This window comes from Verrucomicrobium sp., assembly GCA_028283855.1.
GTDB lineage: Bacteria > Verrucomicrobiota > Verrucomicrobiia > Methylacidiphilales > GAS474 > GAS474.
Genome location: JAPWJX010000003.1, coordinates 1,337,741 through 1,420,499, shown reverse-complemented (window position 1 = coordinate 1,420,499; position 82,759 = coordinate 1,337,741). Strand labels below are relative to the sequence as shown.

Sequence of the window (82,759 nt, the reverse complement as noted above, 5' to 3'; positions counted from 1 at the left end):
AAATCAAATGCACAAGAGAGATATTGAACCTGCTCCGCCAGGCATACACATCGCACATGCCGGTCACCACTGGCTGATGGTCACCGATTTCGACGGACGGTTTCACGGTCTTGTCGTCATGCAGTGGCAGCCCGGCGCGAAACGTTGGTGCCATAGCGGTGATGTAGCTACGGGCCGGGACGTGGACGCCTCGGGTTGGGAGTATGTTGAGCCGGTGGCGCAGCCGACGGCTCATCTTGCGCCGGTGTCCGCCTCGCCGGAGGCATAGTAGCGAAACTTACCCAGACTGTAGTGCTGGCTCCGCAGCGCTAAGCGCGCTGCAGGCCGGTCATCTCTCGACGGCGGTCCGTCTTGCGCGGGTTCCTCGGCCTTAACGGGGCCCTGCAGGTTCGTCTTTTTTCTAAAGACCTGTTTCACAGCTTTCTCTTTAAGCGACCTGAGTGGGGGCGAAAGCATAGAACCTGCGGCAGCCGGCCACGCTATACGGAGAGGCAGGTCAATCCCAAACCAAGGACAAGGAGTATTCACATGGAATCGTTGCTTTATATTGCTGCATTCATCGGCAACGCGTTCAGCTCGGAACCGAAGTGCGGTAGTCGCTCTGCTGACAGGTCTGAGCAAGCTGAATGCGCGTTTCGTCTCTCTGGCGCCAGGCATCATCGTCCGGCCAGTCAGCAGCTTCAGTCGCAAGGAAGCACTCCTGTTTGCCGAGGCGCTTGCGCTGGTTGAGCACTTCAAGGAACTGGCGGAACATCGAGGTCGACCTTGATTACAACGAGTCGCCATCCGCGTGCAACGTCTATCGAGCCGGCTGTGCGCTGGAATTCCCGGGTACAAAGCAACAATGAAGCAGCCCCGTTATTCATCGAATCGACCAGCGAGCAGTTGCAAGCGGCCGAAGAAGAAAACTGGGAGCTGGTGCGCGACATGCTCGGTCATCGCGTGGGTCTGAACATCATCGCCGAGCACACGACGCCCTTCGAATCGCTGAGCGAGTCGAACGTCGAGTACATCGAAGGCAAGATTCAGGACGGCAATACCGAAGGCGAGATGTTTGAATCGCTGTCTGTTGACGAATCCGACCTTCGCTTCGACGTGCCACTCCCGACAGGCAGCATCAAAGCGATGAGGCATTCTGCGCATCCATGCGATACAGGCATGCGCTGGGCAGCTGGTACGCTAAGACGTTTGCCGCGGCGCGCGAAGGCAAGGTGTTCGACCGGGCGCGTCCCGAACCAGAAGATTTTACAGCTGCGCGCTGATACGGGGTGAATATGACGAACTGGAGACGGGAAGATTTTGAGCACTTGCTCGATGACGGTCCCACCTGGGTTGATGTGCGTAATGACAGCGGTGCCTTCGACTCGTACCCACTGGAGTATTTCGAGCCGGTGCCACTGGCGACCGGATAGGCTGCCGAAGAACGACTTGATTGCATCGAGGCCCTTGGGGCCTCGTTTCGTTTGTGTGCACAGTCGACCTGGTCAGCGTATAGCTCGCTGGAACCCCGCGCTAAATTTGCAGCGATATCTCCTTCAACGCGAGACGGATGTCGATAGATTTGCCGAAAGCGTCGACCCCGACGGCGAGTCGCACGAACTAGCCGGACCGCAAAGCCTGCAGGTCGTGATAGGTTGGACCGCGGACTGTGTCCGGGTAAATTACTGCGAAGGCGTCACATGGGCCATAGCCGTACTTCTGCAACAGCGGCGCGGCCAGCTCGACGGTTTCGACGCCATCCCTTACGTCGCTCACGCGTCCTTGAGCGTATTAGACAAGCAGCGACACTTCCCGCCGAAGCTCAAGAATGACAAAGGGCACCAAGGGTGCCCTGAAGTGCAGGTCGACGGACTTGTCATCGTCTCTGTCGTCTGGCTCATTCGACGCCGAAGCGGAAAGAGACTCGAATATCCCTGTCGGGAAGGCGCCCTCACGTTCCAGTTCCCACTCGTGGTCAGAACTGTGATTGGTCGGTCGCGAGGAATATAGCGCGATGGTTTAAATGCGGACGGCCTCACCGTTGTCCGTCCTGCGTGCAACCGCTTTCGAGATGATTGCATCCATCTCGGCCATGACCTGCGCGTGAGGAATGGAAGGGCGTGGGTCGTCCAGCGAGGCTTGGACTTTCGCACGAAACCACTTGTCGTATTCGGCTGGGTCCTGGGGACCCATTTCGGGTGCGAAGTCGGTAGAGGCGATGGTTTGGGTCATAGCGAGGTCTTTGGTCGTGAGGTGGAGATACGTATAGCCAATCGAGCCGAGAAGTTGCGCGCAGGTGAAAAAATCGCCGCAGTCGACGAGCGGGGCTGGCACGCAGAGGCGCCGGTAGGCGCCAGTTACGCGGTAGCTACACGTCATCCCAAATTTCTAAAAGCAAAAATGACGTACTCGAATCACCGCATAGGCATCCTTGGCGGCGCCGGCCCGCTTGCGAGCGCCGAATTTCACAAACGGCTCATCGAACTCGCTGCAACAGAGTGGGGCGCATTTCAGGACTCGGAATATCCCGAGGTTGTCCACGTTAGCCACGGCTACCCGGGCCTGACAGAAGCGGGCCTCGTGAACATGGCTGCCGCGAGGGATACCGTGACGCACAGCGTTGAATTTCTCAAGAATGCCGGCTGTCGGCACGTCGCGGTGCCGTGCAATAGCCTCCACGCATTCATTCCAGAACTGCGGGAGCAGTTTGGCGAACTGGTGCTCGACATGATTGACGCTACCGCGGGATATGTTGCGAAGAGCGCGCCCGACAGGCCTGTACTTGTTCTTGGCTCGGGAAGCACTCGCGAGGGAGGGCTCTACGACGGCGCGCTGGCCGCGCGTGGGCTGTCCCGGCTTGCCCCGGATGAAAGTACACAAAGCAGAACCAACGCGCTTATCGCAGGGGTCATGCTGCACGGTGCGAGTGAGGGCCTGGATGCAGCGTTAAGCGAGCTCATCCGGGAGGTCGCGGCACCGACCACCAGCGTTATCCTGGGCTGCACCGAGCTGTCGCTTATCCGCCCGCGCGGCGTGCCGAATCCTGTCTTTGACAGCACAACCGCGCTCGCTCACGCAACGTTGGGTGCCCTGGCTGGTTAGAGGAACGCCAGTCTGCGACTCGACCAGATTTTCCAAACGAACGTCCGCGCGCCGCCGGCGAAACACGGATGTTCAATCTTTGTGGATACAGAATGCATATTGTTGTTATCGGGGCAGGCGTTATTGGCGTCACAACGGCGTGGGCTCTACGCATGGAAGGTCACACGGTCGACGTCATCGAACGAGGACAGCGACCGGCAGACGGAACAAGCTATGCCAACGCAGGGCAGCTATCGTATGGATTTGCTGTGTCATGGGGCGTGCCCGGTGTTCCGCTGAAAGCGCTTGGCTGGCTGTTTCAGAAAAACGCTCCTTTCAAGCTTCGCCTCGACAGGAAAGAGCCGCTTCGCCAGATGAAATGGCTTGCTGCCATGTTCCAGCAGTGCACTCAGAAGGACTTCGAGCGCAACAGCGCGGACATGCTCTCGATTTCTTACTTCAGCAAGGAGATGATGGCGAGGCTCCTGGAGGCGGAGCCGGGGCTGTCCTTTGACTATCAGCAGCGGGGAACCTTGCAGCTCTTTCGTTCGCGCGCGGAGCTCGATGCCGGCCGACGTGACGCGGTCATGCTGACAAACGCGGGCGTTCAGTGCCGGTTATTACGGACCTCGATGTCCTCTACAGCCTGGAGCCAGCGCTCATCAATACTGCCGTGCCGCTGTTCGGCGGTCTTCATTTGCAGGACGACGAGACAGGGGACTGCAGCGCTTTTACATGCCAGCTCGCCGACAGGGCGAGCCGGGCCGGCGTGCAGTTTCACTTTGACGAAGAGGTGACGGGGTGGCGGCAGGGCGGCGGCGCCTACCGGCTCCTCGAAACCAGCCGGAATGTCTACAGCTATGACGCCCTCGTTGTGTGCGCCGGCTCTTACACGGCCGACATGCTTCTTCCACTCGGCATTGACATCAGGTCGAAGCTGTATCCGGTTAAAGGATATTCGCTCACCGTCGACATTGATGCTGCAGAGCGTGCGCCTGTGTCAACCGTCATGGACGAGAAATACAAGGTGGCGATTACCCGGCTGGGCAACCGCATTCGCATTGGAGGCACCGCGGAGCTTTCGGGATTCAACAGAATCCTGAGGGATGGGCGTCGGGAGACTCTGGCGACAGCGGTAGCCGAACTCTATCCGGGAGCAGGCAATCTCGAGGCGGCCAGATTCTGGACTGGGCTTCGACCCAGTACACCGACGGGTGTGCCGGTGATTGGCCGGCTGCCGGGTGAGCAGATGGGTCAATTTCGGCCACGGGACACTGGGTTGGACGATGGCCGCCGGTAGCGCTCAGATTCTGGCTCACTCCCTGGCGGGACGCGAGGGGGAGTTGCCGGACGGTGTGCAGCGCGCGGTGGTCAACGGTATGGCCTGAAGCGCGCGGCGCGAAGTGACTGCGCCGACAGGCAGCCGGGCGCTTAGCTCGGTTGTACCGCCACTCTCCCTTTCGCAACCAACATTGCGGTAGAGCTTTCGCTATCGCTTCCACGGGAACACACATGCTCGGAATGCATTCACCTGCGCTAACCCTTATCGCCGCTCAAGCCCTTGGACTTGCTGCGATGGCTATCGATGTCTGGGGAACCACGGTTAAGGACGACAGAAAGTTGACGCTGACAGTCGCGTGCAGCAGTCTGGTCTTCGCCATCCATTTCATGCTGTTATCGGCGACAGCGGAAGCACCGCCAACGAATTGAGTGACGACCGTGCGGTCCGCCGGCGCGACGTATTATCGAAAGGCCTGGGTAGGCGCGGTGTTCGTGTGTCTGTACGTCATCCTTGGCTTTGAGACAATCCACTCGGTCGTGGACGCACTGCCTTCGTTGGCGTGTATTCTTGGCACCGTCGCGATGTACTGGTGCAGAGGGATTCACCTACGCGTACTCTTTGCGTTCGCTCAGGTGTTCTGGCTGCTGTATTCGATTCATGCGAAATCAATTGGTGGCAGCTGCCTCTACGTCATCCTCATCCTAGGTACGGCCCGGACGGCGATGGCTATGCTGGCAAAGCGGCGGGAAGCCCACGCTTAGGCGTGCACCCGCAGGCGACCAGGCCGACATCAATGGGTGCGGCCGGAGATGCTACCGGTGCTTCCGTGTCACAAGATGTAGCCAGCTCACTGGCGGTGCGGTGACGGGTTGAGCTATTTCAGTTGCGTGGGCGCCTTGGTCGGCCTGGTCGACGAATCTGTATTCGGAGGAAATTGCCCGTGCGGCGCTCGGCGCGCCCCATCGAGCTCGATGGCCTGTTGCATGTCAAAGCGCCTCTAGCGAGACGCGTAACCTGAGATTTTGGAAATCGACCCGCGAGACAAGGAAAAACCCCTCGAAGTGACTCGAGGGGCGAATGCAGCACGGAAAAACTGCTTTTACTGCGCGGTGCCCGTCGCCGACTGCGGCTGGTTGGGGATATCCAGGTTGTCGAACTTGAGCAGGTTGGTCAACTGCGTGTTGCCAGCCGAATACTCGATAGATACCTTCTGACCTGATTTGGTCAGGGCGATTTCGACGGACACGTCGGTCGAACCATGAAGATACGACCGGGCATCGAATCCAGCGTGAAGTAGTACAGCGTATTGCCATTGCGGATGTCGGAGCCGATGAGCGAAACCGTGCCCGTCAGCGTCTGATTCGTTACGGCGGTCGAACCCTGAACCGAGGTCGGGTCCTGGCTGAGCTTCATCTGATACTGACGGCTTGCTGCCTGCAATGTGTCTGCGACCACGACCTTGCTGATGTCGTGAATCGAGACCAGCGCGAAACCGCGCGCAATGCCGGTGGCGTCACGCATTGTCATGGCGTACGTGGGCGTCGAGTTGAGCATGAACGGAAGCGCTGCGGTTGCCGTGTAATGCTTTTCCGGCAGCACACCTTCTGCGGCCGCGATGGCTGCCTGTTCCGATGCACCTGAGAGCACGTAGCTCTTTACCTTCTTCGTGCGGCTGTCGACAAGCATGAAGCCAATCAATCCGCTCTTTTTGCCCAGGCTGGTCATGCCGACGTAGTAGTCCGCATGGCCATCTGCTGCGTACACGAGGTCGACCGATGACACTTCCGTGCGGTCCGTGTCCGACGGGTTGAACCAGCCAGCGGCATAGTAACCGCGATTTTGAGCCTGCTCTTTCACAAACCATGCCGGTTGAATGCGGTCAATCCAGGCGGGCGCATCATTGATGCCGTACTGCTTCACTTCGCCCGTCTGAGCATCGACCGTTGCAACACCAGTTGCTTCGTCGCCGTTAAAGCCGATAGTGTGCTGGTACAGCGTCACCACGTAATACGGGTTGCCTTCATCGTCCAGCTCTTCGCTGAAGTCCGTCAGGCCCACTGTTCGGAAACCTGCCTGGTACAGATGGCGCTCAACGTCGTCACCGAAGAAGGCGCCACGGGTGTAACGCAAAGCGAGCGGTTTGCCGTGAAGCTGGGTAACCAACTGCACGTTCGATGCATCGTTCGCGTCGACTACCACGTAACCCGGCGTATGACCGTCTTTAAGCCACTTGAAGAAGTCTCGAGGCTGCAAAAACGAAACCCACACCAGCTTTTTGTCGACAATCTGTCGCGTCGGCCGGCTCAGGTTGACTTGGGAGCCCAGGTTGGCGTCGGTCGCCAGACTTTTTTCGGCAGCGCGTTCAGCCATGTCTTCGGAGACCAGCGGTGCCTTATCGAGTTGCAGCGGTGGAAGGGATGTCGAGAGGGTTGCTTTCTCTTCGACGCCGAGCTGCGCGCGATAAGCTTCAGTGTGGAAAAGCGACCAGCTGCTGAGGGATGCAATAGCGATACTGCCCCCGAACAGAAGGAATGCCACGACCAGCGACAGCGCCATCGCGTTCTTGTTACCGAACAGTCCGAGGAACGCCCCGAATATCGCGATGACGAACGCGACGAAGATGTAGCTTTCGACGAACGAAAAGTTAAAGACCGGGGTGGTCATATACCAGAGACCCCATGCGAGCACGAGGGTGATGACAGCGCTGAATGCGGCGGCAACAGGTTTCATACTCGAAGTTCCTTTGTTAAGTGGCCTTTCACCTATAGCGAACGTCGTAGCCGCGTTGTTTTAGGCAAATCAGACGGAGCTGCACTATGCAAAAGGTCAACTTTTGAGGAAAATCATGGGAATCGAACGCTGCCTGGGACTGGTCACAATCTGCTCCAAGCTCGCCAGCGCACTGACTCGGCTGGAAATGCTCCCCAAGGAGAGGACGACGAAGTCATTTGCCGGGCACTGGACGCTGTCGGTGGCCAGAAGGGCGGGATTGCAGAAGAACTCTCGCACTGCGAACGACTGCTCGTCGCGGATGTGCTCGGTGTCGCCCTAGGACGTCAATGAGCAGTGAGACCACGGGGAGAGGCTTTGCGTCGAAACCAATTGCGCTAAGCGCCACAACCTTGCCCTGCGCAATCCACGCGACCGAAAGTGAGGCGCCGTCGGGACCGCAACGACGGAAGCGCGATTTCAGATTGGCCAATGCCGTCCGGATGACGCTGGCGTGCTGCCTATGCTTCCAAATGTGGACAGCTGCGGCACCTCAAGGTGAGCTTATTCGGGAGCAGGTCGCGACGACATCGGGCGCGGTTAATGTGCAGTCTCAGGCGTGGTCACAGGCGGCGCCGGCGGTCGGTACGGTGCGCGCGGCGCCCGGCGCGCTTCTCGGCTCAAGGGGCTGCTCAGGGTTTCGTCGGTTTTGCTGGACCGGAGGCCGAGGTTTCGACACTGACCTCAGGAGCTTATGACGCTTTTGTGCGCGCACTGCGGACGCCGGCAAGTAGTCCGCTCACGGAATTGAGTGACTGCTCTCAGCAGTGTATTGGCCCAGCGATTGGCGCGGCAGCTGTGCTGAAGCACCTTCGACTTCGTTGAGTCGTCCGAGCCGATGGCCGGCCTTGTGCGTCAATCGCCGAGGCGGCCCGTGCGCAGCAGGTAGTTCATGAAAGCAGAGTGAACCATCGGAGCATTCAGATTCGGAGTGTCGCTGGCCGAGACCAGCTTGGCTTTTTGCAACGTCATAAATTCGGGCTCTTTCACGAAAACGCTCCAGTGGAACTGCTGCTCCTGGTCGCTCCACGTAGCCCATCGATGATTGAATTCCGCAACTCGCGCTTCGTGCGCGCGGACCTGTGCATCGCGCATCTTCTGCTCGACGCTCATTGTCTGCTCGCGCTCTCTCAGCACGGCAAGCTCATCCTTTTCCCGATTGGTCAGGTGGTACTTGCCTTCAGTATCGTTCAGACCGGAGCTGACCAGCTTGAACCCATTCTTGATTTCTTTCTTTTTCGTGATATAGCGGTAGAAGAGAACGTCGCAGACTTCCTCAACGCGCTTGGCGGAGTGGACACGCGTGACTTCATCGAGCTGGCTACGGTTGAGCCCAAATTCGTCCTTAAGCATCGTCCAGTATTCAGGTCTGATGCGCTCATTGCTGTCCGTCGGGAACTGGTTTTTGGGGTTCGGCTTGATGTAAAACATGATGCCGACGATTTTGCGCCCCTTGGTCGCGTAGTCGACTGTCGCAGTGAGGTCGCTCATCTCCTCCAATTCCTGCAAAGGCCCTGTGATGGTTCGGGCCGAGAGTCGCTTGAATTCGGGATATTCGTGTTTTTCAACGCCCATCCGCTCCCGGAACTCTTCGATGGTCATCACCGGCGTCTCGCCGCGGTACTCAAACTCCTTGAGCATCTCGTAGAGGGAGTGTGAATACTTGCTGCGGCACCTCGCGTTGGCCACCATCGAGATGTAGTAGTAGCGTTTGGGTGCGCTGAACGCGCGACGCACGAGCGGGGGGATGTCGTAGATGATGTTCTTGCCGTCAAACAGTACGTCCGCCAGCAAGCTGGTCAACAACCATTTCTCGCCTTCCTCTACCTCAATAGTGCGTTTCATCGCCTTCAGCGAATCTTTGAGGTAGCCCATGTCGGACCTGTCATGGCTCACACACCACGACAAGTAATCCACTGGCACCGAGAACATCTCGCGACCGGACAACGTGGGGCGGGCGACGAACAGTAGCGCGTTGAGCAATTTCTTCTGCAGCAGAGTCAGGGATGTCTCGAACCGGATGCGCTGGCTGCTCTTTTTCAGGAGCAGGTCGTTACGCGCTTCGGTTATCTGCGTTCCCTCGTCGAATAAGTCTAGGCTGCGCTGATACTGCGTCAGGCCTTCTGCCTCGTTGGTCGCAAGGAACTGAGCCAACTCCTTCGGAACCTGGACATCGCTACCGACCACTTCGACAGCGGTCAATTCCGTCGACGTCGTGACAGTCGGCGCCGGCGGCCGTACCTTCGAGACGCGACGACCAGCGCGGCGAGGTGTCGTATCTGCGCGCGACACCGGCGCGCTATCGAAGTCGGTACTGGCGGTATTTCCGGAGATATCTCTGTCCATAAGTGGTCATTCCCTTAACTCCGCCGGAATATGCGGGCTATGGCCTCACCGGTCAACCCACGTTTGTAGGCCATACCACGATTCTGAAAAAATAGCCGCCTGTCTTCGCGATTTGTTTCCAGCAATCGCCCATGGGACGGGCGTTTCACGTAATTTTAGGTGCGATACCAGGGTTTACCCAATTAAAGCCGTTTTGCGGGTCGGAATCGCCGCTCGAATGGACTACAGATATGGCTCGGATTCCCCCTGCTGCTTTTTGTACGCGACGCGCACACGTTACCAAGCCCCGGTATGGCCTACAAATATGGCGCGAAACGGCTATTCCGCGTCTGGTCGTGGGCGCGCCGGCCCGAAAACCGGCTTTCCCTGTCCTCTTTTGGCCCTGATTCTTACCGGCGGCTTGCGTTGCCCGCGTATTTGTAGTCCATAGGGCGGCGACGGGCGGGTTAAAAAGCGGTTTTTCTGAGCCAGCGCGGCCGCCGCAAAGGGATAACCATGTTTGTAGTCCATAGGCCCAAGGCGAGTACCGCTAAGTGCCGAGCGGGGCGAGCCAGATGCTCGGTAGAGAGACCCGCGAAGAGCCCATCCGGCCTGCCTTTCGGGTCTATGGACTACAAATACGGGAGCTACGGTTCAACTTGAGATTTCATGCGAGTTCGCTGGGGGGAAAATGGACTGCAAACATGAGGCAATCCCGGGGCGCTCACGTTTGTAGTCCATTCTGAGACAGTTTGACCGGTGGTTCAGCCGGAATCAGCAGATTTGTAGGCCATTGGCACGGTAAAAAGAGCTTGCAGCGGTTGTGTGCGGGCCAAGACAGGGAAATTGCAGGCCGTCAACCCCTGAACGAGACGGCTGAAATGGCGCAAATTTGTGGACCCTCAAGATTGCCGTACACGGACCGATATCGGCAAAAGCGGCCCACAACCGTAGTCCATTGACGTATTTTCTAAGCCAATTAAGGCCACAACCTCGGGACTTCGTGACGCGCAACCCCGCGTGTGGCGGGCGTTACAGCGTATGGACTACGGTTATGGGGAGGTTTATCGGGCATTGCAGGCATTCTGGAACTGCTGCCCATACGAACCCGTCTTCCGGAGAGTCAAATTGGGGCAATGGACTACAGATATGGGTGCTGCGAACTGCTAGGCGAGTCTGGCTAAATCCACCGGCGGCCCTGTGGACAAGTCGCGCGTCCGTTTCTGTGGATTCGTGTGCTGATTCGAATCCTAAGTTAACAAAATCCAATCAAATCGTTAACGCTCCGCAACTTGCTGATTCGCGGGGGAAATTCAAGCTGATACCGGCTAAAACCTGCGTCGCGGCGCTTCCATGAACGTAGGCCATACCCCTCAAAGCCTACAGACCTCGCTGCCGGATGGACTACAACCTTGGGCTGCACGGTCTACAAATCTGGGAAAGGCCCACAAACATGGCTGTGGTCCATTTGTGGATAACCTGGAAAGTTGCTGGCCGGAACCTCGGTACGCGCCCTGCAGATTTGTAGGCCATTCCTCGAGTGCGTCCAGAGCAGGCACAGGAGAAGTAAAAAGCGGAGACTCGTGGTCTCCGCTGTGAATTACGATTTTCGGGGCAACTCGACGACTCGAAGCCAGGAGAACTCTTTGAAGAACTCGTCCGACTGGTATCGAACGGCACCCGGTTCGCCTGCGAAGGGATGAGGCCCTGACCATTCTGTTTCTGACTCGACCCTCCAGCGGCGGACAATCTCCAACCCTTCATCCGTCAGAGTCGCGAGATGGGCCCAGTCAGGGTGGCGAGCGATGCCGCGTTCTTCTTCGCGCGACGGAATCCAGTCCGTGAGAGCCCGAGCTATTCCCGCGTCGCCGTTTCGCACAAGTTCGTCGTTTGATAGCGTCGTGACAAAATCGCTCGCGCCGCCGGCTGCGTAGTGGCTGTCGCCGGCGAAAAGTAAATAGTCGGTCATGTGTCCTTGAGTGTATCTAACGGTACTTGGCCGGTATAGCGCACATTGCTCAGGCTGGCGGCAAATTGGTTGTATCGTTCGAGGCGTTCGAGCTGCGTGTCGTCATCGGCCCAACCGAGCACAACAGGCCTGAATCGATGTGGATGCCGCCCATGAATGGCGTGGCAGCCCAAGCCCACGCGGGCCGCGAGAAAAGCACGGCGAACGTAAACAGTCCTACCTCTGTCATCAGGAGCAGGAAGAGCTTGCCCGGTGGCAATGCTCCCAACAGGTTCATGTCGAAATGTTGCGCGGACGTCACGATGAACGCGGTAGCCAGCAGCTCAAAAGCTTTCCAGAAGGCGATAGCAGAGCATACGTGGCCGATAGCATACGCAATGCGGTGGACGAAGGGGAGCCGGCCCTCAAAGTAGCGGGAGAGACAGGCGAGCACGAGTATGGCGAAGCCGACGAGCAACCAAAGGTCGGCGGGCTCTTTGATTCAAAAGTTGTTGAATGATGGCGGGCACGGATGGACTCCGATGAGATGACGTTGTGCAGCCAGGCAAGGAGCTGCGGCCACATATTTGTTCTAGCGCGCGGGGTTTAGTCGAGAGGCCACCGCATGCCTGAGACGCGCAAACACGGCGGCCAAGCGCAAATTTGTGAGCAGGCGCCGATACCTACACCGCGAAGGACAATCAAACAGGAAATGCAGAATGGACTCGAACGACAGCTGGAGCGCGGACGAGGGCTACCCCGGCGACGGCGCCTACCGGGAATTCTACCGGGACATCGGCTTCGACCTGGAATACGACTACATCCGCCCCTACATCCTCTCCACCGGCCAGCGGAAATTCACCGGCCTCAAATACCACCGCATCACCGGCCGCAACGTGGAGAAGGAGCCCTACCGTCCCCAGGCCGCCACGGCGAAGGCGGCGGAGCACGCGGGCAACTTCCTCTTCAACCGGCAGAAGCAGGTGGAGCACCTCCGCGGCGTGATGGACCGCCCGCCGATCATCGTCTCCCCCTACGACGCGGAACTCTACGGCCACTGGTGGTTTGAGGGGCCGCAGTTCCTCAACTACTTCCTGCGGAAGACCGCCTACGACCAAAACACCTTCAAGACGATCACCCCCAGCGAGTACCTGACCCGCTACCCCACGCAGCAGGTCTCCACCCCGTCCGCCTCCTCCTGGGGCGCCAAGGGGTATTGGGAAGTCTGGCTGGAGGGCTCCAACGCCTGGATCTATCCCCACCTGCACCAGGCCGCCGCGCGGATGACCGCCCTGGCCCGCCGCTTCCGCGACTGCTACGGCCAGACCGACCGGGCCATGAAGCAAGCCGCCCGGGAGCTGCTCCTGGCGCAGTCGAGCGACTGGGCCTTCATCATGAAGACCGGCACCATGGTCCCCTACGCCGTGAAGCGGACGAAGGACCACCTCCTGCGCTTCAACCGCCTGGCCGAGCAGATCGAACAGAACCGGATCGACAACGACTTCCTGGGCAACTGCGAGTGGCGGGACAACATCTTCCCCAACATCAACTGGCGCTACTATATTTAGCGTCCGTTAATTAACGGGCGGGAAATAGCCGAATTATAAGTACCCGGCTATGAGCTCCCGCCCCCTTTCCCCCGACGAAGCAACCGGGCGGCTCCATGCCCTGCTCAGCCGCGGCCACGCCACGGCGCGGGAAGTCCTGGCTCTGGAATACGGGGACGCGCCCGTCCCGGGACTCCATGTCGACCCCCTCTTCGACGTCCCCACGCCGCTCCATTTTCACGCCTCCTTCCATGAGGGGGACGGCATCGAGTGCTCCCACAACAAGGGGTGGAACCCCTGGGACGTTCTGAAGCCGCACCGGATCGAAGCCCGCCTTTCCTCGGACGAATCGCTTCTTCCTTACCAAATCGGCCATGTCAGCCATGAGGCCTTCCACGCGCTGCACCAGGAAGCCTGCCTGCTGGACGCCCTCGTCGCCCCGGAACGGTATCCCGCCCAAAGCGGGAAAGACATTTTCAACGGATTCCATCCTTCCTTGGAAACGTTGGTCCGCGCGGGCGAGACGGAACAGAAAACGGCCGCCCGTTACCAGGATTTGGATGCCCTCCTCCATAAAGGCGGGGCGAACGGCGACTACGAGAATATCTACTACCTCCAGGAATCGGAGCTCCTGGCGCGGATGAACACGCTGATCGCCTCCCAGGCGGGGAAGGAAGGCCGCATTCCGACGTCTCGAGCGGAGCTGGAACCGATCGCCGCGCTCATCCGGGACGAGGAGGCGACCCGCCCCCGCTCCGGCCACACCTTTACCGCACGGGAAGCCGCCTGGAACCTGCGGGAAGGCGTCCTGGACAAAATCCCCGAAGCCCGGCGCGAGCGTTTTTACCGGGACGTCCTGCCGGAGCTTTACGGCAGCACGCTGGAAGTTTTAGGCGATCCCCAGGGCCGCGCGAAGATGGGGCTGGAACCCGGCCCAGTCTACGCCCGCAACGCGGCCAAGCGCCTCCTTTACGAAACGGCCCATCCCGATCAAGCCTGGCCCGCCGAAAAGTGGAGCCAAATGATCGCCAAGCTGGAGCCGGACACGCTTAAGAACGTCCTCTGGCTGGCGACGCGGGAAAAGAACCCGACGGCCCTGCCCCTCCTCCTGGAAGCCCACCGCCAGGCGTGGAGGCCGAAGATGGAGCCCGGCCAATTCGCCGGCCAGCGCGTCGCACCCGAGCCTGTCCGCCAGGCCGGAGTCAACCGATCTCGCTAAAGACGACGCGCGCCGCCTCCTGCCAATCGTGGGAAAGGGCGTGGGCCCTCGCCCCCTCGCCCAAAACCTGCCGCAGCTCCGCGTCCTCGATGAGGCGGCGGAGCGCCTCCACCAGCTCCTTTTGGTTTCCTTCCTCCACCAGGATGCCGCTGAGGCCGTCGAGGACCGCTTCCTCCACGCCGCCAGTCCGGCAGGCGATGGAGGGCTTCCCAAAGACGCCCGCCTCCAAATAGGAAAGGCCGAAGCCTTCCACGCTCTTTGGCAGGGCGCGGCTGGTCATCACATGGAAGTCGCACTGATCGTACGTCGCGGCCAGGCGCTCCTCCGGCACCGCGCCGAGGTGCGCGAAGCGGACGCCTCCCTCCCGGCAGGCCGCCTCCACCTGATACAGGTAAGCGGCAGCCCCCGTGCCGCCGACTTGGTAAAGAACCTTCCGCCGGACCGCCTCCGGCAGGGCGGCCAGGGCACGGGCCGTCTCCAGCTGGCCCTTGCGCGGATGAAGGCGCGCCAGCGTCAGGACGCGGACCGGCTCCTGCGGGTCGCGCGGCTTCGGCCTGCCCCGGTGCTCCCGCAGGCGGCGGGCGGCGTGGAGCAGGTCATGCCGGATGGCGCAGAGGGCCACGCCCACGCGGAGTCCGGAAGGGAGCAGCCCGCTCTCCTCCAAAAGCCGCGCGGAATAGCGGGAGGTGGCGCAGACCTTCGGCGCGCGGGAAAAAACGCGCCGGGCCGGGCCGCGCAAAAAGAAACGGTCGCGGTAACGGGGCACCTCGGAACCGTGGAAAAGGAACGTCAGCTCGGCCTCCGCCGCGATCCGGCCCAGGAGGCCCCACCGCTCCAGCTCCAGGAAGATGCGCTGCGCGCCATAGCTGCCCAGGACAACCTGCACGCCCCGCAGCATCCGGCGGCAACGCCAGACGCGCAGGCCAAAGGCCAGGAGGCTGCCCAGCCGCAGGCTCGATTTCCCGCCGAAACGAATCACCCGCACCGGGGCCAAGGCGACGTCCTCCTTTTGCGGCGCGCCGGGGGTCCAGACCTCCACCTCATGCCCCTGTGCGGCCGCCGCTCGGGCGATTTCGGCGCAGTACGTGGCCACCCCACCCCGGAAGGGGGCGAATTCATGGGTAATAAGGATTTTTTTGGAAGAAAGCGGCTTTTTAACCTTTACCCGGGGAGATCCCGCCTTAGATTGATTCACTTGGTTTAAGGAATTTTATATGGCGCTCGATGAGAAACAAGTGGCGGATTTGAAGCAAGCATTAAGACGCTGCCGCCCTGAAGTTTTCGACGCGGTTCTCCGCTTCCGGAATGAGGGTGACGCCAGCGCGGTCCCCGTGATCATTTCCGGCATCATCGAGCGATACCTGCCCGCCGAATCGAAAGTCTCCATGGCGGAAACGACCAACGACACCCGCCTTGCCGAAGACTTGGGCATCGACTCCCTGACGATGCTGGAAATCGTCCTCTCCATCGAGGAGGCCCTCGGCTTCCGCATTGAGGACAGCGAGCTGCGGAACATCCGCACCATGGGTGACGTCCATCAATTCCTGGACACCAAGCTTTCCGGCGCGCCCGAAGACGGCCCCGCCGCCGCCCCCGCCGCCCGCAAATACCTGCGCGACGAGATCGCCTCCATCATTCCCCAGCAGCCTCCCTTTCTCTTCGTCGACGAGGCCTCCCTCACCACGGAGGCGATCACCGCCAGCTACTTCCTAAAGGGCGACGAGCAGTTCTTCGATGGCCACTTCAAGGACGATCCGGTCGTCCCCGCCGCCATTGTCTTCGAGGCCCTGGGCCAGGCCTGCTGCCTCTGGGTTCTGGAGCAGGGCGCCGCGCAGGCGCAGATCGAGATCCCGAGCAATCAGGTCGTCTTCGCCTCCCTGGACGGCGCCCACTTCTACAAGCGGGCCAAGCCGGGCGAGCGCCTCGAGTTCGAGGCCAAGCTGCTCCGCCTCCGCTCCCCGCTGGCCCTCTTCGAGGGGACGGTCAAGGTCGGCGGCGTCCGCATCGCCCATATCGAGAAGCTGGTCCTGGCCTTCGGCGACATCGAGAACCTGGAGCGGAACCAGATCGCCGCCCACGCCGATCCGGCTCCCGCCGCGGCCTAAGCCTTACCTAAGCATTGCCGGGGGCGGCCTCTGTGCTACCTTGACCGGCTTATGCGTCGGGTCGTCGTCACCGGGTTGGGATTCATCACCAGCATCGGCAATTCCAAGGCGGAAGTTCTCCACAGCCTCCGCGAGCTGAAGACGGGCATCGAGCCCTTTTCCGAGTTTGCCGGGCCGGAGTCCCCCGTGAAGCTGGCCGGCACCGTCAAAGGCTTCGATTTCCCCACCCCGGACTGCGAGGACTGGACCATTCCCGAGCCCTACCAGCTGGGCCGCAGCGCCCTGCGCTCCATGGGGCCTAACGCCGTCTTCGGCTACTGCGCAATGCAGCAGGCCATCGACGACGCCAAGCTCCCCCCGGAGATCGTCTCCCACCCCCGCACCGGCGCGCTCTGCTCCTCCGCCGGGTCGATGTGGATGTCCTACGAGCACCTGCACACCATGGTCACCCGGGGCGTGCAGAAAACGCAGCCTCTCGGCCTCGTCGCCTCCATCTCCGGCACGCTGAACATCAATCTGGGCGCTCTCTTCAAGATCAAGGGCTCCTGCTGGGGCATCATCAGCGCCTGCTCCTCCTCCGCCCACGGGCTGGGCAGCGCCCTGGACCTCATCCGCCTGGGGCGGCAGGACGTCATGTTCGTCGTCGGCGCGGAGGACCACAACAAGTACACCGGCCTCCCCTTCGCCGGCATCCGCGCGCTGAGCACCGGCACCGACCCGGAGAAGACCCCCTGCGCATTCGACAAGAAGCGGGACGGCTTCGTCTTCACCGGCGGCGCCACCACCCTGGTGCTGGAGGAACTGGACCACGCGCAAAAGCGCGGCGCGACGATCTACGCGGAGGTCATCGGCTGGGGCGAGGCCAGCGACGGCTACAACATCATGGCCCCGGACCCGACCGGCGACGGCCTGACCCGCGCCATGCGCAACGCGCTGGCCGACGCGCGGATTTCCCCCGGCGACGTCGACTACATCAACGCCCACGCCACCTCCACCCCGCCGGGAGACAAGGCGGAGATCGAGGCCGTCCGCGCCGTTTTTGACGGCGGAAAAATCCCCTACATCAGCAGCACCAAGAGCCTGACCGGCCACGGCCTCTGCCTGGCGGGCGCGATGGAGGCGGGCTTCACCACCCTGGCCATCGCGGAAAAGTTCACTCCCGTCTCCGCCCACATCACGGAGCTGGATCCGATGTGCGAGGGGATTCCCGTCGTCACCCGGCCGGTCGACGCCGCCCCCCGGATCGCCATGAGCAATTCCAGCGGCTTCGGCGGGGCCAACGTGAGCCTGGTATTCAAGGAATTCCAGGGATGAAGAAGATCTTCCTCACCGGCGCCAGCGCGGGCATCGGCCTCCTGGCCGCGCGCGCCCTGTGCGACCGGGGCTACCACGTCTGGGGCACCGGCCGGAAGGCGGAGAACCTGCCGCTCATGGCCCGCTTCCACCCCGTCGTCCTCAATCTGAACGACCCCGCCTCCATCGAGGCCGCCTTCAAAAAGGCGGAAGAGGAGGCCGGCCACTTCGACGTCCTTATCAACAATGCGGGCGCGGGCGTCTTCGGCCCGCTGGAGGCTTTCTCCGAGGCCGAGTTCCGCGCCCAGCTGGAGACGCTCCTCCTGGGCCCTCTCCAGCTCATCCGGCTGGCGCTGCCCGGCTTCCGCCAGCGGCAAGACGGGCTCATTCTCAACATCTCCTCCCTGGCGGCCGAGTTTCCCCTGCCCTTTCTCAATCCCTACAGCCTGAGCAAGGCGGCCCTCAGCTCCATGACGGAGGGGCTCCGGCTGGAACTGGCCCATACAGGCATCCGCCTTTGCGACCTGCGCCCGGGCGACTTCGCCACCCAGTTCCACCTCTCCACGCGCCGGATCGATGGTCCGCTGAACGAAGCCTACGCGCCCAACCTGGACCGCGCCTGGCAGGCGATCGACCGGAACATGAACCGCGCGCCCGATCCGCAGAAAGTCGCCGACACGGTCGTCCGCATCGTCGAAGGGGAGATCACCCGGCCCGTCGTGGCGGTGGGAGACGTGTTCCAGGCCCGCATCGCTCCTCTCCTGGCGCGCCTGGCGCCCCGGCGCTGGGTCCAGTGGGGCCTGCGGGTCTATTACGGCCTGGTGAAGCGGCGGCGCTAAAGCCGCTCGTCCCGCAGGACCATGAAGGCCTCCCCCGCCATGCGGAGGGTGGCGTCGATGTCGGCCTCCGTATGGGCGGCGGAGAGGAACCAATTGTGGTGGGGGTGGAAAAAGGCCCCCCGCTTCGTCACCTCCACGCAGAAGCGCTGCTGGCGACGCAGGCTCGGGTCGTCGGCGAAGGTGAGGAACGGCACGGCCGTCGGGCCGCTGGCGACCATCCCGTAGCCGTGCCGCTTCCCGGCGGCGACGAGGCCGTCCATGAGGCGCTTTCCGTTCGCCGCCATTTTTCCGACCGCGCCGTCACGCTCCAGGATTTGCAACGTCTTGAGCGCGGCGGCCATGGCCGGCGGGCTGTTCCAATAGCTGCCGGTCAGGAAGACCTTGCTGGCGGCCAGGCGGAGCTTTTCGATGCCCGCGGCGGCGGAGAGGGCGTGGCCGTTGGCGATCGCCTTGCAGTAGCAGGCGATGTCGGGCTCGAAGTCGAAGAGCTTGTGCGAGCCGCGCAGGTCCAGGCGGAAACCCGCGCGGATGTCGTCCAGGATGAGGACGATCCCTTCCCGCCAGCAGGCGTCCCGGATATGCCGCCAGAAGCCGGGCGCGGGCATGACGGAAGGCTGGAAGGTGGGGTGGTGGAACGGGGTCATCACCACGGCGGCGAATTGCCCGCGGAACTCGGCCAGACGCGCCTCGAACGATTCCAGGTCGTTCCACGCGAAGTCGTGGATGTGGGCGCGGTCCTCGTCGATCAGTCCGGCGTGGCCCGGCGTGCACCAGGGATCGATGCCGTGGTAGGCCCCGGCGACTTTGAGGATCTTCTTCCGCTTCGTGTGCTCCCGGGCGACCTGGACGGCCCAGGTGGTCACGTCGGAGCCGTTCTTGCCGAAGACGGCCCAGTCGGAAAAGTCGACGAGGTCGACGAAGTATTCGGCCAGATCGACCATGACCTCGCCGGGGTGATTCAGGCACAGGGCGTCCTTTTGCTGGCGCAGGGCGGCCTCCTCCACCTCCGGATGCTGGTGGCCCAGGACCATCGGCCCGTAGCCGCACATGTAGTCGATGTATTCGTTCCCGTCGACGTCCCAGTAGCGGCTCCCCTGAGCGCGCGCGCCGTAGTAGGGGAACTCCCCCGGCACCATCGCGGCCGGAGTGTGGTGGCCGTAGATGCCGCACGGGATGACGCGGGCGGCCCGGTCGAAGAGGGCGCGGGATTGGCGGTAGCGGTCGCTCATGGCTTGGCGGGCTGCAGGTAGACGCGGAGGCGCTCCATGACGAAGTTGAGGCCGTCGGCCAGGGGGACCAGGCCGTCGACCCGGATCTTGCACGACCCGACGGCGGCCAGGGTGTCGATCTCGTCCCGCAACGCGCCGTAGGCGGTCTCGACGTCGCCGAAGGTGACGCGGGCCGCCGGACGGCTCGGAGGCTCGCCCCATCCGGCGGCGGGCGGCGCGGCGTTGTCAAACCAGACGGTGGTGTCGGCCTCGCCGTCGATGGAAAAGGAAGCCAGGCCGCGCGGGAGGGCGCGGAGCATGCCTTGGGCCTCGGCATCCCCTTCCGCCAAAGGGCCAAGGCCCAGGCCCGCCGCGATGAGGGAAAGCCGGGCGTGGAGGCGCCGCCCTTCCGCGATGGCCAGGATGGCGGGAGCCCCGTCCAGGACCGCCTCCAGGCGCTTCGCCAGCCGGGAGAAGCGGGCCAGGAGCCCGACGCGCCAGAAGCCCCAAAGCGGGAGCGGCAGGGCCCACTTCTTGCCCGAAAAGAAGGCGTTGAGGTGGGCGGAGGAGAGGAAGAGCAGCTCGGCGTCCGGGGCGACGCGGCACGGCTGGTGGCAGACGGCGGGCCCGTCGAAACGGACGGTGGCCGCCGGACCGCCCAGCACGCGGAAGGCGAGCGCGCCGCGGGCCCCTTCCAGAATTTCCCGTGCCGCCAGGTCGTGCGCGGCCAGGTCGGCCAGGCAGGGCAGGACGGCGTGGAGGTAGAGACGGCTGCGGACGGCCGGATCGGCGGGGGACGGCGTCACGATTCCAGGAGGGCCAGAATGCCGGTGGGGTGCTGGCGCGGGCGGGCGGCGCGCATTCGGTCGGCCATGCCGCGCGGCAGCTCGGGGTTGTCGATCCACTCGCGCAGGAGCCGCGCCAGGGAGGCCGCGTCGTTGATGCCGGCGGAGAGGCCGTGTTTCTCGCAGAATTTCTGGGTGATGATCTCCTGCGGCATGAGACCGCCCAGGCGGTTGAAAATGAGGGGGCAGCCGCTCTGGATCGCCTCGTTCGTCGTGCCGGAGCCGGGCCGGGCGACGATCGCGCCTGCCTTCCGCATGAGGAGGGCCATGCGGTCGGTGGAAGGCAGCGCGCGGATGGTCAGGCCCGGCGCGGGCTGCTCTTCCGCAAAGCGGAGGACTTCCCGGCGGGTCGCCTCGTTATGGCCGCAGAGGGCGATGACCTGGAGCGGGCGGCCGATCTTCCGCAGCTCCGGCAGGAAGCGGAGGTGGTTGTTGGCGCTGTTGGCCCCGGTGCTGAGAATGACGGTGAAGACGCCGCCGTCGAGGTCCAGCTCCGGCCAGAGATGGCTGGGCAGCTCCTCGTTGTCCAGCTCCTCGTCGTAAAAGCTGGGGTGGAGCATGAAGCCGCCGACGCGGATCTTCTCCCGGGGCATGCCCAGGGCCACGGCCGCCTCCGCCGTCTCCGGCAGGGAGCCGATGAAGAGGTCGGTCTCCGGGTTGACCCAGTGGCGGCTCATGCCGTAGCCGCCGTGCATCTCCGCGCAGTAGGTGACGCAGCGGACCTTGTCCCGGCCCAGGACCTCGTGTGCCAGCTGGAAGAAGCCGTGGTTGGTGGAGCCGTGGACGCTCACGATCACGTCCGGACGGACTTTTTCCAAGACTTCCACGAAACGGTGGCGGCCCAGGATGCGGCGAGGGTCCTTGAACATCGCCGCCGCCTCCAGGTAGTTGAAATAGATGTGGTGAAGGCGGGGGAAGGTCTTCTGGATGAAATTGTACAGTTCCACGCCGAAGCGGTAGATCGGGTGGGTCGTTTCCAGCGTGGGGTGGATGTGGACTTCCCAATGGGGACGGTGCAGGGCCGCCCACTGGGAAAGGGAGCGGGCGCGCATGTTATGCCCGCCGCCGGTGCTGGAGGTGAGGATCAGGACGCGCATTTAACCAGGAAGCGCCCCACCAGCGGCAGGCTGCGGCGGAAGCCCGTGCCCAGCCTCCAGGGCCGTGCCTGCGGGGCGGCCACCAGAAAGAGGCCGATGAGCAGGATGCTGGGGGAGAAAAGGATGGTGAAGATGAAGAAGGAGCCGACGTGGAAGAGGATGAGTGCCAACGCCCAGGGCCGCATGAGGGCGGGCCGGAAGACGACCCAGAAGGAAAAGAGCTGGATGTAGATCATGGCCAGGTAGGCCGGCCATCCCGCCCAGTAATAATGGATCAGCCACGCGCCGACCGGACTGTCCATGCCGGTCTGGATGAGGCGGCCCGCCACCTGGTAGGCGAAGGAGTGGGGATTGAAGACGGTCATTTCCCCCACGCAGAACTGGTAGATGCAGCCCGCCACTTTCCCCAGGCCGGCCATGGAGTAGGTGAGCATGAAGACGGCCTGGGCCAGCCAAAAGACCTGCAGGTATCCCTGCCGCGCCGCGCGCCGGGAGGTGGAGCGGGGCCCCGGCAGGAAGACCAGGACCAGACCGGTCAGCACCCAGGCGTGCAGGCTATGGCCGATCTTGCCGAAGGAGTTGTTGAAGGCGGCGAATTGGAAGAGCCCCAGCCAGGCCAGCAGCCGCGCGGTGCGGCTGCCCGGCATGAAGGCGGCGGCGACCGCCCCCGCGATGTAGAGGGCCAGGATGGAGGTGATGCCCGCCTCCTGCGGCACGTGCCGCAGCCAGGCCACCGGCCACAGGGGATCGAACTCCCGCGCATGGATCAGCCCGTTCCACGAAGGGAGCAGGGAGATGGCCATGTAGGAAAGGATGGCGTAGTAGAGCTGGACGATGACCCGGCTCTGCCGCCACGCCACCGTCTGCCGCCGGAAGGCCGCGGGCGCGGCAAGGACCGATCCGGTGAACCAGCGGCGAAGGCGGCGAAGGAAGAGCATGGGGTCCGTGTTCCGGTTTCGGTCAGCGCAGGCCGCTGACGAAGTGGCCGACGCTCTCCCGGATCGCCGCGCGGCGGGTGCGCCACTGCTCCACCGGATCGCTGTGGATCCGCACCACGTCATAGGTGGTCTGCGGGGGGAGATTGGCCTCCAGGAGGGCGCGCTGGCGGATGATTTCCTCCGCCTTGCCTTTCCGGCACGCCTTGCCCAGGCGCTGGATAATCTTGTAGGCGACGATGGAGTGGGGATTGCCCATCACATCCCCGGCCTGGGTATAGAACTGGGGGGGCACCACGGACCGGGTGCCGACGCGCTCGATGAGGACCTGATAGGTCGTCTTCCCGTTGGGGACGACGGCGAAGAGGAACCAGGAGTAGATGGGAAAGACCTCCTGCTGGGCTGTTTTAAGCGACGCCAGGCCCAGCCCCAGGAGTAGGGCCAGCCCCGCCGCACTCCCCCAGATCAAGCGCCGATAAGCTCGCACCCGGAAACTTTAAAAACAGGATGCGGCTTGGCGAGGCTATACTTTCATATCTAACGTCCCATCCGAGATGGCACGCATCCTGTACGGCGTCATGGGGAATACCCACGGGCACATCATGCGCACCCTCTCCCTGGTGAAGCGCCTGCCGGAGCACGAATACCACTTCATCGGCGGCGGGCGCGTGCCGGACGCGGTGCGCGGCCAGTGGCCTTGCTTGGAAGTTCCCGTCCTGCGCACCGTCCACCGCCGCCAGCGCGTCTCCGTGCCGCGCACCGTCGGCCAGATCGCCGCCTGCCACCTGCGTCTGCCGCAGGTGACGCGCCGGATCCGGGAGCTGATCGACCGCTGGCAGCCTGACCTGGCCATTTGCGACCGGGAGTTCTTCCTCCCCCACGCCGCGCGGCAGGCGGGGCTCCCCTGCCTTTCCATCGACCACTCCCACCTGCTGAAGGCGGGCCGCTACCCCGTCCCCGCCGGGGAAAAGGTCTCCTGGGCGCTGGCCATGGCCAACGACTACCTCTTTTTCGACAAGACGCGGCACAACCTGATGGTCTCCTTCTTCCATCCGCCGCTGCGCCCCTCCCGCCGGGGCTTCCGGGACGAGCTTTTCCCCGCCGTGGTGCGGGACGTGGTGACGCGGCGGAGCGCCTCGGCGGGGGAGCACGTCTTCGTCTACCAGACCAGCCCCACCTTCCACCGGCTGATCGAGACGCTGCGCGCCCTGCCCCGGCGGGTCGTCGTCTACGGCTTCCACAACGAGGACCGGGAGGAGGGCAACCTCTCCTTCCGCGCCTACCACCCGGAGCGGATCCTGGACGACCTGGCCTCCTCCGCCTATGCGGTGGTCAACGGCGGGCACAACCTCCTCTCCGAGGCCTTCTACTACGGCAAGCCGGTCCTCTGCTTCCCCGTGCGGACGCTATTCGAGCAGTTCTTCAACGCCTACCACGTCCGCGCGCTGGGCTACGGGGACTACACCACGTCGATGGAGCCGACGCCCGCGCTCTTCGCCGCCTTTGAGGAGCGCCTGCCCGAATATCGCGCCTCCATCGCCGCCAACTTCCGCGAGGGGACCGACCAGATCGTCGCCCGCCTGCGGGAACTGATCGCCGATCCGGCCAAAATCGCCCGATGAAAGTCGCCTACCTCCTCACCACCTTCCCGACCCTCTCCCAGACCTTCCTGCAGCGGGAAGTCGCCGGGCTGGCCGCCGCGGGCGTCGAGGTCGATGTCCACTCCATGTGGACGCCCCGCCCCCTCCCCTGGGCGGGCGCGCCGGGCGTCCGCCTCCACACCTGGGCGCCGCACGACCTGTGGAGCCGCCCGTTCCATTCCTTCTCCGAGTTTGGCTTCCACAGCGGCCTTTTGCCGGAGGCCTACCGCGCGCTGCGCCGCTACCGGCCCCGCACGCGGGAGCACTTTGAGAACCTGGCCCTGGGCGGGGCCTTCGCCCTGCGGCAGGCCGCCTTCTTCCGCGACCAAAACTACGGCCTGATCCACGGCGCCTGGGCGACGGCCCCCGCCACCGCCGCGCTGCTCCTGGGCCGCTTCTGCGGCAAGCCCTTCAGCTTCGGCGCGCACGCCTACGACATCCACCGGGACGGGGGCGACCCGTTCCTGGACGCCAAGCTGCGCTCCGCCGCGCTGGTCCACACCACCACGGAGATGAACGTCTCCTTCCTCTCCGGCCGCTGCCCGGAGGCGGCCCCGCGCATCGCCCTGGTCCGGCGCGGCCTGGCCGACCTGCCCGCGCTGGCCCAAGAACGCCCCGTTCACGAGCCGCTCCGGCTTCTTTCCGTCGGCCGCCTGGTCCCGAAGAAGGGCCAGGAACGGCAAATCGAGGCCGTTAAGCTTTTGAAGGCGGGCGGCCTCTCCTGCCGCCTGCGGATCGTGGGCGACGGGCCGCTGCGGCCCGATTTGGAAAAGCGGATCGCCGACGCCGGACTGAAGGAAGAGATCGAGCTTTGCGGCGCGCAAAGCCAGGAAGAGGTCCGCGCCCACTACGCCTGGACCGACCTGTTCTGGCACACGGGTATCGTCGACGCGGCGGGAGACCGGGACGGCCTGCCCAACGTGATCCCGGAGGCGATGGCCCACGGCGTCCCCGTCGTTTCCAGCGACGCGGCAGGCACGGTGGTAAGCGGTGAAGGACGGCGAGACCGGCCTGCTCGTCCCGGGCGGCGAGCCCCAGGGTCTGGCGGAGGCGGTCCGCCGCCTGGCCAAGGACTCCGCGCTGCGGGCAAGGCTCCGCGCGGGCGGCCACGCCTGGGTGGGGAAGAACTTCCTGGTTTCCGAGAACGCCCGGCAGCTGGCCGAGGCGATGCGCCGAGTCGCGGCTACTTGACCGAAACGCCCGCCTTCTTGCACGCCACGCGCAGGGCGGCGGCGAAGCGGTCCAGATCCTCCTTCGTATGGAGGGCGGAGATGGCGGAGCGGATCAGGTCCTTCCCCGCGGGCACGCCAGGGGCGATCGACATCACGGTGAAGAAGCCCTGCTCCCAGAGCGATTTCCAGACAAAGTAGCACTTCTCCTTGTCCCCGATGACGATGGGCAGCGCCGGGGTGGGGCTGTTCCAGTAGTCCAGGCCCATCTGGTCCAGGTGGGAGCGCATGTAGGCGGTGTTGGAGAGGACGCGCTCCCGGTGTTCCGGCTCTTCCTGCATGACGCGCAGGGCGGCCAGCGCGGCGGCGGAAGCGGAAGGGGTCATCGCGGCGCTGAAGATGATCTGACGGCAGTTGCTGCGGAGGTATTCGACGACGGCGCGGCTGCCCGCCATGAAGCCGCCGGTGCTGGCCAGGGACTTGGAAAAGCTGCCGACGGTCAGGTCGACCTTGTCCGCCAGGCCGAAGTGGTCGCTGACGCCCCGGCCGTCGCGGCCGAAGACGCCGAAGCCGTGCGCGTCGTCGACGAGGAGGAAGGCGTTGTATTTCTCCGCCAGCTCGACGAGCTCCGGCACGGGAGCCAGGTGGCCCTCCATGGAATAGACGCCGTCGACGGCGATGATTTTCGGCTGGGAAGGGTCGAGCGTGGCCAGGAGGCTGCGCAGGGAGCCCACGTCGCCGTGGGTGAAGCGCTCGATGTCGGCCTTGCTCAGCTGGGCGCCGTCCCATAGGGAGGAGTGGATGCTCTTGTCGACGATCAGCGCGTCGCCGCGCTGGGCCAGGGCGGCCAGGCTACCCTGACAGGCCAGATAGCCGGCGACGATGACGTGGCAGGCCTCCACGCCCAGGAAGGCGGCCAGGGCCTCCTCCAGCTCCTCATGGTAGCGGCGGGAGCCGTTGGCAAGGCGGGAGCCGCAGGAGCTGGTGCCCCACTCGGCGGCGGCCTTTTGGGAGGCCTCGATAACCTTCGGATGCTGGGAAAGGCCCAGGTATTCGTTGCTGCTCATCATCACCATCGACTTGCCGTCGACGACGATGCGGGCGCCCTGGATGGAATCGACCGCGTGGTAGAAGGGGGAGTAGCGGAGGCGGAGTTTGGTGGCGACGTCGGACTCGATGCGTTCGAGGACCGGCTTTTTGGAAGAAAGAAAGGAGGAAAAAATCATGGTTTGGTAATCGCGCCGTTCCATGCCATCTGGTGGCGGGCGGCGTAGGCGGACAGGACCGCCTGATGATGCTGGATAACGTTGCGCACCACGCTGGAATCGGTGGCGTGCGCCTGGCCATGGCCGTCCCCGTCATCCGGCAGGATGTCCAGGTGCCGATGGACGAAGAGAATGGCGAAAGCGGCCTCGGCAACGGTGGTATAGGGGATTTCCTTATCGGCCCCCTCGGCGAAGTCCTCGACGACGTCGGCCAGGAATTCCAGCTGCTCGAAAAGGTGCGGGAATTCCGGAGATTTGATCTGCGTGAACTCCATTTTTAGCATGGGGAGTTTCGGCAGGAGCTTCTCCAGGACCAAGGGGGTGATCTTGGCGGCCTGGCGGCGGATGAAAAAAGCGGTCTCGGACATCGTGGGGAACATTTTTAACCCGGGACGGGAAACTTTGCCAAGCCCTTTACCGCGAATCTGATGCCAAAGCCCGGAGAACGATCTCCACCCGCCGGTTCTTCTGCTGCGCGGCGACGTTTCCATGAGGATCGACGACGGGGCGCGTGGCTCCGAAACCCTTGGCCGTGATGGCGTAGGCCCCTTCCGGCAGCTGAGGCCGCAGCCAGGCCTGGACGGCGGCGGCGCGGGCCTCGCTCAGCGTTTGGTTGTAGTCGGCGGCGCCGAAGGAATCGGTGTGGCCGTCGACCTCGATCTCCGCCCTCGGATAACGGCGGAAATAAGCCAGCGCCTGGCGCAGGAGGGGCTCCGCCCCGGACCGCAGGGCGGAGGAGTCGAAGTCGAAGAGGATGTCCGTCGGCAGGGTCAGGACGACGGGCTGGGGGATGCTGGGGTTGAGGGTGGGCGGGGTGACGCGGAAATTGGCGGAGACCTCCTCCAGGCTGGGGAGCGCGGCGGCGCTGGGAAGGGTGCCGGTGCCCAGCTGGCCGGCGGGCTGGGTGGCGTCGGCCGGGAGCGTCCCGGGCAGCGCGGGCGTGGAGGGAAGCGCGGCGGGGAGGCCCGGGCTCTTCGGACCCACTGCGGCCTTGGAGATTTCCGCCTCGATCGCCGCGCGGTCGTCCAGCGCGTAGGGGCTGGAGGCGGCGGGCGGCGCGGGGACGACCGGCGCAAAGGCGGCGGGAGAGCCGGGCTGCGGTTGCGGCAGGACCGGCGCGGGCGCGGCCTGGAGGCTCTGGGGGAGGGTCTGCGCGGCCTCCGGCAGGACGGCGGGCGGCGCCTCCTTCGACGGCACGGGGGCGGGCGGCGGCGCGATGGGCGGCGGGGGCACCTCGACGAGGGATTGGGCGGGAATCTCGACCCGCTTGAGGTGAAAGGGTTTTATGGTCCGTCCCGCGTCGGCCGGGATGGCCAGCGGGCCGACATGGATGACGCCGAACCAGCAGAGCACGCCCACATGCACGCAAAGGGAGAGCAGGATGGCGACCGTAATGAAAAGACGGCGGTGGAAGGTCATGGCCCCTCCTGCGGCTGAAAGTCGGGATAGTCGGCCTGGAGCTTCTTGCGCAGGGACTCGGCCTGGGCCTTGTCCCCGAAGAGTTCCGCCGATTGCGCGGCGCGTTCCAGGGCGCGCGGCGTGATGTCGTTGTCCCGGTAGATGAGGCTTAAGGTGGCGAAGGACTTGAGCGCCTCCCCGTATTGCTTCTGGGCGAAGTGCCATTCCCCGGTCAGGAAGCGGGCCTGGGCGTTGAGCTTCCCTTCCGGCTGGGCCAGGAGGACTTGATCCAGATGTTCCTTAGCCAGGGAGTAGAGGCCCGCGCCGGTCTGGGCGTCGGCCAGGGCCAGAAGCACCTGCGGATTGGAGGCGTTCTTCGCGTCGCGGGCGCGGAAGGCGTCGTAGCTCTGCACGGCCAGCGGCCAGAGTTTTTGGCGGCGCTGCGCCTCGCCCAGCTCCCACCACGCGGGGGAAATATAGGCGCCGCCCTGAGGATGGGTGGTGACCAGGGCAAACCAGGAGGCCGCTTCCGCGTCGCGGTGGGCGGCCACGGCGGCCGTTCCCAGCCAGTAATAGACCTCGGCGGGGACGCGGACTTCCTTGGCCTTCGGATCTTCCAGGGCGTCGTATTCCTTCACCAGCTCGGCGGCGCGGGCGGCGTCCTTTTGCTGGTAGGCGATCCAAAGGAGGCGGTAGAGGGCGGCGGTGTTCCAGTTCTTCGGGTCGGCCGTGCGGGCTTGGCGCAGGAGCGGCTCGGCCTCCTTGTAATAGCGCCCGGAGAAGGCCTCCGCGCCCAGGGTGTAGGTGGCCATGGGCCAAAGGCGGCTCTGGGGAAAATCGCGGTGGATGCGCTCCAGGTCGGTGATGAACGCGGCATGGCGGTCGAGCCGCCCATCCAGGACGGCCAGCTGCTCCGCCGCTTCCTGCGCGTCGGGGGACTTCGGCTCGGCCAGCTTGAGGACTTCCGCCCAGGCCTGCGCGGCTCCGGCGGCGTCCGGCAGGTTTTGCAGCGCCACCGCGCGGGCCTGCCAGGCCGCCTGGACGGAGGCGTGCTGCGAAAATTTCTGGATGAAGAGGGCGAACCCGTCCGCCGCGGCCTTCCACTCCTTCAGCGCGGCGTGGGCGCGCGGCGCCTCGAAGTAGATCTCCGCGGCGGGCAGCCCCTCCGGCGGGGACTGTGCCAGCTGGTCCCAGATCGGCGCGGCCTCGGCGAACTGCTGCTTGGCCGAATACTGCTGGGCGCGCAGGAAGAGGACGCCCGAAACCTGAGGCGCCTTCGGGTAGGCGGCCAGGAAGGCGGCGGTGTCCCCGGCAACGTTGTCCTGGCTGATCTGCGCGCGGGCTAGGAGCCGCTCGTAGGCGGCGGCGGGCGCGTCCGGAGCGTCCTTGAACGCTCCCAGATAGAGGTCGAAATACTCGATCGCGCGGGGCCAGTCCTTCAGCGCGGCCTGGGAGCGGGCCACCTCCAGGAGGACGGCGGCGCGGCCGGAGTCGAGGAGCTTGTCCCGGTTGGCGTCGAAGAAGGAGACTACCTCCTGGTAGCGCTTCTGGCGGAAATAGAGGTCGAGGAGGCCGGTGTTGGAGATGCGGGCGTAGTCGCCCGCTTCGTCCGCCTGGCGGGAAGCCAGGAAGAGCTTCTCCGCCTCCGCCGGGCGGTCCAGGCGCAGGAGGGCCAGCGCGGCGCGGGCCGACGCCTGGGCGCGGATCGGCTTTTCCTGGGAGGCGGCGTAGGCGGCCTGCCAGTCCTTCGCCGCGGCGGCCCAGTCCCCGGCCTTTTCCGCGGCCTCCGCCAGCATCTGCGCGGCGGCGGCGGTGTAGGGCCCGGCGGGTTTGGCGTCGGCAAAGGACTGGAGCGCGGCCGCGCCCTCCTTCTCCTTCCCCTGGGCCATCTTCACCTGGCAGGCGGCGGTGAAGAAGCGGGCGGCCTCCTTCGTGGCCGCGTCAGGGTTGGCCGCCTGGGCGGCCTGGAACATCTCCAGGGCGGAGCCCCACTTCCCCTGCTGGTAGAGGATCCGGCCCCGCTGGTAGTCCGCGACGGCGACAAAGAGGCTGCCCGCGCTCGATTCGGCCAGCATTTTGTAGACGCCCAAGGCCTCCTCCTGGCGGCCCAGGACGCGGTAGCACTCCCCGATGCGCAGGAGCGCCTCCTGCCGCCGCGCGTCCCGCAGGGAGGGCAGCACGGCGACATAGGCGGGCAGCGCCGCCTCGTAGTTCTTCTGCTCGTAAAGGGAAGCGGCGCGGGCCAGCTGCGCGTCGGCCAGCGGGCGGATCTCCAGCACGGGCGGCGTGGAGCCGATGTCGGCCGGGGGCGGGGCGAATTTCCCCTCCCCGCGCGCGAGGCCCAGCCCGGCGGCGGCCCACAGGACGGCCAGGGATGCCAGACGCCGGGTCACGGCGCGGGAGACTCCGGGCGCAGGGTGGCGAAGGCGATGTTCCACGCGTTGGCCTCCCGGCAGACGTCGAGGACGCCGACGACGTATTTGTAATCCGTGTCCGCATCGGCGCGGATGATGACGGCCTGGTCGGGATATTCCTTCACCACGCCGGTGAGGATCTGGCGCAGCTCGTCGCTGCCGATCACGCGGCGGTTCAGGTTCACGGTGCCGTCCTTGGAAATGTTCACGATCACCTCGCCCGGGAGGCGCTTCGGCTCCTGGCCCTGCTTGGCCACGGGGATCTTCACCTCGATGTCGGCCTCGTAGCGGGCCAGGTTCCAGGTGAGGAGGAAGAAGCAGAGCAGGAAAAGGATGACGTCGATCATCGGCGCCAGCTGCAGCCCGATCTGCTGGGGGACGATGCGGCGGCGGAAGTTCATGCCCGGGGAGCGGTGCGCTTCTTAAGCAGGATGATCTCCTGCACGCGCTGGGTGACGGTCACCTCGAAGAGGGAGATGAGGGTCTGCACGCGGCCGCGGAAGCAAGAGAAGCAGAACATGGCCAGGATGCCGACGATGAGGCCGGAGGCCGTGGCGACGAGCGCCTGGGAGACGCCGCCCGCCAGCATCATGGTGCGCAGGGCCAGGGCCTGCGTGGCGATGGTGCCGAAGGAGCGCAGGATGCCGACGACCGTGCCGAAGAGGCCCAGGAGCGGCGCCAGGACGCCCAGGTCCAGGAGGTAGGTGACGCGCTGGTTGAGCGCGGCGGCCAGGCGGTTGCCCTCCGCCTCGGCGATGGCGTGGATCGCCTCCGCGTCGGCGTCCTTGCGGCGCAGGGTGAAGTCGAGGACGACGGAGAGGACTTCCGCCACGGCCTCCGGCCGCTCTTTCAAGTAGGCGGCCAGGCCCGCCAGGTCGTCGTTGGAAAAGAAGGTGTCAACCTGCAGCTCCAGCTCGTCCGTGGTGATGGCGCCGCGGCGGAGCGTCAGGAAGTAGTAACCGATCAGCGCGACGACGCCGATGGACGCCAGGAAAAGCGGCACCATCACCCACCCGCCCGATTTGAGGAGATTGAGCAGGGAGAGCCCGGTCAGGGGCGCCATGGCGTCGGTGGGCGGCGCGGCCTGAGCCAGCACGGGAAGAAGGGCGGTCATAAGTAGTTGGCAACTATTCCACTATAAGAAGCCGTATCAAGTCCGAAGGCAGGCTTATTACAAACGCGAGTCTTGCCACGCAGGCTTACGTCCGTATGCTCCGTCGAGTGCAATACGAGACGATTCTCCTCTTCGGCGCCCCCGGCTCCGGCAAGGGCACCCAGGGGAAGATCCTGGGAACCATCCCCGGCTTTTTCCACTTCGCCAGCGGCGACGTGTTCCGCTCCATCGACCTCGATTCGGAGCTGGGGAAGGCGTTCCTCGAATACTCCAAGCGCGGCGACCTGGTCCCGGACGACCTGACGATCCAGCTCTGGAGCGACCATCTGGAGAAGATCATCAACCTGGGCCGCTTCCGCCCGGAGAGCGACTTCCTGGTCCTGGACGGCATCCCGCGCACCGTCTCCCAGGCGGAGATGCTCTCCGGCCACATCCACGTCCACCGCATCTACCACCTCAGCTGCCCGGAGCGCGCCAAGCTCATCGAGCGCATGCGCGCCCGCGCGCTGAAGCAGAACCGCTTTGACGACGCCAACGAGGAAGTCATCCGCCACCGGCTGAAGGCCTACGACAATGAGACGAAGCCGGTCCTCGACTACTACGGGAAGGACGTCATCGTGGAGATCGACGCCGCGCAGCGGCCCCACAAGGTCCTCCTAGACATCCTGGCCGACCTGGCCGGACTCAAGCCCGCCGAGCAGCTCGTCGAGGACGAGTAGGCTTTTCCGGCTACCGCAGCCGGTAGCCGTCGATCGCAATCTGCTGGCGCTGGCGGATGTGCTGGAAAGGCACCGCGTCCACGCGGTATTCCAGCGCGAAGCTACCCGGCCCCCACCCGCTCGGAATCGGCGCGGCCGCGTAGCTGAACTGGAACGACTTCATCACGGCGAAGAACCACGCCAGGTCCACCGGCTTAGGCAGCCGGGCCTCCGTCCGCAGGATCGTGTAGTCGTCCTGCGCCACCCACATGCGGCCTTCCACGCGGCCCAGCACCCGCTCCGTCATGCTGCGGGGGAGGAAGGATTTGTCCGGCTTCGGAGTGAACGTCAGGACGTAGGCGGGTTTCCCCAGGCACTCTTCCTGGCCGGCGACGCGGATATCGAAGCGCGACGCCAGGCGGCGCAGGGAAAAGGTGTCTTTGAGCTTCTCGCTGGCGCGGGCCTCGTCGCTCCGGTCCTCCGCCTCGTCCGGGGCCAGGATCGCGCCGCTGCCGTCCGCCACGATGGAAAAGCCGCCGTCCTGCCCGGGCCGGACCACCATGATCAGCTCCGACGCGCTCCGCACCTGCCCGCGGGAGTCCAGCTTCTCCGTGCGGACCCGCTGGCGATATTGATAACGCTCCAGGTCCACCTGCTGCAGCTCGTCGCGCGCCAGCACCTTCTCCACCACGGCCGCGCTGTCAGGCAGCGGCCCGGCGGTTTCCGCGCGGGCGGAAAGGGTGAAAAGGAGAGCCAGAGCGGGGAGGAGCCATTGCATTCGGGCGCGGAGATTAGTAGGGTTCGGCTCCCCATGTCACACGTAAAACTCTTCATCCCCGGCCCGATCGAGGTCTCCGCCAAGACGCGGGAGGCCTACGCCTCCCCGGCCATCGGCCACCGCAGCGGGGACTTCCAGAAGCTCTACGCCGCCGTCCAGCCGGGGCTCCAGTCCCTCTTTGGCACCACCCGCCCCGTTTACGTGAGCACCTCCTCCGCCTGGGGGGTCATGGAGGGGGCCCTGCGGAACCTGGTGAAGAAAAAGGTCCTTAACTGCATGAACGGCGCCTTTTCCGACAAGTGGCTGGACGTCTCTCAGCGCTGCGGGAAGGCCGCCGAGGCCCTCCAGGTGGAATGGGGTAGCCCGATCCGAGGCGAGGCCGTGGAGGCGAAGCTGAAGACCGGCGAGTTCGACGCCGTCACCATCATCCATAACGAGACTTCCACCGGTACGATGAGCCCGATCCTGGAACTTGCGGAAGTGGCCAAACGCTTCCCCGACGTCTCCTTCATCGTCGACTGCGTCTCCTCCCTCAGCGCCGTCCCCTTCCAGGCCGATTCCTACGGCTTCGACGTCATGCTGGCTGGGACGCAAAAGGCCCTGGCCCTGCCGCCGGGAGCCACCCTCTTCACCGTCTCCGAGCGGGCGCTGGCCAAGGCCGCCACCGTGCCGGACCGGGGCTACTACTTCGACTTCGTCGAATTCCAAAAGAACCACGAAGGCTCGATGACCCCCAGCACGCCCTCCCTGGGCCACTTCTACGCCCTGCAGAGCAAGCTGGCGGAGATCGCCGCCGAGGGGCTCGACGCGCGCTTTGCCCGGCACCTCAAGAACGCGGAACTCGTCCGCGCCTGGGCGGCGGAGCGGGGCTTCCCCCTCTTTCCGGAAAAGGGCTACGAATCGGTCTCCCTCAGCTGCCTGCGGAACGACCGCAACATCGACATCCCCCGCTGGATCGCCCTCCTCAAGGAGCGCCACCGCGCCGTGATCGACGGCGGCTACGGAAAGCTCAAAGGAAAGGCCTTCCGCATCAGCCATATGGGCGACGAGACGCCGGAAACGATGGGCACGCTCCTGGGGCAGCTCGACGACTGCCTGACGGCCCTCGCTTGAACCTCCTCTTCCTCCACAAGGCGGGGGGCCGCGGCGGAGCGGAAAATGCCCTGGTCCACACCGCCGCCGCGCTGGCGCGGCATGCCTCCTGCCGGATGGCGGCCGCCGCCGCCACGCCCGGGGAGATGGTGGACAAGCTCCGCGCCCTGGGATTGCCCGTCTCCCTCTTCCCCATGCCGGAATGGCGGCGCTGGCTGGAGCGGCCCCGCTTCGCCTGGTCCGTCCGCCGCATCGCCCGCGCCTACGCGGGGGAGCGGATCGACGTGGTGGTGAGCAACGAGTTCTGGCGCGCCCCCCACGCCGTCGCCCTGGCGCGGCGGCTCGGCTGCCGGTCCGCCGTCATCCTGCGGGACGGCAACAGCACCCCGGAAAAGGCCCGCCGCTACCGCCTGCACGAGGCGGACCGCCTTATCCCCATTTCCTTCCGCCTCCAGGAGGAGCTGGCCGCCGATGCCGTACTGGCCGCCAAGATGCGCGTCGTCCACGACGCCGTCTCCCCTCCCCCGCCGCCGGGAGCCAGGCGGGAACAGATCGCCGCCCTGCTGGCGGAGCGCCCCGCGCGCCGCTGGCTGCTCTGCCTGGGCGCCGTGGGCTTCCGCAAGGACCAAATCTCCTGCGTCCGCGTGTTGAAGGAACTCCACCGGCGCGGCCTGGGCGATTGCGGCCTGCTCCTGGCCGGCGCACTGGAGCCCGCCTATGAAAAGCCGCTGCGCCAGGCCATACGGGAAGCGGGCTTGGAGGAATACGTCGTCCTGGCCGGGCACGTGCCGGACATCGGCAGCCTCTTCGAGGCCTGCACCCTCTCCCTCCTCACCAGCACGCAGGAAGGGTGCCCCCTCTCCATCACGGAAACCCTTTTGGCCGGGCGTCCCGCCTTCGCCTACGAGATGGCGGGCTCCCTCGACACCCTCGGCCCCGTCGGCCCCTTCGTCTCGGAACGCGCCCCCGCCGCCCTGGCCGACCGGATCGCCGCCTACCTCAACGATCCCGCCGCCCTGGCTCCGCAGGTCGAAGCGCTGCGCGAGCAAGCCCGGACCCGCTTTGCCGAGGCGCCCCACGCCCGCGCTTTCCTGGAAGCGCTGGCTTAAATCCGGCTTACAGCCAATCCCGCAATCCCCGCTCGCAAGCGATGCGCCCCGTGCGGAGCGTCTCCGCCAAGCGCGCGTCGTTGGCGGGCGTCCCCTCCCGCGAATAGATGGGGTGATTCATGTGGTAGAGAATCGCCCGGCCGTGGACATTCTTCCGATCCCGCCCCAAATGAAAAAGACGGGCGCCCAAGTCGGAATCCTCCCGCCCAAAGCCGGTGTAGGTTTCGTCATAGCCATTGACCACATCCAGGTCCGCCCGCCAAATGCCCAGATTGCAGCCAAGGATGCCGCGAAGCTCCCGGTTCCGGCGCACGCGCGGGAAGGGAAGGCGAAAAGCCTTCGCCAGGCCCGTCATTTTTCCGGATAAAGCGTACGCCAGCACGCAGCCGAAATCGGGAGTGAACCGGGGCACGTACTCCTCCTTCACGAAGGCGCGCCGCCCCTGAACCCAGACACCGGGCTCCGCCAGCGCCTCATGGTCCTCAACGAACCGGTGGTGCGGAACGCTGTCTCCGTCGAGAAAGATGACGTACTCCCCGCGCGTACGGGCCAAAGCCTGGTTGAAAATGCGCGTCTTGCGGTAACCGTCGCGCTCCTGCCGCACATGATGGACCGGGAAGGGGTATTTGGCGGAAAAAGAAGCGATGACGCGCGCCGTTTCCTCCCCCGATCCGTCATCGGCGACCGCCACCTCATCCGCCAGGCGCGTCTGCGCCGCGATGGAGTCCAGGCATTTGGCCAGGGAAACGGGCTGCTCGTAAGTGGTCAGGACCAGGCTGATTTTCATGATCCGTCGTCCTTTAATTCAGCCTCATACAGGCGGGCATACCGGACAAATGTGGAGAACGCGGAAAAAGAAGCCAAGTAAAGGCCGGGAAATCCATCAAGGATCCCGCCCCGGAAAAGATACGCCCGGAAAAAACGCCACGCCGCGCGGAAAACGGCCTCCACCGCGGAAAACCTCTTATGCCGGGCCCTCTGGCGCTCAAGAAAGGCGTCGCTAAAAAAGTTAATCTTTGAAATTTGCCTCGATAGCGAGTCGTTCGAGTAATGAAGCAGATCCTTTCGAAAGCGGCCGGTTTTCCCATCCACTTCAAAGCGGTCGTGCTCGGGCACGCCTGCGACCCTCCCCTTCCCGTTGCGGAAGAGGCGCAGAACACGATCCGGATATGCGTCGCCGTGGAGCATCCAGCGCCCCAAAAACTGAAGCCGCCGCGGAAGCCAAACGCCATCGACCCGGATGTCCCCGGAAAAAAACCGGGAAATCTCCTCCCGCAGCTCCGGGGAAACCGCCTCATCGGCGTCGAGATGCAGAATCCACGGCTGGGCAGCCAGGGCGATCGCCTTGCCTTTTTGATCCCGCAGGTTTTCGAACGGAAGCTCATAAACCTGCGCGCCATGGGAGCGGGCGATCTCGGCCGTCGCATCGCTGCAATCATTGATCACGACGACGATTTCGGAGACCCAGCCGGCGACGCTTCCCAATGAAAGCCGCAGCGTGGCCTCGGCGTTGCGCGCCGTCATCGTAACAGTAATGGGGAGTTTCTCGGGCATAAATTGATTCGGTCAGCCCCTCAGGAGCCGCTCCATTTCCTCGACCACCGCTTCCGGCGCAATGGCGTCGATGCAGCGGGCCGGGGCGTAACAGACATGGGCGTGACCGCTGCACGTGCAGGGAGTACCGGTCAGAACCGCTCCCCGTGAATTGAGAGGAGCCCATTGGGAAACAATGCTAGGCCCGTAAAGAGCCACCGTAGGCACGCCCAACCCCGCCGCGAAGTGGAGCGGCCCCGTGTCCCCCCCGACGAACATCCCCGCCCGCGCCAGGACGGCCAGGAAAAGGGAGAGCCCGGCCACCGGCGGCACGATCTCCGAGCCGGGACGCAGGGAACGCAGGGCCTCCAGGTCCGCCTGCTCCCGGGGACTGGTCCCGGCGGAAAAGGCGACGCGCATCCCCCGCGCCTCCGCCAGATCGGCCAGGGCCGCCCAGCGGGCTACGGGCCACTCCTTCTTCGGCTGGCTGGTCGAAAGATGGAGCAGGACGCGCCCTTTCGGCAGGAGCGCGGCGGCTTCCCCCGCCAAAGCCGGATCGGCGGCGATTTCCGGCGCGGCGTGGGACGGGGGCGGGACACCCCAGGCTTCCAGAAGGGCAATGTCCCTCAGCGATTCGTGCCGGTCGTGCGGAGGCTCCGGCTGGCGGTGGGTGTAAAAGAACCGGGCCAGGAAGCTCTGCCTGTCCCGCGGGCGCAGGCCCAGGCGCTCCCCAGCCCCCGCACCCAGGCTGAGCCAGCCGCCCCGGTCGTTCCCGACGAAGTCGACCGAGCGGTCAAACCGCTCCCGCCGAAGGGCCCGGAGGATGGGCAGAGTGCGGAAAAACTGGGCCTTTCCCCGGCGGCGGGGCACACCCCAGACCCGGTCGATCCAGGACAGGTGGCTTAAGAGCGGCGCCGCCTCCTCCGCCACCAGGACGTGCAGCTCCGCCTGCGGGAAGCGCTCCCGCAGCGCGCGGAGGGCGGGGACCATCACGGCCACGTCGCCCAGGTATTTGAATTTGATCGCCAGGATCTTCAAGAAGCCCCGTTTGTAGCACCCGCGCCGCGTCCTTGTCTAATCGGCGATTGCGCCCTACCCTCTGACCTCCCATGGCTGGCTTTCACGAAAAGATGCGCGACGCGCGGAAGATCCTGGTCTGCGACCTCGGCTTCCTGGGCGACACGATCCATCTCTTTCCCTCCCTGCGGGTGATCCGGGACGCCCATCCCCAGGCGGAGCTGCACGTCATGGCCGCCGACCACGTAAAGGACCTGCTCCGCCTCCTCCCCTGGGTCCATCGCGCCTGGGGCTACCCCCGCTTCCCCACCTCCCCGGCCTGGCACAAGCTCCTCCCCCTCGTCACCGCGCTGCGGCGGGAAAAATTCGACGCCGTCATCAACCTCAACGGCTCCAACCGTTCCAGCTTCCTCACCCGCCTGACCGGCAGCCCCCTGCGGCTCGGGCGGACGCCGGAGCGGTCCGGCGGGCCGCTTTGGCCCCTTTGCTACACCCACCGGGTGAGCATCCCCTATGACCATGCCGTGCCGATCCGCACCCAGCGCCTCCAGGCCCTGGGGGAAGCGGGCTTCTTCATCCCGGTGCAGGCGGGCTTCGGCATCGTCGGCCCGGTCATCCCCGCTGACGTGGAGGAGGTGGTGGACCAGAAGCTCGGCGGCCTTTCCGGGTTCATCCACCTGAGCCCTTTCACCACGATAGACGCCCGGGAACTCCATCCCGATGATCTCATGGCCGGCCTAAGCGCCATAGCCGCCCGGAACCCCGGCGTTCCGTGGGTGGCGACTTGCGCCGACAACCCACGGGAAAAGGAGAAGCTCGCCGCCCTCCTGCCCCGCCTAGCCGCCCTCCCCGCCACGGCCTTCCCCGGCACCTTCTCCCCGCTGGAACTTTGCGCGGTGATCCGCCGCGCCCGGCTCCATCTGGGCGGCGATTCCGGCGGAACCCACATCGCCTCCCTCTTCGGCGTTCCCAGCGTGGCCTGGTTCCGGGACCCGCCCGTCTCCTGCTGGGCGCCGCGCGGACCGCGCGACGTGGTCGTCCCGGCACGGCACGACGCCACCGGCTTCTTCCGCCTGGGGGCGGAGTCCCTGGCCGCCGCCGCGGACCGTGCCCTTTCCTCATGAAGCCCGTCCTCCGCATCGACTTCTGCGACCTGGGGCCGCAGTGGGACAAGAACGACAATTTCCTGATTCCCAAGCTCCGCACCCGCTTCGACGTGCGGATCCACAGCAATCCGGACATCCTCATCTACGGCGGCTCGGGCAACCACCACCGGCTCTACACCGGCCGCCGCCTTTTCATGACCGGGGAGGCCATTCCGCCCGACTTTCCCGCCTGCGACTACGCCATCACCCCCCTGCGCCATCCCGATCCGCGCCACTTCCGCCTTCCCTGCTACGCCTGGGAGTGCGAGCCGCAACACCTCCTGCAAAAGTCCCCGGAGGAGATCGAGCGGGTCATCGCGGGGAAGAGCGAGTTCTGCGCCTTCGTCGTCAGCTACTCCCACCCGAAGTCCCGCCGCCGCGTCGACCTCTTCCACAAGCTGAGCCGCTACAAAAAGGTCAATTCCGGCGGGCGGCTTCTCAACAACGTCGGCGGCCCGCTCCCCCACGGGCGGCCGGCCAAGATCGAATTCCTCAAGAAACACAAGTTCGTCATCTGCTTCGAAAACGACTCGATCCCCAGCTACGTCTCCGAAAAGCCGTGCGACGCCGTGGAGGCGGGGTGCATTCCCATCTACTGGGGCGATCCCGAGCTGGCCCGCGACTTCAATCCGAAGGCGGTGGTCAATGCCGCCGACTTCGCCAGCCTGGACCACGTGGTGGCGCGGGTCGTGGAGATCGACAACGATCCTGCCCTCTACCGCTCCATCCTGGGCACGCCGCTGCTGCACGGGAACAAGCCGGGACCGGACTTTGACGTGAACCGTCTTTGCGATTTCTTCGAGCGGATCCTGGCCGACCCCGGCGTCCCGCGCGGTTCGCGCGGCCTGCGCACCTTCTTCAAGAACTGGAACCGCTGGACCCTGGTCAAGCGGGATAAAGTCCAGGGCCGCCGCTAGCGCGGCCCCAGGCCCTGCTGGGCCGCCATCCGGCCGAAGAGGCCGCCGCTGCGGATGAGGGTGTCGAAGGGCCCCTGCTCCACGATCTCCCCCTTGGAAAGGACGACGATCCGGTCCATCGGCGCCAGGGTGGCCAGCCGGTGGGCGACGCAGACGACGGTGCGGGACTCCGCCAGCCGGTCGAGCGCCCGCTGCACCTCCTCCTCCGCCTCGGCGTCCAGGGCCGCCGTAGGCTCGTCCAGAATGAGGATGGGGGCGTTCCGCACGAAGGCGCGGGCGATGGCCAGCCGCGCCCGCTGCCCGCCGGAAAGGCGGACGCCGCGTTCCCCGATCGGCGTGTCGTAGCCCTGCGGCAGGCGCAGGATGAAATCGTGCGCGTAGGCGGCGCGGGCCGCCTCCTCCACCTCGGCGCGGGTCGCCCCGCCCTGGCGGCCGCAGGAGATATTCTCCGCCACCGTCATGTCAAAGAGCACGGCCTCCTGGCTGACCAGGGCGATGTGGGCGCGCAGGTCCCCCAGACGGGCGTCCCGCAGGTCGATGCCGTCCAGGAAAATCCCGCCGGAGGTCGGGTCGTAGAAGCGCAGGAGCAGGTTGAGCAGGGAGCTTTTTCCGCTGCCGCTCTCCCCCGCGATGCCCAGCCGCTCCCCACGCGCGATGCGCAGGCTGACGCGGGAAAGAATCGGCCGCTCCCCGTAGCCGAAGGAAACGTCCCGCAGCTCCACCGCCTCGCGGAAGGCGGGGACGGAGACGGCATCCGGCCGCTCACGGACAGTCGGCTCCAGGTCCAGGACTTCCTTCAGCCGCCCGATGGCGACGCCCACCTCCTTGAAAACGACGTGGAGAAAGGCGAGCTTCTTGAAGGAGTTCTGGAAGGCCACCAAACCGAAGAGAAAGGCCACCAGCTTGGCAATCTGGACGTGGCCGACGAGGATGTAGAGGAAAAGGAGGCCGACGCCCAGCATCGAGATAACCTCGATAAGCGGGTTGACCATCTGGCGGGCCTGGACGCGCTTGATGTTGAGCCCCTTCAGCGCGTTGGAATGGCCGACGAAGCGGTCGACCTGCGTCTTCTCCAAGCTGAAGGCCTTCACCACGCGGATCGCGCCCAGGGACTCCACCAGGAGGCTGGACTGGGAAATCGTCTCCCCGATGCCCGCCTGGCTGGCCTTGCGGATCTTGCGGCCCAGGACGCGGATCGGGATGACGCAGAAGGGAATGAGGAAGAGGGCGATGAGGGTCAGCTTCCAATCCATCCAGACCAGCGCGACCAAGACGGCCAGAATGGTGAAGGGCTCCTTCACCCCGTCGGACACGCCCCGGTCCAGGCAGTTCTGGATCGCCGCCGTGTCCCCCTGCACGCGGGTCATCATGTCGCCCGTCTTGGAACGGTCGTAGAAGTCGAGGGAGAGGCCGCTGAGTTTTCTTAAGACGGCGATGCGCAGATCGTTCGTCACGTTCTCCCCCACCCAGCTGATGCAGTAGGAGCTGAGGTAGGAGAAAAGGCCGCGCACGGCGGCCAGGATCGGCAGGATCAGGAGACAGCCCAAGATCTGCCTACCCGTCAGGGGCAGGCCCATCTGCGGCAGCCAGATGTTGGCCACGTCCAGGGCCCGGACGGAAAGGTCGTGGAGAAAGCCGCTGCCCGCCGGGGCCGCGGCCTGCTCGCCGCCGGGCGCCAGGCGCTGGCCGCAGAAGCTGATCGCCCCCGCGATGAGGCCGTTCATCGCGCCGAAAAGCACGCCGCAAAGAATGCCCGCCAGCTGCCGCCCCTGATAAGGGCGCAGATAGGGACGCAGGAAGCGGAAGATGAAACGCAGCTCGGCCATGGCGGGAGGAGGGCGGATATTAAGCCATGCCCGGCGATCCGCGCCAAGGCGTTTTGAGATTGGCCCCGCCCCGCTTTCCCCCCACCATGACGCCCGGTGCTCGAACTACGGAACATCTCCGTCGAGATCGAAGGCGCGGACGGACCCCGGAAGCTTCTGACGGACGTCGCCGCCGCCTTCTCTCCCGGCGCCTTTCACGCCGTCATCGGCCCCTCCGGCTGCGGCAAGAGCACCCTCATCAAGGCGATCGCCGGCCTTCTGGAACTGAGCGAGGGCTCGATCTTCTGGCAAGGGCGCGACCTGGAGAAAGAAGACGACTTTTCCGTCGGCGAGCTGGCCTACGTGCCCCAGTTCAGCATCGCCCACGAACCCCTCACCGTGGCGGAGAGCCTCGGCTACGCCATCCGCCTGCGCGTGGCCGGGCTGGCGGACGCCGCCCGCCGGGAGCGCGTCCGGCAGGTGCTGGAGGAAGTGGGCCTCCTCGACTTCGCCGCCCGCCCCGTGAAGGTCCTTTCCGGCGGGCAGCGCCGCCGCCTGGCGCTGGCGCTGGAACTCCTCAGCCACCCCGCCCTCCTCCTGTGCGACGAGGCGACCAGCGGCCTCGACCCCCGCTCGGAGGACGAGATCGTCCGCCTCCTCTCCGCCCTGGCCCGGCAGGGCTCCCGCACCGTCCTTTCCGTGACCCATTCCCTGCGGCAGATCGGCTGCTATGACGGAGTGACCGTTCTCTATCAAGGCCGCCTGGCCTTCCACGGGCATCCCAGCCATCTGGCGGGCTACTTCGGCATTTCCGATCCGGAGGAAGTCTACGACCGGCTGGCCGAGTCCTCCCCCGCATTCTGGGCGGAGCAATGGAACCTGGCCTGCGGAGGGCCGGTATAAATATGAGCGCCCCCGGCTACGCGCGCCCCGGCTTCCTGACCCAGGCCTGGCTGGTCTTCCGGCGGCGGGTCCTCCTTTTCTTCCGGGAGCCGGGGGAATGCTGGCTCCAGCTGGCGCTCCTGGTCGGCTTTCCGGGACTCGTCGCCCTCTTCGCCTACGACGGGCTGCCCCAGATCCGAAACCTGAGCATGGACACCGGCGGCAATCTCCTGCGCCAGCTGGCGGAGGCCGTCGGCTTCACCTCCCAGGCCGGGAAGGTCGGCGGGCTGGTCTCCGGCCTCGTCATGTTCCAGGTGGTGCTGCTGACCCTCACCGCCTCCAACAACGGCGCCCGGGAAATCGCCGCCGAGCGGCTCCTCTATGAAAAGGAGCGGCTGGCCGGCCTCCGCCCGGAAAGCTACCTGGCGGCCAAGGCCGCCTTCCTCCTGATCCTGGTCACGGCCCAGGCAGGATGGATGACCCTCTTCGTAAAACTCGTCTGCCAATTCCCCGGCGACCTGGCTCCCCAATTCGCCTCCCTCTTCCTGGTCGACGCGGCGATGACCGCCGTCAGCCTGGCCATCTCCGCCTGGGCCGGATCGGCGGAGCAGGCCTCCCTCATCTCCGTCTACCTCGTCGGCTTCCAGCTGCCGCTCTCCGGCGCGGTCCTGGCGCTGCCGGAGCCGCTCGGCGCGCTCGTCCGGCCCTTCATCGCCTCCTACTGGAGCTGGTCCGGCTACCTTCAGACCATGCGGGACACCCGCTTCTACGACATGGTGCGGACCGTCACCTCCACCCCCGTCGCCGGAGCGGAACTTTGCCAGTGGATGCTCCTGGGACACATCGTGGTGGGGCTGGTCTTCGCCTACCTGGGCTGCCTGCGCAGCCGGTGGGAATAAGATTGTCGGCGTTGTAATAATCGCGTCATAATAAAGTCCCCCATGGCTCGCCGTGCCAGTTCGCGCGTTCCCACGCGCACCGTCCTACTCTGCGGAGCAGCCCTTCTTCTTATCCTGGGCATCGGCGCTTACTTTTTGGGCGGCTTCGGCAATCCCTTTCGCGCCCTCCAGCCGCTCGACGCCGACGTCTACCTGGAAAACGCCAACAGCCTGCGCGGGAACGTCTACCGGCTCGACGGCACCGTCCAGAACGCCCTGGCCTGGTCCCCGACGAAAGGCCGCCTCATCTCCGTCGACCTCGGCGGGGACGACACCAAGGACCGCGGCAGCATCGTCGCCGTCTTCATCCCTTCCAAGTTCAACCAGGTCAACCTGCAGAAGGGCCAGCGCTACCACTTCAAAGTGGAGGTGGTCAAAGACGGCGTGATCGAGGTCAGCGACCTGCGCAAGTCATGAGCCGCCCCCGCCTTCGGCTTCTGGCCCCCGGCGCCTGGGCCGCCTTCCAGCTCCTTTCCCTCCCCCTCCACGCCCAGGCGCCCGGGGCCATGCCGGCGGCCCCCATGCCCAGTCCCTCCCCGGCTTCCGTCCCGGCCGAAGGCCAAAGCCAGACCGGCCTCCTGGGCCAGAACGTTCCCTTTTTCGACGGCGGCACCGACGTGATGAGCTGGGACGGAAAGCACTGGAACGTCAACAACCAGCGCCTCTTCCGCGCCCGCTTCGAAAAATTCCTCAACGCCCCCGAGCAGACCGACGCCGACGCGAAGGCCTACCAAGCCGCCATCGACCAGATCATGGAGCTGCTCAGCCCCCAGAACTACGATTCCGCGCAGCTCGACAAGGCCTGGGGCCTCCTGCACAAAGCCTCCAACTATCCCCTGGACGCCCACCTTTGCGACGCTCTGGCCAACGCCATCTACTCCACCTGGCTGGCGAACAACGAGGAAGACCGCCTCTCCCGCGCCGCCACCTCCCTAGAGCAGCAGCGGGCCGACCTGGAATGGGACGCCCAGCGCACGGCCGAGGACTCCAACCCGAACAGCATCGGCAAACCCGCCGACAAGAATGCCGCCCAGGCCTGGCTGGCCGACCAAAAGTCCATCCGGGACCTGAAGATGCAGCCCTACGTCCAGCGCCTGACGGAGGTCAACGCCATGATCGCGGCCAACAAAGTGAAGCGGGAGGCCTCCCAGCTCCAGGCAAAGATCGAGTTCCAGTCCCTGCTGGTCCAGCTCTTCATGCAGCGGCGCTTCCAGCACGTCCTCATGGGCACCGGCTTCTACCGCCACCTCTTCGGCGACGGGGACACCGCCCTGCACATGAAGAAGGAAACCCAGGACCTCTTCACCAAGACTTCCGGCATGCCGCCCACCCTGGGCGTCCTCGACTCCCTCTCCCAGGAAGCCATCCGGGACGTGAAGGAAGGCGTCGACGCCTACCTCTTCCTCCTTTCCAAGAAGGAGCTGGCCAGCGCCACGGAACGGCTGGCGGAAACCTGCGTCCTGGGCGAATACGTGCCGGAAGTCCGCAACCTCTCCCGCGACAAGAAACGGCAGGCCCTCCTTTTCCTGCAAAAGGAAAACCAGCTCCTCTCCGCCATCGACGTGAAAGACTACGCCCTGGCCGAAAAGCTAGTGGGCGAGCTGCAGGACATGGCCACCGACTTCGACGCCTCCAAGCCCCTGGCCGCCATCCAGACGGCCAAGACAGTCAGCGCCATGCACCTGGCCAAGGCGAAGACCGCCGCCGCCTCCGGCGACCGCCCCACCCTGGAATCAGAACTGAAGGCCGCCATGGAGGTCTGGCCCCGCAATCCCGACCTGGCCCAGGTCTCCGCCACCATCTTCCACCAGGCAGACGTACAGCAGCAGGCCCTCTCCGACCTGGAACGCCTGACCGCCCAGCACAACTACCGGCAGATCTTCGACGACCGCGTCCGCTTCATCGCCGCCACCGCCCTTTACCCGGACCGCCAGGAATCCCTGCGCAAGGTCCTGGACCAGATGCAACAGGTGGAGGAGGCGATCATCCGCTCCACCGAGCTGGCCCAGCACGGCAATTACGCCGGCGCGTGGGAAGGCGTGGAAAAGGCGACGCGCATCTATCCGGACGATTCCAAGCTCAACCAGCTGCGCGCCCAATACACCACGCAGGCGGCCGACTTCGTCCGCGACGTCCGCACGGCGCAGGACCAGGAAAAGAAGGGACAGACCGGCTCCAGCCTGGCCTGGTATCTCAAGGCCCAGAAGCTCTATCCGGAGAGCGAGTTCGCCCAGCAGGGCATCGAACGGCTGGCGAAGGCCATCCTGCCCGACGCGAGCTAGGGCCGCCGGGAAATCAACGCGCCGCGTCGGCCGAGGCGACGTCCGTCGTCGTCTGGTTAAAGCGCTCCCCGTCCGGGCGGAGGATCTTGCCCGTGACGAAGATGAGGAGATTGCGCTTCACGTTCTGCTTCACCTTCGACTGGAAGAAACGGCCCACGAGCGGGATGTCCCCCAGGACGGGGACCTTGTCGTTGATCGTCTGGGAGTCTTCCCGGATCAGGCCGCCCAGGACCACCGTGAATCCGTCCTTCAGGAAAACCTTGGTGCTCACGCGGCGGACGTTGAAGACCGGCTGCAAGATCTGGTTGGCCACCAGGACGACGGGCGTCGTGGAAACACCGTCGGAAACGGTGATCGGGTCGCCGTAATTGATGAAACCCTCAAAGTCGGTGATCTCCGGCACCAGGGAGAGATCGATGGTGCGGTTGTCGCCGCCCACCGTGGGCTGGATATTCAGGACAACGCCGATGTCCTGCTTGTCGAAGCTGCTAGGAAAGGCCGGGATCGCCGCCGGCGGGGAATAGAGGGGCGTAGTGGAGATGGAACTGGTGCCGGTGGTGATGGTGATGATCTGCGGCGGATTGTATTGCGTGGGATAATAGAACGTGCGGGTGGCGTCGATCTTGGCCCGCTCTCCGCTGCGGACGCGGACGTAGGGGGCGGAGAGGAGGTCGGCGCTCGTCTTCTGGGAAAGGCCGCGCAGCACCGCGCTGTAATGCTTCCCGTCCATAATGCCGCCCAAGGCCAAGGTATTCTCGATCGGGGCCGCGCTTCCGGCACTGGGGCCGAACCGGCCCGGCGCGGACGGCTGCGCCTGCAGAAGGAGGCTCTGCAGCTGCTGGGCGGAAAGGCCCGCCGATCCCCGCATGCTGGAGACGAACGTGGGGGTCGTGATCGTGCTGCCATTGAGCGGATAAAGGGCGATGTTCGAGCTCAGCTCGTTCAAGTCCGTCTGCTTGATTTCCACGAAGCGGGCCTCAATGTCGACCATCATGGTCTGGCCGGTCTCCGCGTTGACCAGCTCGTCGATGAGATCCATCTGGTCCTGGGTGTTCACCACTTCCAGGACGCCGGAGGAGGCCAGGTAGATGGCGTTGGAGCCTTCCGCGCTAAACTCGACGCCGCGCTGAGTGAGCTGCTGCTTGACGTCCAGGGTGCCGTTGGCGACGGCGGCGTTGGACGCCGCGTTGGCCGCGCCGGAACGGCGGCGGCTGGCCTGCGCGCCCTGCCCTTCCGCGGACTGGGTGACGGTGAAGAAACTGGGCGTCACGTTGAACTGGCGGCGGACCAGCACGTCGGTGGGCTCCGAAAGAGGGACGAAGAAGACGGCGGAAGGATCGATCTTGAACTTCACCTGCGCCAGCTGGGTCAGGTAGCGGAGGACTTCCTTGAGGGGGACGTTCTTGAGGGACAGGGTGATCGTCTTGGCCTGGGAAAGCGCCTCCGGGCGGGGGATGAAGTTGATCCCCTCATGCTCGGGATCGAGCTGGCGCGTCTTGTCGTTGAGGAAGTCGACGGCGTTTTGCAGGCTCGCGTCGGAGAATTCGACGCTCGGGATGACGATCGACTCCAGCTTGCGGTTGATGTCGAAGTCGTTGGACCGGGTCATCGGCACGGCGGCCGTGGCGGCGACGACCTCCAGCTTCGGCTTGGGCGGCGGATTGCTCCACTTCTGCTCCACCTCCTTGAGGCGCTGCTTGCGGTTTTGCTCCGTGGCGACGGCCTGGTATTGGAGCTTCTCCTCCGTGATCTGCTTGAGCATCTGCTGGGCGGCGTTGTTGTAGGGATCAATGCCCAGCAGCTTGTTCAGACGGTCTTCCGCCAGCTCATACTGGCCGGTGCGCCGGGCCTGTTCCGCCTGCGCCAGATAATTGGAGGCCGCTTCCACCTGGTTTTGGAAAGGGGCGTTGACGGCCGGATTGGCCAGCAGGGTGGTGTCCTGCGGGTTGGTCCGGGCGGCCTTCACCTTGGCCAGGGCGGCCTTGAGCTTCGGGTCGTCGGGGGCGTAGTTGAGGCTCAAGTTGAGGAGACTCTCCATCGTCGCCCAGTCGCCCTTTTTCCGGGCCTCGTCGATGAGATAGGCGTCGCAGCGGAAGAGGCCGTTCTTGGCCTTTTCATAGACGGCCTGCGTGGCGGGCGCGGGGGTTAGCTCCCGCAGCGCGGCCAGGTAGATGACCTGCGCCTTGGCGTAGGCTCCCGTGCGCTCCAGGGCGGCCGCATTGTCCAGGGTGGGAGTGATCCGGAGGACGGCCTGCTGCTTGCGCAGCTGCTCCGCCTGCTGGACCTTGGCAATTTCCTTGGTTTGGCCGCCGGCGGCGGCCTCCCCGGAGGCGACGACGCTTTCCTGGGCAAAGAGCCCGGAGCAGGCGGAGAGGAAAAGGAGGGAAGCCAGGCTGCGGCGCAGGAAAGGATTCATTAGCGGGTGTCTCCGGGGCGGGCCGGCGCGGAAGCGGACGTGGTGGCGAGGGCGGAAGGAGGCGCGGAAGCCTCGTATTGGACAAACTTCGCCTTGCCGGTGGAGCGGATGATGCGGGCGGTGATGAAGACAAGGAGATGCCGCTTGCTGCGCATATCCACCTTGCTGCGGAAGAGGCGTCCGGCCAGGGGCAGGTCGCCCAGGACGGGGACCTTGTCGTCGATGACCTGGGTGTCTTCCCGGACGAGGCCGCCCAGGACGACGGTCTGCCCGTCGATGACCTGGAGCTTGGTGGTGATCTTCCGGTTGTTAAACACGGGCTGGCGAATGTGGTAGACTTCCGCGGGGGTGATGGTGGCGCTGCCGATGTCGCCCACTTCGACGGAGGCCCCGTAATCGACGAAGCCCTCGAAGTCGGTCACGTCGGGCTGCAGGTCGAGGTCGATGCGCCGGTCGGCGTAGGCGACGGGGGTGACCTGGAGGGTGACGCCGATGGTGGCCTTTTCGAAATTGGACGGCGTGGGCGGGGAGATGACGACGGTCTGGTTGTTGTTGTAGATGACCGGCGTATTGTTGAAGGTGGGCGGGGTGAACTGGCTGGGGTAGGTCATCTGCTCGTTGATCTCGATCTTCGCCATGGTGCGGTTCTTGGTCGTCACCTTCGGGGCGGAAAGAAGGTCGACTCCCTTGAGCTGGTCGATGAGGTTCATCAGCACCCCCATGCCCTTGTTTCCAATGGTGAAGCCCATGAGGAAGGTGGCCCCGGAGACGGCCTGCGTCCCATTGATGGAGTTCTGCAGAATCACGTCGAGGCCGTCCTGCTGCAGGTCGGGCGAGCCGCGCAGGGCGCTTTGGCCCGTCACCACCGGGCCGGTGGCGCTGGTGGACAGAAATCCGGTCTGGTTAAAGGGCGTGACGTCGTTGGTCGTGACCATCGCGGATGCCGCGATGGGGGAATCGTTGGCATTCCGGTTCCGGCTCAATCCCCAGTTGATCTGAAGTTCCTTGAGGGCGGTGTCGGTGAATTCGGCAAACTTGGTCTCGATCTCGATCTGCGGGTCCTCCTCCCGGGCGGCGGCCTGGAGAAGGGCGTCGATGCGGTCCAGCTGGTCCGGGGCGTCCTTCACGACCAGGCGGCTGGAGCCGGAGAGATAGGCGGCGGTGGCCCCGGGCGGGAAGTCGACGCCCTGATCCATGAGCTGCTTCTTCACGTCGATCTTCACCGCCTCCACCGTGGTGGCGATGCCCGCGCCGCCGGCAGTGGAAGACTTTGAAGCGGAAAGGCCTCCCTCAAAGAAGCCGGTGGGCACCACAAAGGTGCGGGTGACCAGGACGTCGGAGGAGTCGGTGGAGGGCAGAATGTAGATGGCGTATTCGTCGACCTTATACTTCAGGTTCGTCAGCTGGGTGAGGACGCGGAGAACCTCGCCCAGGGAGACATTGTTCAGGCTTAGGGTGACGGTGCGGACGGCGGGGGCGGCCGCTTCCGCGGCCTTGGAGCCGGAGGCCACCCGTCGGACTCACCTTGAGGACGAAGTTGATGCCCTCCCCGGTCGGGTCAGCCTGCTTGGCCTTGGCGGCCAGAAAGCGGACCGCCTCGTCGATCGGCTGGGAGACGAAGGAGATGCTGTCGATCTTGATCGCGGAAAGCTTCTTGCTCAGGCGCGCGATGTTCGATTCCTGCGCGGGGGCGACCTCGCCCAGGGCAGCCTTTTCCACGGGCTGCTCCCGCTCCGTCCAGCGGCGCTCGACGTCGTAGAGGGCGGCCGTGCGGGTGGTCTCGCGCGCCTTGTCCGCCGCGCGGGTTTCATACCGCTCCAGCCGGTCCAGCTTCGTGCGCGCGGCCTTGTTGTAAGGGTCGATCACCAGGGCCTGGCGGTAGCGGTCGTTGGCCTTGTCATATTGGCCGGTTTCGAAGAAACGGTCTCCTTCGAAGAGGAGGCGCTGCACGGCGGCGACCTTATCCTTGAAATCGGGGGTCAGGACCGGGTTGTTCGTGGTCGACTCCGGATTGACGCGCTGCTTGGCCAGCTTGACCTGGGCTTCCTTGATCTGAGCGCGGTCCTTGTCGATGTCCGGCTTGCGGGTGGGATCGAGCTTTTCCGCCTCGTCCAGCAGGGCGGTGGCGTGGGCAAAGTCACCTGCCTGGGAAGCCACTTCCGCCTGCTTGATCTTTACCTGGACCAGGCCGCTCTTGGCCCGCTGCTCTCCTGTGGAGGAAAGCCCCGTGGTCTGGAAAATGCCGTAGGCGTAGGTGTAACGCTCCGAAGCCTTCGCGTATTCGCCGGCCTGATAGAAAATGTCGCCCGCGTTGATCGCCTGGCTGGCCTCCATGACCTGCTGGGCGCGCCGCATCTCTTCCTTCTGGGCCATCTTCCGCGCCTCCTTGCTGGGCGGTTCCACCGCAGGCTCCGAAGCGGGAGCCGCCGGGGCAGGTGGCGTGGCGGCGGCGGGCTGCTCGTTCAGCGCGGCGTCCTGATAAATCTTCACCGGCTGGGCAAAAAGAGGGGCCGCGCAGCACGCCAGGACGGTCAAATAGAAAAGGGATGCCTTACGGGTGCGCATAATCCAGCCAGGAGGTTAAAGATTTATACGTAATAAGTTTCAATTAGAAAGCGAAAAACAACAGTCGCTGCCATCATGATTTTGGCGCGCCCATCGCGGCGCTTTCCGCCGAAGTCAGGGGGGGAATGAGCAGAGTTTCCTGGGAATCGGGCGGGGAAACCTTTGCCCCGGAGGCATCGACGGAGTTCAGGCGGTAACGGAGGGTTTCCGGCGCCCCCTGCGGCGTCATTCCCGCCTGGATGGTGAATTCTTTCCCCTGGGCCACCTTTACCGGGTGGGAAAAGGCGTCTGGAAGGAGCAGGACGATCGTGGCGCTAATGCTCGGCTCGCTCTTCGGCTCCTGATAAACGAGGACGACGGCCTCGCCGGTGGCCTCCTTCTTGAGTTCCAGCTCGGAAATGTCGCCCGTCACCTCCATGTCGCCGATCTTTTTGGCGCCCTGCTTCGGGCGGAAGTCGGCGACGGTGTAACCCTCAAAGGAATCGCCGATTTTCACGTTATTCGTCGGCCGGCGGCCGTTGGGCGTGTTGATCTGGAAGACCCGCTGCCCGCCGCCCAGGTCGTTGACGCTGGCCAGGGTCATGGAAAAGGGCTTCGCCTCGAACGATTTTACGCGCAGCAGCTTCGCGTAGGAAGGATGGCTCTTGGGATCGCGCGGATCGGCGCCGGAGAGGAACTCCGCCAGGTTGTCGAAGCCGTCCCCGTCCGGGTCCTGGTGGGCGACGTCCGGGTCGCTGGCGTCGAGGCCGTTCTTGAGGAGCCAGTCGAGGGGAATGCCGTCGATCTTCGTGTCCGGCCTGGCCAGCTCCACCTTTCCCGTGCCGACGAAGTAGAGGAGGCGGCGGGCCGTGAAAAGATGGCCGCCGCCGGAAGGGAGCGCCCACAGCACCGGCTGGTTCCAGGCCTTCGCCTGCTCCGCCACGTCGGCGGGCAGCTCGGCCACGATCTGCCCCGGCGCGGCGGGGGAAGCGGCCGACGCCTCCCCGCGCGAGTAGGCGAGGCCCAGCCATATCCCCTCCCCGGCAAGGAGGAGGAGCACGGCGACCAGCAAAATCTTGGACCAGGATTTGTCCATGGGTTACGGCTTTTTCTTGGGGGCGGGGGCGCCTTCCGTCCAGTCGACCAGGTCGATGCGGGCGCGCACGCGGATTTCCTCGTTCCCCAGGGCGATGAGGAAGCTCGGCTTCTTTTCCAAAGTCTGGACGCTCTTGGCCAGGTCGTCGGTGCGCGGGGGGGAGGCCCGGCGGCTGGTGACGGTGAGCGCGCGCGGGACGAGGAAGAGAGGGGAAGCGGCCAGGTTGGCCAGGCCCTCCCGCACGGCGTCCTCCGTGCCGGTAAACTCGAATTCGAGCGGATAGAGCGTGTAGGTGCCCCCAGGAAGCGGCGTGACGCGCAGGGGGATCGCCTCCGGCCCTTTGGCCTGGCCGTCGCCGTTCTCATCCTGCGTGCGGCGGACGGCGTCCAGGCTGGAGACGCGGGCGCGGAAAAGGGCGTCGGAGACGGCTTCGATGCCCAGGAGCTGCCGCCCCAGCATCCCGGTGGAGCTGTCGCTGGGATTGGCGTTGCGGTACATGGAGAAGCCAAAGTCGGCCGCCGCCGGGTCGATGCGGACGCCGTTGTGGGCGGCCTCCTCCCTCAGCTTCTTGAGCCGGTCGGCCATCTCCTGTTTGAAGACGACGGCGTTCTTTTCCACCGCGCCGTTCAACTCCTTCGCGCCGCCCTGGAGCCGCTGGCGGATCTCGCCCAGGGCGGCCTCCAGCGCGGCATTGTTCTTCTTCAGGGCCTCGACGTTCTGGGCGCTGGGATAATAGCGGCCGCCGGCCAGCTGCTGCAGGGTGCCGGACTGCTGGTCGATCTCCTCCCGCACCGCGCCGACCTGGCCGGACAGGTACCACAGGCCCGCTCCGCCCAGGACGGCGATGGCGGCCATCCCCGTGAGGACGGCGGTCTGGGTGCGGTTAAGGGCGGTCTTCATCGCGTCACGGGGCAAGGCTGAGGGGCTCCTTCAGCTTGAGGGAAAGAGTGTAGCTCCACGCCAGCTGCCCGTTTTCAGAGGGAGTCTCCGTGCTCAGGATCGCATTGGAGACCTTCTGCTTGTCGATTTCAAAGAGGCCGCTGTCCGCCAGGGCGGAGACGAAGCTGTTGACCACCTCCGGCTTGAGGCCGTTCTCGAACATGCCTTTGACCTCCAGCTCGGAGATCTGCGGGCCGCCGCTCCCCTTGTTAGGCTTGCCGCCCTTTTTGAGGGGACGGTTCTTCTTCTCCGCGCCGGGCGGCGCGTCGAGGGGCTGGCCGTCGTCCGTCGGCGTCAATTGGGTGATCCAGACGCCGGTGGGCAGGCGGGAATTCAGCTCGTTGAAGAGGCGCGGCCAGAAATCGCGCGCGGCCAGCAGGCGCTGCCCCTCGTCATAGGACTGGGAGAGAGCCTGATTTTTTTGGGCCAAGGGATCGATCTGCCCGGAAAGGCCCTGCAGGGAGGAGACTTCCTGCTGGAGGGATTCCAGGGAAGCCTGCGCCGCCCGCTTCTCCAGGGTGAAGAAAAGCGCTCCCAGCAGAAAGACCAGCGCCCAGACGGCCAAGGCGGCGCCCACTTCCAGCCGCTCCCGCTTTTGAGCCGCGCCCTGGGTGATGGAGCGGGGCACCAGGGAGATCTCCGCGGGCACGTGCCCGGCCCGGCGCAGCGCCAGGCCGACGACCTCGCCGAAGTGGTGTCCGTCCCGGGCCAGCGCGGCGCGGTCGACGGTGGGGGCCAGGCCCACGTTCTGGAACGCGTTGAAGAACTCGACGGGCACGCCGAATTTCTCCGCCAGGAAATGATCCAGATAAGGCAGACGGCAGCCGCCGCCGGTCAAAAGTATCCGCTTGGGCGCGGCGCCGCCCTGGTTGCGGTAGAAGACGATGGAGCGGTTCAGCTCCCCCTGGAGGCGGCCGATGCTGCCGCGCAGGAGGCGCCAGAGGCGCTCCGTGTCGGGATCGGGCTGCGGCGGATAATTCCCGCCCAGGCTGACGCCGCCGCGCTCGATTTTCATGGTCTCCGCGACGGGGAATGGCTCCTGGAATTCGTTGCAGATCTGCTGGGAAAGGGTGTTGCCGCCCTGGGAAAGGATGCGGGTGTAGAACCGGTCCCCCTCGATGAAAATGGCGCTGGTGGAGCGCGCGCCCATGTCGATCAATAGGACGCACTCTTCCGAGCGGGGCTGGTTGTAGAGGTAGGAGTCGTAGAGGGCCAGCGTGCCCACGTCGACCTGCACGGGGTCCAGGCCGGTGCGGCGGACGGAGTCGTATTCCTCCTCCAGGAGGTCGGCCTTCATGGCGACGATGATCGCCTCCTTTTCCGCGCCGCGGGAGGGCAGGACCATGAAGTCCCAGACCACTTCCGAGAGGGGAAACGGCACGACCTGCTGCGCCTCGAAGGCCACCAGCTTGTCCAGCTGCATGAGGTCGACGGCGGGCAGCTTGATCCACCGCATGAAGGCGGCGTGACCGGCGACGGCGAAAATGGTCTTGCCCGCCGGAATGCCTCCGGCGGCCAGGGCCTGGCGCACGGCGCGCGCCAGCACGGCGTGGCGGTTATCCTCCTTGTTCGGGTCCAGTTCCAGCGGGGCGGTGGCGAAGCGCGTGAGGGTCAGCGCGCCGTTGGCAGCCTGGAATTCCCCGACCTTGACCGTGTGGGAGCCGACGTCGAGGGCGATGATCGGCGTGGGAGCGGCCATTACTGGGAGGCGCTCCGGGTTTTGACCGGCGGATAGCGGTCGATGTTCACCAGGGCCCACGGGCTCTGGTCCCGCGGCAGCACCATGCCGCTGATCTTCCGCAGCGAGGAAACCCAGTTCGCATCGTCATCGTGCTCGTCGTGGAAGCTGATTTGCTGCCCGTCGATGAGCGCCTCCACGCGGATGTTCCGCTTCGCCTTAAAGTTGGAAAAGGCGTTTTCCCCGCCGAAACGGCGGATCGTGTAGGGATGGATGAAGAAGGAACCGTGCAGGTCCCGCTCATTCGGCACGTTGATAAACGTCGTCTCCCCGACGAGGAGCGCCGGGCTGCCTTCCTGGTCGTCCGGGCCGGACGGTTCCGCCACCTCCACATAGACGCGGAACTGAAGAGTGTCGATGAACGGCTTTTCGTTCCGTGCGGTGAAATCGAAGTTCACCTGCAACCACTTAGGCGAGGGCGTGACCGGGGTGGAAGTCGCCGCGGAAACGGTGTAATTGGGCGTCGGGACCAGATTGGCCTCCACCTTGGTAATAACCACGGGGCCGTTCGTATCTCCCTGCTGGGCAAAGGAGAAGGAAGGAACGGCAACGAGCAAAAAGAGGATCCAGCTGAACTTCCTCATCTGGAAGGAGGGTAGGTGCGTCTCATTTGCGGTCAAAGCTTTTTACACAGATTTCCAAAAAAGGGGCTGCTGCTGCGTGATGCAGTGGAGGGCGCCCAAGCCCCAGATGAGTTCCCGGGCCGCGAAGGGCACGATCCGTCGTCCCGGGAAGAGCGGGGCCAGGATGGAGCAGGCCACATCGTCCTGGGGGTCGCCGAAGACGGGGACCAGGACCTGGTTGTTGGCGATGTAGAAATTGGCGTAGCTGGCGGGGAGCCGCTGCCCGTCCTGCACCAGGGGCGCGGGCATGGGCAGGTCAATGACCCGCAGCGACCGCCCGCGCGCGTCGGTCATCGTCTCCAGGCGGCGGCGGTTTTCCAGCAGAGGCTTATAGTTCTCGTCGGCCGGATCCCGCTCCACCACCGTGACGACGACGCCGGGCGAGACAAAGCGGGTCAGGTCATCGACGTGGCCGTCCGTGTCGTCCCCCAGGATGCCGTCCCCCAGCCAGAGGATCTTCTCCACGCCCAAGTAGCCCCGGAGAGCCGCCTCGATCTCCTCCCGGCTCTTGCCCGGATTGCGGTTCGGGTTGAGCAGGCACGATTCCGTGGTCAGGAGCGTCCCCTCCCCGTCGACGTCGAGCGAGCCGCCCTCCATCACCAGGCCGGGGGAAAAGAGAGGCATGTCAAGGTAGTCGGCCACGTGGCGCGGCACGGCGTCGTCAAAGTCGTAGGGCGGATACTTGCCGCCCCAGGCGTTGTAGTCCCAGTCGACGACCGCCGTCCCCGCCGCGTTCTGGATGAAAATGGGGCCGTGATCCCGGCACCACGGCTCGTAAGCCGGGAACTGATGCAGGATGACCGGATGGCGCGGCGCGGGCGCCCATTGGCGCAGGGCCGCCTCCACCGCCTGCCGGTGCACGGGGGAAAAGACGTTGATGTGGACCGCCTCCTCCTGCGCCAGGAGAGACGCCAGGCGGCCCCAGATCGCGTCGGCGTCCGTCTCGCCCCCGGGGAAGCTGATCCCCTCCGGACGGGGCCAGGAAAGCCAGGTGGCGGCGTGCGGCGCCCACTCGGCGGGCATCCGGTAGCCGGAAGCGGCGGGAAGAGACATGCTAGTCGATGTACCGGCGGGTCAGGTCGCCATAGGCCTCGATCCGGCGGTCGCGCAGGAACGGCCAGTGGGTGCGGGTCGTGTCGACGCGCTCCAGGTCGACCTCCGCCAGAAGGATCTCCTCCTTGTCGGAAGAGGCCTTCGCCACGAGGGTGCCGGAAGGGTCGGAGACAAAGCTCTGCCCCCAGAACTCCAGGCCGTCGCCCCCGTAGGGCTTCTCATGGCCGATGCGGTTGACCGCCGCGACGTAGCAGCCGTTGGCCACCGCGTGGGAACGCTGGATGACCTCCCACGCCCCGTGCTGGGCGGCGCCGTACTGGGCCTTTTCCGAAGGGTGCCAGCCGATCGCCGTGGGATAAAAAAGAATCTGCGCGCCCTGGAGGGCGGTGAGGCGGGCCGCCTCCGGATACCACTGGTCCCAGCAGACGAGGACGCCGATCTTGCCGAACTTCGTCTTCCACGCGCGGAAGCCCAGGTCGCCCGGGGTGAAATAGAACTTCTCGTAAAAGAGCGGGTCGTCCGGGATGTGCATCTTCCGGTAAAGACCCAGCAGAGTCCCGTCCGCATCGAAGATGACCGCCGTATTGTGATAAAGCCCGGCGGCGCGCCGCTCGAAGAGAGAGGCGATGACGACGACGCCCTTTTCCTTCGCCAGCTTGGAGAAGGCCTCCGTGCTGGGGCCCGGGATTTCCTCCGCCAGCTTGAAATTCTCGTGGTCTTCCGCCTGGCAGAAGTAGGGGGAGCGGAAAAGCTCCTGGGAACAGATGATCTGGGCCCCTTGGCCGGCGGCCTTTTCCATCAGGGCCAGCTGGCGGCGGAGATTATCGGCCGGATCGGAGCCGGCATGCGTTTGAACGAGGCCTAGACGGACTTTCATCAGCCTCCTTAGTTGCCCGGAAAGAACCGCACGAGCAAGCCTTGCCTGGGGGAAGAATTGCTGCTAGCTCTTCCTACTCTCCACGCGCGGTTAGCTTAGCGGTAGAGCGTCCGCTTCACACGCGGAAGGTCACAGGTTCGAACCCTGTACCGCGCAGGTTCTACTTTCCGGCGGCCTTTTCCAGGCCGCGGATCTTGTCCCACATCTCCGGGAGCTTCCGGAACAGGGCTTCCAATTTCAAATTCTCCCGCAGCGGGAGCGCGTGGCGTCCGCTCAGGACGGAGCCCGCGGGGACGTCCTTGGCCACGCCGGACTGGGCGGTGATGACCGCCTTGTCCCCCACCTGGAGATGCCCGGCCAGGCCGACCTGTCCCGCCAGCGTGACGTATTTGCCGATGACGGTGCTGCCGGAAACGCCGACCTGCCCGACGAGGACGGAGTGCTCCCCGACCACGACGTTGTGGGCGATCATGACTAGGTTATCGATCTTGGCCCCCTTCTTGATCCAGGTCCGGCCGAAGCGGCCGCGGTCGACGGTCGTGTTGGAGCCGATCTCCACGTCGTCGTCGATCTGGACGTAGCCGATCTGGGGGATCTTCTCATGGCGGCCTTCCTTAAACTCGTAGCCGAAGCCGTCCGAGCCGATGACCGCCCCGGCGTGGAGAATGACGCGGCTGCCCAGGACGCAGTGCTCCCGGAGCACCACGCGCGGGTAAAGCAGGCAGTCCTCCCCGATGACGGCGCCCGCGCCGACGTGGACGCCGGAACCGATCACCGTGCGCGCGCCGATGCGGGCGCCCGCCTCGACGACGGCGTGGGGCTGGATGCTGGCCCCCTCCCCCAGGACGACGTCCGCCGCCAGGACGGCGGTGGGGTGGACGCCGGGAGCGTAGGAAACGGGCGCGGGGCGGAAATGCTCCGCCACCTTGGCGAAGGCCAGGGAGGGCGATTCGACGCGGATCAGGGCGCAGGGGAAGGACTCGTCCTCATCCAGGGGAACTAGGATGGCGGAAGCGCCGGTCTGCTTGGCCGCCTGGAGGTAGCGGCGATTTCCCAGGAAGGAGAGATGGCCCGGGCCCGCTCCGGCCAGGTCGGAGATGTTGCCGATGCGGAGGCCGGAATCGCCCTCCACCTTGCCGCCGACCATCTCGGCCAGCTGGGCCAGGGTGAACTCAGGCATGGCGCGGGCGGACGGGGACTAGGGCTTGGCCGCGGGGGCGTTGCTGCTGCCGGCGGCGGCAGGGGCCGTGTAGTTGGCGGGCTTGGTGGCGTTAAGGCCCTTGATCACCTCGTCGGTGATGTCCTTCACGTCCTGGGAGTAGAGGACGACGGGGGTGCCGTTCATGCTGGGGGCGGACTTGTCGATGACCAGGTTGAACTTCTCCTTCGTGCTGGTCTCGGTGACGAACTTGGTGATCTCGTCCACCAAACCGGCGCGGATGCGGCGGCTCTGGTCCTCAAACTCGCGGGAGCGGACGCCGTCGAACTCGCGCATCTGGCCCTGCTTGTTGACGATTTCCTGGCGCTTCTGGTCGAAGGCCTTTTGCTTGGCGGCGCGGGCCGACTCGGAAAGGGTCTTGTCCTCGGACGCTTCCTGGAGCTTCTTGGCGTCGTCGACCATCTTCTGGTAGTCGGCCACCATCTCGTCCCGCTCCTTGCGGAAGCCGGTGACGCGCTCGTTGAGAAGGGAGTCGGCGTCCTTCGTCTTGTAATAGCCGTTGAAGACGGCCTGCAGGTCGACGGTGGCGATCTTCAGTTCCGCGCGCAGGGCGGGAACGGCCAGGAGGGAGATGGCGGCGATGAGGAGGATCCGTTTCATGATGGGTTGGGTTAGAATTGATAGCCGACGTCGAAGCTGAAGCGGCCGCTCGACTTGTTCCAGGAGTCGTATTTGACGGGGACGCCGTAGTCGAAGCGCAGCGGGCCGATGGGCAGGTTCAGGCGCAGGCCGACGCCGACGGCGGCGTTGTAATCCGGCAGGATGTCGCCGTAGGCGGCAAAGGACTGGTCGACGAAGCCCGCGTCGTAGAAGACGGCGCCGCGCACGCGGTCGATGATGGGCCAGGTGAGCTCGAAGTTGATGTAGCCGTAGGTGTCGCCGCCGGTGGGCTGGTCGGTGCCCGGGTAGACGGGGCCCACGCCGCGGTTCTGGAAGCCGCGCACGGAACGGGAGCCGCCCAGGAAGAAGCGGTCGAAGAGGGGCACCTTGTTCGAGTCGCCGGGGTAGCTCTGCATGTCGCCGTAGGAGTTGACCACGCCGGTAGCGCCCTTCATGGAGAAGATGAGGTCCCACGGCAGGGGGAAGAATTTCTGCGCGTTGGCTTCCAGCTTGTAGATGTCCGTCTGCCCCAGCAGAGGGCCGCCCGCGCCCTGGACGATGAAGTTGACCTGCTCGCCGCGGCGGGTCAGGAAGATGTTGTCCCGGGTGTCGTAGGAAAGGGAGGCGGTGACGGAGCTTTCCGAGCGGCTGCCGCGCTGGGCGTAAAGGCCGGGGATGGAGGCGGCGGTGGAGGAGTCGAAGTCGTAAAGGGAGATTTCCTGCAGCTTGTACATGACCGTGGCGGTCCAGAAGGGGGTCAGCTGCTTGGAGACGCGCGCGTCGGCGCCGATTTCCAACTGGGAGTAGAGGGCGTTCTGGTAATCGTTGTTGAACTGGTGGGCGAAGAGGTCGAAGCCGACGGAGAGCGGCTTGTCCATGAACCACGGCTCGGTGAAGGAGAGGGTGAAGTCCTTGCGGACGAGGCCGTACTGGACGCGGGTGCGGAACTTCTGGCCGCCGCCGGTGAAGTAGGGCCAGTTGCCGATGTCGAAGTTGCCCTGGGACAGCTCGACGAAGCCGAGGAGGCTGTCCACGGAACTGAAGCCGACGCCGAAGGTGATGTTGCCGGTGCGCTTTTCCTCGACGGTGACGACCATGTTGCGGCGGTTCGGCACGGAGGTGTCCTGCGGGCTGATGTCGACCTTCTCAAAGTAGCCGAGGTTCTCCAGGCGCTTCTTGGCCGCGTCGACGCGGACGCTGTCGTAGACGTCGCCCGGGGCCAGCGGCAATTCGCGGCGCAGGACCTTGTCCTTCGTCCGGTTGTTGCCCTGGATGATGATGCGGTCGACGAAAGACTGGGCCCCCTCGACGATGTGGTAGTCGAGGTCGATCTTGGCGCTCTCCACGTTGGAGATGCGGTCGGGGCGGACCTCGGCGTCGATGTAGCCGTTCTTGCCGTAGAGGTCGCGGATCGCCTTCACGTCGTCCTGCAGGCCCTTGGGCGAGAAGACGGCCCCCTCCCCCATCTTGAGGGCCTTGCGGATGGCGGCGACGTCGTAAAGGGTGTTGCCGTCGACCTTGATGGAGCCGACGTGGTATTGGATCCCCTCGAAGACGGTGATGGTCAGCTTCATCTCCTCCGGCTTCGGGTAGGTGATGGCGGTCTTCTTCACCTCCACGTCGATGTAGCCGTGGTTCTGGTAGAATTCCTTGAGGTGCTGCAGGTCGTCCTGGAAGTCGTCTTCCTTGAAGAGGCCGGACTTGTCGATGAAGGAGATGAGGTCCTTCACGCGGGTCTTCTTGAAGGTCTTCCGCAGTTCCTTTTCCGTGAAGGCCTTGTTCCCGGCGAAAACGATCTGGCGGATGAAGGCCTTGGCCCCCTCGTTTACGGTGAAGATGACGACGGCGCGGCCGAACTGCTCGTTGACGTCGATCTTGTAGGTGATCTGGACGTTGTTGAAGCCCTTGTTCTGGTAGTAGTCCCGCATCTTCTGGCAGTCCTCGGCGATCTGCTCCTCGCTGAGGGGCTCGCCGGCCTTGGAGTGGATTTCCTTGCGGAGGCGCTTCTCTTTGATCTGCTTGGCGCCGTTGATGATGATTTCCTTCACCAGCGGCTTCGGCTGGACGACGACGGTGACCTTGATGCCGGTGGCCAGCGGCTGGTCGGAGATGCGGAGATTGGTGAAGAGGCCGGTGGCGTAAAGGTTGCGGACGTCCTCTTCCACCGTGGCGGGGGAGTAGGGTTGGCCGACCGCCGTCCGCATGTTGGAGAGGATGACGCTCTTGTTGACCGACTGGGGGCCGACGTAGACGACCTCAATGTCTTTGACGACGGGGCCGTAGTTGGTGTCCTTGACCGCGTCGGGAGCCTGGACGGTCCGCTTTTCGGCGTCGGGGACCTGGGGGACGTTCAGCTTCTGCTCGCCGGCCGGCAGCGGCTGCGCGCCGGCGGGCAGGAGGAAGGCCTGGAAGGAAAAGCTGGCAAAAAGCAGCGCGGAGAAGAGGGCCTTTACCCTCTTCCCGCGTAAAAGCCGCTGCTTGGTGCTCTTCACGTACACGTTAATCCCTTAACACCTGTAAAGCACAGGCAGGCGGCGATGCTGCGGAGGAACCCGCGCTTCGTCAAGGGGGTAAAACCCAACCGCCCGGCTTAAGCCGAGGCGGTGGGCTTCTTGGTGCTCTTGCGGGCGGTCTTGCGCGCGCCCTTGGCGTCCTCGGCGCCTTCGGCCTCTTCCCCTTCGGGAGCGGGCGTGGCGACCTGGATCTTCAGCTTGGCGGAAATTTCCGGGTGGACGGCGATGATGATCTCGTGGGAGCCGGTCTCCTTGATCGGCTTCTCCAGCTTCACCTGCTTGCGGTCGACGGTGTAACCCTCCGCCTTCAGGCGCTCGATGACGTCGTGATTGGTGATGGAGCCGAAGACCTTGTCCTGGCCCTGGCCGGCGGCGAGGGTGAAGGTGAGGTTCAGCTTGTTGATCTTGCCGGCCAGTTCCTGGGCGGCGTTGAGCTCTTCGGCCTCGCGCTGGGCGCGCTTTTGCTTGAGCTGCTCGATCTGGCGCTTGGTGGCGGAGGTGGCCAGGACGGCGTGGCCCTGGGGGACCAGGAAATTACGGGCGTAACCGGGGCGGACGGAGACGACGTCGGCCTCGACGCCCAGGCCCTCGATCTTGTTCTTCAGTAGCACTTCGACTTGCATGGCAGTTCCTTGATTCGTGGTTGGTTTAGATGGATGAAAGGGCCCGGCTTGCGGTTTAGAAAGGGACGTCGTCGTCGGACGGGCCGGGCTCGTGCGCCTCGTAGGCGGGAGCCTGGGAGCGCGGGGGGGCCTGGTTGTAGCTGTCGCCGCCGCTGCGGCCTTCGCCGCGGGGGGCTCCACCACCGCCGCCGCCGCCGCCTTCGCGGGGACGGCCCAGGAACTGGATGCGCTCCGCGACGACGCGGAGGCGGTTGCGTTTCTCGCCTTCCTTGGTCTCCCACTGGTCGAGCTGGAGGCGGCCCTCGACGAAGATGGGCGAGCCCTTGCTGAGGTACTGCTTGGCGGTTTCCGCCTGGCGGCCCCATACGACGAGGTCGACGTAGCAGACTTCCTCACGCACCTGGCCGTCCTGGCTCTTGAAGGAGTTGTTCAAGGCCATGGCCAGGTCGCCGACGGCGGTGCCCTTCGGGGTGTAGCGCACCTCGGGATCCCGGGTGAGGTTCCCGATGAGCATCACTTTGTTCAGGTCGGCCATGGCGGTGGGAGTTTTAAGAAGACGGGAAGGAGACTAGGCCGCGACGGCTTCGTTCTCGTTCGCCTTCAGGTAGAACTGGCGGAAAACGCCGGCCTTTCCGAGGGAGAGCTTCTTGCGCAGAGCGACGATCTGGGAGGGTTCCATGGAGAAGCGGACGTTCACGTAGAAGCCGGAGTCGACGTCGTCGGCGATGCGCTCGAAACGGCGGCGGTCCATCTTCTGGGTGCCCTGCACGCTGCCGCCAAGGGCGTTGATTTCCTTCTCGATGGCGTCGAGAGAGGCCTTGATGGGATCTTCTTTCCCGGCCTTTTCCTGCGCTTCCAAAATGTAGAGTCCGTCGTAGCGATTCATAGTTCCTGTTTTTTGTTAAAGAGGGTCATTGCTAGCGAAATTCCCCGGTCCTGGCAACAGCGAAACGCGTCCTTTGCGCGATCGAGGAAAAGAGGGAGCTGCGCCTTCTCTTCCGGGGTGAAACGGGCCAGGACGAAGTCTTCCACGGCCCACCGTTCCGGCACGGGGCCCATGCCCAGGCGGAGGCGGGCGTAGTCCCGGGTGCCCAGGGTTTCCTCAATGGAGCGCAGGCCGTTGTGGCCGCCGTGGCTGCCGCCGGTGCGGAAGCGGATTTCGCCGAAGGGAAGCGCGAAGTCGTCGACCAACACCAGGAGGTCGGCCGGGGTGAGCTTAAGCCAGGAGAGCCAGGCGGCCACGGCGGGACCGCTCAGGTTCATGTAGGTCTGGGGCTTTAGGAAGCGGACGTCGCCCTCGCGGGCGACCTCGACCGGGCCGCGGCTCTCCGGGGAGAACGCGGCGGGGGAAAGGACGGCGTCCAGGGCGGCAAAACCGAGGTTGTGCCGCGTCCCCTCGTATTTGGAGCCGGGATTGCCCAGCCCGACGATAAGCCGGTAAGACGGCATCGGGGGCGGGCCGGGACGGGAAGGACCGCGCGGGGGCGGTTACTTCTTCTTGTCGCCCTCGGCGGCGGGGGCGGCTTCCTTCTTTTCCTTGAGGACCTCGGGCTCCGTGGCGGCGGCCGCGGGGGCGGTGCTCTCGGCGGCCTTGGCCTCGTCCTCGGTCAGAGGAGCGTGGACGGCGACGACGGACTGGTCCTTCGGGTTGAGGACGGTGACGCCTTCCGGCAGGGCGATCTGGCCGACGTGGATGGCCTGGCCGATTTCCAGGGCGCTGACGTCGACGGTGATCTGCTCGGGGAGATACTTCGGCAGGCAGGAGACGCGGAGGCGGCGCAGGATGGTCTCCATGAGGCCGCCGCCGACGCGGACGCCGACGGGCTCGCCGACTTCGACAACGGGGACTTCAACGTGGATCTCTTCGTCGGCCGCGATCTCGTGCAGGTCGACGTGGACGATGTTGTCCTGGAGGTAGTGGTGCTCGACCTCCTGGAGGAAGACGAACTTCGTCTCGGCCTTTTCGCCGCCGCTCAGCTGGAGGTCGACCAGCACGTTCTCGCTGGAGACGTGGTGGAGCGCTTCGCTCAGCTCCTGGCTGTTGATCTGGACGGGCCAGGTGCCGCGCTTGCCGTAGATGACGCCGGGGATTTCGCCCTTGGCCCGGAGGGCCTTGGCGGCGCTGCGGCCGGTGCCGGTGCGGATCTGCGCCTTGAGAGAGATCGTCTTAGCCATAATTACCTTTAAATAGTTTGTTTCTTCGGTCTGAAAGGAGGGGAGAGCTTACAGATCATGCCGTGCCTGGCAACCCTAATTTATGCAAAAGGGCCTGATTGAGCCGGATACCCGCCTCCAGGTTGGCCAGGGGGAAGGTTTCGTTGGGGGCGTGGGCGTTGCAATCGGGCAGGCACAGGCCCAGGAGGAGGGTGTCGGCCCCCAGGATCCGCTTGAAATCGGCGACGATAGGGATGCTCCCCCCTTCCCGCGTGAGCGCCAGGGGGACGCCGGGGAAGGTTTCTTGAAGGGCTTCCTGGGCCCGCTTTCCGTGGCCGGTGTGGGGCTCCACGATGTAGGGGTCGCCCGCATGGCCGATCTCCACTTCCAGCCGGATGGAGGGCGGGCAGTGGGCCCGGAAGTGCTTGGCCGCCTTGGCCAGGACATCCTCACCCTTTTGGCCGGGGACCAGGCGGAAGGTCAGCTTGGCCCGGGCCTCCTTCGGCAGGACGGTCTTGGACCCTTCCCCCTGGTAGCCGCCGTAAAGGCCGTTGACCTCCGCGGTGGGGCGGCCCCAGATGCGCTCCAAGGGGCGGTAGGCCGCCTCCCCGTCCAAGGCGGGCACGCCGGTCATCTCCTTGAGGCGGGCTTCCGTCAGGGGCAGCTTTTGCCAGGCCTCCCGCTCCCAATCGGCCAGCGGGGCCACGCCGTCGTAAAAGCCCTCGATCGCCACGCTGCCGTCCGGCCGGTGGAGGCTGGCGATGAGCCGGGCCAGAACGGTCACCGGATTGGCCACGGCCCCGCCGTACATGCCCGAATGGAGGTCCTGGGCCGGGCCGGTGGCGTGCAATTCCATGGCGGCGACGCCGCGCAGGCCGTAGGTGAAGGTGGGGACGCCGGGGGCGATCATCGGGCTGTCGGAGATGACGACGACGTCGGCCGCCAGCCGCTCTTTCTCCTTTTCCAGGAAGGGAGCCAGGCTGGGGCTGCCGATCTCCTCCTCCCCCTCGATGACGAAGCAGACGTTGACCGGCAGCTCTCCGTCCCGGCGCAGGGCTTCCTCCACCCCCAGGATGTGGGCCAGGATCTGCCCCTTGTTGTCCGCCGCGCCGCGCGCGGTGACGACGCCGTTTTCCACGTGGGGCTCGAAGGGGGGGTGGGTCCACAGCGCCAGGGGATCGACTGGCTGGACGTCATAGTGGCCGTAGATAAGGACGGTGGGTTTGCCGGGCTGGGGCTTGCTCCGGGCCACCACGACGGGGAGGCCCGCCGTCTCGTGCAGCTCCGTCGCCAGTCCCATGCCGCGCAGGCGCTCCACCAGCCAGGCGGCACACTCCCGCGTTGGGGTCCGGTAGGCCGAGTCGGCCGAAATGCTGGCAAAGGAAAGGAACTTGAGAAAATCGTTCAGGGCGGATTCCTGCATGATGGCGCACGCTACCTTAAAGCGCCGGGGCCGCCAATTGACTTTCAGTCCCCAGGCCGGTTCAATTGGCTCCCCCCCCTTATGCCCCTCCTTGCCCTGCTCCTCCTTTTTGCCCCCCTGGCGGCCTCTGCCCAGGAAGCTCCTGCGCCCACCCCGGACTCGAAGCAAAACGCGGCGGAAATGACCCTGATGATGCTTTCCCAAAGCCTGGCCCTGACCCCCGCCCAACAGGACCAGCTCCGCCCGATCCTGCGGGACAAGTTCAAAAAGGCGGAGGAAATCCGCCATAACGCGGCCCTGACCTCCGAGCAAAAGCGGGCCCAATGGCAAGAGCTTTACCAAAGCGGCCGCCAGCAGGCCGACGCCATCTTGACCGCCCAACAGAAGGAGACCCTGGACCGCCTGGCCACCTCCCTGAACAACGCCTCAGGACACCTTTCCAAAGCCGCCCCGGAAAGTCCGCCTGCGGATTGATTTCCGGCACACAACTGGCTTGCATAGGGAGATATGAAGTCCTCCTTCAAGTCGCTCCCGGCGGTCTTTGGCGTGTGGATGACAGTCCTGGGCATGGCCTGGGCCCAAAATGGAGGCTTCGTCGATGACACCCCGAGTTCCTCCTCCTCTTCTTCTTCTAGCAGTTCCTCCTCTCTTTCCAGCCTAGCTGCCACAGCGGCCGCCGCCGCGGCTTCTCCCACCCTCCCTACCCTGCAAGGTCCTGTTGGGATCGCCAAAATCCCTGGCGTCGTCGTCCCCAAGGCCGGATCGCCACTGACCTCTAACGAGATCACCTCCTCTGTCAATAACGGCACGCAAACCTTGGTCGAAAAGCTGGACCTCAGCATGTATCAGAAAAACCAGGTCATCTACTCCCTCTCCAGCACCCTGAAACAGGCTCAAGCTAAAGCCACCTCCTACGGGGATACTCCCGCCGCATCTCAAAGCGAACTCGACTCCCTTTACACCGAGGGACTCACCAAAGTACAGGGCAGCTTCAACGCCACTCAAAAAGAAGCTTTCCAAAAGCTGATTAGCGCCTCCGATCCGCCCGACGTCAATAAAATCGCCCAGGCGGCCTCCTCTCAACAATCTCAAACGAAGACTTTCGTGCAGCAACAATTGGCCCAAATGAAGGCCATTCAAAATGATCCCAATCTGACGTCGGAACAAAAAATCGCCCAATTGGAAGCCCTGAAGCAGCAAACGCGCGCGGCCATCCAATCCATGAGCCAATAGGCCTCCGGCAACTAGGCCGCAACTTCCCGCGGGGAGCCCGGTTCAATCGGGCAACTATGAAACATTCCCTGCGTTTGACCTGCGCCTTCCTTCTCACCGCCGCCATGGCCTTGGCAGGCATCGGCGCCGCCTCCGCCCAGACCAAGACCCCGGCCACCGCCGAAAGCGGCCCCCAGGAGCGGATCGACCGTCACGTCGAAAAACTCACCGAAAAACTGAACCTGACCGCCGCCCAGCAGGCCCAGGCGCGGACGATCTACACAAACGAGGCCCAATCGGCCAAAGCCATCAAGGCCAACTCCGGCCTCTCCAAGGACGAAAAAAAGACGCAGTTCAAAAGCCTGCACCAGCAGACCCGCTCCAAGATCGACGCCATCCTGACCCCCGAGCAGAAGGAAACATTCGCCAAGACCGGCCACCATCACAAGGCGGCGCAGGAGTAACCCGGGCACCGCTTCCAAGAAAAAGCCGCCCCGGTTTCCGGGGCGGCTTTTTGCTTATTCGTCCTGGCCGCTCAAATGCTCGAAGAGCCAGCGCGCCCGGGAGGGATCTTTCCACTCAGAGGAGGGAACGGAGGGCCGCAGCACCCGCAGATAGTAATCCTCCGCCCCGGAGAAGTCCTGGCTGATCTCGCAAAGGATTCCCAGGAGGAGGAGCGCCTCCTCCTGATGGCCGCCCCCGTCGATTAGTTGCTGAAGAAGCTCCCGCGCTTCCTTATAGCGGTTTTCGAAAACGTGATACTTGGCCAGCTGGAGCTTTTCCGCCGCCGTGAAAGGGCGGCCCGGCGCCAGCGGCAGGGCGCGGGAGAAGTCGAACCGGCCCAGCACTTCCTGCAGGGAGGCGCGGAGCTGCTCCGGCGTCACCGGCTTAGTGAGGACAATCCAGCGTTCCCAGGCGGACGGCCTGCAGGACGGTGTCCGTGGTGGCGTGGGCGCTGACCATGACCGCGGGGATGCGGAGGCCGGCCTCCTGCAGCTTGGCCAGGGTCTGGAGGCCGTCCATTCCCGGCATCCGCAGGTCGATCAGCATGACGTCATACGGCGCCTTGCGGGCCTTTTCCACCGCCTCCATGCCGTTGGCCGCCTCCTCCACCTGCCACGCGTCGGACAAGAGCCCGTAGCGGAAACTCAGCCGGATGTTGGGCTCGTCGTCGACCACCAGAATGCGCTTAGTCATAAAACTTCTCCTTCGGATTCTTTCTAATTTTTGCCGTCGAGCGGCAGCTCACAATAAAACTCACTTCCGCCCTGCGCGCCACTGTGAACGCCGATGCGGCCCAAATGGGCCTGCACGATCTGGCGCGCGATGGAAAGGCCGATGCCCGCTCCGGTCTTCGGCCGCCCGGGCACGCGGAAGAACTTGTCAAAGATCCGCCCCTGGAACTCGGACGGGATCCCCTCCCCCTGGTCCTCCACGGAAAAGCGTATCTGGTCTCCCGGGCGCCTTTCGATGCCCAGGCGGACGGTGGCGCCGGAGGGGGAGTGCTTGATGGCATTGTCCAGGAAGTGAGCCAGGACGTGCTTCACCCGGGCGCGGTCGATCATCATGCTGGGGAGGCCCTCCTTGCCGGCCTCTATCACCAGCCGCACGTGATGGCGGTCCGCGGCGCTTTCCGCCTCTTGGACGACCTCCCGGCCCAGCTCCTCGGGGGCGACGAGGTCGTAGTGCAGGTTGTGGCGGCCGTCCTCCAGCCGGGCGAGGTCTAGCAGGTCATTCAGCGTGCGGAGCAGCCGCTCCGCGTCCTCCCGGGCGACGCCCAAAAGGTCGGCCTGCTTGTCCGTCAACGCGCCGATCTTCCGCTCCATGAGGATATGGAAGGCCATGCGGATGCTGGTCAGCGGGGTGCGCAGCTCGTGGCTGACGGTGGAAATCAGATTGGTCTTCACGTCGTCCATCAGGCGGAAGCGGGTCATGTCCTGAAGAACGACGGCCAATCCGTCCATTTCCCCGTGCTGGCCGCGCATGACCAAGACGCGCGGAAGGAACGATTTCTCCTGCTCGTTGACGCGGTAAAAGAGCGTGTCCCGGAAGGAGGACGGGAGGTAGTCCAGGCCGGTCTCCAGCGCCTGGGTGATCCGGTCCGCCATTTCCGGCGGCAGCCCGTCGCCGAAACCCAGCTCCTCCCCGAAGCGGAGCGCCGCCGGATTGCGCAGGGTGATGCGCCGCTCCCGGTCGATGACGAAGATCGGGTCCGGGAAGGCGGAGAGCGTCGCCTCCATGGTATGGTTGAGCTTGAAGATCCGTTCCGAGGTGGTTTGACGATAGGCGCGCAGCTGGGCCGCCATGGTGTTGAAGGAGGAGGCCAGCTTGCCCAGCTCGTCCTCGGAAAGGACCGGCGCGCTGATGTCCAGCTGCCCGGAGCCGATGCGTCCCGTAAAATCGGTCAGCACGCGGATGGGCTCCAGGACGGCGGACCCCATCCGATAGGAGGCGTAAATGGCCACGGCCAGCGCCAGGCCCATGGCCAGGAGCAGGAAATGAATGGAGTCCTTCGCGTGCTGGCGGGCCTTGCGGTCGGCGTCGAGCATCGCCTCTTCGTTGAAGGAGAGGAGGCGGTCGGCCGCCTCGCTGATGAGAAGGGTGGAGTCCTGGATCCGCTGCATCATCAGCAGGCTCTCCGTCTTGTCCCGCGTGCTGGCGGCAAAGAGCCTCCCATAAAGCCTCAAGTAAGTGTCGAGCGCGCCGTCCAGGCGGCGGGCGGCCTCCGACTCGGCCGCGGGCATCGGCACGGAGCGCAGCTCTTCGACGGCGGCGTCGATCGCCCGGTGATTGTCGTCGAAGGCGGCCTTGTCGAAGCTGGGCAGCGCCTCCGGGCTGGGGCTGAAGTAGGTGCTGTTGATCCGCAGCGTGGCAACGCGGATATCCTCAATCGCCTTGATGGCGCGGTAATTGTTGTCCAGCACCCGCTTGACCGCCGGGCCGAGGCTGTCCAGGAGCCACACCGCGTAGCAGCCCACCGCGAGCAGGAGGGCCATCAGCGTGACCATGCCCAGGGAAAGACGCCATCTCAGCATCGTCTTGGGACCGGTTGAGAAAGGAGAAACATGGTCAGAGGCTTAGCTTCTTGCGCTTGCGGTAAAGGGTGGCCGGATCGATGCCCAGGGTCTTGGCCGCGGCGTCAAAGCTGTGGGACTTCGCCAGGACCAGGCGGATGTGTTCCCGCTCCAGCTCGTCGAGCGTCGCCTGCGCGCCTAGGTTAAGGGACGCCTCCCCCTGCGTCAGGTGGATGGCGTCCGGCAGGTCGGAAAGGCCGATCTTTTCCCCGTTGCAAAGAATGACGGCCCGCTCCACCGCGTTGCGCAGCTCGCGGAGGTTCCCCGGCCAATGGTAGCGGCGGATGCAGTCCCGGACCTCCTCCGAAAAGCCGGAAACCTTCTTGGCCGTCTGGCGGGCGAAAAATTCGAGGTAATTGTCCGCGATGGTCATCAGGTCGTGCGGGCGCTCGCGCAGCGGCGGCATGTGCAGGGTGATGACGTTGAGCCGGTAGAAGAGGTCCTCGCGGAAGCGCCCCTCTTTCACCCCGGCGGCTAGGTCCCGGTTCGTCGCGGCGATGATGCGCGCGTCGGCGTGGCGGGGCTTGTTCTCCCCCACCCGCTCGTATTCCTTTTCCTGGAGGAGGCGCAGGAGCTTCGGCTGGATCTCCATCGGCAGCTCGCCGATCTCGTCCAGGAAGAGGGTGCCGTTGTCGGCGGCGGCCACCTTGCCCCACGTGTCGCTCACCGCGCCGGTAAAGGAGCCCTTCAGGTGGCCGAAGAGCTCGCTCTCCAAAAGCTCCCGGGAAAGGCTGGGACAGCTGACGGTGACGAATGGCTGGTCCTTCCGCAGGCTCCGCTGGTGGATGGCGCGGGCTATGACGCTTTTGCCCGTGCCGCTTTCCCCCAGGATGAGAATCGTGGCGGGCGTCGCGGCGGCGCGGAAGGCCGTCTCATAGACCGCCTGAAGCAGCGGGTCCTTCGTGGTCAGGTCGGCTTCCGGCGTGCTCTTGGAGATGCGGTTCTCCAGATCGGCGATCTTCCCCTCCAGCCGCCGGGTCTTCTGGACTTTCTGGATGACCTGCCGGAGATGCTCCGGGGTAAAGGGCTTTGGGATGTAATCAAAGGCCCCGCGCCGCATCGCTTCCACCGCCGTCTCCACGGAGGCAAAGGCGGTGAAGACCACCACCGGCAGCTGGGCGTTGATCTTTAGGATCTGCTTGAGGATGTCGAGGCCGTCCTCCCGGCCCAAGCGCAGATCCAGGAAAACCAAGTCGTAAGATTCCTCCGCCATCTTGCGCAGGGCCAAATGGCCGCTGTCCACGGCGTCGGCTTCATGGCCTTCCACCTGGATCGCCAGGAGGGTGGTTTTGCGAATGGCGGTTTCGTCATCGACAATGAGGATACGCATGAGGGGGGGGAATTTAGGAGGAGTGAGGGCGGGAGAGATAGCAGGAGAAAAGAAGAAGGACGCCGAAGATGACGGCCAAAATCTGTACAATGCCGCTGGCCGTGCCCGCCCAGCCGCTGAAACCCAGCGTCGCCAAGACAATGGCCGCGCCGCAGAGGAATCCCTCCCATTCCGGAGGGGATTTGATGCATCGCAGAGATTTCTTCACACCCCTTTACAAGCCGGGGTCATGCCATTTGCACGACATATTTCACAACTCGTTTCTTATTAATAATATGAATATAGGAAACATTTAAAAAACGATGAGAAAGAGCGATGGCCCCATGCACATTGCAACAAATGAGACCGCAAAACGGGCATTTTCCACGAAAAAAATTTGGAGTCGGAAGAGTTTGAAGGAAATTAGGAGCCTTGCCTCCCCCATCGGGAAGGGCCAAGGTCAAACGAACACCCTTTATTCGCGTTGGATATAAAAGAATGGCTGATTTCTCCCTTTTCGCCCGTTTGATGGAAGGCTCAGGCGCTTCCGCCGCCGCCATCTCCTCCTTCCGCCGCAGTTACGAAGCCCTGGCCCGGGGAGAAACAGGCCAGATCCCGGAGCCTTCCATAGAAGCTCTCGCCTCCCTGCCGGTCCATCAGCCGGGCAAAGAGAGTTCCAACCGTTCCCTTCTTTCCCAAGCCTGCATTCTAAAACTCAACGGCGGCCTGGGCACCGGCATGGGACTGGAGCGGGCCAAGTCCCTGCTGCCGGTCAAGGAAGGGCTGACCTTCCTGGACCTGATCTGCCGCCATGTCCTGCGGCTCCGGAAGGGGGGAGACGGGCCTGGCTTCCTCCTGATGGACAGCTTCACCACCAGCGCCGACACCCGCGCCTTTCTGGCGGAACGCTACCCCTCCCTGGGCGGCCCCGAAACCTGGGAGCTGCTCCAAAACAAGGCGCCGAAAGTCGATGCCGCCACCCTGGCCCCGGCCCAGGCGGCCGATCCCGATATGGCCTGGTGCCCCCCCGGCCACGGCGACCTCTACGCCGCGTTGGCGGGCAGCGGACGGCTCGCCTCCCTCCTGGAACAGGGCTTTCGCTACCTCTTCGTATCCAACGCCGACAACCTGGGAGCCACCCTGGACCCGCTCCTGCTGGAGCGTTTCGCCGCGTCCGGCGCCCCCTTCCTCATGGAGGTGACGGAAAGGACGGAGGCCGACCGCAAGGGAGGCCACCTCTGCCGCGACCGCGCCACGGGACGGCTGCGGCTGCGGGAAATCGCCCAATGCCCGCCGGAAGACCAGGCCGCCTTCGGCGACATTTCCCGGCATCGCTTCTTCAACACGAACAATCTATGGATCGACCTGCGGCAGCTCCGCGCCGCGTTGGAGGCCGGGCAAGGCTCCATCGCCCTGCCGGTCATCTTCAACAGGAAGACCGTCGATCCGCGCGATCCCGCCTCCCCTGCCGTCATCCAGCTGGAAACGGCGATGGGCGCGGCCATCGAGGCCTTCGAGGGAGCGGAAGCCGTCGTCGTCCCCCGCACCCGCTTCCTGCCGGTGAAGACGACCAACGACCTTCTGGCCCTCCGCTCCGACGCTTACGCGCTGGAGGAGGAAACGCTCCGCCTAAGGGCGGAAGCCCTGCCGCTCATCGACCTGGATGGGGCTCACTACAAGCGGATCGACGATTTCGACGCCAAGTTTGCCGCCGGGATCCCCTCCCTGCGCTCCTGCCGCCGCCTGACGGTAAGGGGGCCTGTCCTCTTTTCCTCCGGCGTCCGCCTGCAAGGCGCGGTGACGGTAACCAACCCGCGGCGTGAGGACGCCCCCCTCCCCCCCGGCGCTTACGCCGACCGGGAGGTCACTCTCTAGGTCGCGTTAACGTAACGACCCAGGCCCTTGGGGCACAAAAAAACCGCGGCCTTTACTGACCGCGGTTTTTCGATTTGGGGCGCTTAGTCGATCTTCAGCAACTCGACCTCGAAGACGAGCGTCGCACCGGGAGGAATGACGCCGTTGCCCGCGCCCTGCTCGCCGTAGGCCAGCTTGGCGGGGATGAAGAACTGGTACTTGGACCCTTCGGTCATCAGCTGAAGCCCTTCGGTCCAGCCGGGGATGACGCCGTTGACGGGGAAGGTGGCGGGCTCGTTGCGCTTGTAGGAGCTGTCGAATTCCTTGCCGTCGATCAGGGTGCCGCGGTAGTTGACGGTGACGGTGCTGGTGGCGGACGGCTTCTTGCCTTTGCCTTCCTTCTCAACCTTGTATTGGAGGCCGCTGGCGGTGGTCTTCACGCCGGCCTTCTTCTCATTCTCTTTCAGGAAGGCCTCGCCGTCGGCGGCGTTCTTGCTGGCGGCGGCCGCGTCTGCCTTGAGGCGGTCCTTCATGAGCTGCTGCTGCTTGGCCAGCATGAGGGACTCGATTTCGTTGATGGCCACCTTGGGCTTGGCGCCGGACTGCGCGTCGGCGATGCCCGCGGCGACCGCCTGCGCGTCGACCTCCAGGCCCTGCTGTTTCATGCTCTTGCCCAGGTTCAGGCCGATTCCGTAGCTGATTTTTTGGTCGTCGGTTTTAATAGTGGCGCTGTTTTGCCTGCCGCAGCCGGCAAAGAAAAGAGGAATCAGCGCGATCAGGAGGAGGGTGGAGCGTGCCATAGAGGGGCAGAATCTAGGCAGACCCCGCCTCAACCGCCTAGCAAAATCAGGCCTGTCCCTCGGGCACGGGCGCCGTGGCGGCCGTGATGGGGGAGATTAACCCCATGGAAATGACCATCTTAGTCATCTGCTCCCCGGTCAGCCAGGGAGCCAGCTGGACCTTCTCCTCCGGCACGGCCAGGACGAAGCCCGCCAAAGGGCTCGGCGCATTGGGAACGAAGAGGATGACCTGGGCCGTCCCCTCCGGGTCGACAAACCGGCCCGTGACGAAGCCGAAGAGCTTGGCCTCGCTCCCCGGCAGGGTGATGTAGGCGACTTGCCGGAAGGGGTTGCCCCCCGCGGACGGGTCGCCGCCGATCTGCTGCACCGCCTGCACGGCTTGGCGCAGGGCCTGGTAAATCACCTTCACCACGGGAATGCGCAGGAAGATGGTTTCCAAAAAGTGGAAGAACCGCTGGCCGACGAGGTGGCTGGCGACGATGCCGATCAGGAAGATGAGGAGCAGGGTGACGGCGAAGCCGGCGCCGGGGATGGTCCCCTCATGATGGGCCAGGAAGTAATCGGAGCCGGGCAGGAGGTGGTTTTCCACCAGGGCGCGGATGTAGCGGTCGGCCGGGCCGTTCACCACGTTGTAGACGAAGCGAATGATCCAGTAGGTGAGGAGCACCGGCAGGACGGTGAAGAGGCCGGTCAGAAAGCGGTTCCGCAGCCAGGAGAAGAAGGGTTTGGTTTCGGGAGTCGGTTCCACTTTCCTTTTTCTAAAGCTTGTCCAAGGCTTTGGAAAGGCCGCGTTGACGCTTCCCTCCGCGAATGGCAGGAAGGCGGCATGCATCTGCGCTGCGTCCTCTGCTTTGCCGTCCAGCCCGGGCGCATTCTCCTCATCGAAAAGCGGCGCGGATTCGGCGCCGGGAAGGTGAACGGCCCGGGCGGAAAGATCGATCCGGGCGAGACGCCCCGCCGGGCCGCCATCCGGGAGATGGAGGAGGAAATCGGCGTCCGCCCCGTGGGCGTCCGGCGGGCGGGGGAGCTTTACTTCCGCTTTGCCGACGGGATGCGGATCGACTGCGTCGTCTTCCGCGCCGACGGGATCGAAGGGGAGCTGAAGACGACGGAGGAGGCGATCCCCTTCTGGTCCGCCTGGGAGGACATCCCCTACGACCGGATGTGGCAGGATGACCGGCACTGGCTGCCCCTCCTGCTAAACAAAAAAAGCGGCCCCTATTTCAAGGGCCGCTTCTTCTTCGAGGGCGAGACGATGCGGGAGTGGAAAGTAACTACGGCGTCGCCGCGTTAGAAATTCACCTTCACCGCCGCGGGGGGCACCATCTCATGCGCGCAGGGCTGGTTGAGGGGGACGCCGGTGTCGGTGGCGTCCGGCTGGACGACGCCGTTGGCGACCATCCAGGCTTCCAGCTCCTCGCCGCTGATGTCGGCGAGCATGGTGCCGTTCACTTCAACGCAGGGGGAAAGGGGCTGGCCGCTCTTGCGGATCATTTCCTCGCGGTTTTCGATGACGTTGATGATGTCTTTGTCTTCGTAGGGCAGCTTGTATTTGGCCAGGACGGCGCGAACGCCCATGCTCCAGCCGCAGGTGGGCTTCAGGTAGGCGACGATGTTCGGGGTGCTCATGCTTTTCAGGATAGGACGGCGGACAACGAATCCAACCCCTATTTTAAGCGGGGATGACGGGGGGCGGAGGGCTTCCGCGCCGCCGGGTTAATTTGTGGGAGAAGGCGTCACGCTCCAGTTAAGCTGGACGCCTCCGGCGCCGCCCTGCGACTTGTTGACGGAGAGGGAGCCCGTCGGCGGGGGAGTCGAAGCCGTGTTGATGGCGATGTCGCTGAGATCGGCCCAGGCGCCCTGCCAGTTGGATAGGATGCTTCCAAACGCGCCGTAGGTATTGGTGCTGGCAAGGCCGGAATTGGAGCAATGGACAATGAGGCCGTTGGTGGTGAGCAGGCTTGCGCCGCTGCCGTAGCCGATGGAACCGCCCGACCATAGATCGGTGCCGGAAGTGCCATACACGCTCTGCCCTTTGAGAGAGGCGGCTTTCGCATGGATCGGCACCCAGACAAAAACCAGCGCCAGCATGAGGGCGAACGTCACGCTTGCCTTCAAAAACTTCATTGCACCCTCCATTCCACCCGCACGTTGGCGTCGGGAGTCGAGCGGCACGCCAACACGCCGACGGGCACTTCCACCGCCTGGTTGACCGTTAATTCGTTGAAGTCGACCCAGCTGCAGCCGGGCGTCGTCGAACTATTGCCGCCCAAGGCGTTAATGATCATCCCATTGGAGGTCATCAAAGTCGGGGAGTTGGGATTGCCGTGGCCGGAGGTGGCTGTGTACCCCACAAAATTCAAATTCGCATAAATCGCGTTCCCCTGGATGACTTGCGCGGCGCGTCCGGGAGCCGGGAAAGCCAAAACCGCCGACAAGACCAGCAAGCGGACCGCCCAATCCAATTTTTTCATGTGCGTCACTCCGTTTTCCAGTTCAAGGCCACTTTTTCCTGCCCCGTCAGGGCACAGGCGAGGCTGCCCAAAGGAGGGGTTGTGGAGGTCGTGTTCTCCGTCAAATCATTCAGATCAAGCCACATCCACACGTATCCGTCCGAGGGAACCAATTGCGATCCAAAAGAGGCCGAGGTGCTCACTTCCCAGCAAAGCAAGCCGTTGCTGGTCACCTGATGCACGGTGGAGCCGGCATAGGAGCCGGGGTTTACGTTGTTCACGAAGGCGCCGATGGTTTCCACCCATCCGCTGCTGCTGGAATAACCCACGTAGGAGGCGTCCCAAGGCCCGGTACGAGTCGAGTTTAACGTGTAATAGAAATTGGGAAATCCTCCCGTGTAAATCGTCCTGCCGGCCACGGCCTGCGCCGCATCGCTCGACTGGATGCCGAGAAGTAAAGTTGCCATCGCCACTAAGGCAAAATTCGTCCATCCGATCGCCTTCATAATTTTAGAGGAAGCATAAAATAGACCAAAAAAAAGTTTCCCGATATTCCTCGCTATCAATTACTTAATAGACGCGTAAAGTTTCTTCCAGTTCTCAACGTCCTCGGCCATTTCTTCTTCTTTGGGCGTTTCCAGGACCATGGGGACGTCCCGCCAGCGAGGGTCGGCGACGATTTGGCGGAAGGCCTCCAGGCCGATCTCCCCTTCCCCCAGATGGTCGTGCCGGTCCTTGCGGGAGGCGAAGGGGACTTTGGAATCGTTCAGGTGGAAGGCCAGGAGCCAGTCCTTGCCGATGACTTTCTCGAACTCGGCCATGGTCTTCTTGTAATCGGCGGGGGTGCGCAGGTCGTAGCCGGCGGCAAAGAGGTGGGCGGTGTCCAGGCAGACGCCCAGGCGCTTCTCCCCGGCTTTCCCCGCGCGGTCGATGAGGGCGCGCAGGTGTTCGAAGCGCCAGCCCAGGTGGCCCCCCTGCCCGGCGGTGACCTCCAGGGCGAGGCGGACTTTGTGCCCCTTGGTGGCCTGGATGACTTCCTTCAGGCGGGTGCTGATCCGCTCCAGGCCCGCCTCCTCCCCGTCGCCGCCGTGGCTGCCGGGGTGGTGGACGACGAAGGGCAGCCCCAGCGCCTCCGCGCGGTCCAGCTCCGCCACCAGGGAGGCAACCGACTTCTCCACCATCTCCGGGTTGGCGGAGCCGAGGTTGATGAGGTAGCCGCTGTGGCCGAAGAAGAAGATGCCGGACTTGTCGGCGGCCTGGCGGAAGGCCTTGGCCTCCTCCGCCGGAAGGGCCGGGGCCATCCACTGCTTGTTGTTTTTGACGAAGATCTGCGCCGCGCTGAAGCGGACGGCCTGCGCGCGTTCCACCGCGCGGGCCACGCCGCCGGCGATCGAGGTGTGGGCGCCGAAGCGGCGCCCCTTGAAGGGGTCTTTGCTCATAGGATCTTGGACTTCCAGACGGGGTTCTCCAGCGTGCCGCTCCCGTGATATTCGAAAAGCTTGCTGACCGGGAAGAGGAGGAGGCCGACGATGCCGCGCACGTTGACGCGGACGTCGAAGTCGAGGGCGTTGCGGACGTAGTCCGCCTGGCCGTTGCCGATGGCGCTGAAGGTGAGGCTGGAGATGGTCAGGTCGTCGGTGTGGAGGACGCCGTCGGCGATCTTGAAGGTGCAGCTGCCGTGGTCGGCCTTGCTGGCGCCGAAGCCGGGGATGATCGCCCCCACCAGGTTGGAGAGGCCGCCCAGGAAGGGAATGGAGAGGATGTAACCGTTCTCCACGCCGATGGAGCCGTCCCCGGTAAAGGAGGACAGGTTCCCCAGGATGCCCGCCAGACTCATCTGGAGGGTGACGGTGCCGCTGGCCTGCTCGTTCTTGTAGAGCTTGGACATGGCCTGGTGGAAGTCGCCGCCGTCCAGCTTGAAGGAGGCGCGCAGAGAGGGGTCCTTCGTCTGGAAGCCGACGCCCAGGGTGCCGTTTAGCTTTCCGTCGAAGAGCTGCCCCTCGTCGCAGCGCAGGGAGAGGGAACGCCCCTCGACGCGGAGGCGGCCCTTGGCCTTGGCGATGTCCAAAGGATACTTGTAGAGCATGTAATGCAAGGTGCCGGGGGAGTCGAAGTCGACGACCAGGTTCGTCTCCAGCTTTTCCCGGTCGTCGTTGAGATCGACGAGGCCGGAGAACTTCGCCTTCGGCGGCTTGTCGAAGCGGTAGGGGGCGACGTAGCCGGCGAACTTGTTTCCCAGCGCGGGGGCGACGGCCTGCAGGTCAACGTCGGCCGCCAGGCCGCCGATGCGGACGATGCGGCGGCCGAAGTCGTCCTGGAACTCCCCGCGCACGGTCCCCTCCGGGCGGCGGACGGTGAAGTTCTTCAGCCCCAGGACAAGGTCCTGGAAGGTGAAGTCGGTTTCCAGCGAATCCAGGGCGATCTTCTTGTAGGAGCAGTTCTCCACCTTGGCGTGGCCGGAGAGGAGCCACTGGCGCGGATCGTTGCCGGAGCCGGAGACGGTGATGGAGGCCACGGGGCCGGCGACGTTGAAGTGGAGGCTCTCCAGGAAGCGGTCAAAGGCCGGGCTGACCAGGCCGGTGAGAAGGGTGATGTCCAGGTTGGAATCGAGCTTCGCCCGCATGGAGGGAATGGCCCGGTCGTAGAGGGCGTCGAGGCGGACGGACCCGCGGTCGCTCTCCAAAACGGCGGTGGGAATAAAGAGGCGCTGCCCGTCGCAGGCGATCGGGATGACCAGGCGGCGGAACGGCGCGCCGCCGTAGGTGAAGTTCTCCCAGTCGACGTCAGCCTGCATTTTCCAGTCCGGCTTGGCGTCCTTCCAGCTGCCCTCCGCGTGGCCGCTGAAGACGGGCAGATCGCCGAAGTCGAGGCGGCTGACCGCCTCCCCCGCCCGCCAGGGCAGCGCCACGGCCAGCGGGGTGAAGTCGAGGTCGCTGTAGAACTCGGCGTGGGCGCGCTGCTGCTTGAGGTCGGCCTCCCCCGTCACAGTCAACGCGCCGCGGGAGAGCTGCACGGTCAGAGCCGAAAGGGTGGCCACCTGGTTGGCATAGGCCGCCTCCGCCCCGATCTCCCGCACCAGCGCCCCGGAAAAGCGGACGTCGTGCCCGCTTAAGACGACGCGCGCCGTGGCGTCGAGCGGGGAGGCGGTGGGCACGGTGAAGTCGATGTGGAGGCGCAGGGGGTGCTGGGGGTCGAAGCGGCCGGAGATATCCTCCGCCTGGCGCCAGGCCGCCTCCAGCCGCTGCGCGTGGAGGCGGGCGGCATCGGGATCGTCGGGAACTTTAGGGCGCGGCAGCGGGCCGTTAAGGAGAATGGCCCCGCGCAGGCTGACCAGGAGGTTGAGGATGCGGGCCTCCGCGGAACGGACGACGAGGCCCTGGGAATTGAACTCGATATGGGCGTGGACGTCTTCCAGGGCGGCGGTGGTCCGCTCCGTCAGGGGGAAGCGGACGGTGGCATTGCTCACCTCCGCGCTTTGCAAAAAGGGCCGCCCCTGCCACCAGGAAAACCAGCCGATGCCCAGCCGCACCCGGCTGACGCCCACCAGAAGGTCGTCCTGCGCCGGGGTCCGGTAGACGCGCACGTTCCGCGCGATGACCGCCCCGGCGGGGTCCAGGAGGACGCGGCCGATGGAAACGTTGAGCCCCCGGGCCCGCAGTTCCCGCAGGAGGTAATTCTTCACCTGCGGCGGCAGGCCGTAGAAGCGCAGGATCAGGAATACGGCCAAAACCCCCAGCGCCACCGCTCCCAGGGTGGAGAGGCTCAGCTGGGCCAGGAAGCGGCGCAGCCGGTGCCAGGCCGTCAGGGTGACGGCCTCCATGTGGCGCACGGCTTTGCGGGAAGCCCCCTTCAAAAGTTTTGTTTCTTCCAATTTCGGCACGCTTCTTTAATTCTAGAGCCCCTTATGGCGGAAACTAAGACGGAAAACCAGATCATGGAAAAGATCGTCGCTCTCTGCAAGCGGCGCGGCTTCATCTTTCAGTCCTCCGAGATCTACGGCGGGCTGAACGGGGTCTGGGACTACGGCCCGCTGGGCGCCGACCTGAAGCGGAACATCCGCGACCATTGGTGGCGCTCCATGACCCAGTACCGGGACGACATCGTGGGCATGGACGGCGCCATCCTCATGAACCGCGCCGTCTGGCAGGCCACCGGCCACGAGGCCAATTTCTCCGACGACATGGTCGACTGCAAGGAGTGCAAGAGCCGCTTCCGCGCCGACCAGATCCCGCCGAACAAGAAGGGCCAGAAGCCCGGCTCCTGCCCGGAATGCGGCGGGGAGCTGATGCCCGCGCGCAAGTTCAACCTCCTCTTCCAGACCTACGTCGGCCCGGTGCAGGATGAGAGCGCCATCACCTACCTCCGCCCGGAAACGGCGCAGGCCATGTTCGTCCAGTTCAAGAACGTGCTGGAGGTGGCCCGCAAGAAGCTCCCCTTCGGCATCGCGCAGGTGGGCAAGGCCTTCCGCAACGAGATCAACCCCCGCAACTTCACCTTCCGCTCCCGCGAGTTCGAGCAGATGGAAGTCGAATACTTCTGCAAGCCCGACCAGGGCCTGGCCCTGACCGACCAGTGGCTGGAGGACCGCCTGCGCTGGTATGAGGAGATCGGCATCCCCCGCACCAAGATCCGCGTCAACGACATCCCGGACGGCGAGCGCGCCTTCTACTCCAAGAAGACCTACGACCTGGAATACGAGTTCCCCTTCGGCGTGCAGGAGCTGGAGGGCATCGCCTACCGGACCGACTACGACCTTTCCCGCCACCAGGAAAAGAGCGGCAAGGCCCTGGACTACTTCGACGAGGAGACCAAGGAACGCCTGGTCCCCCACGTGGTGGAGCCCAGCGCGGGCCTGGACCGCACCGTCCTGGCCGTCCTTTGCCAGGCCTACGACGAGGAAAAGACCACCGACGAGAAGGGCAACGAGGAGGTCCGCGTCGTCCTGCGCTTCGCGCCGAAGATCGCCCCCATCAAGGTGGGCGTCTTCCCGCTGCTGAAGAACAAGCCGGAGCTGGTCGCCAAGGCCAAGGAAATCGTCGAAAAGCTGCGCCGCCACATGGTCGTCTTCTACGACGAGAGCGGCGCCATCGGCCGCCGCTACCGCCGGATGGACGAGGCGGGCACCCCCTTCGGCGTCACCGTCGACTTCGAGACCCTGGAAGGCAAGGAAGGCCCGAAGGACACCGTCACCCTGCGCCACCGCGATTCCATGAAGCAGGAGCGCGTCGCCATCGACGAGCTGCTCCCCCGCCTCCTGGCCGCCCTGGCTTAAGCGCCATGACCCGCCGGTCCCAGCTCATCGTCGCGGTGCAGCTCGTGGGCCTGGGCATGGCGGGCAATGGGCTGTGGGGCCTCTTTGAAGCCTTCCTCATCCCCTCCCAGCCGGCGGCCTGGATCGGCATCGGCCTGGACATCCTGGTCGGGGCCGGGAGCGTCGTCTACGCGGAGCGGATCGTCTCCCGCGCCGGCTACCGGGAAAGCGATCCCGGCGCGGAGCAAAAGGAAACGGAAAGCCTCACCCTCTGGCTCCAAGTCTTCGGCATCCTCTGCGCGGCCTTCGCCGCCATCACCCTGGTCCTGCTGCTGTTCTTTCCGCACAAGGCCTCCTCCCCGCGCAGCCTCTTCTTCCTTCTCATCCCCTCCCTGGCCCTGGTCAGCGGCCTGATCTTCCTCACCGGCGCGGCGCGGATCGCCCGCTGGCTTATCCGCATCCGAGTGAAATGAACGCACGCTCGCTTTTCGTCGCCGGCTTGCACTTGCTGGGCATCTACCAGCTTGCCGACGTCTTTTCGTCGCTCGCCATGCTGCTGGACCCGGCTTCGACCGCGATCCACATTTTTCCGGGGCCGCATGGCTTGTATCAGCTCATCGTGAACGCGGCCTCCGGCCTTATTCTGACGGTGGGGACGCGACGCATCGCCACGTGTCTGGGATACGACGCACAGCCTCAAACCACAGCGGAAATAGCCGAGGAGTCCTTGATCCGCGCGGGGATCTCCATTATCGGCATCCTGTGGCTTTTCCCTTTCCTGACCGGATTGTTCGAAATGGCCTGCATCTATTTCATTCAAGGGCGCACCCCCAATTGGGTCATCGGGTTCGGAACGCTTTTCCTATTCACCTGCGCGTTGCTCCTGATTTTGGGGGCCGCCCGCATCGCGCGTCTGGCTATCCGCATTCGATTTTAAAATGAACGCGCGCTCCTGGTTCCTCGTCGGGGCCCAGCTCCTGGCCCTCTACCTCTTCATCACGGCGGTGTCCGACCTGCCGGCGGCGGTGCCGCCCCATGGCTATTTCGAGCGGTTCAGCGGCAATTCCTACCGCTTCGAGGCGCTCCTGCTCCGCGCCGTCCTGGCGGTGATCCTCATGTTCTCCTGCCAGCGGCTGGCCGACGTCCTGGGCTTCAAGGAGACGGAGCGCCACGCCTCCGCCAACGAGGAAGGGATCATCCGCGGCGCGCTGACCGTCCTGGGGATCTGGTGGACCTTTACCGGCGGGCTGGCCCTGGCCAGCGCCCTGCTTCTCTCCCCGTTTTTCCGCAACGTGGGCGGGGTGCTGCCCTCCTTCCTCC

Annotated in this window: 83 protein-coding genes, 1 tRNA gene and 1 pseudogene (1 of these 85 only partly in view); 30 read left to right on the top strand and 55 right to left on the bottom strand. The window is 64.9% G+C overall.

What is annotated here, in order from left to right:
- The coding region (locus tag PW734_08300; protein ID MDE1171191.1) for a hypothetical protein at nt 1-268 on the top strand (268 nt) is incomplete at its 5' end.
- Between the two features lie 303 nt (nt 269-571).
- Here PW734_08300 and PW734_08295 read toward each other — a convergent pair.
- Nucleotides 572-754 carry a hypothetical protein gene (locus tag PW734_08295; GenBank protein ID MDE1171190.1) on the bottom strand — a complete coding sequence of 61 codons (183 nt, stop codon included), beginning with the start codon at nt 752-754 and terminating at the stop codon, nt 572-574.
- A 59-nt stretch (nt 755-813) separates the two neighbouring features.
- Between PW734_08295 and PW734_08290 the strand changes: the two genes are divergently transcribed.
- Nucleotides 814-1,272, top strand: coding sequence for a hypothetical protein (locus tag PW734_08290; protein ID MDE1171189.1), 459 nt, complete (start codon nt 814-816; stop codon nt 1,270-1,272).
- A gap of 726 nt (nt 1,273-1,998) precedes the next feature.
- Here PW734_08290 and PW734_08285 read toward each other — a convergent pair.
- Entirely contained in the window at nt 1,999-2,211 is a 213-nt protein-coding gene (locus PW734_08285) for a hypothetical protein (protein MDE1171188.1), read from the bottom strand.
- On the opposite strand from PW734_08285, the gene PW734_08280 reads away from it, so the two are divergent.
- Nucleotides 2,203-3,081 (top strand): aspartate/glutamate racemase family protein, encoded by an 879-nt coding sequence (locus PW734_08280; GenBank protein ID MDE1171187.1) that lies wholly within the window; start codon nt 2,203-2,205, stop codon nt 3,079-3,081. The two genes, PW734_08285 and PW734_08280, sit on opposite strands and share 9 nt — an antisense overlap.
- 589 nt (nt 3,082-3,670) lie before the next feature.
- Nucleotides 3,671-4,360 (top strand): FAD-dependent oxidoreductase, encoded by a 690-nt coding sequence (locus PW734_08275; GenBank protein ID MDE1171186.1) that lies wholly within the window; start codon nt 3,671-3,673, stop codon nt 4,358-4,360.
- Between the two features lie 1,081 nt (nt 4,361-5,441).
- Here PW734_08275 and PW734_08270 read toward each other — a convergent pair.
- The 5 genes from PW734_08270 to PW734_08250 form a co-directional block, all read right to left on the bottom strand.
- A complete protein-coding gene (locus tag PW734_08270) occupies nt 5,442-5,588 on the bottom strand; it encodes a hypothetical protein (GenBank protein ID MDE1171185.1) in 147 nt (48 codons plus the stop codon).
- On the bottom strand, nt 5,567-7,072 hold the full coding sequence (locus tag PW734_08265) for a hypothetical protein (GenBank protein ID MDE1171184.1): 1,506 nt from the start codon (nt 7,070-7,072) through the stop codon (nt 5,567-5,569). The genes PW734_08270 and PW734_08265 overlap by 22 nt, the downstream gene beginning before the upstream one ends.
- An 894-nt stretch (nt 7,073-7,966) precedes the next feature.
- Entirely contained in the window at nt 7,967-9,457 is a 1,491-nt protein-coding gene (locus PW734_08260) for a replication initiation protein (GenBank protein MDE1171183.1), read from the bottom strand.
- Between the two features lie 1,579 nt (nt 9,458-11,036).
- Nucleotides 11,037-11,405: a hypothetical protein gene (locus tag PW734_08255; GenBank protein ID MDE1171182.1), complete on the bottom strand. Its 369-nt coding sequence runs from the start codon at nt 11,403-11,405 to the stop codon at nt 11,037-11,039.
- Between the two features lie 49 nt (nt 11,406-11,454).
- A complete protein-coding gene (locus PW734_08250; protein MDE1171181.1) occupies nt 11,455-11,862 on the bottom strand; it encodes a hypothetical protein in 408 nt (135 codons plus the stop codon).
- 241 nt (nt 11,863-12,103) lie between these two features.
- Here PW734_08250 and PW734_08245 point away from each other — a divergent pair, with 241 nt between their 5' ends.
- On the top strand, nt 12,104-12,952 hold the full coding sequence (locus PW734_08245; protein MDE1171180.1) for a DUF1957 domain-containing protein: 849 nt from the start codon (nt 12,104-12,106) through the stop codon (nt 12,950-12,952).
- A gap of 49 nt (nt 12,953-13,001) precedes the next feature.
- A complete protein-coding gene (locus tag PW734_08240; GenBank protein ID MDE1171179.1) occupies nt 13,002-14,150 on the top strand; it encodes a hypothetical protein in 1,149 nt (382 codons plus the stop codon).
- On the opposite strand, the gene PW734_08235 is transcribed toward PW734_08240, so the two are convergent.
- Nucleotides 14,134-15,243 (bottom strand): glycosyltransferase family 4 protein, encoded by a 1,110-nt coding sequence (locus tag PW734_08235; protein MDE1171178.1) that lies wholly within the window; start codon nt 15,241-15,243, stop codon nt 14,134-14,136. The two genes, PW734_08240 and PW734_08235, sit on opposite strands and share 17 nt — an antisense overlap.
- A gap of 238 nt (nt 15,244-15,481) precedes the next feature.
- Here PW734_08235 and PW734_08230 point away from each other — a divergent pair, with 238 nt between their 5' ends.
- From PW734_08230 to PW734_08220, 3 genes are read left to right on the top strand one after another with little or no spacing between them, the layout of a single operon-like run.
- Nucleotides 15,482-16,255 (top strand): phosphopantetheine-binding protein, encoded by a 774-nt coding sequence (locus PW734_08230; protein ID MDE1171177.1) that lies wholly within the window; start codon nt 15,482-15,484, stop codon nt 16,253-16,255.
- A gap of 51 nt (nt 16,256-16,306) precedes the next feature.
- Nucleotides 16,307-17,569 carry a beta-ketoacyl-[acyl-carrier-protein] synthase family protein gene (locus tag PW734_08225; GenBank protein ID MDE1171176.1) on the top strand — a complete coding sequence of 421 codons (1,263 nt, stop codon included), beginning with the start codon at nt 16,307-16,309 and terminating at the stop codon, nt 17,567-17,569.
- The gene (locus PW734_08220; protein ID MDE1171175.1) at nt 17,566-18,387 is read left to right on the top strand and encodes an SDR family NAD(P)-dependent oxidoreductase; all 822 of its coding nucleotides are present in this window, start codon (nt 17,566-17,568) and stop codon (nt 18,385-18,387) included. The genes PW734_08225 and PW734_08220 overlap by 4 nt, the downstream gene beginning before the upstream one ends.
- On the opposite strand, the gene PW734_08215 is transcribed toward PW734_08220, so the two are convergent.
- The 5 genes from PW734_08215 to PW734_08195 are packed head-to-tail and all read right to left on the bottom strand — an operon-like array spanning nt 18,384 to nt 22,941.
- Nucleotides 18,384-19,616: an aminotransferase class III-fold pyridoxal phosphate-dependent enzyme gene (locus tag PW734_08215; GenBank protein MDE1171174.1), complete on the bottom strand. Its 1,233-nt coding sequence runs from the start codon at nt 19,614-19,616 to the stop codon at nt 18,384-18,386. The two genes, PW734_08220 and PW734_08215, sit on opposite strands and share 4 nt — an antisense overlap.
- Complete coding sequence (locus tag PW734_08210; protein ID MDE1171173.1) at nt 19,613-20,401, bottom strand: hypothetical protein; 789 nt, start codon at nt 20,399-20,401, stop codon at nt 19,613-19,615. Before PW734_08210 ends, PW734_08215 begins: the two co-directional genes overlap by 4 nt.
- The gene (locus tag PW734_08205; protein ID MDE1171172.1) at nt 20,398-21,537 is read right to left on the bottom strand and encodes a glycosyltransferase; all 1,140 of its coding nucleotides are present in this window, start codon (nt 21,535-21,537) and stop codon (nt 20,398-20,400) included. The genes PW734_08210 and PW734_08205 overlap by 4 nt, the downstream gene beginning before the upstream one ends.
- Nucleotides 21,525-22,475, bottom strand: coding sequence for a hypothetical protein (locus PW734_08200; protein ID MDE1171171.1), 951 nt, complete (start codon nt 22,473-22,475; stop codon nt 21,525-21,527). Before PW734_08200 ends, PW734_08205 begins: the two co-directional genes overlap by 13 nt.
- Before the next feature lie 22 nt (nt 22,476-22,497).
- Entirely contained in the window at nt 22,498-22,941 is a 444-nt protein-coding gene (locus tag PW734_08195) for a hypothetical protein (GenBank protein ID MDE1171170.1), read from the bottom strand.
- 85 nt (nt 22,942-23,026) lie between these two features.
- Between PW734_08195 and PW734_08190 the strand changes: the two genes are divergently transcribed.
- Nucleotides 23,027-24,094, top strand: coding sequence for a glycosyltransferase family protein (locus PW734_08190; GenBank protein MDE1171169.1), 1,068 nt, complete (start codon nt 23,027-23,029; stop codon nt 24,092-24,094).
- A gap of 530 nt (nt 24,095-24,624) precedes the next feature.
- Nucleotides 24,625-25,092 (top strand): annotated as a pseudogene (locus tag PW734_08185) (glycosyltransferase).
- A gap of 203 nt (nt 25,093-25,295) precedes the next feature.
- Here PW734_08185 and PW734_08180 read toward each other — a convergent pair.
- Genes PW734_08180 through PW734_08155 form a run of 6 tightly spaced genes read right to left on the bottom strand, consistent with a single transcriptional unit; the run spans nt 25,296 to nt 31,472 of the window.
- Nucleotides 25,296-26,507 carry a pyridoxal phosphate-dependent aminotransferase family protein gene (locus PW734_08180; protein MDE1171168.1) on the bottom strand — a complete coding sequence of 404 codons (1,212 nt, stop codon included), beginning with the start codon at nt 26,505-26,507 and terminating at the stop codon, nt 25,296-25,298.
- Entirely contained in the window at nt 26,504-26,914 is a 411-nt protein-coding gene (locus PW734_08175; GenBank protein MDE1171167.1) for a hypothetical protein, read from the bottom strand. Before PW734_08175 ends, PW734_08180 begins: the two co-directional genes overlap by 4 nt.
- A gap of 46 nt (nt 26,915-26,960) precedes the next feature.
- Nucleotides 26,961-27,965, bottom strand: coding sequence for an OmpA family protein (locus tag PW734_08170; GenBank protein MDE1171166.1), 1,005 nt, complete (start codon nt 27,963-27,965; stop codon nt 26,961-26,963).
- The gene (locus tag PW734_08165) at nt 27,962-30,382 is read right to left on the bottom strand and encodes a tetratricopeptide repeat protein (GenBank protein ID MDE1171165.1); all 2,421 of its coding nucleotides are present in this window, start codon (nt 30,380-30,382) and stop codon (nt 27,962-27,964) included. The genes PW734_08170 and PW734_08165 overlap by 4 nt, the downstream gene beginning before the upstream one ends.
- The gene (locus PW734_08160) at nt 30,334-30,759 is read right to left on the bottom strand and encodes a biopolymer transporter ExbD (protein MDE1171164.1); all 426 of its coding nucleotides are present in this window, start codon (nt 30,757-30,759) and stop codon (nt 30,334-30,336) included. Before PW734_08160 ends, PW734_08165 begins: the two co-directional genes overlap by 49 nt.
- Complete coding sequence (locus PW734_08155) at nt 30,756-31,472, bottom strand: MotA/TolQ/ExbB proton channel family protein (protein MDE1171163.1); 717 nt, start codon at nt 31,470-31,472, stop codon at nt 30,756-30,758. Before PW734_08155 ends, PW734_08160 begins: the two co-directional genes overlap by 4 nt.
- A 95-nt stretch (nt 31,473-31,567) precedes the next feature.
- Between PW734_08155 and PW734_08150 the strand changes: the two genes are divergently transcribed.
- The gene (locus PW734_08150) at nt 31,568-32,191 is read left to right on the top strand and encodes a nucleoside monophosphate kinase (protein ID MDE1171162.1); all 624 of its coding nucleotides are present in this window, start codon (nt 31,568-31,570) and stop codon (nt 32,189-32,191) included.
- A 10-nt stretch (nt 32,192-32,201) separates the two neighbouring features.
- Here the strand turns inward: PW734_08150 and PW734_08145 are convergent, their stop codons facing one another.
- Complete coding sequence (locus PW734_08145) at nt 32,202-32,948, bottom strand: hypothetical protein (protein MDE1171161.1); 747 nt, start codon at nt 32,946-32,948, stop codon at nt 32,202-32,204.
- A 33-nt stretch (nt 32,949-32,981) separates the two neighbouring features.
- Between PW734_08145 and PW734_08140 the strand changes: the two genes are divergently transcribed.
- Together PW734_08140 and PW734_08135 are read left to right on the top strand one after the other, a co-directional pair.
- Complete coding sequence (locus PW734_08140) at nt 32,982-34,061, top strand: alanine--glyoxylate aminotransferase family protein (protein ID MDE1171160.1); 1,080 nt, start codon at nt 32,982-32,984, stop codon at nt 34,059-34,061.
- Nucleotides 34,058-35,149 carry a glycosyltransferase gene (locus tag PW734_08135; GenBank protein MDE1171159.1) on the top strand — a complete coding sequence of 364 codons (1,092 nt, stop codon included), beginning with the start codon at nt 34,058-34,060 and terminating at the stop codon, nt 35,147-35,149. Before PW734_08140 ends, PW734_08135 begins: the two co-directional genes overlap by 4 nt.
- A 7-nt stretch (nt 35,150-35,156) precedes the next feature.
- On the opposite strand, the gene PW734_08130 is transcribed toward PW734_08135, so the two are convergent.
- From PW734_08130 to PW734_08120, 3 genes are read right to left on the bottom strand one after another with little or no spacing between them, the layout of a single operon-like run.
- Entirely contained in the window at nt 35,157-35,936 is a 780-nt protein-coding gene (locus PW734_08130; GenBank protein ID MDE1171158.1) for a glycosyltransferase family 2 protein, read from the bottom strand.
- Complete coding sequence (locus PW734_08125) at nt 35,933-36,703, bottom strand: glycosyltransferase family 2 protein (protein ID MDE1171157.1); 771 nt, start codon at nt 36,701-36,703, stop codon at nt 35,933-35,935. Before PW734_08125 ends, PW734_08130 begins: the two co-directional genes overlap by 4 nt.
- Before the next feature lie 12 nt (nt 36,704-36,715).
- Nucleotides 36,716-37,720 (bottom strand): glycosyltransferase family 9 protein, encoded by a 1,005-nt coding sequence (locus tag PW734_08120; protein MDE1171156.1) that lies wholly within the window; start codon nt 37,718-37,720, stop codon nt 36,716-36,718.
- 71 nt (nt 37,721-37,791) lie between these two features.
- On the opposite strand from PW734_08120, the gene PW734_08115 reads away from it, so the two are divergent.
- Both PW734_08115 and PW734_08110 read left to right on the top strand, forming a co-directional pair.
- Nucleotides 37,792-38,823: a glycosyltransferase family 9 protein gene (locus PW734_08115; GenBank protein ID MDE1171155.1), complete on the top strand. Its 1,032-nt coding sequence runs from the start codon at nt 37,792-37,794 to the stop codon at nt 38,821-38,823.
- Complete coding sequence (locus tag PW734_08110; GenBank protein MDE1171154.1) at nt 38,820-39,761, top strand: glycosyltransferase family 10; 942 nt, start codon at nt 38,820-38,822, stop codon at nt 39,759-39,761. The genes PW734_08115 and PW734_08110 overlap by 4 nt, the downstream gene beginning before the upstream one ends.
- On the opposite strand, the gene PW734_08105 is transcribed toward PW734_08110, so the two are convergent.
- On the bottom strand, nt 39,758-41,587 hold the full coding sequence (locus PW734_08105) for an ABC transporter ATP-binding protein (protein ID MDE1171153.1): 1,830 nt from the start codon (nt 41,585-41,587) through the stop codon (nt 39,758-39,760). The two genes, PW734_08110 and PW734_08105, sit on opposite strands and share 4 nt — an antisense overlap.
- 96 nt (nt 41,588-41,683) lie before the next feature.
- Here PW734_08105 and PW734_08100 point away from each other — a divergent pair, with 96 nt between their 5' ends.
- Genes PW734_08100 through PW734_08085 form a run of 4 tightly spaced genes read left to right on the top strand, consistent with a single transcriptional unit; the run spans nt 41,684 to nt 45,668 of the window.
- A complete protein-coding gene (locus PW734_08100) occupies nt 41,684-42,469 on the top strand; it encodes an ABC transporter ATP-binding protein (GenBank protein MDE1171152.1) in 786 nt (261 codons plus the stop codon).
- Between the two features lie 2 nt (nt 42,470-42,471).
- Nucleotides 42,472-43,347: an ABC transporter permease gene (locus PW734_08095; GenBank protein MDE1171151.1), complete on the top strand. Its 876-nt coding sequence runs from the start codon at nt 42,472-42,474 to the stop codon at nt 43,345-43,347.
- A 42-nt stretch (nt 43,348-43,389) separates the two neighbouring features.
- Nucleotides 43,390-43,803, top strand: coding sequence for a hypothetical protein (locus PW734_08090; protein ID MDE1171150.1), 414 nt, complete (start codon nt 43,390-43,392; stop codon nt 43,801-43,803).
- Nucleotides 43,800-45,668 (top strand): hypothetical protein, encoded by a 1,869-nt coding sequence (locus tag PW734_08085; protein MDE1171149.1) that lies wholly within the window; start codon nt 43,800-43,802, stop codon nt 45,666-45,668. Before PW734_08090 ends, PW734_08085 begins: the two co-directional genes overlap by 4 nt.
- 13 nt (nt 45,669-45,681) lie before the next feature.
- Here PW734_08085 and PW734_08080 read toward each other — a convergent pair whose 3' ends face one another.
- The 9 genes from PW734_08080 to PW734_08040 all read right to left on the bottom strand — a co-directional run bounded on the left by PW734_08080 (nt 45,682) and on the right by PW734_08040 (nt 56,954).
- Nucleotides 45,682-48,084, bottom strand: coding sequence for a type II and III secretion system protein (locus tag PW734_08080; protein ID MDE1171148.1), 2,403 nt, complete (start codon nt 48,082-48,084; stop codon nt 45,682-45,684).
- On the bottom strand, nt 48,084-48,794 hold the full coding sequence (locus PW734_08075) for a hypothetical protein (protein ID MDE1171147.1): 711 nt from the start codon (nt 48,792-48,794) through the stop codon (nt 48,084-48,086). Before PW734_08075 ends, PW734_08080 begins: the two co-directional genes overlap by 1 nt.
- Before the next feature lie 673 nt (nt 48,795-49,467).
- The gene (locus PW734_08070) at nt 49,468-50,649 is read right to left on the bottom strand and encodes a hypothetical protein (protein MDE1171146.1); all 1,182 of its coding nucleotides are present in this window, start codon (nt 50,647-50,649) and stop codon (nt 49,468-49,470) included.
- Nucleotides 50,650-50,722: 73 nt separating this feature from the next.
- A complete protein-coding gene (locus PW734_08065; GenBank protein ID MDE1171145.1) occupies nt 50,723-51,724 on the bottom strand; it encodes a hypothetical protein in 1,002 nt (333 codons plus the stop codon).
- 3 nt (nt 51,725-51,727) lie between these two features.
- Nucleotides 51,728-52,624 carry an Amuc_1100 family pilus-like protein gene (locus PW734_08060; protein ID MDE1171144.1) on the bottom strand — a complete coding sequence of 299 codons (897 nt, stop codon included), beginning with the start codon at nt 52,622-52,624 and terminating at the stop codon, nt 51,728-51,730.
- A gap of 4 nt (nt 52,625-52,628) precedes the next feature.
- Complete coding sequence (gene pilM, locus PW734_08055) at nt 52,629-54,362, bottom strand: type IV pilus assembly protein PilM (protein ID MDE1171143.1); 1,734 nt, start codon at nt 54,360-54,362, stop codon at nt 52,629-52,631.
- Nucleotides 54,362-54,985, bottom strand: coding sequence for a hypothetical protein (locus PW734_08050; protein MDE1171142.1), 624 nt, complete (start codon nt 54,983-54,985; stop codon nt 54,362-54,364). The genes pilM and PW734_08050 overlap by 1 nt, the downstream gene beginning before the upstream one ends.
- Nucleotides 54,986-55,027: 42 nt before the next feature.
- Nucleotides 55,028-56,077: an agmatine deiminase family protein gene (locus PW734_08045; protein MDE1171141.1), complete on the bottom strand. Its 1,050-nt coding sequence runs from the start codon at nt 56,075-56,077 to the stop codon at nt 55,028-55,030.
- 1 nt (nt 56,078) lies between these two features.
- Nucleotides 56,079-56,954, bottom strand: a complete 876-nt coding sequence (locus PW734_08040; GenBank protein ID MDE1171140.1) for a carbon-nitrogen hydrolase — start codon at nt 56,952-56,954, stop codon at nt 56,079-56,081.
- Between the two features lie 84 nt (nt 56,955-57,038).
- On the opposite strand from PW734_08040, the gene PW734_08035 reads away from it, so the two are divergent.
- Nucleotides 57,039-57,110 (top strand) — tRNA-Val (locus tag PW734_08035).
- 4 nt (nt 57,111-57,114) lie between these two features.
- Here PW734_08035 and lpxD read toward each other — a convergent pair.
- From lpxD to PW734_07990, 9 genes are all read right to left on the bottom strand, one after another.
- Nucleotides 57,115-58,134 carry a UDP-3-O-(3-hydroxymyristoyl)glucosamine N-acyltransferase gene (gene lpxD / locus PW734_08030; GenBank protein MDE1171139.1) on the bottom strand — a complete coding sequence of 340 codons (1,020 nt, stop codon included), beginning with the start codon at nt 58,132-58,134 and terminating at the stop codon, nt 57,115-57,117.
- A gap of 18 nt (nt 58,135-58,152) precedes the next feature.
- Nucleotides 58,153-58,773 carry an OmpH family outer membrane protein gene (locus PW734_08025; protein ID MDE1171138.1) on the bottom strand — a complete coding sequence of 207 codons (621 nt, stop codon included), beginning with the start codon at nt 58,771-58,773 and terminating at the stop codon, nt 58,153-58,155.
- An 11-nt stretch (nt 58,774-58,784) separates the two neighbouring features.
- A complete protein-coding gene (gene bamA, locus PW734_08020) occupies nt 58,785-61,265 on the bottom strand; it encodes an outer membrane protein assembly factor BamA (GenBank protein MDE1171137.1) in 2,481 nt (826 codons plus the stop codon).
- A 98-nt stretch (nt 61,266-61,363) separates the two neighbouring features.
- Nucleotides 61,364-61,909: a 50S ribosomal protein L9 gene (gene rplI, locus PW734_08015; protein MDE1171136.1), complete on the bottom strand. Its 546-nt coding sequence runs from the start codon at nt 61,907-61,909 to the stop codon at nt 61,364-61,366.
- A gap of 55 nt (nt 61,910-61,964) precedes the next feature.
- Entirely contained in the window at nt 61,965-62,444 is a 480-nt protein-coding gene (gene ssb, locus PW734_08010; protein MDE1171135.1) for a single-stranded DNA-binding protein, read from the bottom strand.
- Between the two features lie 33 nt (nt 62,445-62,477).
- Nucleotides 62,478-62,795, bottom strand: coding sequence for a 30S ribosomal protein S6 (locus PW734_08005; protein ID MDE1171134.1), 318 nt, complete (start codon nt 62,793-62,795; stop codon nt 62,478-62,480).
- Nucleotides 62,792-63,358, bottom strand: a complete 567-nt coding sequence (gene pth / locus PW734_08000; GenBank protein ID MDE1171133.1) for an aminoacyl-tRNA hydrolase — start codon at nt 63,356-63,358, stop codon at nt 62,792-62,794. The genes PW734_08005 and pth overlap by 4 nt, the downstream gene beginning before the upstream one ends.
- A gap of 39 nt (nt 63,359-63,397) precedes the next feature.
- Nucleotides 63,398-64,084 (bottom strand): 50S ribosomal protein L25, encoded by a 687-nt coding sequence (locus PW734_07995; protein MDE1171132.1) that lies wholly within the window; start codon nt 64,082-64,084, stop codon nt 63,398-63,400.
- A gap of 55 nt (nt 64,085-64,139) precedes the next feature.
- On the bottom strand, nt 64,140-65,486 hold the full coding sequence (locus PW734_07990) for a dipeptidase (GenBank protein ID MDE1171131.1): 1,347 nt from the start codon (nt 65,484-65,486) through the stop codon (nt 64,140-64,142).
- Nucleotides 65,487-65,567: 81 nt separating this feature from the next.
- On the opposite strand from PW734_07990, the gene PW734_07985 reads away from it, so the two are divergent.
- The 3 genes from PW734_07985 to PW734_07975 are packed head-to-tail and all read left to right on the top strand — an operon-like array spanning nt 65,568 to nt 67,162.
- Nucleotides 65,568-65,960, top strand: a complete 393-nt coding sequence (locus tag PW734_07985) for a hypothetical protein (GenBank protein ID MDE1171130.1) — start codon at nt 65,568-65,570, stop codon at nt 65,958-65,960.
- 33 nt (nt 65,961-65,993) lie between these two features.
- Nucleotides 65,994-66,719: a hypothetical protein gene (locus tag PW734_07980; protein MDE1171129.1), complete on the top strand. Its 726-nt coding sequence runs from the start codon at nt 65,994-65,996 to the stop codon at nt 66,717-66,719.
- 56 nt (nt 66,720-66,775) lie between these two features.
- The gene (locus PW734_07975) at nt 66,776-67,162 is read left to right on the top strand and encodes a hypothetical protein (protein MDE1171128.1); all 387 of its coding nucleotides are present in this window, start codon (nt 66,776-66,778) and stop codon (nt 67,160-67,162) included.
- Between the two features lie 54 nt (nt 67,163-67,216).
- On the opposite strand, the gene PW734_07970 is transcribed toward PW734_07975, so the two are convergent.
- Genes PW734_07970 through PW734_07950 form a run of 5 tightly spaced genes read right to left on the bottom strand, consistent with a single transcriptional unit; the run spans nt 67,217 to nt 71,310 of the window.
- Complete coding sequence (locus tag PW734_07970; GenBank protein ID MDE1171127.1) at nt 67,217-67,582, bottom strand: hypothetical protein; 366 nt, start codon at nt 67,580-67,582, stop codon at nt 67,217-67,219.
- A gap of 4 nt (nt 67,583-67,586) precedes the next feature.
- A complete protein-coding gene (locus PW734_07965) occupies nt 67,587-67,895 on the bottom strand; it encodes a response regulator (GenBank protein MDE1171126.1) in 309 nt (102 codons plus the stop codon).
- A 23-nt stretch (nt 67,896-67,918) separates the two neighbouring features.
- Nucleotides 67,919-69,733, bottom strand: coding sequence for an ATP-binding protein (locus tag PW734_07960; protein ID MDE1171125.1), 1,815 nt, complete (start codon nt 69,731-69,733; stop codon nt 67,919-67,921).
- Nucleotides 69,734-69,767: 34 nt separating this feature from the next.
- A complete protein-coding gene (locus tag PW734_07955; protein ID MDE1171124.1) occupies nt 69,768-71,102 on the bottom strand; it encodes a sigma-54 dependent transcriptional regulator in 1,335 nt (444 codons plus the stop codon).
- Between the two features lie 13 nt (nt 71,103-71,115).
- Nucleotides 71,116-71,310 carry a DUF1328 domain-containing protein gene (locus PW734_07950; GenBank protein ID MDE1171123.1) on the bottom strand — a complete coding sequence of 65 codons (195 nt, stop codon included), beginning with the start codon at nt 71,308-71,310 and terminating at the stop codon, nt 71,116-71,118.
- A 269-nt stretch (nt 71,311-71,579) separates the two neighbouring features.
- Between PW734_07950 and PW734_07945 the strand changes: the two genes are divergently transcribed.
- On the top strand, nt 71,580-72,956 hold the full coding sequence (locus PW734_07945; protein MDE1171122.1) for a UTP--glucose-1-phosphate uridylyltransferase: 1,377 nt from the start codon (nt 71,580-71,582) through the stop codon (nt 72,954-72,956).
- Nucleotides 72,957-73,039: 83 nt separating this feature from the next.
- Here the strand turns inward: PW734_07945 and PW734_07940 are convergent, their stop codons facing one another.
- Together PW734_07940 and PW734_07935 are read right to left on the bottom strand one after the other, a co-directional pair.
- Nucleotides 73,040-73,735, bottom strand: a complete 696-nt coding sequence (locus tag PW734_07940) for an FKBP-type peptidyl-prolyl cis-trans isomerase (protein ID MDE1171121.1) — start codon at nt 73,733-73,735, stop codon at nt 73,040-73,042.
- A 46-nt stretch (nt 73,736-73,781) separates the two neighbouring features.
- A complete protein-coding gene (locus PW734_07935; protein ID MDE1171120.1) occupies nt 73,782-74,483 on the bottom strand; it encodes a DUF502 domain-containing protein in 702 nt (233 codons plus the stop codon).
- Nucleotides 74,484-74,561: 78 nt separating this feature from the next.
- Between PW734_07935 and PW734_07930 the strand changes: the two genes are divergently transcribed.
- Nucleotides 74,562-75,029 (top strand): 8-oxo-dGTP diphosphatase, encoded by a 468-nt coding sequence (locus PW734_07930; GenBank protein ID MDE1171119.1) that lies wholly within the window; start codon nt 74,562-74,564, stop codon nt 75,027-75,029.
- Here PW734_07930 and PW734_07925 read toward each other — a convergent pair.
- The 6 genes from PW734_07925 to PW734_07900 all read right to left on the bottom strand — a co-directional run bounded on the left by PW734_07925 (nt 75,026) and on the right by PW734_07900 (nt 80,008).
- The gene (locus PW734_07925; protein MDE1171118.1) at nt 75,026-75,364 is read right to left on the bottom strand and encodes a glutaredoxin; all 339 of its coding nucleotides are present in this window, start codon (nt 75,362-75,364) and stop codon (nt 75,026-75,028) included. The two genes, PW734_07930 and PW734_07925, sit on opposite strands and share 4 nt — an antisense overlap.
- An 87-nt stretch (nt 75,365-75,451) precedes the next feature.
- Nucleotides 75,452-75,841 (bottom strand): hypothetical protein, encoded by a 390-nt coding sequence (locus PW734_07920; GenBank protein MDE1171117.1) that lies wholly within the window; start codon nt 75,839-75,841, stop codon nt 75,452-75,454.
- 17 nt (nt 75,842-75,858) lie between these two features.
- Nucleotides 75,859-76,023: a hypothetical protein gene (locus tag PW734_07915; GenBank protein ID MDE1171116.1), complete on the bottom strand. Its 165-nt coding sequence runs from the start codon at nt 76,021-76,023 to the stop codon at nt 75,859-75,861.
- 191 nt (nt 76,024-76,214) lie between these two features.
- Complete coding sequence (locus tag PW734_07910) at nt 76,215-76,694, bottom strand: hypothetical protein (protein MDE1171115.1); 480 nt, start codon at nt 76,692-76,694, stop codon at nt 76,215-76,217.
- 60 nt (nt 76,695-76,754) lie between these two features.
- Nucleotides 76,755-77,627 carry a deoxyribonuclease IV gene (locus PW734_07905; GenBank protein MDE1171114.1) on the bottom strand — a complete coding sequence of 291 codons (873 nt, stop codon included), beginning with the start codon at nt 77,625-77,627 and terminating at the stop codon, nt 76,755-76,757.
- Entirely contained in the window at nt 77,624-80,008 is a 2,385-nt protein-coding gene (locus PW734_07900) for an AsmA-like C-terminal region-containing protein (protein ID MDE1171113.1), read from the bottom strand. The genes PW734_07905 and PW734_07900 overlap by 4 nt, the downstream gene beginning before the upstream one ends.
- Before the next feature lie 84 nt (nt 80,009-80,092).
- Here PW734_07900 and PW734_07895 point away from each other — a divergent pair, with 84 nt between their 5' ends.
- The 4 genes in view from PW734_07895 to PW734_07880 are tightly spaced (at most 5 nt apart) and all read left to right on the top strand, a layout consistent with a single transcriptional unit that may run on beyond the window.
- Nucleotides 80,093-81,460 carry a glycine--tRNA ligase gene (locus PW734_07895; GenBank protein ID MDE1171112.1) on the top strand — a complete coding sequence of 456 codons (1,368 nt, stop codon included), beginning with the start codon at nt 80,093-80,095 and terminating at the stop codon, nt 81,458-81,460.
- Nucleotides 81,461-81,465: 5 nt separating this feature from the next.
- Complete coding sequence (locus PW734_07890) at nt 81,466-81,912, top strand: hypothetical protein (protein ID MDE1171111.1); 447 nt, start codon at nt 81,466-81,468, stop codon at nt 81,910-81,912.
- Nucleotides 81,909-82,376 carry a hypothetical protein gene (locus PW734_07885; GenBank protein ID MDE1171110.1) on the top strand — a complete coding sequence of 156 codons (468 nt, stop codon included), beginning with the start codon at nt 81,909-81,911 and terminating at the stop codon, nt 82,374-82,376. Before PW734_07890 ends, PW734_07885 begins: the two co-directional genes overlap by 4 nt.
- Nucleotide 82,377: 1 nt before the next feature.
- On the top strand, nt 82,378-82,759 hold the 5' portion of the coding sequence (locus PW734_07880) for a hypothetical protein (protein MDE1171109.1). Its footprint extends 74 nt past the window's final position; the window shows 382 of its 456 coding nt (coding positions 1-382); the start codon lies at nt 82,378-82,380; its stop codon lies beyond the right edge, outside the window.

What these genes read in the sequence shown, in the direction of transcription:
- PW734_08295 (MDE1171190.1), bottom strand. Translation starts at nt 754, where the DNA reads ATGTTCCGCCAGTTCCTTGAAGTGCTCAACCAGCGCAAGCGCCTCGGC.
- PW734_08285 (MDE1171188.1), bottom strand. Translation starts at nt 2,211, where the DNA reads ATGACCCAAACCATCGCCTCTACCGACTTCGCACCCGAAATGGGTCCC.
- PW734_08265 (MDE1171184.1), bottom strand. Translation starts at nt 7,072, where the DNA reads ATGAAACCTGTTGCCGCCGCATTCAGCGCTGTCATCACCCTCGTGCTC.
- PW734_08260 (MDE1171183.1), bottom strand. Translation starts at nt 9,457, where the DNA reads ATGGACAGAGATATCTCCGGAAATACCGCCAGTACCGACTTCGATAGC.
- PW734_08255 (MDE1171182.1), bottom strand. Translation starts at nt 11,405, where the DNA reads ATGACCGACTATTTACTTTTCGCCGGCGACAGCCACTACGCAGCCGGC.
- PW734_08245 (MDE1171180.1), top strand. Translation starts at nt 12,104, where the DNA reads ATGGACTCGAACGACAGCTGGAGCGCGGACGAGGGCTACCCCGGCGAC.
- PW734_08240 (MDE1171179.1), top strand. Translation starts at nt 13,002, where the DNA reads ATGAGCTCCCGCCCCCTTTCCCCCGACGAAGCAACCGGGCGGCTCCAT.
- PW734_08225 (MDE1171176.1), top strand. Translation starts at nt 16,307, where the DNA reads ATGCGTCGGGTCGTCGTCACCGGGTTGGGATTCATCACCAGCATCGGC.
- PW734_08220 (MDE1171175.1), top strand. Translation starts at nt 17,566, where the DNA reads ATGAAGAAGATCTTCCTCACCGGCGCCAGCGCGGGCATCGGCCTCCTG.
- PW734_08215 (MDE1171174.1), bottom strand. Translation starts at nt 19,616, where the DNA reads ATGAGCGACCGCTACCGCCAATCCCGCGCCCTCTTCGACCGGGCCGCC.
- PW734_08205 (MDE1171172.1), bottom strand. Translation starts at nt 21,537, where the DNA reads ATGCGCGTCCTGATCCTCACCTCCAGCACCGGCGGCGGGCATAACATG.
- PW734_08200 (MDE1171171.1), bottom strand. Translation starts at nt 22,475, where the DNA reads ATGCTCTTCCTTCGCCGCCTTCGCCGCTGGTTCACCGGATCGGTCCTT.
- PW734_08190 (MDE1171169.1), top strand. Translation starts at nt 23,027, where the DNA reads ATGGCACGCATCCTGTACGGCGTCATGGGGAATACCCACGGGCACATC.
- PW734_08180 (MDE1171168.1), bottom strand. Translation starts at nt 26,507, where the DNA reads ATGATTTTTTCCTCCTTTCTTTCTTCCAAAAAGCCGGTCCTCGAACGC.
- PW734_08175 (MDE1171167.1), bottom strand. Translation starts at nt 26,914, where the DNA reads ATGTCCGAGACCGCTTTTTTCATCCGCCGCCAGGCCGCCAAGATCACC.
- PW734_08170 (MDE1171166.1), bottom strand. Translation starts at nt 27,965, where the DNA reads ATGACCTTCCACCGCCGTCTTTTCATTACGGTCGCCATCCTGCTCTCC.
- PW734_08160 (MDE1171164.1), bottom strand. Translation starts at nt 30,759, where the DNA reads ATGAACTTCCGCCGCCGCATCGTCCCCCAGCAGATCGGGCTGCAGCTG.
- PW734_08155 (MDE1171163.1), bottom strand. Translation starts at nt 31,472, where the DNA reads ATGACCGCCCTTCTTCCCGTGCTGGCTCAGGCCGCGCCGCCCACCGAC.
- PW734_08150 (MDE1171162.1), top strand. Translation starts at nt 31,568, where the DNA reads ATGCTCCGTCGAGTGCAATACGAGACGATTCTCCTCTTCGGCGCCCCC.
- PW734_08145 (MDE1171161.1), bottom strand. Translation starts at nt 32,948, where the DNA reads ATGCAATGGCTCCTCCCCGCTCTGGCTCTCCTTTTCACCCTTTCCGCC.
- PW734_08140 (MDE1171160.1), top strand. Translation starts at nt 32,982, where the DNA reads ATGTCACACGTAAAACTCTTCATCCCCGGCCCGATCGAGGTCTCCGCC.
- PW734_08130 (MDE1171158.1), bottom strand. Translation starts at nt 35,936, where the DNA reads ATGAAAATCAGCCTGGTCCTGACCACTTACGAGCAGCCCGTTTCCCTG.
- PW734_08125 (MDE1171157.1), bottom strand. Translation starts at nt 36,703, where the DNA reads ATGCCCGAGAAACTCCCCATTACTGTTACGATGACGGCGCGCAACGCC.
- PW734_08115 (MDE1171155.1), top strand. Translation starts at nt 37,792, where the DNA reads ATGGCTGGCTTTCACGAAAAGATGCGCGACGCGCGGAAGATCCTGGTC.
- PW734_08110 (MDE1171154.1), top strand. Translation starts at nt 38,820, where the DNA reads ATGAAGCCCGTCCTCCGCATCGACTTCTGCGACCTGGGGCCGCAGTGG.
- PW734_08105 (MDE1171153.1), bottom strand. Translation starts at nt 41,587, where the DNA reads ATGGCCGAGCTGCGTTTCATCTTCCGCTTCCTGCGTCCCTATCTGCGC.
- PW734_08095 (MDE1171151.1), top strand. Translation starts at nt 42,472, where the DNA reads ATGAGCGCCCCCGGCTACGCGCGCCCCGGCTTCCTGACCCAGGCCTGG.
- PW734_08090 (MDE1171150.1), top strand. Translation starts at nt 43,390, where the DNA reads ATGGCTCGCCGTGCCAGTTCGCGCGTTCCCACGCGCACCGTCCTACTC.
- PW734_08085 (MDE1171149.1), top strand. Translation starts at nt 43,800, where the DNA reads ATGAGCCGCCCCCGCCTTCGGCTTCTGGCCCCCGGCGCCTGGGCCGCC.
- PW734_08080 (MDE1171148.1), bottom strand. Translation starts at nt 48,084, where the DNA reads ATGAATCCTTTCCTGCGCCGCAGCCTGGCTTCCCTCCTTTTCCTCTCC.
- PW734_08075 (MDE1171147.1), bottom strand. Translation starts at nt 48,794, where the DNA reads ATGAACCTCATCGACCAGCTCAAGGGAGTCGACCTTCTTTCCGCCCCG.
- PW734_08070 (MDE1171146.1), bottom strand. Translation starts at nt 50,649, where the DNA reads ATGCGCACCCGTAAGGCATCCCTTTTCTATTTGACCGTCCTGGCGTGC.
- PW734_08065 (MDE1171145.1), bottom strand. Translation starts at nt 51,724, where the DNA reads ATGGACAAATCCTGGTCCAAGATTTTGCTGGTCGCCGTGCTCCTCCTC.
- PW734_08060 (MDE1171144.1), bottom strand. Translation starts at nt 52,624, where the DNA reads ATGAAGACCGCCCTTAACCGCACCCAGACCGCCGTCCTCACGGGGATG.
- pilM (MDE1171143.1), bottom strand. Translation starts at nt 54,362, where the DNA reads ATGGCCGCTCCCACGCCGATCATCGCCCTCGACGTCGGCTCCCACACG.
- PW734_08050 (MDE1171142.1), bottom strand. Translation starts at nt 54,985, where the DNA reads ATGAGGAAGTTCAGCTGGATCCTCTTTTTGCTCGTTGCCGTTCCTTCC.
- PW734_08045 (MDE1171141.1), bottom strand. Translation starts at nt 56,077, where the DNA reads ATGTCTCTTCCCGCCGCTTCCGGCTACCGGATGCCCGCCGAGTGGGCG.
- PW734_08040 (MDE1171140.1), bottom strand. Translation starts at nt 56,954, where the DNA reads ATGAAAGTCCGTCTAGGCCTCGTTCAAACGCATGCCGGCTCCGATCCG.
- lpxD (MDE1171139.1), bottom strand. Translation starts at nt 58,134, where the DNA reads ATGCCTGAGTTCACCCTGGCCCAGCTGGCCGAGATGGTCGGCGGCAAG.
- PW734_08025 (MDE1171138.1), bottom strand. Translation starts at nt 58,773, where the DNA reads ATGAAACGGATCCTCCTCATCGCCGCCATCTCCCTCCTGGCCGTTCCC.
- rplI (MDE1171136.1), bottom strand. Translation starts at nt 61,909, where the DNA reads ATGCAAGTCGAAGTGCTACTGAAGAACAAGATCGAGGGCCTGGGCGTC.
- ssb (MDE1171135.1), bottom strand. Translation starts at nt 62,444, where the DNA reads ATGGCCGACCTGAACAAAGTGATGCTCATCGGGAACCTCACCCGGGAT.
- PW734_08005 (MDE1171134.1), bottom strand. Translation starts at nt 62,795, where the DNA reads ATGAATCGCTACGACGGACTCTACATTTTGGAAGCGCAGGAAAAGGCC.
- pth (MDE1171133.1), bottom strand. Translation starts at nt 63,358, where the DNA reads ATGCCGTCTTACCGGCTTATCGTCGGGCTGGGCAATCCCGGCTCCAAA.
- PW734_07995 (MDE1171132.1), bottom strand. Translation starts at nt 64,084, where the DNA reads ATGGCTAAGACGATCTCTCTCAAGGCGCAGATCCGCACCGGCACCGGC.
- PW734_07990 (MDE1171131.1), bottom strand. Translation starts at nt 65,486, where the DNA reads ATGCAGGAATCCGCCCTGAACGATTTTCTCAAGTTCCTTTCCTTTGCC.
- PW734_07985 (MDE1171130.1), top strand. Translation starts at nt 65,568, where the DNA reads ATGCCCCTCCTTGCCCTGCTCCTCCTTTTTGCCCCCCTGGCGGCCTCT.
- PW734_07980 (MDE1171129.1), top strand. Translation starts at nt 65,994, where the DNA reads ATGAAGTCCTCCTTCAAGTCGCTCCCGGCGGTCTTTGGCGTGTGGATG.
- PW734_07975 (MDE1171128.1), top strand. Translation starts at nt 66,776, where the DNA reads ATGAAACATTCCCTGCGTTTGACCTGCGCCTTCCTTCTCACCGCCGCC.
- PW734_07965 (MDE1171126.1), bottom strand. Translation starts at nt 67,895, where the DNA reads ATGACTAAGCGCATTCTGGTGGTCGACGACGAGCCCAACATCCGGCTG.
- PW734_07960 (MDE1171125.1), bottom strand. Translation starts at nt 69,733, where the DNA reads ATGCTGAGATGGCGTCTTTCCCTGGGCATGGTCACGCTGATGGCCCTC.
- PW734_07955 (MDE1171124.1), bottom strand. Translation starts at nt 71,102, where the DNA reads ATGCGTATCCTCATTGTCGATGACGAAACCGCCATTCGCAAAACCACC.
- PW734_07945 (MDE1171122.1), top strand. Translation starts at nt 71,580, where the DNA reads ATGGCTGATTTCTCCCTTTTCGCCCGTTTGATGGAAGGCTCAGGCGCT.
- PW734_07940 (MDE1171121.1), bottom strand. Translation starts at nt 73,735, where the DNA reads ATGGCACGCTCCACCCTCCTCCTGATCGCGCTGATTCCTCTTTTCTTT.
- PW734_07930 (MDE1171119.1), top strand. Translation starts at nt 74,562, where the DNA reads ATGCATCTGCGCTGCGTCCTCTGCTTTGCCGTCCAGCCCGGGCGCATT.
- PW734_07925 (MDE1171118.1), bottom strand. Translation starts at nt 75,364, where the DNA reads ATGAGCACCCCGAACATCGTCGCCTACCTGAAGCCCACCTGCGGCTGG.
- PW734_07915 (MDE1171116.1), bottom strand. Translation starts at nt 76,023, where the DNA reads ATGATCATTAACGCCTTGGGCGGCAATAGTTCGACGACGCCCGGCTGC.
- PW734_07910 (MDE1171115.1), bottom strand. Translation starts at nt 76,694, where the DNA reads ATGAAGGCGATCGGATGGACGAATTTTGCCTTAGTGGCGATGGCAACT.
- PW734_07905 (MDE1171114.1), bottom strand. Translation starts at nt 77,627, where the DNA reads ATGAGCAAAGACCCCTTCAAGGGGCGCCGCTTCGGCGCCCACACCTCG.
- PW734_07900 (MDE1171113.1), bottom strand. Translation starts at nt 80,008, where the DNA reads ATGGAGGCCGTCACCCTGACGGCCTGGCACCGGCTGCGCCGCTTCCTG.
- PW734_07895 (MDE1171112.1), top strand. Translation starts at nt 80,093, where the DNA reads ATGGCGGAAACTAAGACGGAAAACCAGATCATGGAAAAGATCGTCGCT.
- PW734_07890 (MDE1171111.1), top strand. Translation starts at nt 81,466, where the DNA reads ATGACCCGCCGGTCCCAGCTCATCGTCGCGGTGCAGCTCGTGGGCCTG.
- PW734_07885 (MDE1171110.1), top strand. Translation starts at nt 81,909, where the DNA reads ATGAACGCACGCTCGCTTTTCGTCGCCGGCTTGCACTTGCTGGGCATC.